We start from the raw sequence: 111,902 nt of genomic DNA, 5'->3' as shown, positions 1-111,902 counted from the left end.
TGCCGAAGAGCGGCGAGCGGCTGGTCGACCTCTGGCGTCCCTGGATCGAGGAGAAGGCGAGCGCCGACCTCGACGGCCTGTTGGCCAAGCTCGAGGACCAGCAGGCCTTTGCCCGCGTCGTGCGCGACATGCTGGTTTCCATGGAAATGGCCGAGGAGCTCGGCGACGACCAGGAAACCGACGATTCCGAGGAAAACGAAGAGAACGAGCAGCAGGGCGAGGAACAGAGCGAGGAAGGCGGCGAGGAGGATTCAGGCTCCGAGCAGTCGCAGTCGGAAGATGCCGAAGCCTCCGCCGACGAGGAAGAGTCGGCCGAGACGGAAGCAACGGACGCCACTTCGGACGACCTCTCCGACGAGGACGATTCCGACGCCGAGACGCCAGGCGAGGCCAAGCGCAACGACAATCCGTTCCTCAACCTGCCGAAAGAGATCGACTACAAGGTCTTCACCACAGCCTTCGACGAAACGGTCGGCGCCGAGGACCTGTGCGAGGAAGAGGAACTCGACCGGCTGCGCGCCTTCCTCGACAGGCAGTTGGCCAACCTGTCCGGCGTCGTCGGACGGCTCGCCAACCGGCTGCAGCGCCGGCTGATGGCGCAGCAGAACCGCTCCTGGGATTTCGACCTGGAGGAAGGCTATCTCGATCCGGCGCGCCTGGTGCGCGTGGTCATCGACCCGATGCAGCCGCTGTCCTTCAAGCAGGAGCGCGACACCAAGTTCCGCGACACGGTGGTATCGCTGGTGCTCGACAATTCGGGCTCGATGCGCGGGCGGCCGATCACGGTCGCCGCGACTTGCGCCGACATCCTGGCGCGCACGCTGGAGCGCTGCGGCGTCTCGGTGGAGATCCTCGGTTTCACCACCCGCGCCTGGAAAGGCGGGCAGGCGCGCGAGAAATGGCTGAAGGACGGCAAGCCGCCGAATCCCGGCCGGCTCAACGACCTGCGCCACATCATCTACAAGTCCGCCGACCATCCCTGGCGGCGCGCGCGGCGCAATCTCGGGCTGATGATGCGCGAGGGCCTGCTCAAGGAAAACATCGACGGCGAGGCGCTGCTTTGGGCGCATAACCGGCTGATCGGCCGGCCCGAGCAGCGCAAGATCCTGATGATGATCTCGGACGGTGCTCCGGTCGACGACTCCACGCTTTCGGTCAATCCGGGCAATTATCTGGAGCGGCATCTTAGGGCGGTCATCGATCTGATCGAAACGCGCTCGCCGGTCGAGCTTTTGGCCATCGGCATCGGCCACGACGTCACGCGCTATTATCGCCGCGCCGTCACCATCGTCGATGCCGAGGAACTGGCCGGCGCCATGACCGAGCAACTCGCCTCGCTGTTCGGCGAGGAAAGCGCGCGCGACACCCGGCGCGGCGGCTTGCGGCGCGCCGGATGACCTTTTCGGGGCGGCGTGCACGGCGGACGCTTTTCGCCTGCATGCTGGCCTGCGCTTCGCCGGCCATAGCCGCCACGGGAGCTCCCGTCGAGACGGTCGAGGTTTCGGCGCGGCCGATCAGCCAGTTCCGTGTCGGCCATGACGAGACGCGGTTCGGGCCGCTCGAATTCGTCGGCGGGCTGGAGATGACCTCGCCGGCGCGCGATTTCGGCGCACTGTCGGCGTTTCGCTTCCTGAAGCCGGGCAGCGACTTCATCGGTGTCGCCGACACCGGCTTCTGGTTCTTCGGCACGATCACTCACGACGCCGGCAAGCGGCCGTCGGGCGTCAAGAATTTCCGCATGCAGCAGATGGTCGATGCCTCGGGCCGGCCGATCGACCGGAAATGGAAGGTCGATGCGGAAGGGCTCGCGGTCAAGGACGGCATCGCCACCGTCGGCTTCGAGCGCGACCAGCGCGTCGCCCAATTCAGGATCGATCCCGATAATATGAAAGCGCCGCTGAGGCGGCTCGATTACCTGGTCCCGGCCCAGGAGTTGCGCCAGAATCGCGGCTTCGAGACCGTCACCCACGCCAACCCTTATGGACAGCACGAGGGCGGCTTGGTCGTGGTTTCGGAGAGGAGCCTCGATAAGGCCGGCAATGTCTACGCCGCCGTCATCGAGGGGCCGCATAAGGGCGTCTTCACCATCAGGCGCGGCGGCGATTTCGACATCACGGACGGCGCCTTCCTGCCGGACGGTGATCTGCTGCTCCTGGAACGCAGCTTCTCGATCGCCCGCGGGGTGAAGATGCGGCTCAGACGTATCCATGGCGAAAGCGTCGAGAAGGGAGCGGTCGCCGACGGACCGGTGCTGATGGAAGCCGACATGGGCTACCAGATCGACAATATGGAAGGGCTGGACGTCTGGACCCGCGACGACGGCGCGCTGATGGTGTCGCTGATATCCGACGACAACCATTCGATCCTGCAGCGCAACCTCTACCTCGAATTCATCCTGCACCAGGACTGAGCAAGACCGGCCGGCGAGCGCCGAGACTACCGGCCGATGTGGCGGACTTCGTTCATCACGAAATTGGCCGCGCGCTTGCTGCGGTTGCGGATCTTGAGCGTCGCGGTGTTGTCGACGAAATAGGTGTGAAGGATGCTGTCGCGGGTGCGGACCTCCGGTCCGACGGTGTCGACCGCATGCCAGGTGTCGGTGCCGACCGCGAAAGCGTAGCCTGTATTCGGCGAAAACGACATCCGGTGCGAATTCTCGAAACGTCCGTCCGGCATGCGCTCGGCGAAGCGGGTGCCGATATGGTTGATCGAGTCGTCCTCGGGCAAATAGAACTGGACCGTGATGCCCTTCCATTTCGTGTCGGTGTGGAAGCCGATCTTGTAGCCCGCCACGTCGCGGGTCAGCATCGGCACGGGATACATGCCGACCTTCATGAAATCCGAGCCGAATCGGCGCTCCAAGCCGGGGGCAAGGCGGCGCATGAAGGCATCCTTCAGTTCCGGCGCATGCAATGCCTTGCCGACCAGGGCCCAGACGGCCCGCTTCTCGTTGGGCAGATGGCGGATATATTCGGGGTAGAGGTCGATCTTGATCCGCGTCGCGGTTCCGTCAGCCTTGATATTCACATTGTTGCGCCCCTTGAGCGCACGATACTCACGCGCCTCGGGCATGGCGGCGCGCATGCGCTGATAGAGGTCCGCCGGAAAGACATCCGTCATCTCAAGATGCCAGAACGGCTTTTCCACAAAGGCGGCGCGGTTCACGGCATCCACCATGTGGGAGACAACGTGCTGCAGCGTTTGTGTGGTCGATGCTGGCGCCGCCGCGCCGTCTATGGCCGACATGGATGTCTTCTCCCCAAGCTGAAAACCCCGAATCCAAATTTCTTGCTTACATATATCGCCGCCAGGGCGAAATGCTAACCAAAGCACAGGCTGGATTGCAATGATCCAGGCGACCGACTTCAATCGCGGTTTTCCAAATCACGCGATGATGTTGCATCGGTGCGAACCGTGCGCGTTGCAGAGGGCGCGGTTGACGATGCTGATATCGCCGCGGGCCGATATTCAGCGGACCTTGTAGATCTCGATCGGCTTTCCCGCGGTAGACTGGTCCAATTCGAGCCATGTCGGCGGATCGCCCCGCAGCAATGCCGCGGCAAGGCCATTCGGCGCGTCCAGGCCCAGCGATATCTCTTCCGTGTTGCCGCGGCAGATCGCGACCAGTCCTACATGCTCGCGCTCGATGACGGCGCGGGCGGCGTCCGGCGTGCCCATGAACGCGTCGAGCATGGCGAGATTGCCGCCGATATTGCGATGGTAAGGGCCGGCCAGCGCCCGGTGGCCGGTGAACATCAGTATCCCCGAGCCGAGATTGGACGAGGCAAGCACCGTCGTCGCCGGCTTGGCCGCCAGCTCGCGGAAGTCGCCCGGCTTGCCGCAGGTCACGGCGTGGTCGGGATCGGAATTGATCCGCTGCGGCGCCTTCTGGACCATCGATTGCGCCGCCACCGCGACGCCGGCCCAGGTCACGTTGAGAGAGACCAGCCACGCCATCACGATGCCGGTGGAGAGGCGCCATGAGGGCGCGGTGTTAGCCCGCAGGCGGATTTTCGCTATCCAGGCCGAGAGCGGCAATACGGCGAAGGCGACGGAGAAGGTCGAGCCGCGCACCTGCCAGAGGCTGACGCCGAAGGCGACGAGGAGCAGGATGGCGGCTAAAATTTCCTCGCGGCGCAGGCGCCGGATCCTGAGTTGAAGGCCGATCAGCAGGATCGCGATGCAGGGCGTCACATAACGTGCCGCCATCAGCTTCGGCTGGTGGATGGCGACGCTCCAGAAGGGCTGCGCTTCGACCACGTCGTCCAGCCAATAGGTGCGGATGCGCTCGTCCATGCCCGCATAGGGCGAGGCCAGGCACTGCGGGAAGAACACAATCACGGCGGCCGCGATCACCGCCGCAAGCGCCAGCATGGAAACCAGCCGCGCCCGGGCTGTCGACGCGGCCGATGCAGCCGCGATCGCGAGACCGAAGCCGGACAGCGCCGCCACGGCAAACTGGAAGGACGAGAAGGCGTCGCATTGGGCGACGCCCCAGTCGGCCGGCCGGATGGTCGCGACGAAGACCAGCGAGGCGATGCCGGCAAATCCGAGGCCGAAGCCCCGCGCCGTGAAGCGTTCTCTGTCGTCGAGGATGAATAGGGCAGCGGCGCAGATGCCGAGCACCGCCACATAGGGAGCGGTCTCCATGCCGACAGCCAGCGTCAGGCCGGCGCAAATGCCTGAGAGCAGGGCGGCTGGCCGCCATGCCGGCGCTTCCATCAAGAGCCAGAGGCTGGCCGCCGTCAGCAGCAACTGGACATTGTGATGATCGATCACGCCGGGGCTGTAGACCACCAGGAAGAACAGCGCTGCCGTCGACAGGATGACCGCCGGCATCGCGACATTCGTACCGGCGAAGCGCTGCGAGGCGCGCATGAGCACGAATATGGTCAGCCCGTAGAGCAGGGTCGGCCAGATGATTTGCGCGGCGCGTTCGGCGGCGGCGGTGCCGGCACCCAGCGCATCGAAGGCCATGATAAGAAATGCGAGCGGCGCATCCACCAGCCGGGACCAGTGCATGACGAAGCCGCCCGCCGTGCCCATCCTGTATTGATGGAGATCGAACCAGCCCTGGCCGGCGAGCAGGTCGCGGACCTCGACCAGCCGCAGCATGCTGTCATTGTCCGCTCCATAGTTGGCAAGAGTGGGGAAGCCGGACACCGCGTTGATCGCCAGCACCACCAGGGTGGCGCACAACGCAAGCGGGAGATCGTTTTTCCAACCGGTGCCTTGCACGGTCATGCTGGCCGCAATGCCTTAGAGCAATTCCAGGAAAAGTGGTTGGCCGTTTCCGTGAAACGACGAACCGCTCTGGAGATTTTCGCGATCCTGCATCATCGGGCGTAACAAAGCGTAAAGCCGCCGCGACCGTGGCCGAATGCGTCAGGGGCGGTTGGTCGCAATCCAGATGACGTGGCGGGCGCCGCGCTTGCCGTTGGCCCGCGTATTGATCTCCTCGACCGCGAAACCGGCCTGCTTCAGCCGACGGGTGAAGCCGCTGTCCGGCCCTTGCGACCAGACCGCCAGAACGCCGCCGGGCGTCAAGGCGGCGCGCGCCGCCGCCAGGCCGGGCGCGCCATAGAGCGCGTCATTGCCCTTGTAGACGATGCCTTCGGGGCCATTGTCGACGTCGAGCAGGATGGCGTCCCAGGCGGCCTTCTGCGCCCTAATCAGCTGGCCGACATCTGCCTCGCGAATGGTGACGCGGGGGTCGTCGAGGCAGCCGTCGAAGATTTTCGCCATCGGGCCGTGCGCCCAGACGATGACCGCGGGGATGAGTTCGGCGACGGTGACGGCGGCGTCGGGATCGAGCGCTGCGAGAGCGGCGCGCAAGGTGAAGCCCATACCGAGCCCGCCGATGAGGAGCCTCGGCCCCTTGCGCCCGGCGATCCGCTCGCAGGAAAGCTTGGCGAGAGCCTCCTCGGAGCCGCTGAGGCGGCTGTTCATCAATTCGTTGGCGCCGAGCATGATCGAGAATTCGGTGCCGCGTTGCTTCAGGCGCAACTCCTGGCCGCCATCGGGCGTGCGGGCAGAATCAAGCTGGACCCAGGGAATCATGAGCTGATTACACTTGGAATCATGCTCTCTCGTTTTGCCTGGAGCATGATCTTTTCCGAAAACCGGTTCCCGCTTCCTGGAATCATGCTCCGGCCGCGACCGCCGGCTGGCTCCAGCGCGCTGCGAGCAGCCGATAGGGGATCAGCGCCACCACGGCGATGATGAGCTTCACCGAAAGGTCGCCAAGCGCCCAGGACACCCAGCGCATCGTCTCGACCGGCAGCACTCCCATCAGCGGCGCCGTCTGCAGCGCGAAGCTGTCATTGGGGCCGGCAAAGGCGAAGGCGGCGGAGAAGGCAACGCCGAAGAAGACGACGGTGTCGAACACCGAGCCGACCAGCGTGCCGACGATCGGCGCGCGCCACCAGCTCTGCCGGCGCAGACGGTTGAACACGGTGACGTCGAGCAGCTGCGCGGTCAGGAAGGCAGCACCCGAAGCGGCAGCAATGCGCACCAGCCTGTCGGCGGCGGTCTCGAACTCGATCAGGCCATGACGGAACAGGAAGGGCGGGATCAGGATCGAGCAGGTCACCGCGGTCATGAAGCCGACGAACACCACCTTGCGCGCCACGGCCGGGCCGTAGCGGCGGTTGGCGAGGTCGGTGACCAGGAAGGAGAAGGGATAGGTGAAGGCGCCCCAGGTGAGCAGGTCGGCGAGCGACAGGCCGCCGATCTCGCCCTGCATCGGGAACTGCACGAGGATGTTGGAGGCCACGACGACGAGCGCCATGGCGGCCACGAAGGGCAGATATCGCGTCAGGAAGCTCATTTTTTTATCCTGGGTAATGGAACCAGCGGAGCGTCATGCCGACGCTCGCTCATAAGCCGAGCACCGGCTTGGCCGGTGCTCGAGGCGGTCGTCCCCCGCCTGATAGCTGCTTTAAGCGGCCGACTGCTCGGCAAGCTTCTTGGCGATCTGCTTCTTCAGCAGGCGAGCACGCTGCGACAGTTCCTTGACGTCGGCCTTGACCAGGAAGGCGTCGAGGCCGCCGCGGTGCTCGACCGAACGCAGCGCGTTGGCCGAGATGCGCAGGCGAACGTTCTGGTTCAGCGCTTCGGAAATCAGCGTCACATTGACCAGGTTCGGCAGGAAGCGACGCTTGGTCTTGTTGTTGGCGTGGCTCACATTGTTGCCGGTCTGGACTGCCTTGGCAGTGAGTTCGCAGGTGCGGGACATTTGTCTAACCTTCAGTTTCTAAACCTGCCAAACCATTCTGCCCGCGCCAGGCGGCGCGCGGTCTCGGTCAGGCGGCCTTTGGAAAAGTTGGCGTTCCATAGTGGCATTTCGCCATTGCGTCAAGCTCCGGCACGTCGCCGGCCGCCAGTCGCGCTCCATATAAAGGTCGGATTTTAAACTATAAGCCCTTCGCGAAGGGAAATGCCAGGCTGGAGCCGCTGTGTTCCGGCCGAACCGCCAGGGATTTGCCAGCTGCCATGTTCCGTCCGTCTCACGCATTCGCCGCCCTGCTTGCCCTTGCCGCGCCGGCAGCAAGCTTCGCCGCCACCGCCCCGCAATCCTTCAAGGGCGAATACACGGTGTCCTATCTCGGCCTTTCGATCGCCAGGGCGACCTTTTCCAGCCGCTACGAGGGCGATACCTATGCCATCAACGGCACGGTCTCCGCCGCCGGGCTCGGCAGGCTGTTCGACGACACGAAAGGCACGATTTCATCGAAAGGCACCATTTCCGACAAGCGGATGATCCCGCAGGTGTTCAGGGCCGACTATACGTCCGGCAAGAAGGCCTCGATGGTCGACATACGCTTCAGCAACGGGGCGGTCACCTCCACGCAAGTCGTTCCCGCTCCGGGCAAGCGCGATCCGAAGAGCTGGGTGCCGATCGGCAGCGGAGACCTGAAATCGGTGCTCGATCCGATGGCCGCTACCGTCATCCATGCCGACAGCCTGGACAAGGTCTGCGGACGCACGGTCAAGTTCTATGACGGCGAAATGCGCGCCGATCTGACCTTGACCTATGCCTCCAAGGGGTCGATTTCGGTACCCGGCTACAAGGGTGACACGGTGACCTGCAAGATGGGCTTCGAGCCGGTGGCGGGCTACCGCAAGGGCCGCAAGGCGCTGAACTTCCTCAAGAACAAGAGCCGCATGCTGGTGACGTTTGCGCCGGTCGGCCAATCCGGCGTATATGCGCCGATCCGCGCCACGGTCGGGACCCAGATCGGTCCGCTGACCATCAGCGCCGGAAGATTCGAAGCGGTAAATTAGATCAGGCGCCGCCGCGCGCCGGCGGGGGGAGCTATGGGGCGCGCAACACTGATCGGGTTTTCGGCGGTCGCCATGTGGGCGTTGCTGGCGCTGCTCACCGACGCCTCGGGGCAGGTGCCGCCGTTCCTGCTGTCGGCCATTACCTTCGCCATCGGCACCTGCGTCGGGCTGGCGGCGCGTCTGGTGATGCCGGCCGCCGACAAAAGCCAGAAGATCCCTGGCCAGGTCTGGGTGATCGGCATAGCCGGCCTGTTCGGCTACCACTTCTTCTACTTCACGGCGCTGCGCAATGCGCCGGCGGTCGAGGCGAGCCTGATCGCCTATCTGTGGCCGCTGCTGATCGTGCTCGGCTCGGCTCTGATGCCGGGAGAGCGGCTCGCCTGGAACCATGTCGTCGGCGTGCTGCTCGGCCTCGCCGGCACCGTCATGATCGTCACCAAGGGCGGTGGTCTGGCTTTCGATGCGCGCTATGCCTTCGGCTATGCGATGGCCGCCGTGTGCGCGCTGCTGTGGTCTTCCTATTCGCTTCTGTCACGGCGTTTCCCGTCGGTGCCGACCTCGATCGTCACCTGGTTCTGCGCGGCGACGTCAGTGTTGTCGCTGATCTGCCATCTTCTGCTTGAGAAGACGGTGCTGCCGGACGGCCCTGGACAGTGGCTTGCCGTCATCGGACTTGGCCTGATGCCGGTCGGCGCGGCCTTCTACGCCTGGGACATCGGCGTCAAGCGCGGCAACATCCAGGTGCTGGGCGCCGCGAGCTATGCGGCGCCGCTGTTGTCGACGCTGGTGCTGATCGCCGCCGGCGTCGCCGAGCCGTCGCTGCGCATTTTGGCGGCCTGCGTGCTTATCACCGGCGGCGCCGCGCTCGCGGCGAAGTCGCTGCTGATGCGCAAGCCGGCCGCAAAAGAGGTCAACGCATGATGCCGTTCCCTGGCGGCATCGAGGCCAACGCCAACGCGACGCTTTTGTTCTCGTTCGTCGCGACCGTGATCTACCTCTTTGCGCTCGACATGCCGCCGAAATGGACGCGCACGGCGGCAAAGACGCTTGCCGTGGCTTTGCTGGCCGTGCTTGCCGCCATGCAGGGCGGTCCGCTGCTGCTCGTCGCAGCGCTGGGATTGAGCGCCGCCGGCGACGCCTTCCTGTCGCGCGACGGCGAAAAGGCTTTTCTTGGCGGGCTGACGAGCTTTCTCGCCGGCCACATCGCCTATGTCGCGCTGTTCGCGCAGGCGGGCGGCGGGCTCCAACTGTTGAGCGCCCAATCCTGGCGGGGCGCGACCGCCCTGGCCATGGCCGCATTCAGCATTGCCATGCTTGCCGCGCTGTGGCGCCGCGTCGGTCCGCAGCTGCGCATCCCGGTCGCCGTCTATGTCGCGGCGATCCTCGCCATGGGTATTTCGGCGCTCACCACGGACAAGGCTTGGGTCATTGCCGGCGCGGTGCTGTTCATCGCCTCGGACGGGCTGCTGGCGGCCGAGCGCTTCCTGCTCGCGGCGATTTCACCGCGCCGCGTGTGGATGCGTTACGCGGTCTGGGTCCTTTATTACGCGGCCCAGTTGGCCATCACGCTGGGATTTCTACTCGCCTAGACCGGCTGCCAGCCCGGCTCGGCCAGTTCGAAGGCGGCAAAATCGAAGCCCGGCGCCACGGTGCAGCCGACCAGGGTCCATTCGCCTAAGCTGCGCGCCGATTGCCACCAGCCGGCCGGCACCACGATCTGCGGCCGCTCGCCCGCGGCAAGAGCCGTGCCAAGCACCTGCTCGATGACGGCGCCCGCGCCTTCCCCGTGCATCGACAGCGCCAGCGGCGCGCCCGCGTAGAAATGCCAGACCTCGGTGGCGTCCTTGACCCGGTGCCAGGCCGAAAGCTGGCCCTGCTCGAGCAGGAAATAGATCGCCGTCGAATGGCCGCGCGGGCCGCCCGCGGCGTCCCGAAACGTCTCGGCATACCAGCCGCCCTCGGGATGCGGCTTCAAGCCCAGCATTGCGATGATCTCGGCGGCGCTGGCGGTCATTCGCATTCTTTGTCTTGATCGATGTCGTTATCCCAAAAATCGCTGCGCGGTTTTGGGGGCAGGCATCAGAAATTATCCTTGCGCTTGCGGATTTCGGCGAAAACTTCGGCATCCGAGGCTTTCTCCATGCCGAGATGCTTGCGGATCGCCGGGTCGTGCCAGCGCAGGAACGGGTTGGTCGACAATTCCTCGCCGATGGTGGTCGGCAGCGTCGGCTTGTTGTCCGCGCGCAGCGCCTCGATCCTTGCCGCGCGCTGCTTCAGCGCCGGATTGCTCGGATCGACCGTCACGGCGAAACGGGCATTGGCCAAGGTGTATTCGTGGCCGCAATAGATGGTGGTTTGCGCCGGCAGCGCCGCCAGCTTCTTCAGCGACTCATACATGACCGGCGGTTTGCATTCGAACAGCCGGCCGCAACCCAGCGCAAACAGCGTGTCGGCGGTGAAGGCCACCTTGGAGGCCGGCAAATAATAGGAGACATGGCCGGCGGTATGGCCGGGCGTCTCGATGACCTCGATCCTTTCCTCGCCAAGGCGCACGACCGAGCCCTGTTTCACCGTATCGTCGATGCCGGGAATCTTCGCCTTCTCGGCCTCCGGGCCGACGATGCGCAGTTTGAAGCGCTCCTTCAGCGCCAGATTGGCTTCGACATGGTCGGCATGATGATGCGTGGTGAGGATCAATGTCGGCGTCCAGCCTGTGCGCTTGATCGCCGCCAGGATCGGCGCCTCTTCCGGCGCGTCGACGATCGCCGTCTCACCGCTCTTCGGATCGTGGACCAGCACGCCGAAATTGTCGGTGCGGCACATGAACTGCTCGATTTCGACCGGCATCGCATGTCTCCCTTTGTCGTCGCAGACATAGGGCGGACGCGTGCCGATGTCATCCAGGTTTGTCGAGACTGGCGCGTTCGTTGAGCCGGCCGCCTTTGTTGAACTTGGCTGGCTTCACGGCTACCGTCCCGCGCATGCATTCGGATATCGTCGATCTGCGCTCCTTCTACTCGTCCACGCTCGGCCAACTGGCCGAGCATTCGATCACCATGGCGCTGTCGTCCATATGGGCAACGGTGCCCAACGAGCGGTTGGTCGGCCTCGGCTACACGCTGCCATGGCTGGAGCGCTTCGGCACCGATGCCGAGCGTGTCTTCGCCTTTATGCCGGCGACGCAGGGCGCGGTGGTGTGGCCGGCGACCGGGCCGGCGGCGACGGCACTGGTGTTTGACGAGGAACTGCCGCTGGTCGATTCCTGCATCGACCGCGTGCTCCTGGTGCATTCGCTCGAACATGCCGAAAATCCGCGCGAGACGCTGAACGAGATCTGGCGCGTGCTGTCGCCGGCGGGCAGGGTGGTCATCGTCGTGCCCAACCGGCGCGGCGTGTGGGCGCGCTTCGAGCACACGCCCTTCGGCAACGGCCGGCCGTTCTCGCGCGGCCAACTGACCGAATTGCTGCGCGAGGCGAACTTCACGCCGGCGACGTGGAGCGATGCGCTGTTCTTCCCGCCGTCGCCGCGGCGTTTCATGATGCGGTTCCACAATGTGCTGGAGAAGGCTGGCCGGCGGTTCTGGCCGATCTTTTCCGGCGTGATCGTCGTCGAAGCACAGAAACGGCTCTATCAGGGCGTGCCAGTCGCGCAGCGCGCCTCTCGCCGTGTCTTCGTTCCGGTCTTCTCGCCACAGGGGGCAACGCGGCTTGGCCGGCACGCGAGCGACGGCGCGCCTGGCCAAGTGACGCGTTCGTGATCGCCGCCGCGCCTTGCATCGCGCAGCGATCATCACCCTATCTGAGACGTGCCCGATCCAACCATGCTTCGCTCGGCGCGGTAATGATGACCGCGGCGGAAACCAGGAATATCCTTCATGGACGACCAGACCGATAAAAAGCCGGGCCCGCAAAAACCCGCCGTCTCGGTCGAGGCAAGCAGCCTCGCCGACCAGATGGCGACGATCAAGCTGGGGCTGAAAACCTCGCCAGTGCGCAGGCAACTTGCGTGGGTCTCCATCGGCATCGTCGCGGTCATCGTCGCCACCTCGATCGGACAGGTCCTGCTCAACCGCTGGAACCAGCCTTTCTACGATGCGCTGGCCCGGCGCGACATGGCGGATTTCCTACACCAGCTTCTGGTCTTTGCGATGATCGCCGGCGGACTTCTGGTGCTCAATATCGGCCAGACCTGGCTCAACCAGATGATCCGGTTGCGGTTGCGCGAGGCCCTGACGCTCGACCTGATCGATCAATGGATGCGTCCGGCGCGGGCCTTCCGGCTTGCCAATGCCGGCGCCATCGGCGTCAATCCCGACCAGCGCATGCAGCAGGATGCGGCCCATTTGTCGGATCTGTCGACGGATCTCGGCGTCGGACTGCTGCAGTCCTTCATCCTGCTCGTCTCCTTCATAGGCGTGCTGTGGGAGCTTTCTTCCGGCTTCGTCTTCCACATCGGCGACTATTCATTGGCGATACCGGGCTACATGGTCTGGGCGGCCTTCTTCTATGCCGGCATCGCCTCCTGGCTGAGCTGGCTGGTCGGACGTCCGCTGATCGGCCTCAACAGCGAGCGCTATACCCGCGAAGCGGAACTGCGCTCCTCCATGGTGCGGGTCAACGAGAATGTCGATGCGATCGCGCTTTACCATGGCGAGCCCGACGCCCGGCGCCGGCTGGAGCTCGACCTCGGCACGGTGCTGGGCGCCATGCGGCGCATCTTCACCGCGCAGATCAACCTGGCCTGGGTGACCGACACCTATGGCTGGATAACGGTCGTGGCGCCCATCCTGGTGGCTTCGCCGGTGTATTTCTCGGGCGACATCTCGTTCGGCGGATTGATGATGGCGGTAGGCGCGTTCAACCAGGTCCATTCGTCGCTGCGCTGGTTCATCAACAACATCGGCAGCATCGCCGACTGGCGCGCGACGCTGATGCGCGTGGCCGATTTCCGGATCGCGCTCACCGAGACCGATGCGCTGCACGACACGGAAAAGCGCATCCAGTTCGTCGAAAACGCCAATGGCAGCCTGACCTTCGAAAAGCTCGAAGTGGCTTCGCCGGAAGGCTGCACCAAGCTTGCCCAGACGGATGTCGAAATCCGCCCCGGAGAGCGCGTCATGATCACCGGCGAGCCGGGCGCCGGCAAGACATTGTTCTTCCGCGCCATTGCCGGCCTGTGGCCGTGGGGGAGCGGCCGGATCGGCCTGCCTGCAGGCGAGACTCCCATCTTCGTGCCCCGCGTGCCGTATTTCCCGGCCGGCACGTTGCGCGAGGTCCTCGACCATCCGAACGGCAAGGCCCCGGCCAGCGATGCCGAGATCGCGGCGGTGCTTGGCGAGGTCGGCCTCGATCGGCTGGCGACCATCATTGACCATCCCGGGCGGTGGGAACGCGAGCTCGGCGATGACGAGCAACGGGCGCTGGCTTTCGCCAGGCTCGCCTTGCGCAAGCCGAAATGGGTGATCATCGACGAAGCGCTCGACGCGTTCGACGGCCCGACGCTACGGCGGGTGCTGGCCATGCTGCAGAAGCGTCTGCCCGAAACCGCGATCGTCAATATCGGGCGCGGTCAGCACAACAACCAGTTTTTTCCGCGCTCGCTGAATATCGTCAAGGATTCCGGCTCGCCGGCGCTGAAACCCGCGCGCGTCAGGGCAGGGGCGATCGAGCCGCCGCCCGCGGCGCCGCGCCGCAAGAAGGAAACCACCGAAGTTTAGAAGCCGCTCAGACCGCCCGGGCGCCGTATTTGGCGCGGAACTCGTCATAACAATCGCGGCGCCAGCGGCGGCCGACGACATAGCCGCGCAGGAGCTGCGGCAGCGAATAGCCGAGCGCCTTGGACGAGCGATTGGCGAGGTAGCCGGAAAAGGCCTGCTGCAGCCGCCCCTGCAACGTGTCGGCGATGATCTGGCGGGCGATCATGTAGGGCGGGACGTCGGGGTAGCGGTCGGCGATATAGGGGTGCTTGTCGATCAGGTTGGCATAGGCCGCAACATAGCCGTCGCGCCGGCCGGAGATCGAGTTCTCCGAATTGTACTTCTTCCAGTCGATGTCCTCGGACAACTGGGCGCCGCCGCGGCGGGCAAAGCGCAGCAGAAGCTCGCGATCCTGCATGCGCGTGATGTCGCTGTCATAGCCGCCGATCGCGAGCAGCGATTCGTGCCTGGCGGTGATCGCCGAGCCGGCGATGAAGATGGTCTGCGAGACCAGGGCGCGCTGCAGCGTGCCCTTGTCGAGGAAGGCCTCGCGGTTAATGCATTTGGTGCTGCGGCTGCCCTTCAGCGACACGAAGGAGCTGATGAGGACCTCGAGCGAAGGGTTCGCGTCGAAGCGCGCCAGCGTCCGCTCCAGCCGGTCGGGCAGATAGACATCGTCCGAATCGAGGAACGTCACGACCGGTGCCCGCGCGCGCTCTATGCCCGCATTGCGCGCGGCGTTGGCGCCGCGCCATTTGGCGCCGACATAGATCAGCCTCGGGTCGCGGATTTCGGCGAGCGCGGCGGCCGTTCCGTCGGTCGAACCGTCGTCGACGACAATATGCTCGAAGCGGGTAAGTGTCTGCGCCAGAACGCTTTCCACCGCGCGCACGACCTGGCTGCGCCGATTGTGGGTCGGCGTGATCACCGTAATCAGCGGAATGTCTTCGCTCGACATCGGGCTGCCACTACCGGTCGTTTCTTCCGTGTGTCGGATGGGTTTGATGGCTATGTTCTTGTCCCACCTGTGATTTGCGGCCGACGCTACAAAAAAGCCACCTTTGTGTCACGCCAGGCCGGCCTGGAAATGCCCAAAAACTGGTGGCTTTTCCGCAACATTGCGGTTTGATGGCAACACAATCGGCCTCAGCCTTGATTGGATGGTCCGCCAGCAGGTCCCAGCGACGGCTTTGTCCCTATGACGCCCGAGGTAATCGACCGGACTAGCTGGTTCCCGCATGGTGATCCCGACGAGGCCGGGTGATCGGCTTCGACCCATCAAGGAGCAGCACCATGACCGCCTACGCCGTTGCCCATATGCGCCAAGTCACGCCGGGTCCCTGGATGATCGAATATCTTGAGAAGATAGACGCCACGCTGGCGCCGTTCGGCGGACGTTTCCTTGTCCATGGCGGCGATGTCGAGCTTGTCGAGAACAACTGGCCAGGGCACCTGATCGTCATCGAGTTCCCGGACAGGCAGCATGTACGGGACTGGTACAATTCGCCGGCCTATCAGGCGATCCTTTCGCTACGCACCGAGAATTCGCAGTCGGACGTGATCTTTGTCGACGGCGTCGAGCATCCGCACAAGGCTACGGATGTGCTTGGATGAGGGCGCATCGAGCGTCAGCGCTTCAGCAAGAACACCGCCTGCTGGCCGAAGAAGTTCCAGAACCACCATGGCATCGACAGGCCGATCTTCTGGCCGTTGGCGTCGAGCGCGGTCGCCTTTTCGACGGTCGCGCCAAGCTCCTCGCACAAATTGACGAAGTCGCGGATGGTGCAGAAGTGGATGTTGGGCGTGTCGTACCAGGAATAGGGCAGATCCTTGGTGACCGGCATCCTGCCTTTGATCAGCAGCGAAAAGCGCACGCGCCAGTGACCGAAATTGGGGAAGGAGACGATGGCGCGGTTGCCGATCCGAAGCAGCTCGTCGAGCACGATCTTCGGGTTACGCGTCGCCTGCAGCGTCTGCGAGAGCACGACGAAGTCGAAGCCCTTGTCGGCGTAGAATTTCAGATCCGTGTCGGCGTCGCCCTGGATGACCGATAGCCCGCGCGCCACGCATTCGTTGACGCCGCGCTGCGACAGTTCCAGCCCGCGGCCGTCGACCTGTTTGGTCTCCTGCAACAGTTCCAGGAGCACGCCGTCGCCGGAGCCGACATCGAGGACGCGCGAATTGGCCGGAATGAGGTCGGTGACGACTTCGAGGTCGACACGCTGGGCGCGATTGACGCTCATAGGCTGAGCCCCCTGGCGCGAGCCGCCGAGGCGATGAAGCCGTTGATGGCCGCGAACAGTTCCGGTTCGTCGAGCAGGAAGGCGTCATGGCCGCGATCGGTCTCGATCTCGACGAAGGAGACGGAAGCGCCCGCCGCGTTCAAGGCATGCACGATCGAGCGGCTCTCCTCGGTCGGGAACAGCCAGTCGCTGGTGAAGGAGACCAGGCAAAAGCGCGTCCTGGTGCCGGCGAAGGCGTCAGCGAGGCGCCCGCCGTGATCGGCGGCAAGATCGAAGTAATCCATCGCGCGGGTCAGATAGAGGTAGGAATTGGCGTCAAAGCGGTCGACGAAAGTCATGCCCTGGTGGCGCAGATAGCTCTCGATCTGGAAATCGGCGTCGAAGCCGAAGGTGAGCGCCTCGCGGTCCTGCAAATTACGGCCGAACTTGCGGTGAAGCGCGGCTTCCGAAAGATAGGTGATGTGGGCGGCCATGCGCGCGACGGCCAGCCCCTTTTCCGGCCGCTTGCCGAAATCGAGATATTTGCCGCCATGCCAGTCCGGATCGGCCATGACGGCCTGCCGGCCGACCTCATGGAAGGCGATGTTCTGCGAGGAATGGCGGGCGCCGGTGGCGATCGGTAGCGCCGAGAAGACCCGCTCCGGATAGCTTGCTGCCCATTCCAGCACCTGCATGCCGCCCATCGAGCCGCCAAGCACGCAAAACAGCTTTTCGATGCCGAAATGATCGATGAGCATCGCCTGCGCGCGCACCATGTCGCGGATGGTGATGATCGGCAGGTCGAGCCCATAGGGCTTGCCGGTCGCCGGGTTGGTCGAGGCCGGGCCGGTCGAGCCGAGGCAACCGCCCACGACATTGGAGCAGATCACGAAGAAGCGGTTGGTGTCGATGATCTTGCCGGGACCGATCAGCACCTCCCACCAGCCCGGCTTGCCGGTCACCGGATTGGTGTTGGCGACGTGCTGGTCGCCGGTCAGCGCGTGGCAGACGAGGATGGCGTTGGAGCGCGCGTCGTTCAAGCTGCCGTAGGTCTGGTAAGCGATCTGGAAAGGAGAAAGCAGCGTGCCCGCGTCGAGCTTCAGCGGCTTGTCGGGGCCAAACTGCAGCACCGGGCTCGACGGATGGTCGACCTCGTCCTTGGTTCTTGCAGCGCGCTGAGCGGCCATGTCCGTCCTCAATCCTGTGCCGCATCGGTCTTGTCCCGATGCGGTGTCCGGCCGGGAGCGGACAACAAAAAACCGGCTTGCCGTCGCAAAGCCGGTTACAGGTTGCAAACGGCCCTTTAGCAAGTTGTTTAACGTGGCTGCAAGCCGACCGGCCAAATCACCACGGAAGTCTGGCAGTCCTTCTAGGACCAGCGCCGCGCTTCGTCAACGGGTAGCCTGCTGGCGGGCGGCCCGCTTACGCCAAGCGGCGGCACTCGACATTCCAGCCCGTGGCCTGTATTTCCGCTGCGGCCTTGAAGGCCTTCTCGACGGATTTGTGACATGAAGCAGGATCAGCCCCGTCCGACGCCCCGCGCGGGCATCATGGACATCGAGGCCTATGTACCGGGAAAAAGCACTGCCCCGGCCGGCGTGACGAAGGTCTACAAGCTGTCGTCGAACGAAAATCCGCTGGGACCCTCGCCGAAGGCGATCGAGGCCGCGCGCGAGGTTGCGGCGAAGCTCGACGTCTATCCCGACGGCACGGCACGGCGGTTGCGCGAGGCGATCGCCGATGTGCATGGGCTCAATCCGGCGAACATCATTTGCTCCAACGGCTCCGACGAGATCCTGGGGCTCCTGGCGCAGACCTATCTCGCGCCGGGCGACGAGGCCGTGTTCACCGAACACGCCTTCATGGTCTACAAGATCTACATCCAGGCGGCCGGCGCCAAGCCGGTCGCGGTGAAGGAAACCGACGAGCGCGCCGATGTCGACGCGATCCTTGCCGCGGTGACGCCCAAGACGAGGATCGTGTTCCTCGCCAATCCCAACAATCCGACCGGCACCTATGTGCCGTTCCAGGAAGTGCGCCGGCTGCACGCGGCATTGCCGAAGAACGTGCTCCTGGTGCTCGACGCCGCCTATGCCGAATATGTACGGCGCAACGACTACGAAGCCGGCATCGAGCTCGCCGGCAGCTCCGAGAACGTGGTGATGACCCGCACCTTCTCCAAGCTCGGCCTCGGCGGCGCCCGCATCGGCTGGATGTACGGGCCGGCGCATATCGTCGATGCGATCAACCGCATCCGCGGCCCGTTCAACGTCAACGCCACCGCGATCGAGGCCGGCATCGCCGCGATCCGCGACCGCGCCCATATCGAGCGCAGCGTGGCGCATAACGAGAAATGGCTGGCCTGGCTCAGCGCCGAGCTGACCGGACTCGGCCTGCGCGTCACGCCCAGCGTCGGCAATTTCGTGCTGATCCATTTTCCCGACGACCAGAAGCATTCGGCGGCGGCCGCGGACGATTATCTGAGCGCCCGCGGTTACATCCTGCGCCGCGTCACCGGCTACGGCTTCCCCAACGCGCTGCGCATGAGCGTCGGCACCGAGGAAGCCAATCGCGGCGTCGTCGATGCGCTCAAGACCTTCCTGAAAAGCTAGAACACCCATGGCATCACCGATGTTCGAGAAAATAGCGCTGGTCGGCATCGGCCTGATCGGCTCGTCGCTCGCCCGCGTCATCTGCCGCGAAGGGCTTGCCAGGCACATCGCCATCGCGACGCGCAGCGCCTCGACGCTGAAGCGCGCCGAGGAGCTCGGTCTCGGCGATTCCTACTCGACGGATGCAAAAGAAGCGGTGCGCGACGCCGATCTCGTCATCGTCTCGGTGCCGGTCGGCTCGTCCGGCGAGGTCGCGGCCGAGATCGCGCCGGCGCTGAAGAAGGGCGCCATCCTCACCGATGTCGGCTCGACCAAGGCCTCGGTGATCGCGCAAATGCAGCCGCATGTGCCGGAGGGCGTGCATTTCATCCCCGGACATCCGCTGGCCGGCACGGAAAAGTCCGGACCCGATGCCGGCTTCGCCGATCTCTTCGAGAACCGCTGGTGCATCTTCACGCCGCTGCCGGGCACCGATCCCGCCGCGCTCGAAAAGCTTTCGGAATTCTGGCGGCGTTGCGGCTCCAACATCGACACGATGGACCCGCAGCATCACGACATGACGCTCGCGATCGTTTCGCATCTGCCGCATATCATCGCCTACAACATCGTCGGCACGGCGGACGACCTGGAAGCGGTGACCAAGAGCGAGGTCATCAAATACTCCGCCTCCGGTTTTCGCGACTTCACCCGCCTTGCCGCCTCCGATCCGACCATGTGGCGGGATGTGTGCCTGCACAACAAGGATGCGATCCTGGAGATGCTGGCGCGGTTCTCGGAGGATCTGGCCTCGCTGCAGCGGGCGATCCGCTGGGGCGACGGCGAGAAGCTCTTCGACCTCTTCACCCGCACCCGCGCCATCCGCCGCTCGATCATCGAGGCCGGCCAGGATATCGATGTGCCGGATTTCGGCCGGCAGGCCGTCGAGCATCCGGCCAAAGGCAACTGATATTCGACTCGGCCTGACCTGAATCTCAACTCCCCTTGCCTTCTCGGACTGGCGGCCAATGCGCCGCCATCATGGCCAGCGTCTCGGTCCTGTCCGGCGCGCCCAGACGGCCGCCGAAGCGCAGGCATTTGAGCGCGGCGGCGGCGCTGGCAAAGCGCAGGGCTTCCTCCATCGGCATGGCCTCGGCGAGGCCGACGGCAAAAGCGCCGTGGAAGACGTCGCCGGCGGCGAGCGTATCGACCGCCTTGACCTTCGGCGCCTCGATATGGCGCACGCGCCCAGTCGTTCGGTCATGCCACCAGGTGCCGGCCGCGCCGCCGGTCACCGCGACGAAGGCGTCGGTGCGCGATGCAAGGTCGGCGCAGGCGCTTTCGGGGTCCAGCGCGTGGCCGCAGACGATGCGCGCCGCGGGCTCCGAGGCAACGATATGCGAAGCCAACGGCAAGAGCCGTTCCAGGACTTCGACGGGTGCAGTGTCGGCGTCCAGGATCGCCGGGCGGCCGATCGATCTGGCTGCGCTCAAAGCAAGCGCCGCGGCGCCCGGCCAGCGGACATCCACCAGCACGGCGTCGAAGCCGGAGAGGTCGGCAAGCGGCAGCGCCTCGGGATCGGCTTGCGCCTTTTTGTCGTAGAAGGGGACGATGATGCGCTCGCCATGCGCATCCACAACGATGGCGGCCAGCGCCGATCGCGCGCCAGGGACGCGGCGGATAAGGCTGCAGTCGACGCCTTCGGCCTCGATGTCGGCGATCAGTTGGTCGCCGACCGGATCGTCACCCGCGCTTGCCCAAAGCGAGACCTCGGCGCCGAGGCGATGCGCGGCGCAGGCGGCGCTCGTCGCCATGCCGGAGGCGATCTGAACGCCGTCGCCGGCGATGAATTTGCCCTGATGCGCCGGCAGCGTCTCGACGCGAAGGATGGTGTCGAGGGTGAAGGCGCCGACGCTGAGCAGTCTGACCGGCTTCGCCATCGCCGCGTTACTCGAGAGGCTTGATCTTGCCGAGCGGAATGAAGCCGAGCGAGGCCTTGCCTTTGACGATCTTCAGCGGCATCGACGGTTCCTTTCCGAGCATCGCCAGGGCGGCAAATCCCTGCTCGATTTCGCTTTTATGCTCGGGGACGGCGCCGGCAAGGATAGAAGCCACCGCTTTCGGATCCTTGAGCTTGATCGTCAGGTCCCCATCGATTAGCCCTTCCGCATCGACCGAAACCGGACCGGACACGGTGACGCGCGCCGTGCCCGACGACAGGTCGAGCCTGGCAATCTCGATCGACTGGCCGCGTAGGCTTTTCGGGGGCGCGGCAATCAGCGCCACGCCGTTCTTCAGCGTTACGTCACCGCTGCCGTCCAGCGCAGGCAGCACGCGACCGTCGATAGCATCCGCGTTGATCTCCAGATCGCCGAAGCTGCCGACATAATTGATGTCCTGGCCGACCGGCTGCAACTGGCCGGCCGCCTTGCCGGCGCTGAACAATTGCATCGGATCCGTGTCGTCCTGCGGATCGGTCTGACCGTTAAGGCCGTCGGCCCGCAGCGAGACGCTCCGCGGCAGCGGCCACCATACCTTGATATTGGCCTGCAACTGGTCCCAGTCGATCCATAGCGGCGGCATGCCGGGCGCCATCGTCCTCAGCGGCCCGCGCAGATCGGCGACCGGGGACAAGGGGCCGGTGATCCCGGCGACGGCGTTGAAGCTTCCGGTGGAGGCCGCGACCTTCCGGGCGTCATCCTCATAGGCGATGTTGTCGCAGGAGACCGTGAAGCTCATCGGATAGCCGCTGACGGTGAGATTGGCGCATCCGGCGGCGATTCCCTTGCTGCCCAGCCGCGCCACCGCCTGGTCGGCTTCGGTCTTGAGCCTGCCGGCGAGATAGAACCAGCCGCCGCTGTAGATGGCGAATAGCACGACGATGAACGAGGCGAGCCAGAACAGCCAGCGGCGGGGTTTGGGCGATCGCTCTTCACTTGACGTCATGCTGCGGCTCTCGTTAACCCGGCGAGCGGGCGTTTACCAATACGCAAACAAGCGGGGGACAGAAGAGGCACCTTGGCGGTGCGGTATCGTTCACTCGAATGCGATCAGGCTTGGCGATATGGGCGATTTTTGGGTTTTTGGCTATGGGTCGCTGATCTGGCGGCCCGGATTTGCCCATGTCGAGACGCGCCGTGCCCGGCTCTACGGCTATCGCCGGTCGCTTTGCGTCTATTCCTTCGTGCATCGCGGCACCCGGGCGCGGCCGGGCCTCGTGCTCGGTCTCGACCGGGGCGGCTCGTGCATCGGCCTCGCTTATCGTGTCCCGGGCAATCTGCGCGACGAGGTGCTTTCGTACCTGCGCGAGCGTGAGCTGGTGACCAGCGTCTATCTCGAACGCATGCTGGACATCCGACTGAATGACGGCAGTTCGGTCGAGGCGGTCGCCTACATCGTCGACCGGCAGCATGAGCAATATGCCGGCGCGCTCGATGCCGATCACGCAGCGGAACTCGTTCGCGGCGCCGTCGGCCGGTCCGGCAACAACGAGGATTATGTGCTGAGCACGCTGGAGCACCTCAAGGCGCTCGGCATCCGCGATCATTGGCTGGAAGAGGTGGGCCGACAGATCGCGCCTTCGTGAGCGGCTTCAAGCAATTCCGGATACAACCCGCGACGCACCTGAATTGCCCTGGTCCGATCAAAAAGCAAAACCATGCCTTTGACCTCGGCAGGCCACGACCTAGCTTAGCGGCATCCCATCCCTGGGCATCAGGCCCGTTCCGGCACAACGGAGATCAATCTTGCAGAAACGTCGTCTCGGTCGCACCGACCTTTCCATCGCGCCGCTGGTCCTGGGCGGCAACGTCTTCGGCTGGACCGCCGACGAGAAAACCTCTTTCGACCTGCTCGACCGGTTCGTCGGCGCGGGCCTGAACGCCATCGATACGGCCGATTCCTATTCGCGCTGGGTCCCCGGCAACAAGGGCGGCGAATCGGAAACCATCATCGGCAACTGGATGAAGAGCCGCGGCAACCGCGATCAGGTGATCGTCATCACCAAGGTCGGCTCCGACATGGGGCAAGGCAAGAAGGACCTCTCCGCCGCCTACATCGAAAAGGCGGTGGACGCTTCGCTGAAGCGGCTGCAGGTCGATGTCATCGACCTCTATCTGTCGCATTGGCCTGATCCGACCACGCCTTACGAGGAAACGCTCGGCGCCTATCAGCGGCTGCTCGAAAAGGGCAAGATCCGCTACCCCGGCTGCTCCAATCTCGATGCCGGGCAGTTGCGCGCGGCGCTCGACGTCGCCAGCCTGCGCAGCCTGCCGCGTTACGAGGTGCTGCAGCCTGAGTACAATTTGTACGATCGCTCGTCGCTCGACGGACCGCTGCTCGACCTCTGCAAAGCCGAGGACATCGGCGTTATCACCTATTTCAGCCTGGCCAAGGGATTTCTGAGCGGCAAATACCGCAGCAAGGCCGATCTCGGCCAAAGCGCGCGCGGCGAGGGCGTCGCCGGCTACCTCAACGAGCGCGGCATGCGCATCCTTGCCGCGCTCGATGCCGTGGCCGAGCGCCATTCAGCCAAGCAGGCGGAAGTGGCGCTGGCCTGGATCATCGCGCGGCCGGGCATCACCGCCCCGATCGCCAGCGCCACCACGCCGGCCCAGATGGACAGCCTGATCCGCGCTGCTTCACTCAAGCTTTCGGCCGACGATATCGCGGCGCTGGACCGGGCCAGCGCCTGAGGCGGGCGCCCCGCACGATCGTTCAAGACGGTCATGTCGATCCTTCGTAAGTCCTGCCGTATCACGGCAGGTGGAGGGTTCGGCATGGCTGGTAGTGTTCTGACTGGAGCGCAGCCTTGGCAGCAAGTGCTGGCGCTCATCGTGGCTGCGACCGTCGTCATGGGCAGCCCAGGGCCATCGACTATCAGCGTGACCGCCGTCGGCGCGGCTTTCGGACTGCGTTCCTCGCTGAGTTACGCGTCAGGACTTGTGCTTGGAACGATCGCCGTGCTCGTGGTCGTGGCGGCCGGCATCGTCGGTATGCTTGCTTCGATGCCCGGGCTGGCCAAGGCGCTGACGATCCTATCGGTCTCCTATATCCTTTATCTCGCTTTCAAGATTGCGACGGCACCGCCGCTGGCCGAAGGCGGAAGGCAAGCGGCACGTCCGACATTCACCGGCGGCTTCATGCTCGCCGTCGCCAATCCGAAGGCCTATGTGGCGATCGCCGCCGTCTTTGCCGGCGCCGCGTCGCAGGCCGAGCCGCTCGGCGTCTCCACCAGGCTGCTGGTGCTTGCCGCGATGATCGTCGCCATCCATGTGGTCTGGCTGCTCGCGGGAACGGCCTTCGCGCGCTTCCTGCGCCATCCGCTGGCGTCGCGAATCATCAATCTGGCGTTTGCAGCGATGCTGGTGCTGACGACCCTGCTGGCAATGCCGCGATAATCGATCAGCTCTTGGCAGTTACGCCGAGCTCCGCCAGCCGCTTGACCGCGGTCGGCGGCATGGGCGGCGGGTTCGGCGCCCGCGCGGCCTCGACCAGCAACTCGTCGCAAGCAGCTTCGGTCTCGCCGATCAGCCGCCGCATGAATTCCTCCTTGCCGAGCCCTGGCGGGATTGGCGGCAGGAAGCGGGCCTTGATGGTGCCGGGATAGCGCAGGAACTTCCGGCGCGGCCAATAGAGGCCGGCGACATGGGCGACCGGGACCACCGGCACGCCCAGTTGCGAATAGATCTCGACGATGCCGTATTTGTAGGAGGGCTCGGCGCCCGGCGGGCGGCGCGTGCCTTCGGGATAGATGATGAGCTGGCGCGGATTACGGTTCATCTCCTGCCTGGTCGCGACAACGACCGCCTTCAGCGCTTTCGAGCGGCTGCCGCGGTCGACCGGTATCATGCGCATCTTCATGATGTACCAGCCGAAGAAGGGGATCCAGGTCAGCTCGCGCTTCAGGATGTAGAGCGCGTCGTCGAGATAGGGGAAGAAGGCGATCGCGTCCCAGAAGGACTGGTGCTTCGGCGCCAGGATGAAGGACCCTTGCGGCAGGTTCTCGACGCCGGTGATCTCGCTCTTGGTCGCGGCGATCTTGTCATAGAGCCACATTGAGGTGCGCGACCAGAATTTCGGCACGAACCAGGCGCGGTGGCGCGGCGACAGGAAATAGAAAGGCGTCCAGAAGATCATCTGGACGATCAGGCTGAGATAGAAAACGAAGTTGAACGCCAGCGAGCGGATAATGAGCATGCAAGGGGCCCGTGAGGAAGTGTGCGTTGGTTACACCAAGCGGCGGCAAAAAGGAAACGCCGCCGCATGGACGCAACGTTAAAGCGATCTGGCCAGCCGCTCCTTCAGGCGCGGCGCGGCGAAATCGAGGAAGGCCCGCAGCTTCACCGGCAGCCGGCCCTGACCGGCATGGACGAGGCTCACCGGCCAAGGCGGCGGCTCGAACGGCTCCAGCACCACCCGCAGCGCGCCAGCGCGCACGGCGTCGTCGGCCTGGTAAGACAGCACTTTCGTCAGGCCAAGGCCGGCGATCGCGGCATCGATCGCCGCCTCGGCTGTGTTGACCTGCAGGCGCGAGCGGACCGGGATTGTGGTCTCGGTCTTGCTGGCGCCGAAGTTCCACGTGGCAGGCGAGGCGAGGCCTTCGAAGGTGACGCAGTTGTGGCCCGCCAGTTCCGGCGGTTTCATCGGCGTGCCGTGCAAGGCGAGGTAGGCCGGGCTTGCGCAGACGATGCGGCGGATCGAGCCGACGCGAGTCGCGACCATGGTCGAATCCGGCAGCTCGCCGATGCGCACGGCAAGATCGATATGCTCCTCGACCAGCTGGGTGATCCGGTCGGACAAGGTCAGGCGGACGTCCACTTGCGGATAGACGGCGAGAAAGCCGGTGATCACCGGCAGCACATGCAGGCGGCCGAAGACGACCGGCGCGGTGATGACCAGCTCGCCGGTCGGGCTGGAGTATTCGCCGGCCGCCATGCGTTCGGCCTCGCTGACCTCGTCGAGGATGCGGCGGCAGGCGGCGAGATAAGACCGGCCGGCATCGCTCAGCGCCAGGCGGCGCGTCGAGCGGTTGAGCAGGCGCGTCCCCAAGTGCTTCTCCAGGTCGGAGAGCTTTCTGCTGACGGTGGCCAGCGGCACACCAGCGCGCCTGGCAGCGGCGGAAAGGCTGCCGGCCTCCACCGTGGCGACAAACAAGGACATGGCGTCGAGGCGATCCACTATTCTTCCGAAATTTGGAAAGATGGATTGCGAATATGCGCTCTACATCCGGTTTTCGGAAGGGGCTATTTGACGTGCGATCCTATCCGAGGAGCGCCCATATGAGTGAATCCACCAGCGACGTCGCCTTCACGCCAACCGTGAAGGCCATCCAGTCCCGCAAGGGGTCGCGAGACTCCTATGCGCGCGTCGAGCAGCGCGGCGGCTGGCGGGCAACGATCACGCCGGATCTCGCCGCCTTTATCGCGGCGCAGACCAGCGTGTTCCTGGCGACCGCAAATGCCGAGGGCCAGCCCTACATCCAGCATCGCGGCGGGCCGGCCGGCTTCCTCAAGGTGCTGGACGAGCACGTGATCGGCTTCGCGGATTTTTCCGGGAACCGGCAGTTCATCACCCAGGGCAATCTCGAAGACAACGACCAGGCCTTCCTGTTCCTGATCGACTACATGCTCAGGCAGCGCATCAAGATCTGGGGCAGGGCGCGGGTCGTCGAAAATGACACGGAGCTGACGGCGAGGCTGATGCCGGCGGACTACAAAGCCCGGCCGGAGCAGGCGATCCTGTTCACCGTCACGGCCTGGGATGCCAATTGCCCGCAACACATTCCGCAACGTTTCGAGGCGGCGGATGTCGCAGCGGCGCTTGCCGAGCGCGACCGGCGCATCGCCGGCCTGGAGCAGGAGAATGCCCGCCTGCGCGATGGTGCGGCCAGGCTTTAGTTCTTCACCACGGTCGATGCTTCCGCCAGCGTGACGCCCTCGGGCGTCGCGCGCAGCGGCAGGAAGCCGCGCGCCAGCGACAGCACATATTTGCTGTATTCGGTGAGCAGCACGCGCAGCGCCTCCGGCTTGGTCAGCCAGCCGCCATTGCCGAGATTGGTGTTGACCACCGGATAGGGTTCGAGGCGCGCGCCATGCAACAGCCGGCCCATCTCGAGCAGGCTGCGTGGCATGTGGTAGTTGTTGGTGACGATGATGATGCTGCCATAGGCGTGGTTCTCCACCCATTTGGCGCTTTCCTCGGCATTGCCGATGGTATCGAGTGCGGCGCGGTCGATATCGACGCAGCAGGAGAAGAGCTGCTTGTCGCCGCCCATCGCCGCCTGCAACTGGCGCCTAGTGGCCGAGGGATGGACGCCGCTGATCAGCAAGCGTTCGCCCTTGCCGGAGGCCAGCAGGTCCATCGCCGCGTCGAGCCGCGACTGTCCGCCGGTGAGCACGATGATGGCGTCGGCTCTGGCCGGGTTGAGCGGGGTCGTCATGTGGCTGACCTTGTCGGCGAACCAGCCGAAGCCGCCGGCAAAAAGCACCAGCGCGGCGAGAACCGCGAAACCGCAGACGCGCAAAGCGAGCCGCAGACGACCAAGCGAGGCGGGGGCAGCGCTGCGCACGCGCATCGCCGGCATCCGTCCAACCGTATCGATCGAATCCCGCGCTTCCATCATCCCCAGGTTAATCCTGAAAGCATCCCATGGTTAACTCCGAAATGCGGCGTTTGATGGGTAAGGCGCGCACATTGCGTTACGGCAGGTGTCTCGTGTGTGATCGTTGTCTTATATAGCGCTTGCGCCGGTTTCTGGATCGAGCTCATGGATCAGCCCGCATCCGGCTGGCGAACATCGATGTCGCTGAGATAGGCGACGACGGTGGCGTGTGAGGTCGCTGCGGTCAACGCGCCGATGACCAGCACCATCAGGCCGACGCCGAAATAGCCTGCCGAACCGATGGCGAAATTGCCGAACAAGGCGGTCGCCTGGTCGGCCTGGGGCGTGGCCATGTTTCGGGACGACCACCAGGAAAACACGATGAAGACCACGATCGCGAGCGCACCGCCGGCGGCCGCGCCCTTCATGCCGGTGACCAGGAAATGCCAGCGGAACTCGCGTGCGATGAAGCGCGCCTCGGCGCCGACGAAGTGCAGCACCTCGATGATATGGCCGTTGCCGGCCATGGCGCCGCGCGTGGCGAACACCACAGTCAGAACGGTCGCCGAGAGCATCAGCACCAAAACGGCGATGCCGATGGTCACCGTGGTGTGCGCCATGGCGACCAGGCGGTCGACCCAGGTGCGGTGGTCGTCGAGCGCGGCAGTCGGGATCTTGGGCGTGATGGCGGCGCGCATGGCGGCGAAGTCCGGGGGGCTGGCCTCGTCGATGGTGACGATGATGAGGCGCGGCACCGGCAATTCGTCGATGTTGAGACCGCTGCCAAGCCATGGCTCGAGAAGGCGCGCGGTGGCGTCGCGGTCGATGATCTTGGTGCCCTTCACGCCGGGGAATTCGCTGGCGATTTGCGAGGCCTGGGCAAGGGCCGCTTCCATGTCGAGACCGTCGGCCGGCTTGATCTGGATCGTGGCCTCGCGCGAAATCTGGTTCTCCCAGACCGATGCCGTATCGCGCACCAGCGTCACCGCGCCGAAGGTGAGGCAGGACAGGAAGGTCATGATGGCGATGACCAGCACCAGCGCCCGGCCGGCGATGTTCTGCGCCGGCACGATCGGCGCCATCTTGCGCTGGACGCGCCGGACTGTCACCGGCGCCTCGGCGGTTTCGTCCTGGAGATGATCGGCCGGAAAGTCAGTCATAGACGTCCAGCCTTCCGCCAGCCAGGATCATGCGGCGCGCATCGACCTGTTCCATCAAGCCGAGGTCGTGGGTGGCGATGACCACGGCGGTGCCCAGTCGGTTGAGTTCGATGAACAGCCTGAGCAGCCGGCGCGCCAGCGGCGGATCGACATTGCCGGTCGGCTCGTCGGCCAGAAGGATCTCCGGCTGCTCGATGAGGGCGCGCGCGATCGCGGCGCGCTGCTTCTCGCCGCCGGACAGCACCGGAGGCAGCACATGCATGCGGTCACCGAGGCCGACCCATTTCAGAAGCTCGGTGACGTCGGTGCGGTAGCTCGCCTCCTCGCGCCCGCGCACCCTCAAGGGCAGCGCGACATTCTCGTAGGTGGTCATATGGTCGAGCAGGCGGAAATCCTGGAACACCACGCCGATGCGGCGGCGCAGCAGCGGCAATTCGCTGCGCGAGATGCGCGATCGGTCCTTGCCGAAGATGGTGATCAGCCCGCGCGTCGGCTTCAGCGACATGAACAAAAGACGCAGCAAGGTGGTCTTGCCGGCGCCCGAAGGGCCGCTCAGGAACTGGAAGGAGCGCTCCGGAATGTGCAGGGAAATATCGCGGAGGATCTCCGGACCCATGCCATAGCGGAGGCCGACATTTTCGAAGCGGATCACGTTCGGCGACCTGAAACTTTCGGCGGCGACGCGCCACAATCTACGTTAACAGACCATCGGCCGGCATGGTTAACCGGCGGTTAATTTTTCGACGTTCAGCGTGCATCAAAGCCATTCCGGTGGGGAAGCGTTAACCAATTCCGTTTACGCAAAAGAAACGAAGACTGCACTGGTGCCGCAATGGCTGACGACAGAACCGCGCGCCCTGTTTCCGGCGAAATCATGACCGGCCCGGCAACAAATGCCGCGCCGGAGCGCGTCATGCTCGATGCCGCCGATATCCTCGACGCCGACTACGTTGTGCTGCCGCGTTTTGCCGCGGCGCCGGCGGCACCCCCGCCGCAGATCCCGCCGAGGCCGGCCATCGAAGGCATGGGCATGCTGCGCAAACCGGAACCCGCGCCGTCGCGGCCCTCGCGGGGCGGTCCGATGTTCTGGATCGCCGGCGTCGGCATAGCGCTCGCCTCCTTCTGGGTTTCGGGAGGTCATGCGCTGGTCCGGCAGAGCCCCTTCTGGACCACCGCCGCGCCGACGAGCGCGCTCACCATTTCCGGCGTGACGTCGCGCATCGATGCGTCGGGATTGAAGCCGGTCCTATTCGTCGACGGCGAGGCCGCCAATGACGGGATGAGGTCGGAAACGCTGCCGCCGCTCGAAATCCGCGTCACCGACAACAACGCCAACATCACCCGCTACAGGCTGGGGACATCCAACCGCTCGCTGGCGCCCGGCGAAAGATTCGGCTTTTCCAGCCGCCTCGATGTGCCTAAAGACGGCATCAGGACCGTCTCCGTAGTCTTCGCCGGCTAGGTGTGCGGATATTCAGGTGAGGCCGACCTGCGAACCACGGCTTCCTGCGCTTCCGGTGCTCAGGTACTTCAAGTACGCTCCGCTCCGGTTCTCGGAAGCCATCGTTTTCGACTCGGCCTGACCTGAATCTCCGCACACCTTACCTTCCGGCGTTGCAGCTGATTTTTGAAGGACAAAATATGCCAGTTGTGCGTGGCAAGGACATCGAGGTCCTGTTTTCGGCGTCGGCGATCGCGCGCCGCAATCTCGAGCTCGCCAAGGAAATCGCCGGGCGCGACTACCACGACCTCCTGGTGATCTCGATCCTCAAGGGCTCGTTCGTCTTCGCCGCCGATCTCATCCGCGCCATGCATGATGTCGGCCTGTCGCCGGAAGTCGAGTTCATCTTCATCTCCAGCTACGGCGCGGGCACCACGAGCGGCAAAGTGAGGGTGCTACGCGACATCGACAATGAGGTCGCCGGCCGCGACGTGCTGTTGATCGACGACATACTGGAATCCGGCAAGACGCTTTCCTACACCCGCGACCTGATGCTGTCGCGCGGCGCCAAGAGCTGCGCCATCGCGGTGCTGCTCGACAAGCGGATGCGCCGCCAGACCGCGCTCAACGCCGACTATGTCGGCTTCGACTGCCCGGACTATTTCGTCGTCGGCTACGGCATGGACGTCGCGCATGCGTTCCGCGAGCTGCCGTTCGTCGGAGTGGTGAAGGGCGACGCCTGAGAGGACGCCGGAGTTCCTTCCGAAAAGCTGCCGATCGTTAGAATTTTCAGAAAACGTCAACGTTTCGGCGGCATCTATCTCGGTATGGCAAAGCTTCTGATCGTCGAGGACGATGAGTCCGTCCGTACCCTCGCTGCCCGCGCGCTGGAGCGCGACGGCCATAATGTCACCGTCGCCACCGACGGCGGGCAGGGGCTGGATGCGATCCGGCAGGCCCGCGGCGGCTACGATCTGGTGGTGTCCGACATCCGCATGCCGGAGATGGACGGCATCGAGATGGCGACGGCGGCCGCGCGAGAATTCCCGGCGATGCGGATCATGCTGATGACCGGCTATGCCGACCAGCGCGAGCGGGCCGAGGAACTCAACGGCATCATCCTCGACGTCGTGCAGAAGCCCTTCACGCTGGCTGAGATCCGTGCCCGCGTCGGCAAGGCATTAAGCTGCTTCGCTTGAGACCGCATCAGCCGTGACAGGGGCCGCCGGCGCGGCACTTCGCCGGGGCCCGCCGCCGAGCGCAAGCAGGCCGGCGCCGATGATCAGCGCCGCGCCCAGCACGGTGGTTTCCCGCGGCACCTCGGCGAAGAACAGGAAACCCCAAAGTGGCGACCACAGGATGCCGGTGTATTCGAACGTCGCGACGCGGTTGGCCGGCGCCATGCGATAGGCCTGCGACAGCAGGATCATGCCGGCGGACGCGACGAGGCCGCAGGCAGCCATCTTCAGGAAATCCGGCATTGTCGGCCACACCCATGGCCGCACCAGGAATTCGACGCTCGGATGCGCCGCATGGGTGATGCCGGCAAGGTGGAAGACGGCCGCGACGGCGACGGCGCCGCTGAGATAGGCGCCGTTCTGGTAGAAGGCCATCACGGTCGACGATTCGGTGTCGCCGATGCGGCGCGCCATCAGTTGCGAAAAACCGTAGAGAAAGGCCGAGCCCAGCGACAAAATCGCTGCCCAGTCGAACACGCCGGCGCCGGGCCGCACCATCACGAGCACGCCGACAAGGCCGATCAGCACCGTCGCCAGCGTCTTCCACGAGACCCGCTCGCCGAGATAGGGTCCGGCCACCGCCATGATGAACAGCGGCGCCATGAAATAAAGCGCCACCGCGTCGGCCAGCGGCAGCGCGGCGATCGCCAGATAATAGACCGTGTAGGACGAGAACTGGATGAAGGCGCGCAGCGTCAGCATGCCGAAGCGTTTCGACAGCACCGCTCTCAGGCCGACATCGGCCTGGACGATGACGATCAGGATCGGCAAGGCGACGATGGCGCGAATCGCCATCACCTCGGTCACCGGATAGCCGCCCGACACCGCCTTCACCAGCGGATCCTGCAGCGAAAAGACCAGCACGCCGAGGCAAAGGCTCAGAATGCCAAGCACCATCCGGTTTTGCATGATCGATCCAGCGAAAAAGAACCCGCCACCTTTTTCAGGCAGCGGGCACGAGTGAGGACTCTTCGATTGGTCCGCGGCCGATTTCGCGGTCGCATATCCAATGGGTGTCGCGACTATCCTGCGGTGTTTGACATCTTGCAAACGAATTGGAATGATGCCAGCAATCAGATTTTCTTATGGCGACTTTGATGAGACCAGTCCTCGACAGCGACCTCCTGCGCACCTTCGTGGCGGTGGCCGAGACCGGCAATTTCACGCGCGCGGCGGAGAAGGCCGGGCGCACGCAATCGGCTGTGTCCATGCAGATGAAGAAGCTGGAAGAGATGGTCGGCGACGATCTTTTCGAACGCGGCTCGCGCGGCGTGGCGCTGACGCGCCGTGGCGGCGAGCTCATCGTCAACGCGCGCCGGATCGTCTCGCTGCTCGACGAGACGGCGGCCTCGCTGGTGGCGCCGCCGCTCGGCGGCCTGGTGCGCATCGGCATCCCGGCCGAATATGGCCGCTCGATCCTGTCGCGGGCGCTGGGCGAGTTCGCCAAGCGGCATCCGCGCGTCGAGGTCACGGTGCGCTACGCGCATTCGGATTCGCAGGTGCGGGCGCTTGCGGCCGGCGAGCTCGACCTCGCGGTGGTGTTTGAATGGGAGGGCTCTTCCGGCGGCGAGGTGCTGATGCACGATCCGACGGTCTGGGTGACCTCGACGCTGCACCACATGCATGAGGAACGGCCGGTGCCGATCGCGCTCTACAGCCGCAACGGCTGGTGCCGCGACTTCGCCATCAAGTCGCTGCAGCAGCGCGGCCTCGACTATCGCGTCGCCTACACCAGCGACACCAATGGCGGCCTGACGCTCGCGGTCACGTCCGGCCTGGCGATCGCGCCGATCTCGCGCAGCAACATCCCGGCCGATTGCCGCGAGCTGACGGCGGCCGACGGCTTCGGCGACATCGATTCCTCCAATGTCGTCCTGCACCGCAATCCGCTGGCGACCGGCGAGGCAATCGACGGCATGGAGAACGCGATCCGCGAGGCGTTCATGCTGACCCGGCAGGCAGGCGCGACGATTGGGCTGTAGCAAAGCCAGAGTATTTTCGCCGTTTCACGAACGCAGAACGGTTCCACATCGGTGCGGTTGCCCGTCCTATCGGTCCGGCATGTCTTCGTAGAAAGTCAGCTGGTTGCCGAACGGGTCGCCGACTGTGACCTCCCGTGTCCGCCAAGGCGTCTCTTCCAATCCCGGTCGGGCGTAGCGATATTTCTTCGCCGTCAGTTCACGATGCAGCGCCGCGATGTCGGCCACCTCGACGCGAATGTTGGCGCCTGGCGAGCCGTCGCCGTGATGCTCGCTTAGATGCAATTCGCAGCTGTCGCGAGTGATACCCATGTAGAGCGGCGCATTGTCGTCGAAGCGATGTTCGAAGCGGATCTCGAAGCCGAGGAAATCGAGATAGAATTCGCGCGCCTTGGCGATGTCGAACATGCGCAGGATCGGGGTGACGCTTCCAAGCTTCGGCACGGTGTGATGCGATCCGAGATTGATGCGGGCGGTCTATTTCAGCTCCAGCAGCCGTTCGAGGTAGCTGCGCTCGATATCGGGGCTCAGCGCGTTGCCTAGCCGCTTGCGGATCGCATCGAGGATCTGGCGGGCGCGCTGCACGTCGATCTCGTCGGGAACCTTGACCGATGTGCCGTCATCCGGTCCGTTGGTGGCGCGCGGCCGTCCGAGTGGATCGCGGTCGGCATTCTGCTCGCGGCCGCCCTGTTCGCTGCCGCCCTGGTCGCCCTGCATGGCCTGCATCTGCTTCATCATGTCCTTGGCGCCGCGGCGAAGCGCTTCCAGCGCACGGCCCTGGTGGCCGACGGCCTGGTCGCCATCGCCCTGGCCGAGCGACCGCTCGGCGTCGCCCATCGACTTGCCGGCCTCGCCGAAGCCTTCATTGGGCTCCATGCCCATGCCCTCCAGCCCCTTCTTCAGCTGGTTGAGTTCGCTCTGCAGCTGGCCCTGGCCTTCCTGCAGCTGTTTCAGCGCATCGGCCAAATCCTTCGGCGACATTTTCGGCCGTCCCAGCGGATCGCGATCCTGGCCGGGACCCGGCCGTTGCTCGTCCTGGCCTTGCTGCTGCTCGCCGTCCTCGCCGAATTGTTGTTCGCCATTGTCGCGCGAGCCACGCTGCATCTGATCGAGGCGGAAGGTGTCGTTCATCATCTCCTGCTGGCGGCGCATGATGTCGCCAAGCTTGTCCATCTGCTGGCGCAGCTCGCTGTCCTGCTCGCCGCCCGGCTGCTGGCGGCCGGCCTGCAGGTTGTTCATCATGTCCTGTAGCTCGGAGAGAAGCTGCTGCGCCTTGTCGCGGTCGCCCGATTTGGCCAGATTCTCGATCTGATCCATCATGCGGTCGATATCGCTCTGGCGCAACTCGCGTCCGTTCTGCTGCATCTGCGGCGCGTTCGGGTTCTGCTGCGCGCGCTGGGCGAATTCCTGCAGGAACTGATTCATCGCCTCGCGCAGTTCCTTCATCGCCTTCTCGATCTCCTGATCGCTGGCGCCGTTCTTGATGGCGTCCTGCAACGCCTGCTGCGCCTGGCGCAGCCGCCGCTCGGCGGCCGACAGATTGCCTTCCTCAATGCCGAGCGCGATTTCCCACAGATAGGAGACGACGTTGCGCAACTGGTCGTCGCTCTCGGAGAGCTTCAGCCGGCTCCGCGCGCTCATGATGGCGAGATAGTTCGACATGTTGTCGAACGTGTCCTCGGGCCGCAGAGTGATCGCGTCCATCAGGTCGAGGACGCGCGGCTTGGCATTGGTGTCGAGCGCCAGCAACCGGCGCTGTTCGATCACCGCGCGGGCCAGCGGATTGGCGAATGGCCGCTCGGGCATGACAAGCGTCTTGGTTTCGCTGGTCGCTGTGTGGCCGGCATCGTCGGTGACGCTCAGCGTCAGCTTGATGTTGCCGCCGGCCCAGACATGCTCGGTCAGGTCCTTGGTCGTCTTCGCCGCGCTCGCCTTGCCGCCGCGCCGCGGCAGGGTCAGCGGCATCTCGGGTGCGCCGTAAAGCGGATGCGCATTGGCGGCCGGCGGGTCCGACAGTTCGAAAACGGCCTTGGCGGAGGCCGCGCCGTAATCGTCGTCGACCTGATAGTTGAGCTCCATGGCGCCGTTGACGGCGCGCTTCGGCTCGCCGACGAAGCGGATCGTTGGCGGCTTGTCTGGGATGACCGCGAAAGCCCAGTGGCCGAGATCGCTATCGCCGGATTTCAGCGTCAGCGTGCCGTTGGTGTTCAGCTTGCCGGAGAACTGGCGGACATTTGGCGCCGTCTGGCTGGCGGCAGCTGGCGCTTTGGGTGCGGCGGGCTCGATGGCGCGGTCATTGCCGCCTTGATCGGAGTAGCTCAGCGTTTCCTCGCCCGAGCCGCCGGTGACGCGGAGCGAAACGTCGCTGCCCTGCGGAACGGAAAAGGTCTGGACGGCCTGGTTGGCATCGGCGGTCAGGAACAGCGGCGCCTTGCCGGTATAGGCGGGCGGCGTCACCCAGGCGTCGATGCGCGGCGGCACGGCATCGTGCGCGGCGCGGGCGACAAAAGCGTCGCCGACCCTACCGCCGAATGGGCCGAAGGAAAAGGCCAAAGCGGTGACGAACAGCAGCCCCGCCACGGCGCGCAGGCCCCAGCGATCATAGTCCGGCACGCCGGTGCGCGGCCGGTCGGCACCTAAGCTCGAGAGCCGCTCGGCCATGCGCTTCTGATGCTCGCGCCACAACGCCTGCGAGAAGATGCTCTCGGCGCCGCTCGGCCGGTCGGTCTGCACCTGGACCGGGCTGTGCAGCAATTCGTTCGCCGCCTCGATGCGGCGGTCGATCTCGGCGGCCGAGGGCATGCGGAAGAAGCGAAGCGGATAGAGCGCCGCGATACCCGCCAGCGCGAACAGGATCAGCAGACCGATGCGCGCCGCGTCCGGCAGGCGTGGGAACAGGCCGAACCATGAAAAGCTGAGGAACAGGCTGATGACGATCAACAGCGGCAGCACGAGCGGCCAGGCGCGCTCGAAGACTATCGAGGCCCGCGTCGCCGACCGGCTGAGCGCCAGGCGCCCGGCCAGGCCGCGTTCGCCGCTGGAAATGGGTCGTTCGGTCATCGGCCCTTCCTGTCCAGGCGGGATAGCCCGGACGTCATCAACAGAAGGATACCAACAAACACGGCAAAGGCGAGGCGGGTTCCAAAAACGTGAAGCGGTTTGGCCGGGTTATGATCAGAAATTGGCCGGATTGGTGTTCGAACCGCAGACCAGGACCGCCACGCGCTCGCCCTCCGAGGGCACGTAACGCCCGGAAAGCATGGCGGCGAAGGCCGCGGCGCCACCCGGCTCGGCGATGATTCGCACGCGGTCCCACAGCGCCTTCTGCGCCGCCACGATGTCGTCGTCGCTGACCAGTATCGAGCGCTCGACGAAGGCCTCGGCGATCGGAAACATCATCTCGCCGACGCGCTTCGGCGCCAGCGAATCGGCGGCGATGCCTTCGGCAGGCGCGTCGACCGGCTCTCCGGCCTCCAAGGCGCGGTAAAGCGTCGGAGCGCCCTCGGGCTCGATGGCGACGATGCGGATGCGGCCAGCGAACCAGGCGGCGATGCCGCCGATCAGCCCGCCGCCGCCGACGGCGACCAGCAGCGTGTCGATCTCGGGCAAATCGGCTTCGATCTCCAAGCCGAGCGTGCCCTGGCCGAGCAGTGTTTCCTCCTGGTTGAAGGCGTGCACCTGCAAGGCGCCGGTCCTGGCCGCGAAATCCTCGCTCGCGGCGAGCGCCTCGGCATAGCGCGCGCCGCCGACCACCAGCTCGGCGCCATAGCCGCGAATGCGCTCGAGCTTCGCCGGCGGGCTGACCTCGGGCACGAAGATGGTCGCCCTGTGCCCGAGCTTCATGGCGGCGTAAGCGACAGCCGCACCATGATTGCCGCCCGACGCGGCGACCACGCCGGCTTCGGGGACCTGGCGCTCGAGCAGGTTGGTGAAGGCGCCGCGCGCCTTGAACGAGCCGGAATGCTGCAGGCATTCGAGCTTCAGGTCGACCGCAAAAGCAGGCCGGCCGAAATCTGCCATGTCGACGCGCATGACCGGCGTATGGCGCACATAGGGACGGATGCGCGGCTCGACAGCAGCGATGCGCTCGCGCGTGATCGTGTTTTTTTCCAGCATGGCTAGCTCCTTAAGGCGCGCCGCCTGGGTTACTTCAGCCAGTCGGGGACCGAATCCAGGCCGATCAGGTCCTCATAGGTCTGGCGCGGCCGTACGACATGGAAGCGGTCGCCGTCGACCAGCACCTCCGGCACCAGAAGCCTGGTGTTGTAGGTACCGGCCTGCACCGCGCCATAGGCGCCGGCTGTCGAAACGGCGATCAGGTCGCCTGCCTTCAGCTTCGGCAGGTCGCGGTCCAGGCCGATGAAGTCGCCGGTCTCGCAGACCGGGCCGACGACGTCGACCTTCATGCGCGGCGTGGAGGCGGGTGGCTGCACCACCGGCCTGATGTCGTGGAAGGCGTCATAGAGCGTCGGCCGGATCAGGTCATTCATGGCGGCGTCGACGACAAGGAAGTTCCTGGCGTCGCCTTCCTTCACATAGATCACCTCGGACACCAGGATGCCGGCATTGCCGACGATCAGCCGTCCAGGCTCGAACATCACCTTGAGGCCAAGCCTGGTGACGTGCTTCCTGACGATCTCGGCATAGGCGTCAGGCAAAGGCGGCGGGCTGTTGTCGACACGGTAGGGAATGCCGAGGCCGCCGCCGAGATCGACATGTTCGATCGCATGTCCGTCGGCGCGCAGCGCCCCGACCAGTTCGACGAGCAATGCGAAGGCGTCGTCGAAGGGCTGCAATTCGGTGATCTGGCTGCCGATATGGGTGTCGATGCCGGTCACCTTGATGCCCGGCAGTTGCGCGGCGCGGGCATAGACCTGCCGCGCGCGCTGCCAGGGGATGCCGAACTTGTTCTCGGCCTTGCCGGTCGAGATCTTCTTGTGGGTTCTCGCATCGACATCCGGATTGATGCGCAGCGAGACCGGCGCCACCTTGCCGAGCGCCGTCGCTCGCGCCGACAAAAGCTCCAACTCAGGCTCGGATTCGACGTTGAAGCAGAGAATGCCGGCGCTAAGGGCAAAGTCCATTTCGCGCGCGGTCTTGCCGACGCCGGAAAACAGGATCTTGCCGGCCGGGATGCCGGCAGCCAAGGCGCGGCGCAACTCGCCTTCCGACACCACGTCGGCGCCGGCGCCCTGGCGGGCCAGCGTCCTCAGCACGGCCTGGTTGGAATTCGCCTTCATGGCGTAGCAGACGAGCGCGTCGAGGCCGGCAAAGGCCTCCCTGAAGACGCGGAAATGCCGGGTCAGCGTCGCCGTCGAATAGCAATAGAAGGGCGTGCCGACCGCGGCCGCGATGTCGGGGATCGCGACGTCCTCGGCATGAAGCACGCCGTCGCGGTAATCGAAATGGTTCACGGGTACTGTTTCCGGAAAAGATCAGAGCAATGGATCGAGGATGAACTTCCTGTCCTTGACCGGTTTTTCCGGCTCGGGCGGCACCGGCTGCTTGGCTTTTTCCGCATCCTTGCGCGCCTGCACCGCTGCCTCGTAGGGCGTGTCGAGGCCGGTCTTCCTGCCGCAGGCCGTGACGGTGACAACCGCCGCCAGCAGCGCCAGCGTCACCAAAATCCTGCTACGGGTCATCGATCCATCCGTTCGAAACTGATTGTTGTGCTGCGCTTTTAGCCGAGTTCTCAGCGCTTTGCATCCCGACATTTGCTTTCATGCATGCCGTTGCCCCAGAACCGCTGCACACTTCTGGGCGACATGCATTTGTTTTGATGCCTGTCGTTGTCCCAGAACCGCTGCACACTTCTGGGCGACATGCATTAAGCCTTGGCGAGCCGCTTCTTCCAGTAGCGGATCTGCTTTCGCACTTCCGACGGCGCGGTGCCGCCGAAGCTGGTGCGGCTCTTCACGGAGTTCTGCACGGCGAGCACCGAGAAGACGCCGTCGGAGATGCCGGGATGGATCGAGCGCAGATCGTCCAGCGAGAGCTTTTCAAGGGAGACCTTCTTCTCCTCCGCAAGCGCCACGGCGCGGCCGGTGACGTGGTGCGCCTCGCGGAAGGGCAGGCCCAGATTGCGCACCAGCCAGTCGGCAAGGTCGGTCGCCGTGGCGTGACCGGCGCCGGCGGCCTTCTTCATGGCGGCGGCGTTGACGGTCATGTCGCGCACCATGCCAGCGGTCGCCGCCAGCATCAGGTCGAGCGTCTCGGCGGCGTCGAAGACCGCTTCCTTGTCTTCCTGCATGTCCTTGCCATAGGTGAGCGGCATGCCCTTCATCACGGTCAGCAGGCCGACAAGATGGCCGTTGATGCGGCCGGTCTTGCCGCGCACCAGCTCGGCGGCGTCCGGGTTCTTCTTCTGCGGCATGATCGAGGAGCCGGTGGAGAAGGAATCCGAGAGCCGGATGAAGCCGAATTGCGGCGTCGACCAGATGATGATCTCCTCGGCCAGCCTGGACAAATGCGTCGCGCAGATCGCGGCGAGGCTGAGGAATTCGAGCGCGAAATCGCGGTCCGAGACGCTGTCCAGCGAATTGCGCGTCGGTTCGCGAAAACCGAGAGCCCTCGCGGTCATGTGGCGGTCGATGGAAAAGCTGGTGCCGGCAAGGGCCGCCGCGCCCAGCGGGCTTTCATCCATGCGCTCGATGGCGTCGCGGACGCGCGACAGGTCGCGGCCGAACATCTCGACATAGGCCATGCAATGGTGGCCGAAGGTCACCGGCTGCGCGGCCTGCATATGGGTGAAGCCGGGCATGACGGTCGCCGCGTGCTCCTCGGCGCGTTCGAGGAAGGCGCCGATCAGGTCCTTCAGCGCTTCGGCGACGCGCTGGCACTCCTGCTTGACCCAGAGCCTGAGGTCGACCGCCACCTGGTCGTTGCGCGAGCGCGCGGTGTGCAGGCGGCCGGCCGCCGGGCCGATCAAGTCGGCTAGGCGGGCTTCCACATTCATGTGGATGTCTTCCAGCCTGGTCGAGAATTCGAACGTGCCGGCCTCGATCTCTTTCAGGATCGTGTTCAGCCCGTGAGCGATTTTTTCTTGATCGGCGGCCGAAATAATGCCCGTTTCAGCCAACATCTCGCTATGGGCGATCGATCCGCTTATGTCCTGCGCATAGAGCTTGCGGTCGAAGCCGATCGACGCGTTGATCGCTTCCATGATCGCGGCCGGACCCGAGGCAAAACGTCCGCCCCACATCTGGTTGCTGGCCTTCTTGTCGCTCATCGCTATAACCCGTGCTCCGGAGCAGTTTTGAAATGGCAGACGGCAATAGGTTCTTTTTTCCGGCTACGCGCCTCATCCTTGCCGCATTGGTGGCGGGCGTGCTGGCCGGCGCGGTCGCGGTATATGTCAGCGAGAGCGGTTCTGGCAACAACGCTCCCGAGAAGGTCGCAGCGGCCTCCGACAAGGACGCCGGGGGGGGCGATGCGGCCTGCGGGGTCAAGGCCGCGCGCGCCAAGACCATCGCTGCGAAAGCTGTCGGCCAGGTCGCGGCCCTGCAGCCCGCCGATCCGCCGCAGTCGCTGAAGAGCCTTGCCTTCAACGGCCCCGACGGCAAGCCGATGACGATTGCCGACCATGCCGGCAAGACGGTGCTGCTCAATCTCTGGGCGACATGGTGCGCTCCATGCCGCGCCGAGATGCCGGCGCTCGACGCCCTGCAGAAGGAGAAGGGCGGCAAGGACTTCGAGGTGATCGCGGTCAATGTCGACACCGGCGACGATACCAAGCCGAAGAAGTTCCTCAAGGAGATCGGCGTCGAAACGCTCGGCTTCTACCGGGACCCGACGATCGCCCTGTTCAACGAGGCGAAGACGCGCGGCCTGGCGCTCGGGCTCCCGGTGACCATGTTGATCGATGGCGAAGGCTGCCTGATCGCACATATGAACGGCCCAGCCGAATGGTCGAGCCCCGACGCCAAGCGGCTGGTGGAAGCAGCGCTAACGCCGTGATCGTGTAGTCTTTTGCATTGACGCAATTCCGGACGAAAAACCGCTACGCACTTTTCCTGGAATTGCTTCAGACTGAACGCGCGGCCGCGGCCGGCTGCAGCATCAGGATGCTGCCGCTCCGCATATTCTCGATCTTAGTGCCGGCGGCGCCGTCTTCGTCACGCCGTCATCGGCCGCCGAAACGCCTGTCAGCTCGCCGAACGCCTCGATCGGGCCGGGCCTGCCCAGAAAATATCCCTGGCCGATGTCGCAATCCTCGGCGTTGAGGAAGCGCAGCTCGTCCAGCGTCTCGACGCCTTCGGCCAGGACCGGCAGGCCGAGGCCGCGCCCCAGGCCGAGCACGGCGCGCACGATGGTCGCGACCTGACTGTTGCGGTCGACCGATTTGATGAAGGAGCCGTCGATCTTGATCTTGTCGAACGGGAAGGCGCGCAGGTTGGACAGCGAGGAATAGCCGGTGCCGAAATCGTCCATCGCCACGCGCACGCCGAGCGCCTTGATCTGGCGCAAGGTGGCCAGCGCGCGCGGCATGTCCTTCACCAGCGCCGTCTCGGTGATCTCGAGTTCGAGCCTGCCCGCCGCCAGGCCGGTGCGCAGCAGCACCTCATGCACCTTGCGGCTGAAATCGGGATTGTGGAGCTGCACCGCCGAGACATTGACGGCGACCGTCAGCGGGTTCTTCCAGGTCGCGGCTTCCTTGCAGGCCGCCGCCAGCACCCACTCGCCGATCTGAGCGATCGAACCGCTGTCCTCGGCCACCGGGATGAACACCGAAGGCGGAACCTCTCCGCGTTCGGGATGCCGCCAACGCAGCAGGGCTTCGAAGCCGATCATCCTGCCGCTGCTGATTTCCTTCTGCGGCTGATAGACGAGCCGGAACTCGCCGCGCGCCACGGCCTGGCGCAGGTCCTGCTCCAGGCTGCGCCGGTCGCGCGCCTCAGCGCCCATCGAGGCCTCGAAATAGCGGAAGGTGTCCTTGCCTTCGGCCTTGGCGCGATAGAGCGCGGTGTCGGCATGGCTGACCAGCGCCGCCTGCTCGTCGGCGTCGAGCGGGTAAAGCGCGATGCCGATGCTGGCCGACACCATGCCGCCCGGCGACAGCCGGTTTTCCTGGCGCAGCGCCGATAGCACCGCTTCGGCAATGCGGCCGGCCGCTTGCGGATCGGGAAGGTTGGGGGCGATGATGGCGAATTCGTCGCCGCCGAGCCGGGCCAACATCTGGCCATGGCGCAGCGCGCTGGAGGCGCAGTGGGCCACCTTCTGCAGCACGGCGTCGCCGGCGGCGTGGCCGAAGAGGTCGTTCACTTCCTTGAACCTGTCTAGGTCGAGCAGCATGAGCGCCAGCTGGCCCCGCTTGCCGTTGCCGCCTTCCGCCGACGCGGCGATCTCGGCTTCCAGCCGGGCGGTGAAGCTGCGGCGGTTGGCCAGCCCTGTGAGCGGGTCGTAATGCGCGAGCCGCATGATCTCCTGCTCGGCCTTCCGGCGCTCGCGAATGTCCCGGACGGCCACGACCAGATGCGGCCTGCCGCAATAATCGATGCTCCTGGCGATCAACTCCACCGGTATCCGGCTGTCGTCTCGGCTGCGAAGGTCGGCTTCCTGCGCCTGTCCGCTGCCGGCGGTGACGGCCGACGCGATCCGTTCGCCGAACAGGTCGCTGAGCGTCATCGTGTTCAGCGTGCCGGCGGCGATGCCGCTCAGCGCCGCGATGCTGTCATTGGCGCTGACGATGCGGTTGCCGTCGCAGACGATAAGGCCTTCGACGGCGGCATTGGCGAGGCCATGCATGCGTTCCGCCTCGACCCTGTGACGGCGAAACCGCAGATCGATCCACAGCGCCGTGGCCGACAGCACCAGGATGACCAGGCTTGCCGCCGCGGCGGCAAAGGCCTGCGACATCGGCGCGATCGTGAATTTCGAGATCCCGATCGAGGAATCCGGGTAGATCGAGACGGCGGCCATGGCGATGAAATGCAGCGTGCAGATCGCCAGCGTCAGCAGGACGGTGCCAAGGATCGTTCCCAGGGTCGACGGGCGGCGAAGCACCACAAGCAGCGAGAGCGCGGCGAGCATTATGCCCGAGACCAGCGAGGCGGCGACCAGCAGCTGGTTCCAGACGATCCGGCCTTCGACCTCGAAAGCCGCCATGCCGGTATAGTGCATCGCCGCGATGCCGATGCCGAGCACGGCGCCGCCCACGAGGTAGTGGTCGATGCCGCCGCGCACGGTCGCGATCCACATGCCGGCGGCCGTCAGCAGAACGGAAACCGCCAGCGAAGCGACCGAAAGTTCGGCGTTGTAGGCGTTGGGTATTCCCGGCGTGAAAGCGATCATGGCGATGAAATGCGTCGCCCAGATGCCGAATCCGGTCGAGGCGGCGGCAATCAGCAGCCAGGCATGACGGTTTCGACTGGTCGACTGCTCGACATGACGAAGCAGGTTCACCGCGGAGAAACAGGATATTCCGCAAATGAGCGCGGCCAGTGCGACCAGTCTCAGATCGTGCTCGTTCACGATACAATTATAGACGGTCAGCATCTTGCTTCACCTGATCTACCCGCATCAATCAAGGCAATGGGATTGATTAGGACCGGACGGCTGAAGAATCGATTATGCCGCCCGCAACCTCTGCGTGCTTTCCAGGTTGTGTCGCCTGCGGAAGATTATGCGCCGGATCGATTGGCCGATCCGACCGATCGTGTCGGTCCAAAGGCAGTCACTTCAACCGCACCGTGACCACCAGCGCCTCGTGGTCGGCGCTCGGGCTGCCGTCCGGCAGCACCGCCGGCAGCGTCGCCGGCGCGCTTGCCACGAGACCCCGGGTGAAGAACCAGTCGATGTGGCCGGCAGGTGTGGCGTCGCCTGCCGCGCGCCGCTGGGTGGGTCTGTCGAACGCATTGGCGTCGCGCCAATCGTAGCCGCGCTCGGCCATGATGCCGAAGAGGGGCTCGTGGCGGTCGGGGCACATCAGCCGGTCCGGTTCGGCGGCAATGCGGGCCTGCCATGCGGCCGGATCGGCGTGACGCTCTTCATAGGTCGCGGTCAGCGTGTTGAAATCGCCGCCGATCAGCACCGGCGCTTCCGCGTCATATCTGTCGATGGCGTCGAGCAGGTGGCGCGTCTGGTCGGCGCGGCCGGCGGGATTGGTGCGGTTCTCGAGGTGCACCGAAACGACGGTGACCCGGCGGTCGCCGACCATCACCTGGCCGCCGAGCGCCATGCGGCCGCCAATCCGGGGCTGGCCGTGCTCCGGCAGGAACCAGGCGCCGGCGGCGTCCAGGCGAACGAGGAAGGGTCGCAGCAGCGGGACGGCGCTGGTTATGGCGTTGCCGTGGAAGCCCTCGATGTTCTCGGCGCCGCCATTTGCCGCCTGCTCGGCCTCGTTGCCGGTACCGAGTTCGAGGAACTCGACGCCATAGGCGTAGGAATGGCCGAGACGATCGGCAAGCCGGCTCAAAAGATGGCCGTTGCCGGAGCGCGCCATGCCCTTGTCGACCTCGGACAGCAGCACGACATGCGGCGCCTGGCCGGCGATCGTTGCGGCGATGGCATCGAGGTGACGCAGCCGCTCGACGTTCCAGGCCATGACGGTCAGGCTCTCGCCGGCGCTTGCTTGCGAAGCCTTGCCGCCGATCTCGATCTCGCCGAGGGCTGGAACGGCGGCCGCGTGGCGCAAATGAGTGGCGCTGTCGCGCTGTCCGTCCCGCATGGCGTTGCGGACGTCGACAGGCACGTGCGTGAGCTGCGGAACCAGCATGTCTCTTCTCATTCAGTTAGTCGGTTAATCAAAGAGTCTTTTCGCCGCGTGGGCGTGCTCTAGCTCTCTAGAGCGCCGATGTGACGTTTTCATGCCGGCGCGACCGCTGCCAGGAGGAGGAGAGACCGGCTGTCCACAGGGGCCGCTTGCCGGTCAAGGGGCCACAACAGAACTGTCACATACCTTCTCTATGAGAGCGGGCAAGGACTTGCGCAAAACCCTTGTCACACTGCCACTCAAGAGGGAAAAACCATGACGATCATCAAGCGGGGCTTCGCTGCCCTTGCCGCCGGCGCGCTCAGCACCGCGCTTGCGGTTCCTGCTTTCGCCGAGCCGGTCAAATTCGATTTCTGGTTCGGACTTTCGGGCGATCTTGCCCGCGTCGTCGACACGCTGTGCAAGAACTTCAACGATTCCCAGAAGGACTACGAGGTCGTCTGCACCAGCCAGGGCAATTACGACGCCACGCTGCAGAACACGATCGCCGCCTTCCGCGCCGGCAAGCAGCCCACCGTCGTCCAGGTCTATGACGTCGGCACCGCCACCATGATGCTGTCGGGCGCCTACAAGCCCGCCGACAAGCTGATGGAGGAGAACGGCTACAAGATCGACTACAGCGACTATTTCCCCGGCATCGCCCGCTATTACGCGACCTCGAAGGGCGAGATGCTGTCTTTCCCGTTCAACTCCTCGACGGCGCTGATGTACTGGAACAAGGACGCCTTCGCCAAGATCGGCAAGAGCGAGGCGCCGAAGACCTGGGAAGATGTCGGCGCCGACCTCAAGGCGCTGAAGGACGCCGGCTATGATTGCCCGATGGCGATCAACATCTCGGCCAATGAGAGCTGGCAACTGATGGAGCAGTTCTCGGCGCTGCACAATCAGCCGATCGCCACCAAGAACAACGGCTATGACGGTCTCGACGCCCGTCTGGAAGTCAACAAGACCAAGTTCGTCCAGTACGTCACCGACTTGAAAAAGTGGTATGACGCCGGCCTGATCAAGATCAAGTCGAAGGACCTCGGCCAGGACATGGTGCAGGCTTTCGCCACCGGCACCTGCCAGGTCATCCTGACCTCGGTCGGCGACCACGGCACGGTCGGCCGCACCCAGAAGGAAGGCATGAACTGGGACGTCGCCGAGCTGCCGGTCTATGCCGGCACCGAGCGCAAGAACTCGCTGGTCGGCGGCGCCTCGCTGTGGGTTCTGTCCGGCAAGTCGGACGCCGAATACAAGGGCGCGGCCGCCTTCCTCAATTTCATCCACGATCCCAAGACCGCTTTGTTCTGGTCGACCAACACCGGCTACATCCCCGTGACGAAGTCGGGCTTCGATTTCATGAAGTCCAACGGCTTCTACGACAAGGCGCCCTACAAGGGCCGTGAAGTGGCGATCGAGAGCCTGACCGCCTCGGAGCCGACCGAGATCACCCGCGGGGTTCGGCTCGGCAACTTCACCCAGATCCGCGCCGAATTCGGCACGCAGATGCAGGCGATCTTCGCCAACAAGGTCAGCGTCCAGGAAGGCCTCGACACGCTGGTCAAGAATGGCGACGCCATACTCGAGCGCTTCCAGCAGACCTATCCGGGTAAGACCCTGCCCTGATCCCGGATGTTGGAGCGGCCGCCCGTCGGGAATCGACGGGCGGCCATTTCACATCTAGGTTTACCCGTGAAGGTGGGCTGACGGTTCAACGGCACCGGCGGATCGATGGAAAAACGCGTCACTTTCGGCAGATGGACGATCGGCATCCTGTTCGCGGTGCCGCAGCTCATCCTGATCTTCACCTTCTTCTACTGGCCGGCGGGCCAGGCGGTTTACTGGTCGCTGACGCTGCAGCAGCCCTGGGGCGGCGGCAATATCTGGGTCGGGCTCGACAATTTCCGCTCGATCCTCGCCAATGCCGACTACTGGAATTCCATCACCGCCAGCATGATCTTCGCCGGAATCAGCACCGGCCTTGCCATGGTCATCGCGCTCGTGCTCGCCGCCTTGACCGACCGGCAACTTGCCGGCTCATGGCTCTATCGAGTGGTGCTGATCTGGCCTTACGGCATCGCCGCGCCGGCTCTGGCGCTGGCGTTTCGTTTCATCCTGGCGCCGGAGGCCGGCTTCATGGCCGTCGTCAACAAGGTCTGGCCGGGCTTCTGGGACCCAGGCCTCGACGGCGCCGACGCGATGGCCTCGATCATCATCGCCTTTTCCTGGAAATATGTCGGCTATAACTTCATCTTCTTTCTCGCCGCCTTCCAGGCGATCCCGCGCTCGCTGATCGAGGCTGCGGCGATGGACGGCTCCGGTGTCATCCGGCGCTTCTGGGACATCCAGTTCCCGCTGATCACGCCGACGATCTTCTTCCTGCTGGTCATCAACATCACCGAAAGTTTCCAGGACTCCTTCGGCATCGTCGACATCATGACGGCGGGCGGGCCTGCCAATGCCACCAACCTGATGGTCTACAAGATCTATTCCGACGGCTTCAAAGGCCTGGATTACTCTGGCGCCGCCGCGCAGAGCATCATCCTGATGCTCTTGATCATCGCGCTCACCATCGTCCAGTTCCGCTTCATCGAGCGGCGCGTGCATTATCGCTGAGGCGGTCATGGTCGAACGCACCCCGATCCTCAATTTCTTCACGCATCTCATCCTGTTCGCCGGCTTCGTATTCTGCGTGGCGCCGTTCGTCATCGTGGCGATCGCCGCCTCGCACAATCTGAAGGACGTCAACGACGTGCCGATGTCGCTGCTGCCGGGCAGCGATTTCTGGGTCAACATCAAGACGGCGTGGACGACCGCCGATCTCGGCCCGAAGCTCTTCAACTCCTTCGTCATGGCGTTCGGGGTCGCCGCCGGCAAAGTCATCGTGTCGGCGCTGACGGCCTTCTCGATCGTCTATTTCCGCTATCCCGGCCGCATGCTGATCTTCTGGCTGATCTTCGTCACGCTGATGCTGCCGCTCGAAGTGCGCATCGTGCCGACCTACGCGGTGGTCGCCAACGTTCTCGATCCCTATCAGACGATCATGGACCTGACGGGGCTTTCCTGGCTGATTGAGAAGATATCGGGGGTTCAGGTCCAGCTCAGCCTGGGGCTGCTCAATTCCTATAGCGGCCTGATCCTGCCGCTGGTCGCCACCGCCACCGGCACCTTCCTTTACCGGCAGTTCTTCCTGACCGTGCCCGACGAATTGACCGAGGCGGCGCGGATGGACGGCGCCGGCGCGCTGCGCTTCTTCGTCGATATCCTTCTGCCGTTGTCGCGCAACAACATGGCGGCGCTCGGCACCATCATGTTCCTGTGGGCCTGGAACCAGTATCTGTGGCCGTTGCTTATCACCACCGACCAGTCGCACGCGATGGCGGTGACCGAGCTGAAGCAGCTCATCCCCAATGTCGGCGGCGCGCCGGAATGGCATATCGCCATGGCTGGCACGCTGATCGTCATGCTGCCGCCGCTGATCGTGGTGGTGCTGATGCAGCGCTGGTTCGTGCGCGGTCTGATCGCCACCGAAAAATAGGGAGACGATAAAATGGCCTCCATCACCATCCGCGGCGTCAAGAAGAACTATGCCAGGACACAGGTCGTGCACGGCGTCGACCTCGATTTCGCCTCGGGCGAATTCGTCGTCATCCTGGGGCCGTCCGGCTGCGGCAAGTCAACGCTGCTCAGGATGATCGCGGGACTGGAAGAGATTTCCGACGGCACGATCGCGATCGACGGCAAGGTGGTCAACAAGCTCGAGCCGCGCGAGCGCGGCTGCGCCATGGTGTTCCAGAACTACGCGCTCTACCCGCATATGAGCGTGGCGCAGAACATCGGCTATTCGCTGAAAGTGGCCGGCGTTCCCGCGGCCGAACGCGCTGAGCGCATCCAGGCGGTGGCCCGCGTCCTTGAACTGGAGCATCTGCTCGATCGCAAGCCGATGGCGCTCTCCGGCGGCCAGCGCCAGCGTGTCGCGATGGGCCGCGCCATGATCCGCGAACCCAAGGTGTTCCTCTTCGACGAGCCGCTCTCCAATCTCGACGCCAAGCTGCGCGTGCAGATGCGCTCGGAGATCCGCAAGCTGCACCGGCGCCTCAGCGCCACCTCGGTCTTCGTCACGCATGACCAGGTCGAGGCGATGACGCTGGCCGACCGGCTGGTGGTGATGAATGGCGGCCGCGTCGAGCAGGTCGGCACGCCGGCCGAAGTCTACAGCCGGCCGGCAAGCCGCTTCGTGGCGACCTTCGTCGGCGCGCCGGCGATGAACATGCTCGAAGGCACCGTCACGCTCGACGGGCTGTCGCTGCTCGGCGACAGCCGCAAGCTCAACGTGTCGCGCACGGGTCTTGCCGTGGGCTCGAAGGTCGCGGTCGGCATCCGGCCGGAGGCGGTGCGCATGGTGGCGCCGGGCACGCCCGGAGCGCTCGCGGCAACAGTCGACCTGATCGAGGAATTGGGCGCGGGCCGCGTCATCTATGTCGATCTCGACGGCGCGCCGTTCTCCGTCGTGACGTCCGAGATTGTCCATCCCGAACCGGGCAGCACGGTCGGGCTGCAGTTCGCCGAAGCGGACCTGCACTTCTTCTCCTCGGAGACAGGCGGCAGGCTTGACGTGTTCAAGGCTTCGGTGCCGGAACCGGCGCTGTAGGCGAAACTCCCCGCGATTTCGAAAGAGCTGATTGAGGGTTCACGCATGAAGATAATCCAGGTCTCCGACGTCCATCTCGGTCGTCGGCGCGAGATGCGCTATGGCGCAAACTTGAACGAGCGCCTCGATCGATGCATCGATCATATCAATCAACGTCACAGCGATGCGACGCTCTGCATCTTCACGGGCGACCTGACCGATGACGGCGAGGCCGAGAGCTACGCCGACCTGAAGGCCGCGCTGAGCCGGCTCACCGTGCCCTACCGGCTGCTGCCCGGAAACCACGACCGGCGCGCCAATCTCATCGCCGCCTTCCCGGAAAATGGAACCGACGACAACGGCTTCGCGCAGTCGGTTTTCGACACGCCGGAAGGGCGGCTCATTTTCCTCGACAGCCTGGCGGAAGGCCGCGTCACCGGCGAGTTGTGCGACAGCCGGCTCGGCTGGCTCGATGCCAGGCTCGCCGAGGCGGCGGGCAAGGCGGCCTATATCTTCCTGCACCATCCGCCGGTCGAGCTCGGACTCACGCTGCTCGACCCGCTCGGCCTCGAAGAGCCGCAGCGGCTCATCGATGTTCTGACCCGCCACGGCAATGTCCGCTACATCTTCTTCGGCCATGTCCACCGTGACATCGCCGGAACCGTCGCCGGCATTCCGTTCTCGGTTCAGCGCGGCCTTCATGCCCGCTTCATGCTCGACCTTGTCGGCGACGAGATGGTCGAGCAAGCGCCGCCGGCCTATTCGATCATCCTGATCGACGGCGCGCGCGTCGTCATCCACAGCCACGATTTCCTGGAGCAATGGCCGCTATGGTCGCCGGCGACGGGCGAACGAGTTCGCTGATGGCACGCTAGCATTCAGGCAAAGACATGCGCCTTGCCGGTGACGGTCAAGCGCACGATCTCGCCGATCGCCGGCGCGTCCATGCCCGTCCTGCGCAGGATGAGCGGCGTGTTGCCGATCGCGGCCGCGTCGGGCGGATCCGGGCTGTTGAGCAGACGCACCGCGACGGTGCAGACCGAGCCCGCGAATTCGCAGTCCGTCACTTCGCCGAACAGCATGTCGGGCGTGCCCGACATGCCTTCGCGCGAGGTGAGCTTGAGCAGGATTTGCTCGGGCCGCAGCATGATGCGCGCGACATCGCGCCGTTCCTTCGTGTCGACGGCGATGCGTCCGAGCCGCGACTCGGCAAAGCCGTCGGCGATCCTGGCGGGCACGATGATGGCGTCGCCCAGGAACTCCGCGACCATCCTGTCCCGGGGCTTAAAATAGAGCTCGCGCGGCGTGCCGACCTGCGAAAACAGGCCGTCGCGCATCACCGCCACCTGGCTGGCGAAGGACAGCGCCTCGGCCTGGTCGTGGGTGACCAGGATGGTGGTGATGCCCGCCTCTTCCAGAAGCTCGGCAACTGCCTTGCGCATCGAAGCGCGCAAGCCGGTATCGAGGGCCGAGAACGGCTCGTCGAGCAGCATCAGCCTCGGCTTCATCGCCATGGCGCGGGCAAGCGCGACGCGCTGCTGCTGGCCGCCGGACAATTCGTGTGGCCGGCGCTTCAGGACCGCCTTGTCCAATCCGACGATGTAGGCGAGCTCGACGATATGCTCCGCTCGTCTGTCGGCATTCCGCGCGATGCCGAAACCGATATTGTCGGCGATGCTGAGATGCGGGAAGAGGGCGCCATCCTGGGCGACCACGCCGATGCCGCGGCGATGCGCCGGCACGGCGTCGCCGCCATTGGCCAGCACCTTGCCGTCGAGCGCGATACGGCCGCGGTCCGGCGCCTCGAAACCGGCGATCAGCCTGAGCAAGGTGGTCTTGCCGCAGCCGGACGGCCCGACGATCGCGGTGCGGCTGCCGCTTTCGACAGTCAGGTCGACACCTGCAAGCGCCGTCACCGGGCCGTAGCTCTTCGCGACGCCGCTGAGTTCGAGAAAGCTCATCGTCCGGCCATCCGCTTCGACTGGATGTAGAGCCACCAGGTCATTGGCAGCGACATCGCCACCATGATCAGCGCGTAAGGGGCGGCGGAGGCGTAGTCAATCTCGCCGCTATAGGACCAGAAGGCCATCGCCAGCGTGCGGGTGCCGTTGGGCGCCAGCATCTGGGTAGCGGTGAGCTCGTTGGTGATGCCGAGGGCCACCATGGCCATGCCGGCGGCCGCGCCCGGCGCCGACAGGCGAACCGTGGTCGACCACAGCGCCTTGACCGGCGACCGGCCGAGGCTGGAAGCGGCGCGCTCCAGCTCCACCGGCGCCTGCGCGATCGAGGCGCGCAGGCTGACCAGCGCGCGCGGCAGGAACATCAGCGCGTAGCCGAACAGGATGGTGAAGAGCGTCTGGTAGAGCGGCAGCGCGACGCGCACGGTGATCGTGACCAGCGCCAGCGCGGTGACGACGCCCGGAAGGGCGCCGACGATGTAATTGCAGCTCTCGAGCAAGCGCTGCAGCGGCCCCGGGGCGCGGATCGAGATCCAGGCCATCGGCATGGCGGCAATTGTCGCGAGCACCGCGCCGGCAATGGCGAGGAACAGCGTCTGGCCGAGGGCCAGGCCGATCTCGTCCCATCGCCAGACTTCGGTGCCCCCGGCAATCAGCCAGCGGCCCACCGTGACGAAGGGCACGCCGAGCGACAGCAGCGCGACGCCGGCCGGCAAAAGCAGGCAGGGCAAGGTGGCGCGACCGAGGCGGGCACGCTGTTGCTTGCGCGCGGCGCCGGAACCGACGCGGGCATAGCGTTCCTCGCCGCGGATCATCACCTCGAGGGCGAGCAGGAAAAGACAGCAGACCACCAGCACGGCGGCCAGCATGTTGGCGGCCGGACCGTTGAAGGTCGACTGGAACTGGTCGACGATCGCGGTGGTGAAGGTGTCGAAACGGATGAAGACATAGAGGCCGTATTCGGCCAAGAGATGCAGGCCGACCAGCAGCGAGCCGCCGCAGATGGCGAGCCTCAGCTGCGGCAGCACGACGCGCGCGAAAACCCGCCACGGGCCAAGGCCAAGCGCCGCGGCGGCATCTTCCAGCGCCGGATCGAGCCGGCGCAGCGCGGCCGCGATCGGCAGATAGAGGAACGGGAAATAGGCGATGACGGAGACCAGCACGCCGGCCCACAGCCCGTGCAGGCCCGGAACGAAGCTGATCCATGCGTAGGAGTGCACGAAAGCGGGGATGGCCAGCGGCGCGACCGACAGCCAGGACCACCAGCGGTTGCCCGGCAGGTCGCTGCGCTCCGTCAGCCAGGCCAGCGCCACCGACAGCACGATGGCGATCGGCACGGCGGCGGCGACGAGGAGCGTGGTGTTGACCAGCAATTCGCCGACGCGTGGGCGGAAGATCAGCGCCACCACCGTGTCCCGGCCGGTTTGGATCGCGACCCAGACGATGAAGCCGAGCGGCAGCAGTGCGATGAGTGAGACGAAGGCCGCGGCGAGCGTGATCCACGACGCGGACCGGCGCTTCTTCATCCCGCCCACCGGCAGTCTTGCCGGGGTCATGTCGATCACCGACTGCATCAGGCGCGCCGCCGGCTCGCTTCTGCCGGCCGGCGGAAGCGGTCCGATGTGCCACTCAGGCGGGACGAAGCGCAGTCGACTGTCATCGACGAGGCGATCTCCAAACAAAAACGCTCCCGCGGAAGGCGAATTGCCGCGGGAGCACGGTCGTTCGCCCTTTTAGGACGAACGCGAACTAAAGCAAGCCGGCTTGCGTCATCAGGTCGATGACCTTCTTGGAATTCAGCGTCGCCGGATCGACTTTCGGCGCCTGCAGATCGGCCAGCGGCACCAGCTTCGGGTTGGACTGGGCATCCTTGCCGACCGCATATTCATAAGAGGTCCCGGTCTTCAGCACGTCCTGACCGCCCTTGCCGGTCACCCACTTCAGGAAGGCCTGGGCCTCCTTGGGATGCTTGCTCGAGGCCAGCACGCCGCCGCCGGAGACTGAAACGAAGGCGCCCGGGTCCTGGTTCTTGAAATAATGCAGGGCGACATTCTTGCTGTTCTCGCCGGTCTTGGCCTGATCACCGAAATAATAATAGTGGTAGATCACGCCGCCATCGATCTCGCCCGCATTGACCGCCTTCATCACCGTCGAGTTGCCCTTGTAGGCTGTGAAGTTATCCTTCATCGCCTTCAGCCAGTCGGCGGTGGCGGCCTCGCCCTTGATCTGCAGCAGTGCGCTGACGATAGCCTGGAAGTCGGCGCCCGACGGCGAGGCGGCCCAGCGGCCCTTCCAGTTCGGATCGGCGAGATCGAGCAGCGACTTCGGCAACTGGTCTTCCTTGAGCTTGTCCTTGTTATAGGCGAAGACGGTGCTGCGGGCGGCGACGCCGACCCACTTTCCGCTCGAAGGCTGGTATTCCTGCGGAACCTGGGCGAGGGTCTCGGGGTCGACCGGCGCAAACAGGCCCGCCGCCTCGACCAGCGCCATGGCCGGCGAGTTCTCGGTCAGGAAGACGTCGGCCGGCGAGGCCGCGCCTTCGGCGACGATCTGGTTGGAGAAGTCGCTGTCGCCGCCATTGCGCAACGTTACCTTGATGCCGGTTTCCTTGGTGAAACCTTTCGCCCATTCCTTGGCGAGGCTCTCATGCTGGGCATTGTAGACGATGATGCCTTGATCCTCGGCCATGGCCGGGCCGGCGATCAGGCCGAGCGCCAATGCGGCGCCGGCAAGCGTGGAAAGGGCAATTTTCATGGGCATCGTCCTCAAAACTGGAGACAAGGGTTCAGGCACGGCTGCACCTATCAATACCTGATTATCATAGTCAACATTGTGGTCCTGCTTCAATCGGTCGCCCTGCCGCAAACTTTCGTGATTTTACCGGCAGTTTGGCTTGGACATTATTTCGCCGGCCACGTAACAAACCAGGGCCGAGACGCGAACTTACGGGGGTAAACTCTTGTGACCGGCAAGGACGAGGCCGAGCTTTCCCGGCTGCTCAGGGCCGCGATCGCGGGCGACGAAAGGGCTTATGCCGACTTTCTGCACCGGATTGCCGTCCTCGTTCGCGGCTTTGTCCGGCGCAAGATCGTTCAGGGCGGGGTCGATCCCGAGGATGTCGTGCAGGAAACCTTGCTGGCCATTCATGTCAAACGCCACACATGGCGGCCTGACGCGCCGGTGCTGCCCTGGGTCTATGCGATCGCCCGCTTCAAGCTGATCGACGCGTTCCGCCGGCGCGGACGGCGCATCGAGGTCGAGATCGACGAGATCGCCGAAACCTTCGCCGAGCCGGAAGCGGAAACGGTGAGCGAGCGCGACATCAACCGGGCGCTCGACGGGCTGCCGCCGGCGCAGCGCTCGGTGGTGTCGTCGATCTCGGTCGACGGCCATTCGATCGGCGAGACGGCGGTAAAGCTCGGCATCAGCGAGACGGCGGTGCGCGTGTCGCTGCATCGCGGCCTCGCCGCGATCGCCAAAAGGTTTGGACGATAGTGACATGAGGACAGAGGATCTCATCAAAGCGCTCGACGCCGATGCCCGCGACAGGGCGATGCCGATGGGCAAGGCCTGGTGGCTGGCGGTCGGCGTGGCGGTGGCGATCGCGGCCGCGGTCTTCTTTGCGACCATCGGGCCACGCCCCGACATCATGCCCGCCATGCACACGATGCGCTTCATGTCGAAATTCGTGTTCACGCTGGTGCTCGCGGCCAGCGCCTTCGCGCTGGTCCGCGCGCTGTCGGTGCCGGGCGCTTCGACCAGTCGGAGGATGGCGTGGATGCTCGCCGCGCCGCTTCTGGTCGTGCTGGCGGTGGTTCTGGAACTCTTCGTCGTGCCTCAGGCCGATTGGGGCAAGCGGCTTGTCGGCTCGAACATGATGATCTGCATGAGCTTCATCCCGCTTATCGGCATCGGTCCGCTGGCGGTCTTCCTCGGCATGCTGCGCTACGGCGCGCCGACGCGGCCGGTGCTTGCGGGCGCGGTGGCCGGGCTGCTCGCGGGCGGGCTCGCGGCAACCTTCTATGCCGCGCATTGCTTCGACGATTCGCCGCTTTTCGTCGCCACCTGGTATACGATCGCCATCGCCTTCCTTACGCTGCTCGGCGCCATTGGCGGGCGACTGTTCGTGCGCTGGTAGGCACCCCACCGATCCTTCGGTACAGTTTTGGCAACAGTACCTTAATCATGCCGGCAATTGTTTGCCGGTTAGCGGAGCGATCGCCGCCGCCCACGCAACCATTCCTTAAAATCGATCCGCCAGGGTTTTGGCGACGTGCAGTTGCGTGTTGGGTGGGATCGCATCGTGGCGTGGTTGAATTGGAAAGGTCCGCGGGCCGGCAAGCGTGCCGTCCTCGCCTTCATGGCCGGGGGACTGGCTGCCCTGGCCGCATCGGTCCTGCTGCCGGCGCTGGAACTCGGTGAAGAGGCGCTGAAGGTCTGCCTTCAGATATCCGTGGCCATCACGGCCGTGACGCTGTTTTTCTCGGGATTGTTCATTCGCAGGATCGTCGATGACGGTCGGCAGATTGCCGAAAGCGAGCAGCGCTTTCGGCGCGCCATGGAAGATTCGGCGATCGGCGTCGCCATTGTCAGCCTCGACGGGCGCATCGTTCAGGCCAATCCCGCCTTCGCCGATATGCTCGGCTACACACGCTCGGAGATCGAGGCGCTGACTTTCTTCCAGATCACCCATCCCGACGATCTGCAGATCGGCCGCGAGACGATGATGAGCCTGAAGGAAGGCAAGATCCACTCCTTCCATTTCGAGAAGCGGTATCTGCGCAAGGACGGTACTCCGGTGTGGGCGCAGCTTGCCGGCTCGGTCATCCGCGAAGAGGAGACAGGCCGCCCACTTTATCTGGTGTCGCAGATCGAGGACATCGATGCGCGCAAGCAGGCCGAGGCGCGCATTGCCGAGGCGGAGACGCGCTGGAACTTCGCGCTGACCAGCGCCGGGCAAGGCATGTGGAGCCTCGACATGCGCAAGGGCGGCACGACCTACTCCGAAACCTGGGTGAAGATGCTCGGTTACGACGACGGGGAGCTGGACGGCGACCCCGGCCGCTGGCTGACGATGATCCACCCGGACGATCGCGAAGTTGTCGCCGAGGCCGATCGCGCGCATCTTGCCGGCGAGACGCCGTTCTTCGAGGCCGAGTTCCGCATGCGACACAGGGACGGCCACTGGGTTTGGATCCTCGATCGCGGCAAGGCGATCGAACGCGACGGCGAAGGGCGGCTGATCCGGGCCATCGGCAGCCTGACCGATATCACGGAGCGTAAGCAGGCCGAAGAACGGCTCAAGGTTTCCGCGGCGATGCTGGCCGACGAGAAGGAGAGGCTCCGGGTGACGCTGCAGTCGATCGGCGACGCGGTGATCTGCACCGATGCCGCCAACCGCATCACCTTCATGAATCCGACCGCGGAGAAGCTCACCGGCGTCGATGTCGCCGACGGGCTGGGAAAGTTGCTCAGCCATGTCTATTGGGCGGTCGATGAGGAGAGCGGGCGCAGAATCGAGCTTTCGCGTCCTTCGGCGAACGAGCGGCCGCATTGCGACCAGAACACGCGCGCGGTCCTGGTGCGGCGCGACGACACGCGCTGCAGCATCCGCCAGGTGGTGTCGCCGATCATGAACGACCGCGAGGAGTTCTGCGGCCTGGTCATCGTCTTCCAGGATTTCACCGACGCGCGCGCTCTGCAGCGCCAGCTGGCCCATGCCGCCGCCCATGACACGTTGACCGGGCTCGCCAACCGTTCGAGCTTCATCCGCACCATGGAGGAGCTCGTCGACCAGTGCCGCCTCAATGGCGGCGAGCATCAGTTCATGTTCGTCGACCTCGACCACTTCAAGGCGGTCAACGACACCGGCGGCCATGCCGCGGGTGATGCGCTGCTCAAGCGCGTGGCCGCCGCCCTTCTCGATGTGCTTGGCCCGGAAGACATCGTCGCGCGGCTCGGCGGCGACGAGTTCGCCGTCCTTCTCAAATCGGGCGCCGGGGAGCGCGGAGCGATCGCGGCTCGCTCGATCATCGATGCCATCCGCAATCTCAACTTCAGCTGGGACGGGCGCCCGCATCCGATCGGCGCCAGCATCGGGCTCGCGCCGATCCGCGCCGGCTGCGGCGAGGTCGACGAGATCATCGCCCGGGCCGACGCCGCCTGCTATGCCGCCAAGGCGGCCGGCCGCGGCTGCGTTTCCGCCGCGCCCGACGACGACGTTTCGAAAGACGGCATGACGCCTTTGCCGCTCGCAGCGGCGAGCTAAAGCGCGTCGCGATCTTTCAGATTCGCTCCATGCGCTTTAGGTTTTTGACTTTGCGCATGTCTTTATCCCGAAACCGTTCCCACTTCGGCAGACATGCTCTAAAGCGCGTCGCGCCGAACCGGATTCAGGCGACGCGCTTTAAATCGGAACGATCAGCGCGTCGGCACCGGATGGTCGCCGCGATAGTCGTAGAAGCCGCGGCTGGTCTTGCGGCCGAGCCAGCCGGCCTCGACATATTTCACCAACAGCGGGCAGGGGCGATATTTCGAATCCGACAGGCCCTCATGCAGAACCTGCATGATCGACAGGCAGGTGTCGAGGCCGATGAAATCGGCGAGCTGCAACGGTCCCATCGGATGGTTGGCCCCGAGCCGCATGGCGGTATCGATGGCATCGACCGTGCCAACGCCCTCATAGAGCGTGTAGATCGCCTCGTTGATCATCGGCAAGAGGATGCGGTTGACGATGAAGGCCGGGAAATCCTCCGAGACGGTGATCGTCTTGTCGAGGTGGTTCACATAGGTCTTGGCCGTCTCGAAGGTCTGATCCTCCGTGGCGATGCCGCGCACCAGCTCGACCAGCTTCATCACCGGCACCGGGTTCATGAAGTGGATGCCGATGAAGCGCTCGGGGCGGTCGGTCTGGGCGGCGAGCCGGGTGATCGAGATCGACGAGGTGTTGGTGGCGAGAATCGCTTCCGGATTGAGCTGCGGGCAGAGCTGCGCGTAGATCTTGCGCTTGACCGTCTCGTCCTCGGTCGCCGCTTCGATCACGAGGTCGGCAGCGGCAAGGTCGGCCATGGCCGGGGCGGCGGAGATGCGCGCCATCGCTTCGTTGCGCGCCTTTTCCTCGAGCTTGCCGGAGCCTACCTGCCGGGCCATGTTGCCGCTGATGGTGGCGATGCCCTTCTCGATGCGGTCGGCCGATATGTCGTGGATCAGGACCTTGTAGCCAGCCAGCGCTGAGACGTGGGCGATACCGCCACCCATCTGACCCGCGCCGACAATGCCGATCGTCTCGATCTTGCTCATGACCCCGATCCCGTCCGGAGCAATTCCGCTTCGTTGAAGCATGAACGCTCCTGCTTGTTTGTTCCTAGCAACTCCGGCGCAAACCGCCGGAATGGCTCAGACCTTGGCGGCCTGCTTTTTGTGCAGCGCAAACTAAAAGGGCGGGGCGACTTCGTCTACCCCACCCTTCGGATTTTAATATGCCAGAACTGGCGGCGTCAAAGCGCCTTTTGCAGCTCCGGCAGGATGACGAAGAGATCGCCGACCAGGCCGTAGTCGGCAACCTGGAAAATGGGCGCTTCCTCGTCCTTGTTGATGGCGACGATGACCTTCGAGTCCTTCATGCCGGCCAGATGCTGGATAGCGCCGGAGATGCCGACGGCGATGTAAAGGTCGGGCGCGACCACCTTGCCGGTCTGGCCGACCTGCCAGTCGTTCGGCGCATAGCCGGCGTCGACTGCGGCTCGGCTTGCGCCGACCGCGGCGCCGAGCTTGTCGGCGACCGGCAGGATGACTTCCTGGAACTTCTCCGAGGAGCCGAGCGCGCGGCCGCCCGAGATGATGATCTTGGCCGAGGTCAGCTCCGGACGGTCGTTCTCGGAAAGCTTGTTCTCGACGAAAGACGACAGGGCGGGATTGGCGGCTGCGCCGACCGTCTCGACCGAAGCGGAACCGCCCTCGGGCGCGGCCGAGAAAGAAGCGGTGCGCACGGTGATGACCTTCTTGGCGTCGGTCGACTGCACGGTCTGGATGGCGTTGCCGGCATAGATCGGCCGCTTGAACGTATCCGGCGAGACCACTTCTATGATCTCGGACACCTGCGCGACGTCGAGCAGGGCGGCGACGCGCGGGGCGATGTTCTTGCCGGCGGAGGTCGCGGGCGCGATGATCGTGTCGTAGCCGCCTGCAAGCGAGACCACGAGAGCCGCCGTCGGCTCGGCGAGGCGCTCGGCGAGCTCGTCGGCTTCGGCGAGCAGCACCTTACGGACGCCTTTCAGCTTGGCGGCGGCGTCGGCCGCGCCCTTGGCGCCCTTGCCGGCCACCAGCACGTCGACATCCGAGCCGATCTGGAGAGCCGCCGACAGCGCCTTCGCGGTCTGGTCGGAAAGGCTTGCGTTGTCGTGTTCGGCGATGAGGAGAATTGCCATTTTCTTTGTCCTTTCCTGACCGCTTAGAGCACGCCGGCTTCGTTCTTCAGCTTCTCGACCAGCTCGGCCACGCTCTTGACCTTGACGCCCGCCTTGCGGCCACCCGGCTCCTCGGTCTTGATCACTTTGAGGCGCGGCTTCACGTCGGCGCCGTAGTCGGCCGGGCTTTTCTCGTCGAGCGGCTTCTTCTTCGCCTTCATGATGTTGGGCAGCGAGGCATAACGCGGCTGGTTGAGGCGAAGGTCGGCGGTGACGATCGCCGGCATCTTCAGTTCCACGGTCTGCAGGCCGCCGTCGACTTCGCGCGTCACCTTGGCCTTGTCGCCGGCCAGCTCCACCTTGGAGGCGAAGGTGCCTTGGGCCCAGCCCAGAAGCGCCGCCAGCATCTGGCCGGTCTGGTTCGAATCGTCGTCGATCGCCTGCTTGCCGAGGATGACGAGGCCCGGCTTCTCGGCCTCGACCACGCCCTTCAGGACCTTGGCGACGCCGAGCGGTTCGGTCTGCTCGTCGGTCTTGACCAGGATGGCGCGGTCGGCGCCCATGGCGAGCGCGGTGCGCAGTGTCTCCTGCGCCTGCTGCGGGCCGATCGACACCACGATGATCTCTTCCGCTTTGCCGGCTTCCTTGATGCGGATCGCTTCCTCGACCGCGATCTCGTCGAACGGGTTCATCGCCATCTTGACGTTGGCAAGCTCGACGCCCAGTCCGTCGGCTTTCACCCGGACCTTGACGTTGGCGTCCACAACCCGCTTCACGGGCACAAGGATCTTCATTTTCCTGTCACCTCTCCTGAGATAGTCGGGGCGCTATAGCAGCGTGCGCCCTGTCAGAGTTGTCGAAAGCCGACATTACGGGCGGAATATCCGCCCAGCGGTGCCGTTTCCGTAGTGGCGGCAAACCGGCGCGTCAATATCCCACGACGCACCCAAATCGGTTCAGTCCCGGGGCATCGCTGCTCCACGGCCCCATTGCGAGGCCGGCTGCGCCGGATCGCTACCCGCCGGCTCGACAGGGACAGGCGGCTGCTGGATGTTGGGCGTCGGGTCAGGCTCGCCGTCGGCGCCGGCCAGCAGCGGCACGCCGCGGCTGCGCAGCACCAGCACCAGGATCGATCCGGCGATGATGCCGCCGATATGGCAGGCCCAGGAGATCTGGTCCTCGCCGCCCGCGGCGAACATCACGATCTGGAACAGGATCCACAGGATCAGTGGGATGAAGGCCGGGATGCGCAGCGGAATGCGGGCAAAGGCCAGCACCCACACTTTCACCCGGGGATAGAGGATCAGATAGGCGGCGACGACGCCGGCGATGGCGCCTGAGGCGCCGATCAGCGGCACCTGCGAATCCCAGCCCACCAAGCCTTGGACGAACGCGCCCGCCGCCGCGCAAGCCAGATAGAAGATCAGGTAGCGGATATGGCCGAGCGCATCCTCGACATTGTCGCCGAACACCCAGAGGAACAGCATGTTGCCGCCGAGATGGAAGATGTCGGCGTGCAGGAACGAATAGGTGAGGTAGCTCAGGCTCTCGGGAATGACGACGAATTCGGGCGACAGCTCGACCTTGTCGTGAACGACCGACGGGATGAAACCCAGGCCGAGAACCGCGGCATTGGTGAAGTTTTCACCGCCAAGCGTGGTCACCAGATAGACAAGCGCATTCGCCACGATCAGGCCGATGGTGACATATTGCAGCCGGATATGGCGCAGCCTGTTGGTGTCGTAGAGCGGGATGAACATCGGACCCTCCCGCCTTCGGATTCAGCGGTTCTTGCCGGGAACCCATAGCACGTCGGCCTTTCCATTGTCATTGACCGCACGGGCGGCGACGAACAGGAAATCCGAGACGCGGTTGATGTATTTGAGCGCCTCGCGGTTGACATGCTCGGCCGGATCCTGCGCCAGCGCCACCATCAGGCGTTCGGCGCGGCGCGCCACCGTGCGGGCAAGATGCAGCGCTGCGGCGGCCGGCGCGCCGCCGTTCAGCACGAAGGATTTCAGCGGCTGCAGGCTTTTGTTGAGCGCGTCGATGTCCTGCTCGACGCGGTCGGTCTGGGCGGCGACGATGCGCAGCGGCTCGTAGTCCAGGGGCTTGCCGTCGTCGGGCACGGCGAGGTCGGCTCCCAGATCGAACAGATCGTTCTGGATGCGCGACAGCATGGCGTCAATTGCGGGATGCTCGGCGGCGGTGTGTATGCGGGCCATGCCGATGCAGGCATTGGCCTCGTCGACGGTGCCATAGGCATCGACGCGCAGGTCGGATTTCAGCCGCCGCTCGCCGGTGCCGAGCCCCGTCGTGCCGTCGTCGCCGGTGCGGGTGTAGATCTTGTTGAGCTTGACCACGCGATCCCCCTTTAAGCGGTTTGGCGCAATTCCGGACGGAAAACCGTGTCCTGGAATTGCTGAGCCCGCGCTATTTGCGTGTGAAATAGACCACCAGCAACAGCAACGCCAAGGCCACGGCCTGCAGCATGATGCGCGCCTGCATCAGCTTGTTCGAGGTGATGCCCGAGCCGCCGCGCATCATGTTGATCAGGCCACGGACCAGCACGATCACCACGGCGGCCATCGCGACGATGGCGAGAATCTTGAAGACGATGAGCATCTGGCTGGCTCCGGTTCAGATCGGTCAGGCGCGCCTGGCGAGCACGCGGTAGAGCAGGGACGCCGGCAGGACGCGTTTCAGCATCGCGCCGATCCTGGCCGGCACCGTTACCACATAGTGCGGGCGCGGGCGCTGTGACAGAAGCGCGTGGCGAAGCGCCCTGTGCACGATCTCCGGCCCTGGCTTCAGCTTCGACACGCTGCCGCCGGCCTGAAGCCGGGCGAGCTGCGCCTGATAATCGGCGCGGTGGACGGAATTCTCGACGTCGATGTTTTTCAGGAACCAGGCGAGGCCATTGCTGGCGATCTTCGACGTCACCGGTCCCGGCTCGATCAGCGAGAGGTGGACGCCGCTGCCTTCGAGCTCCTGGCGCATGCACAGCATCAGGCCTTCGATGGCGTGCTTGGAGGCCGAGTAGGCGCCCCTGAAGCGGACCGGCGCCAGCCCGAGGATCGAGGAGCAATGGACGAGACGGCCGTGCCCCTGGCGGCGCATGACCGGCACGATGCGCCGGGTCAGATCGTGCCAGCCGAAGAAATTGGCCTCGAACTGCTCGCGAAGCGCCGCGACCGGCAGGTCTTCGACGGCGCCGGGCTGGGCATAGGCGCCGTTGTTGAAGAGCGCGTCGAGCGTGCCGCCGGTGCGCTCCAGCACCGCATCGACGAGCGCCGCGATCGATTGGGGCTCCCGATAGTCGAGATAGAAGGCCTCCAGTCCGTCGGCCTCGAGCGCGGCGATATCGTCCGGCTTGCGTGCCGTGGCGAACACCCGCCAGCCCTCCGCCTTCAACGCCCGCGCGCAATAGGCGCCGATGCCGGAGGAAGCTCCGGTGACGATGACGGTGCGCAACTCTTCGGCGGCTGGGCGCGTTGTGGGACCTGGGGTTGCCATTTGCCGCAATCACTTCCCATATTCGCGGCGTTGACACAATCGAGCGGAGCGCGGGCCCTTGCTGCGGAATATCGTCGCCCTCAAGCGCGTGCTCTACGATGCGGTCGGCCATTTCAACACCGATGACGGCTGGGCGATGGCGAGCCATCTGGCGATCACCTCGCTGATGGCGCTGTTTCCGTTCCTGATCTTCGCCACCACACTTGCGAGCTTTCTCGGCGCGCGCGCCTTCGCCGACACGGCCGTGCACCTGGTCTTCGACACATGGCCGGAGCAGATCGCCAAGCCGATCGCGCATGAGGTGCAGAACGTGCTCACCGTAAGGCGCACCGACCTTCTGACCTATGGCGTGCTGCTTGCGGCCTATTTCGCTTCCAACGGCATCGAGGCGTTGCGCACCTCGCTCAACCGCGCCTACCGGGTCACCGAGACGCGCGGCATCATCCACCGCAGGGTGCAGAGCATCATCTTCGTCCTGATCGCCACCGCCTGCTTTCTCGCCATCAGCGTCCTTCTGGTGTTCGCGCCCCTGCTCGCGCGGCTGGCGGAAGCGCATCTGGAGTGGATCAAGCCCTATATGGGCACGATCACCATCTGGCGTTACGTGATCGCCTCGACGGTCATCGTCATCGGGCTGTTCTCGGTGCATATCTGGTTGCCGGCCGGCAAGCGCCGCTTCGTCTCGATCATACCCGGCATCGTCTTCACGCTGATTGCCTGGCTGGTGGGGTCGACGATCTTCGCCACCTATCTCGACCATTTCTCGTCGTATGTGACGACCTATGCCGGGCTCGCCTCGATCATGATCGCGGTCGTCTTCCTCTACATTATCTCGGCGATCTTCATCCTGGGCGGCGAGCTCAACGCCGCGATCAGCCGGTATCTCGAAGCGCGCGCCAGGGTCGGGTGAGTTGGTGCCCGGAAGGAGGAACTGAGGAACTGAAGAATTGAAGAAAGGCGCGATATCTGCCTGCGGTGCTTTTTCCTCAGTTCCTCAATTCCTCAATTCTTCAGTTCCTCTTTCCCTGCCCCGCCGTCGCCAGGGCGACGCCAAGCGTGGCGATCGCCATGCCGGCGATCTGCAGCAGGTTGAGCTGCTCGTCGAAAAGCACCCAGGCGATGACGGCGGTCACGGCGGGCACGAGGTAGAACAGCGAGGCGACCTTCGACATCTCGCCGTCCCTGATCATCACCATCAACAGGAATATGGCACCGACCGACAGCACCAGGACGAGCCAGGCCATGGCGAAGATCAGCTCGCCGTTGACCGTGACGGCGCGCGTCTCGAAGAAGAGCGAGCCCAGGATCATCACGGCGGAGCCGCCGACATATTGCCACATCGTCGCCGAGACCAGATCGCCGCCGGAGGCGTAGCGCTTCTGCCAGATGGTACCGGCGCTCATGCCGAGCACCGAGACGAGCGAGGCGATCAATGTAGCCGCGGTCACCCCGCCGCCGACCGCTCCGAGCTTCGGCCACAGCACAATGACGACGCCGAGCAGGCCGACGGCAAGGCCTGCCCAATGACGCGGCAGGATCGCCTCGCCCAGGAATTTTCCGGCGAGCACGGCGGTGATCAGCGGCTGCAGGCCGACGATCAGCGCCGAAAACCCGGCCGGCATGCCCCGGTGGATCGCCCAGAAGACGGCGCCGAGATAGATGCCGTGCATGAGGACGCCGGCCGCCGTCGCGTGCAGCGCCTCCTCGCGCGTCGCCTTGCGTGAGCCGATGAGAACGGTCAGCCCGGCAAACAGGATCGCCGCGATCACGAAGCGGATGGCAAGGAAGGTGAAGGGTTCAGCCCAAGGCATGGCGTAGCGCGCGCCGATGAAGCCCGTCGCCCACAGAACGACGAAGGATGCGGGAATGAACCGCTTGATGCTCTGCATGGGTGGAAAGCTACCGGGGTGAACGGTTGATGACGGCATTTGCTCTAATGCCGATCAATCCCGCAAGCAAAACGAAACGGTTGATCCATAAGCTAAGTCGAATTCAACAAACCGTGCCAACAGGGGCATGGCGCGTCGCCGCGCCATGGTGAGGCATGTTTTTGCATCTGGACACGACCTGGCTGTTGTTCGGCTTCGCGATCATCGCCGGCTTCGGCTTCTTCTTCGGCACCGCGCTGGACGCCATCATGAAGGAGAGCGGCTTCGGCCCGACCGGCAATACGCTGCTGTTCATCTTCGGCTTTTTCGTCGCGGTGGTGATAGCCCACAAGCATGGCATCAGCCTGAGCGATCTCAAGCTGGCGGTAGCCTGGGGGCTGGGCGGCGCCTTTTCCTTCATCAGCGTGCTGGCGCTGATCAAGGCCGGGATGGCGCGTTTGTAATCACAGCCCAAGCAACCGCGTGACGTCCTGCGGCGACATGCCTGCCTCGCGAAGCGCAGCAAGACCCGTGTCCTTGAAGCTCTTGGACAGCTTCCTGCCGTCCGGGCCGAGGATCAGGCGGTGGTGGAAATAGCGCGGCGGCGAGAGGCCGAGCAGTTGCTGCAGCAGACGCTGCACCCCGGTCGCCGCGTAGAGGTCCTGGCCGCGCACGACATGGCTGACGCGCTGCAGCGCGTCGTCGAGGACGACGGCGAGATGGTAGCTGGTCGGGATGTCGCGGCGGGCGACGATGACGTCGCCCCAGGCCTGCGGCTGCGCTTCGACCGCGCGCGTCGCGGACATCGTCTCGTCGGTGAACTCCACCCATGACAGGCCGGCCGCGAGGCGCGCCGTCGCCGCCTCGACATCGAGCCGCCAGGCGAAGGGCATGTCCTCGGCCAGCCGGCGCTTGCGCTCCCTGGCCGACAGAGCCTTGTCGAGCGGCGGGTAGAGCGGCACGCCGTCCGGGTCGCGCGGCCAGTCGCGGCCGCCTCTCTCGGCGATGAAGGCGCGGATCTCGCCCCGGCTCATGAAGGCCGGATAGACCAATTCCTCGGCTATCAGCCGGTCGAGCGCAGCCTGGTACTCGGCAAAGTGCTCCGACTGACGACGCACCGGTTCTTCCCAGCGCAACCCCAGCCATTCGAGATCACGGAAAATGCCGGCCTCGAATTCGGGTGTGCAGCGGGTGACGTCGATATCCTCGATGCGCAGCAGCAGGCGTCCGCCCGCTTGCGCCGCCATCTGCTGGTTGAGCAGGGCCGAATAGGCGTGGCCGAGATGCAGTTCGCCATTGGGGCTCGGCGCGAAGCGGAATGTCAGGAGCGTCATCTTTCAGGCGGCATTCAGGTTGTCAGGTGCTTCCGCCGGTTGATAGTTAGCCATCATTTGTCGCCCTGGGAACAAGCAACGTGCAACGCATCGCCTCGCTCGACGACATTGCGGCAGGGCTCGACGCCCTCTGCCGGATCGATCCGCGGCTGGAGACGGTGCGCGGCAAGGCGGGCGAGGTGCCGCTCCGGCTGTCGGAGCCGGGGTTTCAAAGCCTTGCCTCGATCATCGTTTCGCAGCAGGTTTCGCGCGCGAGCGCCGATGCCATTTTCGGCCGGCTGGTCAGGCTGGTCGATCCGCTGACGCCGCAGGCAATCCTCGCCGCGGGCGAGGACGTGTTTCGCGAGGCCGGGCTGTCGCGGCCGAAGCAGCGCGGGCTGCTCGCCGTGGCCGAAGCGGTGGCCGGCGGGCTCGATCTCGATCACCTGTGCACCCTGGATGCCGGCGAGGCGATCGCCGCAATGACGGCCGTGCCCGGCATCGGTCCATGGACGGCCGAATGCTATCTGCTGTTTGCCGCCGGCCACCCGGATGTGTTTCCCGCCCGCGACGTCGCGCTGCAGACGGCGGTCGGCCATGCACTCGGCATCGACCCGCGTCCGCCGGAAAAAATGCTTATCCGGCTGGCCGAATCATGGAGCCCCTGGCGGGGGGTCGCGTCGCGGCTTTTTTGGGCCTATTACCGCGAACTGAAGGGCAGGGATGCGGCGCCTCCCGTCGAAATGGCCAAAAAAGCATGAAAATCATGCGTTTTTGAGAGTTTCTGCGAGAGACAATCCGCTTCACATCCCTGTCATGTCGGGCTTACAGTATCCCCGCCGTTCGGTTTAGAACGAAGGAGGCGAAGGACGTGACGGTTGCCGTATCTCCGGATGGGCTTCCCGCGCTGGTGCTGAATGCGGACTACCGCCCGCTCAGCTATTACCCCTTGTCGCTCTGGTCGTGGCAGGATGCCATCAAGGCTGTGTTCCTCGACCGGGTCAATATCGTCGCCGAATACGAGCACGCCGTCTCCTCGCCGACCTTCTCGATGAAGCTGCCGAGCGTGGTCAGCCTGAAAGCCTATGTGAAGCCGTCGCGGCATCCCGCCTTCACCCGCTTCAACGTGTTCCTGCGCGACCGCTTCCAGTGCCAGTATTGCGGGACGCCCGAGGATCTGACATTCGACCATGTCATCCCGCGCCATCGCGGCGGCGCGACGACTTGGGAGAATGTGGTCGCCGCCTGCTCACCTTGCAATTTGAGGAAAGGCGGCATGATGCCGGCCCAAGCCAAGATGTGGCCGCTGCAGAAACCCTATCAGCCGACGGTGCACGACCTGCACAACAACGGCCGCCTGTTCCCGCCCAACCATCTGCATGAAAGCTGGATGGATTATCTGTACTGGGATGTCGAACTCGAACCATAGAGTTCGGCAGAAATCCGCGAGCCCGGCCGTCTGCCGCAGCTTTCTGCGCTTCCGGTGCTCACGTACTCAAGTACGCTCCGCTCCGGTTCTCGAAAGCCGCGCCAGCCAATCCGGGCTGGCGAATTTCTGGACGAACTCTGCGTCGTGCCGTTCGGCGGAAACTGACTCAATCCCGCGCGAGCGCGCTGCGGAAGGCGACGGCGGCCAGCACGAGGCTGGCGATGGCGTTCCAGCCGGCGAGCGAAAGGCCGAGGATGCGCAGTGCGGCCTTGTCGCAGGAGGGCGGCACGAATTTGTCGAGCGCGTCGAGCACGCCCTTGCCGCCGGTGTCGACCGGGCCGGCGCCGGCTGTGCAGTCGGCCGGGCCCGGCCACCAGGCCCATTCGACGCCGGAATGGTAGACGCCGAGATAGAGGCCGTAGAGCATCAGCAAGCCGCCGGCGGCAAGCAGGCCGCGCGTCATCCAGGCCGGCGCGCGCAGCATCGAGGCGATCGCCGCCAGCACCATCAGCGGCGCGCCGACATAGTAGGGGGTGCGCTGCTCGAGGCAGAGATGGCAGGGGATGTAGCCGCCGATATATTGGAAGGCCAGCGCCGAGCCCACGGTCGCGCCCATGGCGACGGCGAGAAACAGCGCCGCGCGCGTGCGCTGGTGTCCGGTGTCGGCATTCATGGTCGCGGTCATCGATCGGGTCCGTTGTTGCGTCGCTATGCGTGGGCGTATCTGACGAGGATATAGAGCAAAATCAGGGCAGCGGCGCCGGCGCCGACAATCAGTCCCAAGCGCTTTTCGATGAACTCCTTGATCTCCTCGCCATAGCGGCGCAGCAGCCAGGCAAGCAGCAGGAAACGCGCGCCGCGCGCCACGATAGCCGAAACGATGAAGACCAAAAGATTGACGTGAAGCGCCCCGGCCAGAATGGTGACCACCTTGATCGGCGGCAAGTGCGCGGCGCCGGACGTGACGAGCAGCACCAGCATCAGCCCGGCGCCTGACGACTGCCACCTCTCGAACGTCTCAAGGCCGCCGAAATGCTCAAGGATCGGCCGTGCTATCGTGTCGTAGGCATAGTAGCCGATCAGCCAGCCGGCTATGCCGCCCAGCACGGACGCAACAGTGGCGGTCAGCGCGTAGCGATAGGCGCGTTTGGGCGCCGCCAACGCCATGGGCAGGAACAGCACGTCGGCCGGTATGAAGAACACGGAGCTTTCGACGAAGGCGATGAAGGCCAGCCACCATTCGGCGGATTTGCGCGCCGCCAGCGACAGGGTCCAGTCGTAAAGTCCGCGAAGCATCGGCTCTCCTAATGCAGTCGACACAATTCCGGGCGGAAAACCGCGGCGCGCTTCTCCAGGAATTGCTCTGATCAATGTCACCCGAGACGCTTGGCGGTTTTGGGCAACGGCAGGCAGGAAGACAAGGACCCAAAGCGCCGCATCCGGCTTCGCATACGAGGCGCTCAACGCTTCGCCTGTCTAGAAAGATTTTCCGCGCCGCACAATGTCCCGCGTCGCCACAATGGCCGTAGGGCGGGCAATGCAGCCGTTTGCGCGGGCAAATCCGCAACAGGCCAGTTGACGAACACCCATCCGCCCGTATAGTCCGCGCCCATCCAGGCCGCCCGGCCTGAGCCCCTATGGCGGAATTGGTAGACGCGCTCGACTCAAAATCGAGTTCCGCAAGGAGTGCTGGTTCGATCCCGGCTAGGGGCACCACCCTTCGCTCTGCGAGCTTCGGATGGCGGGCCATCCCAAAAGTGCCCTACCGCATATTCCCCGTATGCCCCTGCGAGTAGCGCCCCGGCTGCGGCCACACCGTCAGCCCATGCGGCTCGGCGCCGACGCGGATCTTCGTCACCGCGCCGCTCGTCGTGTCGATCATGTAGACCTCGCTGTCGAAGCGGCCGGAGAGCCATAGCTGCCTGCCGTCGGCGCTGACATTGCCCATGTCGGGGCTGCCGCCGCCGGGGATCGGCCATTGCGCGACCACGGCGCGGGTGGCGAAGTCGATCACCGTCACGCTGCCTGGACCCTTGGCCTTGCCCTGCTCCATCTTGTGCGAGCCGCGGTTCGAAACATAGAGCCGCTTGCCATCGCGGCTGACGACGAAGCCGTGCGTGCCGATGCCGGTCGGGATGAAGCCGATTTCGCGAAAACTGTCGCCGTCGACCAGGAACACGCCGTCATTCATCATGTCGGCCACGTAGAAGACCTTGCCGTCCGGCGAGAGGCGGATGTCCTGCGGCATGCCCATCTTGGAGAGGTCGAGGTGGCCGAGCACCTTCTGGTTCTTCAGGTCGATCTTGGCCAGGCCGCCGTCGCCATATTCGCAGGTGAAGATCGCGTAAGAGCCGTCGACAGAGAAATCGGCATGGTTGATGCCGGGGCAAGTCGGCGTCGGCAGGCTCGATTTCAACGCCATTGTGTGGGGGTCGCGGAAATCGAGTTGCTTCATTGCCTCGTCGACGACGATTGCCGCGCTGCCATCCGGCATGAAATAGAGATTATAGGGGTCGTCGACCGCAATCTGCTTGCCGGGCTTGGCCGTCATCGGGTCGATCGGCGTCAGGCTGCCGTTTTTGCCGGTGCCGTTGTTGGCGACCCAGAGCGTCTTCAAATCCCAGGACGGCACGACATGCTGCGGCTTGCTGCCGACGTTGAAACGGTCGACTTCCTTGAGCGTCACGCTGTCGATCACCGAGACGCTGTTCGAGGAGCGGTTCGGCACATAGACGCGCGGCAGCGCGCCTGTCGTTACCGGGCTGAGATGACCGGCGGCGGTGTGTTTGTAGATGTTGACGGGCGGCGGCGGTTCGCTGCAGTCCTCGGGGCACGTATCGGCCAAGGCGCGGGCTGGCCAGACTTGGACAGACGAGAGCGCAATCAGCAGCAGGGCCGCATGGAAACGGGTGTGACGCAAAAGACTTCTGATCATGTGGATGTTTCGTGAAGGCCGGCCCTGAATTCGCCGCCCGGACCCATAGCTTGTGCCCCGCCGTTGATCTAGCGCCTTTTCAAGAGGCTCCGCATGCGGTTGCGCAGGATGCGCGCCATGTTGCGGGTCTCGCGGTAGAGGTGCAGTTGCGAGGCAGCCTGACGGGCCAGCCTGTCGGCATCCGGCGTCAGCCCGACCACCAGCGTGCCCATCGGCTTGCGCTCGGCCCACAGCCGGCTCATCACCGGATGGTCCGGAACCGCGCAGGAATCGGTCATGACGATGTTGGGATCGTCGAGATGCTGCTTGGTCACCTCGATCATCAAAAGCGTGCCCGGCGAATAGGCGGAAAGCGTCTCGTCATAGGCCGTCTTCCAGGTGTAGGCGACGCCGGCCTCGACGAAGACGACCAGGCAGGCGATGGCGCGGCCGTCGAGCGTCAAAAGGTGGATGCGGCACATGTCCTGCTCGGCCAGCCGGTGCACGGCCTCGCGGGCGAAGGCGGCGCGGTAGCGGTCGATCGCCATCGCCGTGCGCTCGCGGCCCTTCCAGCCGGCCGCTTCCAACGTCAGGAAGCTTTCGATGGCGTGGCGGATCTCGTCCGGTCCGCGGGCGACGACGTGCTCGAGCCTGCCCCGGTCGGCGAGGCGCCGCTTCAGCCGGCGGAATTCGCGATAGTGATGCGCGCGCAGCGAGCCTTTCAAATAGTCCTCGCCATCGGCGTCGCTTTCCAGCACCGGGCGCTCGACCTTGCCGGTGGTCACCATGGTCAGGCCGCGGCTGTCGGCAAAGGAGGTGAGCAGGCTCGCCACAGGACCGTCGAGGCGCATGTCGGGCAGCACGAAGACTTTTGGCAGCTTGAGATGCGGCCGCGACAGCATCGAGAAGAAATCCTCGATGACGCCGACCGGATCGTCGCGGTCGACTAGCGGCGTGCCGAGCGGGCCGAACGGGCTCGACCATGTGCGCATCACCGGGACGCCGAGCGGGATCGCCGGCCGCTCGACCGAGAACGGCACCAGGAGACGCAGCCGGTTGCGGTATTCGTCGCCGTCGCGGATGACGGCCAGCCGCACCTCGCGGTCTTCCAGCCGCGGCATCGCCGGGGCCAGGAAGCGCGGGTTGAAGAAGACATTGGGCTCGATCGTGCGGGCGCTGAGATAGTCGAGCTCCTCGACAAGGTCGAAGCCGGCCGAGGCCGGGTAGATGGCAAGCTTGCGTTCCGGCCTGTTGCTGGCGAAGAGCTCGATATGGGCGGGATCCGCCTCGCGCGCCAGGCCGGCGAGGTTGGAGACCATGGCGCCGGCGGGGCCGCCGCTGGTCTCTTCGAGCAACGGGACGGCGGCCATCAGGCTATTTCCTTCTTTGCAGGCACGAAGATCGCCATCACGATGCCCAGCTTGCGCCAGACGGTGAAGGAGAGCGCGCTGGCCTCGAAGACCATGGCGAGGCTGGTGGCGATCGCCGCGCCCCAGAGGCCGAAGAGCGGGATCAGGATCACGTTCAGGCCGATGTTGAGCGCAAGCGTCATGGCGTAGACGGCGGCGCAGATGTTCTGGTTGCCGCTCATGGTCAGCAGGCTTTCGCAGGGGCCGACGGCGGCGCGCGCGACGACGCCCAGCACCAGCAGGAAGAGCAGCGGATAGCCGGCGGTGAATTCGGGACCGAACAGCACCAGCATCGGCTCGCCCAGCGCCAGCACCAGCAGCGCCATCAAAAGCGAGGGCCAGAAGGTCCAGGAGACGGTCTCGCGGGCGAAGGCTGCAAGCCGGTGCGGTTCGCCATGGGTGAACTGGGCGTAGCGCTGGGCGACACCCGCCTTGACCGCGAAATAGACGAAATGCACCAGCGCCAGCGTCTTGACCGTGGCGAAGTAGACGGCGACGTCATTGGGATCGAGATAGGCGCCCACCATCAGCACGTCGGCGTTGGTGAGCAGGAAGAAGAAGCCCTCGACCAGGAAGATCGGCAGCGAGACGAGGATCCACTGGCCGAAATGCACCGTCATCGGTCCGGGCGGGACCTTCTTGTCCATGCGCGAGGTGACGGCCATCAATTGGCCGAGCGTGGTGACATAGGTGGCGGCGATCGAGGCGAAGATCGCGGTCTTGGCGTCGGGCACGTAGTGCAGGCCGAGCATCAGCGCCATGAACACCAGGATCAGCACCGGCCGCACCAGATAGGTCGGCGACAGCGCCAGCAGCGCCCAGGAATTGGCGCGCGCCAGCCCTTGCAGGAGATCGCCAAGCGCAATCATCGGCAGGCAGATGACGCCGAGGATGAAGGGGATGACGTAGTAGTTCTCGATCCAGTTCGAGGCGAGCCAGACGCCAAGCGCGCCGAGGCCCGCAACCAGCGTCGAGGCGACGAGCACGAAGAGGCGGCTCGCCTGCACGATGCCGCGCAGCTCGGCCAGCATGCCGCGCTCGCGATATTCGGGAATGAAGCGGATGACCGAGGTGTGGAAGCCGAGGCAGGCGAGGTTGCCGACGATCACCATCGTGACCCAGACCAGCACCGAGATGCCGTATTCGAACGACCCCATCCAGCGCGCCATCAGCACCTGGCTGACAAAGGCGATCAAGGCGCTGATGATGCGGATGGAAAAGGCGATCAGCGACATGCGCCCGGCTTCGCCGCGCTCGTCGGCGGTGAACAGCGCGGCATCGATGCGGCCAAGCAGCGGCCGCATGCGCAGCGCCCAGCGCTGCGGCAGGAACCGCCCGGCAGTCGTTGCCGCGGAAAAGCGCACCCCGAATACTCTCCGTTTTCCGCCTCTTTCCAAGGTTCCGGTCTATCCGAAACACCTTAAGAAAGCGTGGGTGGGGCGCTTCCTTCTGCCCGTCACTATACGAGGACAACGTGCCGGCAGGCGGATGAGAGGCAGCGCCGGCTTTGGAATTCGGGACGAACCGCATGTCGAAGAGGTTCTTTGCGGGAGGGTTCCTGAACAGAGCAATCAGATACGAAGAGCGGCCAATCGCAAGCGCGAGCGCCGCCCCTCATCCGGCCCTTCGGGCCACCTTCTCCCCGTGAAACGGGGAGAAGGAAGAGGCGCTTACATCCCCTTCATCGCGTCGCAGGAGACGTTCGGGTTCATGTCGGCGAAGGCGCCCGTCGGGTTCTGCTTCCAGGCCCAGACATGCAACTCGTAGAACGGGCCGAGGCCATAGCGGTTGGGCGCCGTGTTGAAGTTGAAAAGATGACCTTCGAGCGAGGCGGGACCTTTCGAAGTGATGTATTCGACCGCGATCAGCTTCAGCGTGCCGTCGGCCATCGGCTCGTACATCACCGCTTCCGGCTTGGCGACGTCGACGGCGTCGTCCTTCAGATAGGCGGCGTTGACGTAATGGATGCCCATGGCGCCGCCGGTAAGGCCGCTGGCGCAGGGGATCGGCGCGTAGCCCTCGGCTTTCGCCACCGCGACGTCCTCGAAGCGGCTGTCGAGCGCCCGCACTTTTTCGGCAAGCGGATTGGCGGTTTCCGCCGTGGCGGCGCCTGCCACCATCATGATGATCGAGGCAGAAGCGCCCAAGATGCATCTGGTCACGACATGAATACTCATTTGTCTCTCCAATTCAGTTGCGGCGCGCAAGCGGCGGGAGTTGGCCAGTCAAAGCCAACTCCGCACGCCAGCGGCGCCTGTCGTAAAAGGGATGGTCGCGGATCCCGATCGGGGCAGGATCAGCGGTGATGCCACCAATAGTCCCAGTATTCGCGCGGGTTTTCCCGCTCGCTGAGGCCGATGTCGCGTCTCAGGTAATCGTCCTGAGGCGGCAGAAGGCGGCGCCGGTTTCGCAACGGCGAAAGCAGCGCCGACAGGGCCCGTCGCATGTAACCGCGCCGGGGCGAGGCCTTGTCCGCCGCGGCGGATACACTCTCGCTATCCGGCACGGCATCAGGTCCGCCAGCGACGGGACTGATCTGCCCGACACTGCCCGCCCAGTCAGCGATAAAAGTAGGGGTCGAGGACCCGCACCTCCGTGATCTTGTCGACGGGAAGCGAATTCTTCTGCGCCGTGCTGCGGATCGCCTCCGGCGAAGGCGCGTCGTAGATGCAGAAGCTCTTGCCCTTGTCGGGCGAGACGAAGGACTGCACCCAGGTGACGCCCTTCTCGGCATTGCGGGCGATGACGCCGCCCATCGCCGTGGCGCCGGCATCGTTCATCGGCACGTGCAGGCCTTCCGGGAAGGTGCGTTCAACGAGATAACGTGGCACGATCATCTTTCCTTTCGTGATTGGATTGCAAGTCTCCACGCAATTCCGGACGAAAGGCCACGGCGAAGTCTCGCCGAGCCCACCCGCTACGCGGTTTTCCGTGGAATTGTCCTGCGCTCGTTTCGAGCGAGGCGGATACCACCATGTCCGCAAATCCCACGCATCGGAGCCATTCCCCATACTGGCCGGGACGATTCCCTATCTTTGGAACGTTTTATGTGGAAGATGGCACCTTAGTGTGTGGAAAGTCACATTTCAGGGCTGTCTCCCAGGCTATCGCGGTGGCGACCCGCCACGATGGAATTCCGATTTCGCGAGAGAGCGATGATGCTTCTGGAACGGCAGCAGCAGCTGCAGCAGATGGACGCCTTGTTGGCGGAGGCAACAGTGGGCCGCGGCCGCGTCGTGGTCGTGTCGGGCGAGGCCGGCGCCGGCAAGACTGCGCTGGTCGAGGCGTTCGCGAGCCGGCTGGATGATGGCCTGAGCGTGCTTCGCAGCGCCTGTGAGGACCTGTCCATTCCGGATCCGCTAGGACCGCTCTACGATCTGGCGCGCAACGGGCAGTGGGAACTGCCGCGAGCGATCGACGGCCACCAACTGCAACGGCTGCCGTTGTTTTCCGAGGCGCTCGACGTCTTCGAGGCCAAGGGCCCATGCCTGCTCGTCATCGAGGATCTGCACTGGGCCGATGACGCCACGCTCGATTTCGTGCGGTTCCTCGGCCGGCGCATCGCGAACACCCGCATCCTGCTTCTGATCACGGCCCGCACCGACCGCAGCGAAGGACAGATGCGGGTGCGCCGGGCGCTCGGCGAGATACCGGCAGGCAATGTCGTGCGCATCGACGTGCCGCTGCTCAGCGAAAGCGCGGTGCTGTCGCTGGCCGCGGCCGCCGAACGCGATGGCGGCGCGATCTACCGGGCGAGCGCCGGCAACGCCTTCTTCGTCACCGAGCTGCTCGCCGCCGAAGGAAGCGGCGCCTTGCCGGCAAGCGTGCGGGACGCCGTGCTGGCGCGCGCCGAAAAATTGTCGCCGGGCGCCCGCTCGATGCTCGACGCGGTCTCGGTGTTCCCTCGCCGCGCCGATGCGTGGGCGCTCAGCGGCCTTTGCGGGATCGCCGCCGCCGGCCAGCTTGCTGAATGCGTCGCCCACGGCCTGCTCGAGGATTTCGGCGACGGCTATGCCTTCCGGCACGAAATTGCCCGCACGGCCATCGAGATGGCGCTGACGCCCAGCAAACGGCGCGAGTACAATGAGCGCGCCCTGGCAGCCTTGCGGGAAAACCCGCAGGTCGCCACCGCAAGGCTGGTGCATCATGCCGTGGAAGCGCAAAACCTGGATGTGGTGCGCGAGCTCGCGCCGGTGGCCGCGCGCGAGGCTTCCCGTGTCGGCGCGCATCGCGATGCGGCGGGCTATTACGAGGTCGCCCTGCGCTACGCGGATATCCTGCCGATGGAGAAGCGGGCGGAGCTTTACGAAGGCCATGCCTTCGAGTGCCACCTGATCGGCCGCGTCGACGCGGCGATGGAGGCGCAGGGCCGGGCGCGTCTGCTGCGCCAGGCGCTGGGCGACCGGCTCAAGGAAGGCGACAGCCTCAGGTGCCTGTCGCGCTTCGCCTATCTGCTCGGCGATCGCGAGTCGGCGGACCGTTTCGGCGAGCAGGCCGTGGAGCTTCTGGAGACCGCGCCGGACAGCGCCGAGCTGGCGATGGCCTATTCGAACCTCTCGCAACTGGCGATGCTCGCCGAGCGGCTCGAAGACACGCTTTCGCTCGGCGGCAGGGCGGTCGAGCTGGCGGAGCGGCTCAACCGCCCGGATATCCTCTGTCATGCGCTGAACAATGTCGGCGCTGCCGGACAATGGCTGGATTTCGCCAAAGGGCGGCGCGATCTCGCCCGCAGCCTCGGGATCGCGCTGTCGGGCAACTTCCAGGAACATGCCGCGCGCGCCTTCACGAACTGCGCCTGCGTCGAGATGAACAGGCTCAACTTCAAGGAGGCGGCGTCGTTCCTGGATCGCGGCATCGGCTATTGCGTCGAGAACGATCTCGCGACGTGGCGCGATTACATGCGCGGCGTGCAGGCGCAGCTTCTGCTTCGCCGCGGGTTTTGGAACGATGCCGCGACACTGGCGCATGAGGTGGTCGACGACGACGCAACGACGCCGCTCGTGCGCTATCCGTCGCTGGTGGCGCTGGCAAGGTTGCGCATCCGCCGCGGCGACCCGTCGGCCGAGCCGATCGTCGAAGAGATGCGGCGGTTCCTGGACAAGGGCATGGAGCTGCAACGCATGGTGGCCTTCGCCGGGGTGCTGGCCGAACTGGCATGGCTCGGCCAGGCCGACAGGCAGGAAGCCCTGCGCCTGATCGCGATCGCGGAAAGCCTCGCGCCGACGCCGGCCGTGTTCGGCGAGCTTGCGATCTGGCGGGAGCTGTTGTCGCCTGGCTCCGATCCCGGCGACACAGGCGGCATGGCGGAGCCGCACCGCCTGCAGCTGACCGGCGACTGGCGCGCCGCCGCCGCGCTATGGGCACAGATGGGCGCGCCTTTCGAACAGGCCATGGCCCTGCTGCTCGGCGACGAAGCGGCGCAGCGCGAGGCGCTGGCCATTTTCGAGGACCTCGGCGCGAGGGCTGTCGCGCAGCACGCACGCGGCCTCATGCGCGAAAGCGGCGTCAATCACATCGCGAGAGGACCGCGACCGGCGACGCGCGCCAACCAGGCGGGTCTCACGCAGCGCCAGATGGAAGTGCTGGAACTTCTCGGGCGGGGTTTTTCCAACAAGAAGATCGCCGCGCATCTGACGATTTCGCCCAAGACGGTCGATCACCATGTCTCGGCGGTGCTGGAGAAGCTGGAAGTCGTCTCGCGCGGCGAGGCGGCGGCCGCCGCCCGCGCATCGGGGCTGGTGTGAGGGCCGGTTGGCCTTCTGCTGGAATTGCCGCCGTCAGCGCTGCCCCTCATCCGGCCCTGCGGGCCACCTTCTCCCCGCAACGAGGAGAAGGAAGAGGGCGTCAGGCGAAGGCGCCGTGGCAGTGCTTGTACTTCTTGCCGGAGCCGCAGGGGCAGAGCTCGTTGCGGCCGACCTTGCCCCAGGTCGAGGGATTCTTCGGGTCGCGGTTTTCCGGCGCGACCACGGCGTTGGTGTCCTGGCGCATCAGAAGCGCGGTCTCGCCGCCTTGGAAATCGTCCTCGCCGGTGGAGCCGTCGATATGGCTGCCGAACATCTCGGGCGTTTCGGGCGGCGGCGCATCGGCCGCCTGGCGCACCAGCTCGACGCGCATCAGCTGCGCGGTGACCGCCTGGCGCAGGTTGCCGAGCATGCCCTGGAACAGCTCGAAGGCTTCGCTCTTGTACTCCTGCAGCGGATCGCGCTGGGCGTAGCCGCGGAAGCCGACGACCGAGCGCAGATGATCGAGATTGACGATGTGCTCGCGCCACAGATGGTCGAGCGTCTGCAGCACCACCGAACGTTCGACATAGTTCATCACGTCGGGACCGAAGCGGTCGGCGCGCTCCTTGGCGGCCGCATCGGCCGCGGCCGTGATGCGCTCGCGGATGTCGTCCTCGGCGATGCCCTCTTCCTTGACCCATTCCTCGATCGGCAGGTCGAGATTGAGGTATTGACCCACCTCTTCCTTGAGGCCGGCGACGTTCCACTGCTCGGCATAGGCGTTTTCGGGGATGTTCTTGGCGACGATCTCCTCGATCACGCCTTCGCGCATCTCGGCGATCGTCTCGGACAGGCCTTCGCCGTCCATCAGCTCGAGGCGCTGCTCGAACACCACCTTGCGCTGGTCGTTCGCAACGTCGTCATATTTCAGGAGGTTCTTGCGGATGTCGAAGTTGCGCGCCTCGACTTTCTTCTGCGCTTTTTCCAGCGCCTTGTTGATCCAGGGGTGGATGATCGCTTCGTCTTCCTTGAGGCCGAGCTTCTGCAGCATGCCGTCCATGCGCTCGGAGCCGAAGATGCGCATCAGATCGTCCTGCAGCGACAGGAAGAATTTCGAGCGGCCGGGATCGCCCTGGCGGCCGGAACGGCCACGCAGCTGGTTGTCGATGCGGCGCGATTCGTGGCGTTCGGTGGCCAGGACGTAGAGGCCGCCGGCGGCCAGCGCCTTTTCCTTCAGGCGCTCGACGTCGTCGATGATGGCCTTTTCGCGAGCCTCGCGCTCGGGTCCGGGCGGCATGTCGCCAAGCTCCTCGGCGATGCGCATCTCGGCGTTGCCGCCGAGCTTGATGTCGGTGCCGCGGCCGGCCATGTTGGTGGCGATGGTGATGGCGCCCGGCTTGCCGGCCTGGGCGACGATGGACGCTTCCCGTTCATGGTGACGGGCGTTCAGCACCTCGAAGTCCTTGATGCCCTCCTTGCGCAGGCGCTCGGCCAGCAGCTCGGATTTCTCGATCGAGGTGGTGCCGACCAGGATCGGCTGGCCGCGGTCGCGGGCGTCCTTGATCTCCTTGACGATCGCCTTGTATTTCTCGTCGACCGTCCGGTAGACCTCGTCGTCCTCGTCCTTGCGGGCGACCGGAAGGTTGGTCGGGATCTCGGTGACTTCGAGATTGTAGATGTTGGCGAATTCCTCGGCCTCGGTCAGTGCCGTGCCGGTCATGCCGGCGAGCTTCTTGTAGAGGCGGAAATAGTTCTGGAAGGTGACGGAGGCCAGCGTCTGGTTCTCCGGCTGGATCTGCACATGCTCCTTGGCCTCGAGCGCCTGGTGAAGGCCTTCCGAATAGCGGCGGCCCGGCATCATGCGGCCGGTGAACTCGTCGATGATGACGATCTCGCCGTTCCGCACGATGTAGTCCCTGTCCTTCTGGAACAGAAGATGCGCCTTTAGCGCGTTGTTGACGTGGTGGACGATGGCGACGTTCTCGACGTCATAGAGCGACTCGCCCTTCAGCAGGCCGGCGTCGCGCAGCATGTTTTCCAGCTTCTCGGTGCCGTCCTCGGTGAAGATCGTCGTCTTCTGCTTCTCGTCGACCTCATAGTCGGCCGGGCCGAGCTTCAGCATGAAGGTGTCGATGGTGTTGTACATTTCCGAACGGTCCTCGAGGGGACCGGAAATGATCAGCGGCGTGCGCGCCTCGTCGACCAGGATGGAATCGACCTCGTCGACGATGGCGTAGGAGTGTCCGCGCTGCACCATCTGCGAGCGCTCATACTTCATGTTGTCGCGCAGATAGTCGAAGCCGAGCTCGTTGTTGGTGGCGTAGGTGACGTCGCAGGCATAGGCTTCGCGGCGCTCGTCGTCGGAAAGGCCGTGGACGATGATGCCGACGGTCAGGCCGAGGAATTTATAGACGCGGCCCATCCACTCGGCGTCGCGCTTGGCGAGGTAGTCGTTGACGGTGACGACATGCACGCCCTTGCCGGCGAGCGCGTTGAGGTAGACCGGCAAGGTGGCGACCAGGGTCTTACCCTCGCCGGTGCGCATCTCGGCGATGCCGCCATTGTGCAGCACCATACCGCCGATCAGCTGGACGTCGAAAGGCCGCATGCCGAGCACGCGGCGTGCCGCCTCGCGCACCGTGGCGAAGGCCGGGACCAAGAGATCGTCAAGCGAAGCGCCGTTGGCGAGATCCTGGCGGAACTTTTGCGTGCGCCCCGCGAGCTCGGCGTCGGAAAGCGCCCGCATCTCGTTTTCCATGGCGTTGATGGCTTCGACCCTGGGCCGGGTCGACTTGACGCGGCGGTCGTTGGAAGAACCGAAAACCTTACGGGCGAGACCGCCGAGACTGACCATCCAATGGTCCTTTCGATAGCAATTTTAGCCGTTTGCGACAGGCGCCTGGCGGGCCCATCAAATCCGCGTGAATGCGGACAAACGCAAAAAGCGCCCGGAAAACGGTTCTGGACGCCAAGTCGATGGACAGATAAGAGGGGGCTCAATCGATGTCAACGCCGCGTTAGCCCTATGGGCAGCGCCAAATTCCGCCACAATCCGACTGATCTGGAACCCTTTCGCTCACGCGATCCTTACTGGCAATCCCCATTGGAGTTTATCTCGATGTCCCTCTCGTTCCGCCGCGCCTCGCTCGCCAGCTTCGGTCTGGCCTTCGGGCTCTCGGCTCTTTGCCTGTCGCCGCTGATGGCGCAGGAGACCAAGCCCGCGGATGCCACCGCGCCTGCCGCCGCTCCCGCGAAGCCGGTCGACCCCAATGCCGTTGTCGCCACAATCAATGGCGAGAAGCTGACCGAGGCCGATCTGCAGCTCGCCGAAGGCGAACTGTCGCAGCAGTTCGCACAACTGCCGTCCGATCAGCGCCGCGCGGCAGCCCTTTCGGCAGCGATCGAGATTCGCGTCATGGCCAAGAAGGCAGTCGATGCGGGTCTCGACAAGGACGCCGACTTCCAGCGCCGCATGGCTTTCCTGCAGGCGCGCGCCCTGCATGGCGAGGTCGTCGAGAAGGAAGTGGTCGACAAGGTGACGGACGCCGAAGTGCGCGCCCGCTACGACCAGGAGATCGCCAACACGCCGCCGGTCAACGAAGTGCATGCGCGTCACATCCTCGTGAAGACGAAGGAAGAGGCCGAGGCGATCATCAAGCAGCTCGACGGCGGCGCCGATTTCCAGAAGCTCGCCAACGAACACACCAACGACCCCTCGGGCAAAACCAATGGCGGCGACCTCGGCTGGTTCGGACCGGGCCAGATGGTGCCGGAATTCGACAAGGCGGCCTTCGCGCTCGACGTCGGCAAATATACCAAGGAGCCGGTGCAGACGCAGTTCGGCTGGCATGTCATCAAGCTCGAGGACAAGCGCGCCAAGCAGCCCCCGGCCTTCGACGACGTCAAGGATCAGGCCAAGCAGGCGGTGATCCGCGACAAGTATTTCGCCATGGTCAAGGACCTGCGTGCGGCCGCCAAGGTCGAGATCCCGGACGAGAAGCTCAAGAAGGACGTCGACACGCTGGAAGGCGGCAAGTAATCCGCTACCGACGGGACAATCCTGCAAAGGGCGCCTCCGAGGCGCCCTTTGCTTTTCGGGGCTCAAGGCCTTTCGGGCTCAGGCGGTCGCAATCCCGCGCGTGATGCAGCGGACGGCGGCGCGGATCGCCGCCTCGTCCTCGTGGAGCCGCCCGGTCAGCAGATGCCGCCAGGCGAAGGAAGCGATCAGGTCAGCGACGATCCCGGCGTCGATATCGGCCGCCACCTCGCCCCGCGCCTTGGCGCGCTCGATCATCTGGCCGGTATGGCTGCGGCGCCCTTTCGAATATTCGGCAAGCGCGGCCGCGGCTGTCTCGTCCGACTGCGCCTCCGCGATCAACGAGCGGAAGATGTTGCCCGACGGGGTGTTGCGCCAATGCGCGAACAGGTTCTGGAGGAAACCGGCCAGGTCGTCCTCGATTTTTCCGGTGTCGGGCGTCTCGACGCGCTTCTGCCGCTGGTAGACCTCAATCAGCAGAGCCGCCTTGCTCGGCCACCAGCGGTAGATGGTCGGCTTGCCCGCCCGCGCCCGCCGCGCGACGGCCTCGATCGAGAAGCCGGCATAGCCCGCCTCGCGCAACACCGCTTCGGCGGCTTTGACAATGGCATCGGCGCTCTCGGGGTTGCGTTTCGCGCCGATCGATTTGCGTCCGCGAGCGGCGGCTTCGCCCATCGAGGTCTTCCTTAGCCGGTGAATCTGCCGCCGATCATATTGGCTTCGGCGATGAAACGAAACGACGCGTTTCCAATTGCGAAGCCGTCGGCCAGGCCGGGAGGAGCGCGGCCAGAACGCCCCTTGCGCCGGCGCGCGCTATCGGGCAAACCGGCCTTCCTTTTGTGTTCTTGCCGCTCCGGGGTTCCGATGTCCGCTACGATTTCGCCGCTCGCACCGAAGAAATATCCGAAGATGCCGGTCATCGAGGGTGTGCGCATCGCGACCGCCGAAGCCGGCATCAAATACAAGAACCGAACCGACCTGCTCGCCATGGTCTTCGATCCGGGCACGGCGGTCGCCGGCGTGTTCACAAGATCGAAATGCCCGTCGGCGCCGGTCGACTTCTGCCGCCAGAACCTGCCTGCCGGCAAGGCGCGCGTGCTGGTGGTCAATTCCGGTAACGCCAACGCCTTCACCGGCAAGAAGGGCAAGGCTTCGACCGCGCTCACCGGTGAGGCGGCGGCGAAGGCCGCCGGCTGCTCCGAAAGCGAGGTGTTCCTGGCCTCGACCGGCGTCATCGGCGAGCCGCTCGACACAACCAAGTTCAGCCATCTGCTCGCCGGCCTGGTCAAGGACGGCAAGCCGGATCTGTGGACCGAGGCGGCCAAGGCGATCATGACCACGGACACCTATCCGAAGGTGGCAACCCAGACGGTGAAGCTCGGCAACGTGGATGTGACCATCAACGGTATCGCCAAGGGCGCCGGCATGATCGCTCCCGACATGGCGACGATGCTTTCCTTCATCGCCACCGACGCGCCGATCGCCGCCCCCGTGCTTCAGGACCTGCTGTCGCGCGGCACTGCCAAGACCTTCAATGCCGTGACCGTCGACAGCGATACCTCGACCAGCGACACGCTGCTCATCTTCGCGACCGGCAAAGCGGCCGCGCGCGGTGCGCCGGCGATCGCCGATCCCAAGGATGCGCGGCTCGGCGCGTTCCGCCGGGCGCTCGGCAAGGTGCTGAAGTCGCTGGCGCTGCAGGTGGTGCGCGATGGCGAGGGCGCGCGCAAACAGGTCGAAGTCACCGTCACCGGCGCCAAATCGGCGCGTTCGGCCAAGCGGATCGCGCTTTCGATCGCCAACTCGCCGCTGGTCAAGACAGCGGTCGCGGGCGAGGACGCCAATTGGGGCCGCGTCGTCATGGCCGTCGGCAAGGCCGGCGAGCCGGCCGACCGCGACCGGCTGTCGATCTGGTTCGGCGACAACCGCCTGGCGCATGAGGGCGAGCGCGATCCGGCCTATTCGGAGGAAGCGACCTCGGCCTATATGAAGCGCGACGACATCCGCATCCGTGCCGATATCGGCATCGGTCGCGGCAAGGCGACGGTGTGGACCTGCGACCTCACCAAGGAATATGTCGCCATCAACGGCGATTACCGGAGCTGATGGCGCCGGTGTCCGGGCATCCGGCAAGCGTGCTGGCGGTCGTCCGCCGCTACGAGGCGGCGGGCTTTCGCGCCTGGCCGGCGGCCGCCGTCCATTATGACGGGACCTGGGTGGTGCGGCTCACCGCCGGGCACCCCGCCAAGCGCCTGAACTCGGTCAATCCGCTCGATCCGGGCGACACGCACGCCATCGAGGAGCGCATCGGCCGCGCCGCGCGGCGCTTCGACGCCTATGGCCGGCCGCTGACCTTCCGCATGTCGCCTCTTTCCGGGCAAGTGCTGTCCAAGCATCTCGACAAAGCAGGCTGGAACAGGTTCGACGAATCCCTGGTCATGCGGCTGCCGCTGAAGGACCTCGAACTTGGCGCGGCCATGGACCAGATACCGCTCAAGGATATCAGCCGCTTCATCGGCGCGTCGCTCAGGACGAGCGGCTCGGATGCGTCGCTGCGGCCAGGCCTGTCCGAGGTCATCGGCGCCATCCAGCCGGAGGCCGGGCTGTTCGCGCTGGAAGACGGCACCGAGGCGCTGGCGACGCTGATCTGTGTCCATGACGGCGATCTTGCCGGCCTGTTCGAGGTCGCCACCGAAAAATCGGCGCGCAAGCAGGGCCACGGCCGCAACCTCATCCTGTCGGCGCTGAAATGGGCGCGGCTGCGCGGCGCGCGCGAGGCCTGGCTGCAGGTCGAGGCCGGCAATCTACCGGCGCTTTCGCTCTACCGGTCGCTCGGTTTCGAGGAAGTCTATCGCTACCACTATCGACGGCCGCCTGGCGCATGAGCGAGACCAAACCAACAGGAAAGCGCCTGCTCCTGGTCGCTGCCTGCGCGCTGGTCGACGCCGACCGGCGCGTTCTCCTGGCGCAGCGCCCCGAGGGCAAGCAGCTTGCCGGGCTGTGGGAATTTCCAGGCGGCAAGGTCGAGCCCGGTGAGACGCCGGAGGAGTGCCTGGTCCGCGAACTGCACGAGGAACTCGGCATCGAAATGCAAATTCCGTGCCTAGCGCCGCTCACCTTCGCCAGCCACTCCTATGACGATTTCCATCTCTTGATGCCGCTCTATGTCTGCCGCCGTTTCAGCGGCATCCCGCAGCCCAGGGAAGGGCAGGGGCTCAAATGGGTCAGGCCGCGGCAGATGCGCGACTATCCGATGCCGCCGGCCGACGCACCGCTGATCCAGTTCCTCATCGATCTTTTGTGATTTCGCGGCCCGCCACAGCGGCTGGAAGACAGCGGCTGTTTCGCGCTTTCCCGGAACTGCTTTAGCTAGCGTTAATAGAAGATTTATCTCGACGTGAAAAATTGCACGAAGCCGTTTCGCGCGGCGAGATCGTCGATGATTGGGAAACAGGGCATGAGCCTTGAAAGAGACTGGGACTCGATCCGGCCCGACCGAGGCTTCCGTGCGGTGGACGCCGGCATGGGCATCCTGCGGATCACGCTTCTCTTCGGCTCGGCCGCGGTGGCGCTGGCGCTGATCGCGACGCCGTTCCTGGACAGCCAGACCCGGCCGCAAAGCGCCCGCGACGGCTTCCCCGGCGGACTCGACATGACGGCGACCGGATCGATCGGCCATCGCCTCAATACCTATACGGTGCGCCGCAGCGTGCTGCAGCCGCTGCCCAGTTCGATCTGCATCATCCGCAATGACGGCAGCCGCAGCGGCGAGTGCTGACTTGGTTAATGATTTTCCAGCACGACGGCGTTTCATACGCTGTTAAGCTTTTGCCGTTAACCTTTCTTAACGGGTCGGACATTAGAATTTCTGCATGAGGATCGATGACTATGAAAAACCTGCTGCAGAAATTCATTGAAGACGAAACGGGTGCCACGGCCATCGAATATGGCCTGATCGTCGTGGTGTTGTCGCTTGCCATCATCGCCGGGGTCAAACAGGCGGCCGACGGGCTCGTGTGGCTGTTCACCGACAACAACAGCAAGCTCGCCAACGCCTTCGCTCACTAGAGCAATTCCAGCAAAAGTGTGGGCGGTTTTCCGCCCGGAATTGCGTAAAAACAAGGAGATAGGGTGTTTCATCGTTTCCGTGAAACGGTGAAACACACCCGAGCAACTCCAGGAAAGTGTGAGCGTTTGGCTCGGAGCCTTCGCCGTAGCCTTCCTTCCGGAATTGCGTCAAAACAAAGAGACAAGATGAACGCCGGGCTCAGGTCTTCGGCGGGGTCTCCAGGATCGCCTTCAGCGAGACCTTGGCTGATCCGGGCTTAAGCGGCTTCTGCTGAGAGGCGTCCGGCGCCCAGCCGGACATCCAAACGATCGAGAAGCTTGCTCGGATACGGCCATCCGGATCCGAGAACCGCTCGGCATAGATTTCGGCGGCGCGGGCAAACAGGCGCCTGTCGGCAGGCCGGCGGCTGCGGTCGATGAGCGGGCTGGTCTCGCCCATGGCGCGCAGATCGGCGGCGAGATCGAACAGCGTGTCGTAGCGCACCGTCACCGTCTCGACATCGGCGACAGGCAAGGCCAGGCCGGCGCGCTGCAACAGCGCGCCTGCGTCGCGCACGTCGGTGAAGGGAAGGATGCGCGGGCTCGCGCCGCCGTAAAGCTCCGTCTCCGCCGCAAGCATGCTCTCGCGCAATTCCGCCAAGGTGCCGGCGCCGGCGAGGGCGCCGAGGAACAGCCCGTCCGGCCTCAGCGCCCGGCGGATTTGCGCGAGCACGCCGGGAATGTCGTTCATCGCGTGCAGCGACAGCAGCGAAACGACAAGATCGAGGCTGCCCTCCTCGAACGGCACGGTTTCCGGCGGCGCCACCAGGCCGGGATTGCCAGCCAGAAACGCTTCGTCCATCTCGACGCGCAGGATCTCACCGGCTTTGCCGCTATCGGCAAGCACCTGTGCCGCCGCCGAGGTCTGACAGAACAAGGCCGCCGCCTTGCCGAAGCGGCGTTCAACGGCGCCCAGCCGGTCGGCAAGATCCTCCGCCGCGCGCCGCACCAGGAAATCGGCGCCTCCGACGGGGCGGGCGAGAGCCCTGCGCTTGCGCGCGAGCCAGAGCTCGGTGTCGATCAAGGGCTGCAATGAAAAGCTTCCTGTTGTCCGCGCATGCCGCAGTGGTGTTAAGGTGGCGCGGGGTTTCTTTTCAGGTGGCCGATCCGGTGCACAAGATCAAGACCATAGCGGTCCAGGATATGACGCGGCAGGCACTTGCCTGGCCGGCGCGCCTGTTGTTCCCGCCGGTTTGCGCAGGCTGCCGTCGCCATGTGTCGCAGCCTGGCGTCTTGTGCGGCGCCTGCTGGCCGAAGCTGAGGCTGCTGGAAAAACCCTGGTGCCCGGTGATGGGCACGCCCTTCACCCACGATATGGGCGAGGGGTTTCTGTCGGCGGAAGCGATCGCCGATCCGCCGCCCTTCGAGCAGGCGCGGGCCGCCGTCATCTATTCGGGTGTCGCGCGGCAGATGGTGCAAGGGTTGAAATATCAGGATCGAACCGACCTCGCGCCCTGGATGGCGAAGTGGATGATGCGTGCCGGCGCGGAACTGATCGCGGAGGCCGACGTGGTCGTGCCGGTGCCGTTGCATTGGCGGCGCTTCTTCCGGCGCCAGTTCAACCAGTCGGCGGAGCTCGGACGGGCCGTTGCGAAGCTCGGCGGGCTGCCCTTTTCACCATCCGCGGTCAGGCGCGTGAAGCTGACGCGCCAGCAGGTCGGACTCGAAAGGCACGAGCGCAAGGAGAATGTGCGCGCTGCTTTCCGTGTGCCGCCGGAGGCCGAAATCGCGATAGCGGGGCGCCGGGTCCTGGTCGTCGACGATGTCTACACCACTGGCGCGACGGTGCGCGCGGTCGCCAAGGCGCTGAAAAGGGGCGGCGCCGGGGCGGTGGACGTGCTGACCTTCGCACGCGTTCTGCCGGGGGACTTTCGGGCCGACGAGTCTGCAACTATATAGTGCCTAAGTTGTTGTTTTGGTGCAGATCGTCTTCGCGCAGCAGCTAGGCGGTGTGCATAGGCAGGGTTGCTGAACGATGGTTGATGTGACGATCTATACGCGGATGATGTGCGGTTATTGCACAGCCGCCAAGCGGTTGCTCGAGCGCAAGGGCGTGGCCTATACCGAGCATGACGCTTCATTCTCGCCGGAATTGCGTCAGGAGATGATTTCACGGGCGCACGGGCGTACCACTTTTCCGCAGATTTTCATTGGCGATAAGCATGTCGGCGGCTGCGATGACCTCCATGAGCTGGAGTCCCAAGGACGGCTCGACGCGCTGCTTGCAGACGGAGGGAGGGCTTGATCATGGGCGTTTTCAAGGGGGCGGCGGTGCAGATGCGTTCAGGGACCAGTCCGGAGCGCAATGCGGCCGACATGGAAAGGCTGGTCCGCGATGCCGCGCGTCAGGGCGCCACCTATGTGCAGACGCCGGAAATGACCGGCGCGCTGATCCGCGACAAGCAGGCGGGGGCAGCCGCCTTCACCACCGAGGACAAGGACATTATCGTCGCAACCGCGCGCAGGCTGGCCAAGGAGCTCGGCATCTACCTGCATATCGGCTCGACCGCGATCCTGCGCGCCGACGGCAAGCTCGCCAACCGCGCGTTCCTGTTTTCGCCCGACGGCAGCCTGATCGCCGGCTACGACAAGATTCATATGTTCGATGTCGATCTCGACAATGGCGAGAGCTGGCGTGAATCCGCATCCTACGAGCCGGGAACGGAAGCGGTCGTGACCGACATCGACGGAACGAGGCTGGGCTTTGCCGTCTGCTACGACCTGCGCTTCCCGCAGCTGTTCCGCGCCGAGGCGATGGCCGGGGCCGAGGTGCTGACCGTGCCCGCCGCTTTCACACGCCAGACCGGCGAGGCGCATTGGCATGTGCTGCTGCGCGCCCGCGCCATCGAGAACGGCGCCTATGTCATCGCCGCCGCGCAAGGTGGCTTGCATGAGGATGGGCGCGAGACCTATGGCCATTCGGTGATCGTCGACCCGTGGGGGCGCATCGTCGCCGAGGCCGCCCATGACGAACCCGGCGTGATCGTCGCCGAGATCGATCCGGCCCAGTCGCCGGCCGCGCGCCGCAAGATCCCCAATCTCAGGAATGCGCGGGATTTCACCGTCAATGCCGGGACAAGCGAGGCGCCGCGTTTCAGGGGGGCTGCCTCTTGATCCGTTTTTCCCTGATCTGCGAGCACGAGCACGAATTCGAAGCCTGGTTTCGCAGCAATGACGATTTCGACACCCAGAAGAAGCGCGGCTTCGTCGATTGCCCCACCTGCGGCTCGCACAAGGTCGAGAAGGCGCTGATGGCGCCGGCCGTCTCGACCTCCCGCAAGCAGGAGAAGGTCGCACTCGCCATGGGCGAGGCGCAGAGGCAGGCGCTGGCGCAGCTCAAGGCGCTGGCCGAAAAGGTGCGCGAGAATGCCGACTATGTCGGCGACAAGTTCGCCGAGGAAGCGCGCAAGATCCATTTCGGCGAGACCGATCCGCGCGGCATCTATGGCGAAGCGACACCGGAAGAGGCGCGGAGCCTTGCCGAGGACGGCATCGAATTCATGCCGATTCCGAGCTTTCCGGATGATCGGAACTGAGTACCGGCTAGCTTAGGCTTTCGATCAGTTTTTCCAGCAGTTTTGCAAGCGTTTCCTGGTCCTCGCGCGACAGGCCGGCGAGGATTTCATGCTCGTTGGCGACGTGGGCGGCAAGGGCCTCGTCGGTGAGCTCGCGGCCTTTCGCGGTGAGTTGCACAATCACACCGCGCCGATCGGTGGGATGCGGCATGCGCTGGATCAGCCCGCCCTTTTCCAGCCGGTCAAGGCGGGCGGTCATGGCGCCGGACGTCACCATCGTTGTCTCGTAAAGCTCGGTCGGTGTCAGCGCGTAGGGCGAGCCCGACCGGCGCAACGTTGCCAAGACATCGAATTCACCGGACTGCAGCCCGAAGCGGGCGAAGACCGGCGCGAGCCGGTCGCGCGCGATCAGCGCCGACGCCTCGTTCAGGCGCCCGATGACGCCCATCGGCGACACATCGAGATCCGGCCGCTCCCGTCGCCATTGCTCCATGGCCCTGCTTGCTCGATCCATATCGCTCACTGCAAAGTATCTTGACATAAAGAATCTTTACGCTATCTTACCGTAAGATGAACCGGCCGCCAAGCGGTCACGCAGCGACAGGACAGTCCGATGAAATTTCTCTGGGATTCGGCGATTGGCCTTCTGGTCGTGACTGGGGGCCTGCTCGGCATGACGCTGCCGTTCGGCAAGCTCGCGACCGCGGCCGGAGTGCCGGCGATGGTCTGGGCCTTCGTCATTTCTTTGGGCGCCGGCGGCGTGCTGTTGCTTGCGCTCCTGCTGCGCGGCGAACGCATCCGGCTGACGCCGCACAAGCTGCGCTATTTCTTCGTCACCGCCGCGATTTCCTATGCGATCCCCAATCTTTTAATGTTCTCGGCCATCCCGCATCTTGGCGCCGGCTACACCGGCATCATGTTCACGCTGTCGCCGGTCATCACGCTGGTGTTCTCGATCCTGCTCGGCGTCAGGCGCCCCAATCTGCTTGGCGTCATCGGCATCGCAGTCGGCTTCGTCGGGGCGGTGATGGTCGCGCTCACCCGCGGCGAGGCCGGCCAGCCGGCGGATTATTTCTGGGTGGCGATCGGCCTGCTCATCCCGGTCAGCCTTGCTGCCGGCAACATCTACCGCACCGTCGAGTGGCCGGAAGGCACCGGGCCCATCGAACTGGCCGTCGGCAGCCATCTGGCCTCGGCCACGCTCCTGGTCATAGGCATTCTGGCGCTTCTGGGCGGGCACGCCTTCGTCCCGCTCGGCGACGTATCGCTGGTGGTGTTCGGCCAGGTGGCGTCGGCCTCGGCGATGTTCGCCTTCTTCTTCCGCCTGCAGGCGGTCGGCGGCCCGGTCTATCTCAGCCAGATCGGCTATGTCGCGGCGGCCGTCGGCCTGTTCGCCGGGACCATCTTCCTCGGCGAGCACTACCAGTTGCTGACTTGGGCCGGCGCCGCCATCATCACCTTGGGCGTCTTCATCACGACCAAGGCGCAAAACCAAGCCGGCGCGCCGGCGGCGGTTCGGATCGAGCCTGCTTCGTCGCGGAGCTAATCCTCCTTGCCGTCGGCGGGTTCCGGCTGCGGATGCCGGCGGCGATGGGTGGCCGCGGCGCGCGCCGCCTGCTCGTAGATGCCCGTCATCAGCTCCAGCGTGCGCGCCACGTCCTCAAGCTTGTCGGCCATTTCGGGAATGCGCTTCACCGCTTCGATGAGCAGGACGGAACGGATGTCGGCGTAACGTTCCGTCACCCGATAGCCGAGCGCCGTCACCTCATAGGTCACGCCGGCCCGGCCGCTGCCGGTGCGCGTGATCAACCCGCCCTTCAGCAGCTTGCGCAGGCTGTACTGGATGTTGGGAATGTCGTCGCGATTGGTCATCTGGGCAAGATCGCGGACGCTTTTCGGCCGGTCGTTCATCCTGATGATGTGGAGCAGCGCGTTTTCCGGCCCGCTGGCGGAAAATTCGATCACCGTGGCGAGGCACTCCGCCTGCCAGTGGCCGAACGCCTCATATGAGCGCATCAGCGCGTATTCGACCTCGGTGACGTCGATCTCCAGCGGCGTGCGCGCCAGATGCCAACCGCGGTCGAGCAGTTCTTCCTGTGTTTCCAAAGATTTGCGCCGATCGTTCATCGCCTGTCCCTCCGGTCAAGCATGCGCCGACCGGGGTGATTGCGTCCACATGAATTTATGATAGACTTTCTATTATAAATTATAATCAAAATATGAGGAGAACATTATCATGAGCATGCTCGACAAGTCCGCGCCCGGCACGCAGCCTTTCTTTCTTGGCACCTTCGCGTCCAACTGTTCCGGCGGCATGACCGTCACCAAGGTCGCCGAACGCTGGCACAATTCTTGGGACAACAATCTCAAGCTCGCCCGGCTGCTCGACGAAGCCGGCATCGATTTCATGCTGCCGATCGCCCGCTGGATCGGTTACGGCGGCGAAACCAACTTCCATGGCAATGTGCTTGAGACGATCACCTGGGCGGCGGGCCTGTTGGCGCTCACCCGCAACCTCACCGTCTTTGCCACGACCCACACGGCGGCCAACCATCCGGTGGTCGTGGCCAAGCAACTGGCGACCATCGACCAGATCAGCCGCGGTCGCATCGGCCTCAACATCGTCGCCGGCTGGAACAAGCCGGAGTACGAGGCGCTTGGGCTGACGCTGCCGGACGACCACACCACGCGCTACGGCTACGCGCAGGAATGGTTCGACATCGTGCGCGCCCTGTGGAGCCGCACGGAAGCCTTCGACTGGGACGGCGCCTGGTTCAAGTTGAAGAATGTGCATGGCGATCCGCGTCCATCATCGCCGCTGCCGATCCTCAACGCGGCCGGCTCGGAAGAGGGCCGCAAATTTGCCGTCCGCAACGCCGATTTCCTGTTCACGCCTGCGATCGATCTCTCGCGCTCGAAGGACGAGATCGCGGCGCTGAAGGAACAGGGCAAAGCGGCGGGCCGGGACGTCGATGTGCTGACCTTCGCCCATGTCGTGTGCCGCCCCACGGAAAAGGAGGCAAAAGACTATCTCGAGCATTTCGGACGCGCCAATGCCGATTGGGCAGCCGTCGACAATCTCGTGCGGCTGCAGTTCGCCCATGCGCAATCCTTCCCGCACGATCTTCTGGCGCCTATTCGCGACCGCATGGCGGCGGGCCATGGCGGTTTTCCGCTGACCGGCACGCCCGAGCAGGTGGCCGACGGCATTACCGCCCTGCACCAAGCCGGCTTCCGCGGCTCGACCTTGTCCTTCGTCGATTATGTCGAGGAATTCCCCTATTTCCGCGATACTGTCCTGCCTATTCTTGAACAGAGGGGCATCCGCGTCGCGCCGGCCGCGATGCAGTCGGCGGCTTAGAGCAATTCCAGGCAAAGTGTGAGCGGTTTTCCGTCCGGAATTGCGCCAAAAGAAAAGAGGAGGCGGCAATGCCCAATACAGAAGGTCCGGTCAACGTTGCAGATTTCCGCGCCGCGATGCGGCTCATCGTCGGCAATGTCAGCGTCATCACCGCCGGGGTCGGCGACGACCGTACCCGGCCTCGTCGTGATTTCCGTCGTGTCGTTGTCGGCGGAGCCGCCGAAGGTGATCGCCTGCGTCAACCGTTCCTCGTCGACCTGGCCGATCATCGAGCGCTACCGGCATTTCGGCGTCAATTCGCTCGGCCCCCAGCATCAGCGGGTGGCCGAGCGCTTCTCCGGTTTCGGCGGCGTCAAGGGCAAAGACCGCTACGAGGGTGTCGAGTGGATGTCGCTGAAAACCGGCGCATCGCTGCTTACCGATGCGGTTGCCGCCTTCGACTGCAGCCTTGACGAGATGATCGACCGCGGCACGCATTCGATCGTCATCGGCTCGGTCGAAGCGGTGCGGACGCAGGATTCCGGGCAGGCGCTGATCTACTGGCGGGGCAGCTATCGGCCGTTGGAAGCCTGAGGGTCCGACGAGATCAGACCGAGGCTTTCTCGGCCAGCACCATGTAGTTGACGTCCATGTCCCTCGACTTTTGCCAGCGGTCGGCCAGCGGATGATAGATGACGCCGGTGCGGTCGATCACCGTGAGGCCCGCGACGCCCAGCGCCTTTTCCAGTTCGTCCGGCCGCACCAGCTTGCCGAATTGATGCGTGCCGCGCGGCAGCCAGCGCAGAACATATTCGGCGCCGATAATGGCGAGGCCGAGCGCTTTCAGCGTGCGGTTGATGGTGGCGACGAACATGATGCCGCCGGGGCGCACCATCTGGCCGCATTTGGCGACGAACAGGTCGACATCGGCGACATGCTCGACCACTTCCATGTTGAGGATGACGTCGAAGGTCTCGCCGGCGTCGGCCAGTGCCTCGGCCGTTGTGGCGCGATAGTCGACGCTGACGCCGGCCTCCGCCGCGTGCAGCTTGGCCACCTCGATATTGGTTGCGGAAGCGTCGGCGCCGACGACATCGGCGCCAAGCCTGGCCATCGGTTCGCACAGCAAGCCGCCGCCGCAACCGATATCCAGGAAGCGCAGGCCCTCGAAAGGCCGGGCCGCGCGCGGATCGCGGCCGAAACGCGCTGCTACCTGGTCGCGAATATAGGCAAGCCGCACCGGGTTGAACTTGTGCAGCGGACGGAACTTGCCGTTCGGGTTCCACCACTCGGCGGCAAGGGCGGAGAAGCGCTCGACTTCTCCGGCATCGATGGTCGATCGGCGGGGTTCTGGCATAAGCGGGTCTCCTCGGACGTTAGGAAGTCGGGTCCTTGGCGCCAAAAGTCAAGGCAGGGTTTTTCGGCTGCTGCCACACGCGTTACCGGAAAACATCCCCCGCCGGCCGCCGCCTGATGTCAGCACATGGCAGCTTGATCCGGCTGCCCCGGAAACGCGATCGCCATGCCGGACGAATGGCAGGCATGATGACCAGGAAGGAGGCCCAATCATGCAATCCCATTCGTCGATCCTCTGGCGCCGTCTCGACCTTGAAGGCCACGATGCCTGCCTGCTTTGCGCGACCGAGAGCGGGTGGCGTCTCAAGGGTCATGCACTCTTTGCCCATGACGGCAAACCCTGCAGCCTTGCCTATGCGGTGGATTGCGATGCCGGGTGGAGCACGCGCTCGGCGCGAGTCGACGGCTTTGTCGGCGCGCAGGAGCTGCGTTACGAGATCGAGCGGCTCGCCGACGGCCGATGGGCGCTGAACGGCCTGGGCCAGGCCGAGGCTGCGGGTCTCGTCGATGTCGACCTCGGCTTCACGCCGGCGACGAACCTGCTGGCGATCCGCCGCTTCGCTCTCGCCGTCGGTGCCGCGACGCCTGCCCCGGCGGCTTATCTGGCTTTTCCGGAGTTGCGGCTTGAACGTCTGGACCAGACCTATAGTCGCCTCGACGATGGCCGCTACGCCTATGCCGCGCCGAAATTCGGATACGACCAGGTGCTGGACGTCTCGCCGTCAGGCTTCGTCGTCAACTATCCGGGTCTTTGGAAAGCCATTGTGCTGAATTGAGCCGCGCCGGGCGTCGAGCGTCGAGTTAAGGCATAGAGAGCGCAACCTCGGCATGGCTCATGGCGACGCTGGCCGGCTCGATTGCCTGCAGCGCGTCGCTGTCGCCGATCTCGGCCATGATGCGGCCGGCCGCCGCCTGGGCCTGCTCCAGGCTCTGCCAGCGCACCACGTCTACCCAGTTTCCATCCTCGCGCCGGCCGAGATGCCGGCTGAGGAAGCCCGGCTGCCGGGCGAGCCAGTCGGTCATGATCTTGTTGTTGGCGACAAAGCCGGCTTCGGTGCCGGCCTTGAGGCGGAAGGTGACGATTTCCAGGGTTTCGGTCATCAGAATCTCCAACGGGGCGTGTCGCCGGTCTTATGGCATGGACGGCGACAGGATTCCGTCAGGAGAGACGGTGCCGGGCCGCTTATGGCGGCGCTCGCTTGCGAAGCCTTGCTGTTTTGGCTAAGGAGGCCGCGCATTCCGGCGCCAGGCCTACCTTGGCGTTTCCTCTCGTTCCGGCCTTGAGCCGGCTTCAGTCAAAGGCATTTCGCTTCCATGGCGCGTATCGTGATGAAATTCGGCGGAACCTCGGTCGCCGACATCGCCCGCATCCGCAATGTGGCGCGCCATGTGAAACGCGAGGTCGATGCCGGTCACGATGTCGCCGTGGTGGTATCGGCCATGGCCGGCAAGACCAACGAGCTGGTCGCCTGGACGCGCGAAGCCTCGCCCATGCACGATGCGCGCGAATACGACGCCGTCGTCGCTTCAGGCGAGCAGGTCACGGCCGGTCTCCTGGCGATCACGCTGCAGAATATGGGCGTTCATGCACGATCCTGGCAGGGCTGGCAGATCCCCATCAAGACCGACAACGCGCATGGCGCGGCGCGCATCCTCGATATCGACGGCGCTTTCCTGATCAAGCGTTTCGGCGAGGGCCAGGTGGCGGTCATCGCCGGCTTCCAGGGCATCGGACCGGACAACCGCATCTCGACGCTCGGCCGCGGCGGCTCCGACACAAGCGCCGTGGCGATCGCCGCTGCGGTCAAGGCCGACCGCTGCGACATCTACACCGATGTCGACGGCGTCTACACGACCGATCCCCGCATCGAGCCGAAAGCCCGGCGTCTCGCCAAGATTTCCTTCGAGGAAATGCTCGAAATGGCCTCGCTCGGCGCCAAGGTGCTGCAGGTGCGCTCGGTCGAGCTTGCTATGGTACACAGGGTGCGTACCTTCGTGCGGTCGTCCTTCGACGATCCCGATGCGCCCGGAATGGGGGATTTGCTCAATCCGCCCGGAACGCTTATTTGCGACGAGGAAGAGATCGTGGAACAGCAGGTCGTCACCGGAATTGCCTACGCCAAGGACGAAGCGCAGATTTCGCTGCGCCGCGTCGGCGACCGCCCAGGCGTCGCCGCCGGCATCTTCGGTCCGTTGGCCGAGGCCAACATCAATGTCGACATGATCGTCCAGAACATCTCCGAGGACGGCAAGTTCACCGACATGACCTTCACCGTGCCGTCCGGCGACGTCGACAAGGCGCTTGCGGTGCTGGAGAAGCTGAAGCCGGAAGTCGGCTATGACGTCGTCCAGTCGGAAGCGGGCATGTCGAAGGTCTCGGTCATCGGCATCGGCATGAGGAGCCACGCCGGCGTCGCCGCCACCGCCTTCAAGGCGCTGGCCGACAAGGCGATCAACATCCGCGCCATCACCACGTCCGAGATCAAAATCTCGATACTGATCGACGGTCCCTATACGGAACTGGCGGTTCGCACTTTGCATTCCGTCTACGGTCTGGATAAGCAATAGCAAGAACTGAGTCAGTTGTTGCGTGAACGCCGGCCGCGGGAGAAACTGCGGCGGGCGGAATGCCCATTGGAGAACAAGCCGCGATGCGTGATACGGCCAGTGGCCCGCGCGTTCTGCTCAAACGGCTTCGCGAGCTCATGCAGGAGCCGCTGGAGCCGCAGGAGCGGCTCGACCGCATCGTGCGCGACATCGCCTCCAACATGGTCGCCGAAGTCTGCTCGCTTTACGTGCTGCGCGCGGACTCGGTGCTCGAGCTCTACGCCACCGAGGGTTTGAACCCGAACGCCGTCCACCTGGCGCAGCTCAGGCTCGGACAGGGCCTGGTCGGCACGATCGCCGCCAGCGCGCGGCCGCTGAACCTCTCCAACGCGCAGGAGCATCCGGCTTTCGCCTACCTGCCGGAGACGGGCGAAGAGATCTACAATTCCTTCCTCGGCGTGCCGGTGCTGAGGGCGGGGCGCACGCTGGGCGTGCTCGTGGTGCAGAACAAGACCATGCGCCACTACCGCGACGACGAGGTCGAGGCGCTGGAAACCACGGCGATGGTGATCGCGGAGATGATCGCCACCGGCGATCTCGCGCGCCTCACCCGGCCCGGACTGGAGCTCGACCTCAGCCGACCGGCAAGCTTCACCGGGCTTTCCTTCAACGAGGGTGTCGGGCTCGGCCATGTCGTGCTGCACGAGCCGCGCATCGTCGTCACCAACCTGTTCAACGAGGACAGCGAAGAGGAGGTGCGCCGACTGCAATCCTCGCTCGGCTCGCTCCGGCTCTCCATCGACGACATGCTGGAGCGGCGCGAGGTCGCCTTCGAGGGCGAGCACCGCGAGGTGTTGGAAGCCTATCGCATGTTCGCCAATGACAGCGGTTGGGTGCGGCGGCTGGAGGAGGCGATCCGTAACGGTCTGACGGCGGAAGCGGCGGTCGAGAAGGTGCAGAGCGACATGCGCGCGCGCATGCTGCACATGACCGACCCCTATCTGCGCGAGCGGATGAGCGATTTCGACGACCTCGCCAACCGGCTCCTGCGCCAGTTGATGGGGCGCGGCCCGGAGGATGTCGCGGCCTCGCTGCCCAAGGACGCCATCATCGTCGCCCGGTCGATGGGCGCGGCCGAGCTGCTCGACTATCCGCGCGACAAGCTGCGCGGCCTGGTGCTGGAGGACGGCGCCGCCACCAGCCATGTCGTCATCGTCGCAAGGGCCATGGGCATTCCCGTCGCCGGGCAGATGAAGGGCGCCGTTTCCATGGCGGAAAACGGCGACGCCATCATCGTCGACGGCGAGGAAGGCACCATCCATCTCAGGCCGCAATCCGACCTGGAAGCCGCCTACGCCGAAAAAGTCCGCTTCCGGGCGCGGCGGCAGGAAGTCTATCGCGAGCTGCGCAAGAAGCCGTCGCTGACCAAGGACGGCGTTCCGGTCGATCTCCTGATGAATGCGGGTCTCGCCGTCGACCTGCCGCAGCTGACCGAATCGGGCGCCGCCGGCATCGGGCTCTTCCGCACCGAATTGCAGTTCATGGTCGCCTCGACCTTCCCGCGCGCCGAGGCGCAGGAGCGGCTTTACCGCGACGTGCTCGACGCCGCGCGCGGCAAGCCCGTCACTTTCCGTACCATCGATATCGGTGGAGACAAGGTCCTGCCTTACTTCAAGGGCGCGGTCCAGGAAGAAAACCCGGCGCTCGGCTGGCGGGCGATCCGGCTGACGCTCGATCGTCCCGGCCTGCTCAGGACGCAGATTCGGGCGCTGTTGAAGGCCAGCGGCGGCCGCGAGCTGAAGCTGATGCTGCCGATGGTGACCGAGCTGTCGGAGATCGCTCAGGCGCGCGAGATCATCGACCGCGAGGTCCGTCATCTGTCGCGCTTTGCCCATCATCTGCCCACCAGCCTCAAGCTTGGCGCGATGCTGGAAGTGCCCTCGCTCCTGTTCCAGCTCGACGAATTGATGAAGGCGGTGGATTTCGTCTCGGTGGGCTCCAACGACCTCTTCCAGTTCGTCATGGCCGTCGATCGCGGCAACACCCAGCTCGCCGACCGCTTCGACACGCTTTCGGCGCCGTTCCTGCGGGTGCTGAAGACGATCACCGATGCCGGCGTGCGCAACAACACGCCGGTGACGCTCTGCGGCGAGCTTGCCGGCAAACCGATCTCGGCGATGGCGCTTATCGGCCTGGGCTTCCGCTCGATCTCGATGTCGCCCGCCTCGATCGGCCCGGTCAAGGCGATGCTGACCGAGCTGCCGCTGCAGGAGCTGAAAGACTTCTTCAAGGACAATCTGATGGCGCCGGCCCAAGGGACGCCGATGCGGGCGCTGCTGCAGGCCTTTGCCGACGACCGCTCTATACCGCTATAGCATCCATCATGATCAACCTGCCCCGCGACCGTATGGATCAAGTCGTCAAGCGTTTCGATATGCTCGAAGCGCAGATGGCGGCCGGGCCAGCCGCCGATCAATATGTCAAGATGGCGTCGGAATATGCCGACATCCAGGAGATGGTGGGCAAGATCCGGGCGTTGCGCTCCGCCGAGCAGGAACAGGCCGACCTCGAGGCGATGCTGGCCGACAAGGCGACGGATGCCGACATGCGGGCGCTGGCCGAGGCGGACCTGCCGGAAGTCGAGACCCGCATCGAGGCGCTGCAGAAGGACATCCAGATCCTGCTTCTGCCGAAGGACGCGGCCGACGAAAGGAACGCCATTCTCGAAATCCGCGCAGGCACCGGCGGCGACGAAGCGGCGCTGTTCGCCGGCGATCTGTTTCGCATGTATGAGCGCTATGCCGCCTCGCGCGGCTGGCGCTTCGAGGTGGTGTCGGCCAGCGATGGCGAGGTCGGCGGCTACAAGGAAATCATCGCCTCGGTATCGGGCAAGGGCGTGTTCGCGCATCTGAAGTTCGAATCCGGCGTGCACCGCGTCCAGCGCGTGCCGGAGACCGAAGCCGGTGGGCGCATCCACACCTCGGCGGCGACGGTGGCCGTGCTGCCCGAGGCAGAAGAGGTCGATATCGAAATCCGGGCGGAGGATATCCGCATCGATACGATGCGCGCCTCGGGCTCCGGCGGCCAGCACGTCAACACCACCGACTCGGCGGTGCGCATCACCCATTTGCCGACCGGCATCATGGTGGTGCAGGCGGAGAAGTCGCAGCACCAGAACCGGGCGCGCGCCATGCAGATCCTGCGCGCGCGGCTCTATGACCTGGAGCGCAGCCGGGCCGACGAAGAACGCTCGTCTTCGCGAAAATCGCAGGTCGGCTCGGGCGACCGGTCGGAACGCATCCGCACCTATAATTTCCCGCAAGGGCGCGTCACCGACCACCGCATCAACCTCACGCTCTATAAGCTCGACCGGGTGATGATGGGTGAACTCGACGAAGTGATCGACGCGCTGATTGCCGACCATCAGTCCAAGCTGCTAGCCGATATGAGCCTCGATGGCTGATCGACTGCCCGCCGCGCTCGGGCCTCTGCTCAGGGCGGCGCGCCAGCGTCTGGCCGCCGCCGGCATCGACGATCCGGCGCTCGATTCCCGGCTGATCGTGGAACATTTCTCCGGCACGACCCGCACCCAGGCGATCGCCGAGCCGGCGCACGAGGTGGCTCCGGCGGCGCTTTCAGCCGTTGAACTGGCCCTGAGGCGTCGGGTCGCAGGCGAGCCGGTGCACCGCATCCTCGGCTACCGCGAATTCTACGGTTTGCGCCTATCGCTCTCGCGGGAGACGCTGGAACCCCGGCCGGACACCGAGACGCTGGTCGACGCCGTCCTGCCCTTCGCCCGGGCAACGGCCGAAAGGCTTGGCGAATGCCGCATTCTCGATCTTGGCACGGGCACCGGCGCCATCGCGCTGGCCCTGCTTGGCGCCGTTCCGGCGGCGACCGCGACGGGCGTCGACATTTCGCCCGACGCATTGGCGACCGCAACCGCGAATGCCCGGAATCTGGGGCTCGGCAAGCGCTTCAAAGCCTTGAATTCCAATTGGTTCGAAAAAGTTTCGGGCCGATACCATGTAATTGCCTCGAACCCTCCCTATATACCGAGTCGAGAGATCGGAAATCTGCAGGACGAGGTCCGCGATTTCGACCCGCACCGGGCCCTGGACGGCGGCGCGGATGGTTTGGACCCCTATAGGGTCATCGCCGCCGAGGCGGCAGGATTTCTGGAAGCGCAAGGCAAGATAGCGGTCGAGATCGGCCACACGCAGAAAAACGAGGTCACCGAGATGTTTGCGGCAGCCGGCTATGGGCTGGCCGCAGCCTACCGGGACCTCGGCGGCAATGACAGAGTTCTGGTGTTCGAGCGGCGAAAGCCCTGATGCAGCGCGAAAAAACCGCTTGGCAATACAGGGGAATGCAGTTAGGGTCCGGCTCAACCGGATGAGACGAAGCAGGCAGTGCTCCCAGCGATTCGGTTTTCCTTGGAAATAGCTGCCTTCTTGCGCAAACGACGCCCAAGCTTCGTGCGGGAATCATCCGGCAAGTGATGTAACCGGAACAGGATGGCACGTGGCGCCAACGCAATTGATGCGGGCGAACGCCGGTGAAGAAACGAAACGGCTGGCTGCATGAGCGCCTCCGTTCGTGAAGAGTTTTTCGAAAATTCACTATGAAGAGAGTCTAATGAGGCCACAACAGCAGAACAGGCGCATGCGCGGTCGCAACAATAATGGCGGCGGTGGCAACAACAACAACCGCAAGGGGCCGAACCCCCTGACCCGCACTTATGAGAGCAACGGCCCGGACGTGAAGATCCGCGGATCGGCTCAACAGATCGCCGAAAAATACGCCGCACTCGCCCGTGACGCGCAAAGCTCCGGCGACAGGGTGATGGCGGAGAACTATCTCCAGCACGCCGAACACTACAATCGCATCATTGCCGCCGCACAGGCGCAGATGCCGATCCAGAACGTTCCGCAGAACCGCGAAGAGTTCGATGACGATCTCGATGAGGATCGCGACGAGTTCGACAATGCCGGCAACGGCGCCGGGGCGCCGGCGAATGGCTCCGGGCCGCAGCCGGTGATCGAAGGCACGCCAGCGGAACTCGCCTACAACCAGGAAAACGGACGCGACAACAACAATCGCCGCGACAGTGGTCAGCGTGATGGGGGGCAGCGCGACAACAACGGCCGCGACCGGCATCGCGACCGCCGCAATGGCGGCTACGGCCAGAACGGTCAACGTGGCGAAAACGGCCAGCGCGGCGAGCAGGGCAGCCAGCAGTTCGACCAGAACCGCCGCAGCGAGGCGCAGCCCGAGGCGGCCGACGAGGCCGGCTCCCAGGGCGAGCAGGCACCGCAGTTCGACAGTTTCTCGCCGGCCGCGCTCGCTGCCCAGGCGGAGCTCAACGAAGCCTCCACCGGCGGCAGTCGCCGGCCACGGCGCCCGCGGCGCCCGCGCGGCAATTATGCCGAGCAAGCCGGCAATGGCGAGCAGGGCGACCAGCCGGAGAGCTTGAGCCCGGAAGCTGCCGGCGCTGAAAATTCCGGCGAAGCGCGCGGCGCGGCGAGCAATGGCGACTACGCCAGCGCCAGGCCGGCCGAGCAAGCGGACCGGGCGATCGAGCCGGTAGCCGACGACCCGGCGCCCGTTGCCGGCGAAGCCCCTGGCGAGCCTGTCGCGGCCGACGCGAACAACTGATCCGGACGCCATCCAGGCATCCCAGACGGCGGAGAGCAATCTCCGCCGTTTTCGTTCGTGCGCAGCTGGAATATTCTGCTTTGATCGACATCAAGGCGTCTTGAGGGACCGTGCCCCATACACCATATCTCGGCTGAACAGGGCTCGGCTCTATGAGCGGGTCCGTCACCGCAATCTGATCCGGTGCCGCAAAGCGGGCCGGTGATGGAAGGAGACACATATGAATATCGAGAAATATTCCGAGCGCGTGCGCGGCTTCATCCAGTCCGCGCAGACCATGGCGCTCTCGCGCAATCACCAGCAATTCACCCCCGAACATATGCTGAAGGTCCTCGTCGACGATGATGAGGGCCTTGCCGCGTCCCTGATCGAGCGCGCCGGCGGCAGCGTCCGCGACGTCAAGCTCGGCGTCGAGGCCGCGCTCGAAGCCATGCCCAAGGTCGAAGGTGGCAATGGCCAACTCTATCTGGCCCAGCCTCTCGCCAAGGTGTTTTCCACCGCCGAGGACCTGGCCAAGAAGGCCGGCGACAGCTTCGTCACCGTCGAACGGCTGCTGCAGGCGCTTGTCATGGAGAAGTCGGCCAAGACCGCCGACATCCTGTCCAAGGCGGGCGTCACCGCGCAGGCGCTCAACCAGGCCATCAACGATATCCGCAAGGGCCGCACCGCCGACTCGGCCGGGGCCGAGCAAGGCTATGACGCGCTGAAGAAATACGCGCGCGACCTTACCGCCGACGCCCGGGCCGGCAAGCTCGATCCGGTCATCGGCCGTGACGACGAGATCCGCCGCACCATCCAGGTGCTGTCGCGGCGCACCAAGAACAATCCCGTGCTGATCGGCGAGCCCGGCGTCGGCAAAACGGCGATCGCCGAAGGCCTGGCGTTGCGCATCGTCAATGGCGACGTGCCGGAATCGCTGAAGGACAAGCAGTTGATGGCGCTCGACATGGGCGCGCTGATTGCCGGCGCCAAATATCGCGGCGAGTTCGAGGAGCGGCTGAAGGCGGTGCTCAACGAGGTCACCTCGGCCAACGGCAACATCATCCTGTTCATCGACGAGATGCACACGCTGGTCGGCGCCGGCAAGGCCGACGGCGCGATGGACGCGTCGAACCTGCTGAAGCCAGCGCTGGCGCGCGGCGAGTTGCACTGCGTCGGCGCGACCACGCTCGACGAATACCGCAAGCATGTCGAGAAAGACCCCGCGCTTGCCCGCCGTTTCCAGCCCGTCTTCGTCGACGAGCCGACGGTGGAGGACACGGTTTCGATCCTGCGCGGCCTGAAGGAGAAATACGAGCAGCACCACAAGGTGCGCATATCCGATTCCGCGCTGGTGTCGGCGGCGACGCTTTCCAATCGCTACATCGCCGACCGCTTCCTGCCGGACAAGGCGATCGACCTGGTCGATGAGGCGGCCTCCAGGCTGCGCATGCAGGTCGATTCCAAGCCCGAGGCGCTGGACGAGATCGACCGCCGCATCATGCAGCTCAAGATCGAGCGTGAGGCGCTGAAGGTCGAGAAGGACGAAGCCTCGAAGGACCGGCTTGCCCGGCTGGAGAAGGAGCTTGCCGATCTCGAGGAGGAATCGAGCGAGCTGACCACGAAATGGCAGGCCGAAAAGCAGAAGCTCGGCCTTGCCGCCGACCTGAAGAAGCAGCTCGACGAGTCGCGCAACGAGCTGGCGATCGCACAGCGCAAGGGCGAGTTCCAGCGCGCCGGCGAGCTCGCCTACGGCAAGATCCCGGAGCTGGAGAAAAAGCTCAAGGAAGCGGAAGCGCAGGACGGCAAGACCGGCATGGTGGAAGAAGTGGTCACGCCCGACCATGTCGCGCATGTCGTGTCGCGCTGGACCGGCATTCCGGTCGACAAGATGCTGGAAGGGCAGCGCGAGAAGCTCTTGCGCATGGAAGACGAGATCGGCAAGCGGGTCGTTGGCCAGGGCGAAGCCGTGCAGGCGGTGTCCAAGGCCGTGCGGCGCGCCCGCGCCGGACTGCAGGATCCGAACCGGCCGATCGGCTCGTTCATGTTCCTCGGTCCGACCGGCGTCGGCAAGACCGAGCTCACCAAGGCGCTGGCCAGCTTCCTGTTCGACGACGAGACCGCGCTGGTGCGCATCGACATGTCGGAGTTCATGGAGAAGCACTCCGTCGCCCGGCTGATCGGCGCGCCTCCCGGCTATGTCGGTTACGAGGAAGGCGGCGCGCTGACCGAAGCGGTGCGTCGTCGTCCCTATCAGGTCGTGCTGTTCGACGAGATCGAGAAGGCGCATCCGGATGTGTTCAACGTGCTCCTGCAGGTGCTCGACGACGGTCGGCTGACCGATGGCCAGGGCCGCACGGTCGACTTCCGCAACACGCTGATCATCATGACGTCGAATCTCGGCGCCGAATATCTGGTCAATCTCAGCGACGACCAGGATGTCGATGCCGTGCGCGACGAGGTGATGAGCGTGGTGAAGGCCTCGTTCCGGCCGGAGTTCCTCAACCGCGTCGACGAGGTGATCCTGTTCCACCGGCTGCGCCGTCAGGACATGGACCGCATCGTCGAGATCCAGCTCAAGCGGCTGGAGAACCTGCTTACCGATCGCAAGATCACGCTGTCGCTGGATCATGACGCGATCGAGTGGCTGGCCTCGAAGGGCTATGATCCGGCCTATGGCGCCAGGCCGCTGAAGCGGGTGATGCAGAAGGAGCTGCAGGACCCGCTGGCGGAAAAGATCCTGCTCGGCGAGATCCTGGACGGTTCGACGGTCAAGGTCACCGCGGGCTCCGACCGGTTGAACTTCCGCTCGAAGCCGACCGTGGTGGCGACGGAAGCCGCCGCCTGATCACCATCGAACGTTCAATGAACGCGAAGCGCGTCGCACCGGACTGGGGCGGCGCGCTTTGTTATTCCCGGTGATCGCGCATAATCGGCTGCCGATTCGAATGGCTGGAAGGACTCGATGACGCTCGACGACTACAACGGCTTCTGTGCGTCGCTGCCCGCCACGACGCATGTCGTTCAGTGGGGTGGCGCCCACGTCTGGAAGGTCGGCGGCAAGGTGTTCGCCATCGGCGGCCGAAACGAGGGCGGCGGGCTGTTCGTCACCTTCAAATGTTCCGAGATGGCTTATGACGTGCTGAAAGATCAGCCAGGCTGCCGGCCGGCGCCTTATCTCGCCTCGCGAGGCATGAAATGGATCCAACGTCAGACAAGCCAAAGCATGGATGATGCGGCACTCAGGGATTATCTGCGCGAGAGCCATCGCTTGGTGGTGCTGAAGCTGACGAAACTGGTGCGCGGGGAACTGGGGCTGCGCTGACATTCGTTCGGTATCATTGTGAAACGCCGGAAAACCGCCATCTTCATGCCCGGTTCATATTGGAACCTTAATTTGGGTGACTGGTTTGCTGGCGAAGATTCGCCCGCCAAGAGCCTCGTGACCGGAGAGTTGGACCCCCATGCTGCGCTTGATCTTCTCCCTTTCGGCACTCGCGGCCGGGCTGGTGTCTTCCAGTGCGTTCGCCACGCCGAGCGCGGATGGTGCGGTGCAGGCGACGAGGCCCGCCCAGCGTGGCGCGCTGGTGCTGGCGCAGGAAGGCAATATCGACATCTATTACGACGCCAGGGGCAACCGCGTGCTGGTCGATGCCGACACCGGCAAGGTGATCGCCATCCAGCCGCCTGGGAGCAGGCTCGACCGCCGCGCGCTGCGCCGGCAGATGCGCATGCAGGAACTCGGCCGCGCGCCGGCCGAGGACGACGACCGCTATTATCTCGACAATCCCGAGGACATGGCCCGCTTCCGCCGCCGGCAACTGGAGGAGAACGGCCGCGTCATCCCGCCGCCGGTCGATGAATACGATGCCAACGGCGACAATTCCGTCGATGCCTATCCGCCCGCGCCCAACAATGACGAAGGCTACGCCACCACCTATCCGGAGGCGCCGAAGTCCAACACCATCAAGCGCCAGCCGCTGAATGAGGCGTCGATCGATCCGGAGCAGCCGGGCCAGGGCGAGGTGCTGCAGACCAACCCTGACGCCCAGCCATCGCTGCCGCCCAATACAGGCGGCAAGGCGACGGTCGATCCGTCGCTGTCGCTCGGGGTGCGCCAGGACGTCGCCGCGCTGCAGGTGCTGCTCGATCGTGGCGGCGCTTCGCCGGGCGTGATCGACGGGCGCTTCGGCTCCAATGTCGACAAGGCGCTGGCCGCCTACAACGAAATAAACGGCACCAATCTGAAATCCACCGACGCTGTCGGCATCCAGGCGGCGCTTGCCCAGTCGGGCGGCGATCCCTTTGCCAACTATACGATCACGCCGGAAGACGTGGCCGGCCCGTACGTCGCCTCGATCCCCGAGGACTACAGCCAGAAGGCCAAGCTCAACTGCATGTGCTACACCTCGGTTACCGAGGCGCTGGCCGAGCGCTTCCACATGGACGAGACCTATCTTAAGTCGATCAACAAGGGCGTTGACTTCAATCGCCCCGGCACGACGATCAAGGTCGCCAATTTCGGCAAGCTGGTCTCGACGCCGGTAACGCGTATCGTCGCCGACAAGACCAAGAAGGAAGTCTATGCGTATGATGGCAGCGGCAAGCTGGTCGCGGCCTATCCGGCGACCATCGGTTCGGCCGACACGCCGTCGCCGACCGGCATCCATGCCGTTTCGCGCATCGCGCTCGACCCGAACTACACCTACAACCCGAACATCAATTTCAAGCAGGGCCAGAACGACAAGATCCTCACCGTCCCGCCGGGACCGAACGGTCCGGTCGGCTCGGTCTGGATCGCGCTCGACAAGCCGACCTACGGCATCCACGGCACGCCCGACCCCTCCAAGATCGGCAAGACCGAGAGCCATGGCTGCGTGCGCCTGACCAACTGGGATGCACGAGAGCTCGCCAAGCTTGTGTCGCCGGGCGTCACGGTGGAGTTCGTCGGCGGAGCAACAATCGCTGAGGTCGGCGGGACTTCAACCGATGAGTTTACGCAGCAGTAAGCTGCGCGGCGCGGCAGCGTAGATAAGCTGCACCAGAAGACGATGCTGAGCAGCGGCGTGATCAGGCAAAGCGCCGCGCCGACCGCCCACAGAATCTGCGCCTTGACGATGCGATTGTAGACGGTGCGCCGTGTACCGCCGTCGACATCCTCGGCCGACCATGCCGTTTCTGTCGGCATACCACCAGCTCGCAAACAGCGTGGCGCCAAGCATCAGCAGGTTCAGCCAGTAGACCAGCACCGCGATCCTGAATTCCAGGAAATCGGCCAGTAGGTCGGTCGAGAACGGCAGCAGCGCGATGAAGGCAAGAAAACACAGGTTGAGCGTCGCCAGCCTGCGGTCCGATCTTGCGATCAGGCCATGCTGCGCCTGCTGGCCAAACCAGAAGATGGTGAGCGTCAGGAAACTCAGCGCATAGGTCAGGAACCGTGGCGCCAGCGCGAGGATCGCGGCACCAGCTCGCCTTCCGAGTGCACCGCCTCATGCGACGGCACCCTGATCTCCAACACGATCAAGGTCAGCGCTATGGCGAAGACGCCGTCGGTTATGCCGACGATCCTTCCGCCGACGGTTCGAGCGGCCGCTTCATGGCTTCCCCCTCTCACGCATGATGGTGGAACCTAGCACGCCACCGGCGGTTTGCATCAGGATTGAGCCCGCCTCGCCATCCGGTGCTGAATCAAAGAGACTGGGCATGATGTCGTCCGAAAACCGCTTCACACTTTTCGGCAACGTGCTCTGTCGTCTGGTTTCAAGAACAGCGATGCCCTGGCTTGTTGTTGCGCCCACATGAGGGGTTTAAGCAGGTATCTCATGTCATCCGCGAACGAAACCATTGCCGATTCGCATTCGCCCGCGCGGGCGAACGGCACGTTCTGTCCTCAGACGCGGCGGAAATTCGTTCTGGTGGCGGCGATCCTCGCCTCGGCGCTCGGCTTCATCGACGGGTCGATCCTGGCAATCGCGATGCCCGCATTGCGTGTGGATCTCGGTGCCAGCCTGGCCGAAGCGCAGTGGATTTCCAACGCCTATGCGCTGACGCTGTCGGCGCTCATCCTGGCGGGCGGCGCCGCCGGCGACCGGTTTGGATTGCGGCGCGCCTTCGTGACCGGCATCGCGCTGTTCATCGCGGCTTCACTAGCCTGCGCGGTGGCACCCAACCCGGCCATATTGATTGCCTTCCGCGCCATCCAGGGCATCGGCGCGGCGATCATGGTGCCGGGCAGCCTCGCCATCATCGCCAAGGCCTATCCGAAGAAGGAGCGCGGCCGGGCGATCGGCATCTGGGCCGCCGCGTCGGCGCTGACCACCGCGCTCGGTCCCGTTCTGGGCGGCTTCGTCTTGACGACCTTCGGCAATGGTGTCTGGCGCGCGATCTTCGCCATCAACCTGCCGCTTGGACTGATCTCGATCTATCTGCTTCTGGCCAAGGTGCCGGCCGACCAGCCGACTGAAAAGCGCAGCCTCGATCTCGGGGGCGCGGCGCTGGCGACGCTGGCGTTCGGATCGTTGGCCTATGGATTGACGGCGATGAACGCCGAGGGCGGCGGGATGATGGCCGGGCCGGCGATCATCGCCGGCGTCGTCCTGCTTTTCGTCTTCATCCTCTACGAGCGCTGGCAGCGCGAGCCGATGATCGATCTCGGCCTGTTTCGCATCAGCGCCTTCGCCGGCGCCAATCTGGCGACCTTCTTCCTCTATTTCGCGCTGTCGGCGAACCTTTTCTACCTGCCGATGGTCCTGATCGCGGGCTGGGGGTTGAGCTCGGCCGAGGTCGGATTCATCTTCCTGCCGTTGTCGGCATCGATCGCGTTGCTGTCAGGGCCGGTCGGCCAGTGGTCCGACAAGATCGGCCCGCGTCTGCCGATCGCCGCCGGCAGCTTCATCGTCGCCATCGCCTTTGCCGGGCTCGCCTTGCTCTCTCATGCCGGCATCCATCGTTTCTGGACCGGGGCCTTTCCGCTGATGGCCTTGATGGGGCTTGGCATGGCGCTTGTGGTGTCGCCGCTGTCGACGGCGGTCATGACCTCGGTCGAAGACAAAGACACGGGGGCTGCGTCAGGCATCAACAATGCCGTCTCGCGCGTCGGCGGGTTGATCGCGGTGGCGGCGATGGGCTCGCTGGCGGCTTTCGTCTATGCACGACTGACCGGCAACCCTGTCGGTATTCCCGGTTTCGGCGAGCCGCCCGCAGCCGGCCTGGCGGCCAATCTCGATGCATTGCGGATTACGGCAAGCGATTCGGCTTTTGCCGCGGTCGCCGCTGTCACGACATTGCTTTGCGTGTTGTCGTCGATCGTCGCCTGGCTCACCGTGCCCGGGCAGGCGTCACCCTGGCCGCGGCAAGGCGACCATTCAGGCGAATAGTTCAACAATTTTCGCGGCTAATTTACGCGACTAATTGGGAAGCTGCGAATCCGTCTTGGCGCTGGCAACCTTCAGCGCGTTGCCGTCTTCCTGCTTCAGAAGATCGTCGATGCGCTCGCGCTCGCGCTTGAAAGCGACGAGATCGTCGCCCTTCAGCACCTTGCCCACCGGCAGACGCACGCGCATCGGGTCGACCTTGGTGCCGTTGACGATCAGCTCGTAGTGAAGATGCGGACCGGTGGCGAGACCGGTCTGGCCGAGATAGCCGATCACCTGGCCCTGGCGCACGCGCATCCCGGGTTCGATGCCCTTGGCGAAAGCGCTCTGGTGATTGTAGGAGGTCTCGTAGCCATTGGCGTGGCGGATGATGATCTGCTTGCCGTAGCCGCCGGCCCAGCCGACCTTCTCGACGACGCCGTTGCCCGCGGCGATGATCGGCGTGCCGATGGGCGCCGCCCAGTCGACACCGGTATGCATGCGCACATAGCCCAGAATCGGATGCCGCCGCGCGCCGAAGCCGGAGCGGAACTTGCCGGCGGGCAGCGGATTGCGCAGCAGGAACTGCTGGGCGCTCGAACCGTTTTCGTCGAAATAGTCGGTGCTTCCGTCCTGCATCTGGAAGCGGTAGAAATTCTTCGTCTGGCCGCCGAAGGTTGCCGATACATAGAGCAGGTCGGAATTGTCGGAGGTCTGGTCGTCGCCGTCGGGCTGCGAGAACAGGACCTCGAGGCGGTCGGCCGGCGAAATGCGCGACTGGAAATCGACGTCGGAGGCCAGAAGCTTGATCAGCTTCTGCGTCATCGCTTTCGACATGCCGTAGGAATAGGCGGCGCGATAGATGCCGTCATAGATATTGGGAAGATTGCCGCGCACCACGACGGGCTGCGAATCATCGAACGCCGTCAGGAGTTCGGGATTGGCCTCCGGCTCCTGCGCCGGCACATACTGGCCGCGGTCGTCAAGCGCGATGGTGACGATGTGGGTCGTCTTGTCATAGACGCTGGTGCGCACGACCTTGGCGATGTCGCCGCGCACTTCAAGACCGACGCGCAGCACCGTTCCGGCCTTCAGCGCCGGGGCGTTCAACAGCTTGCCGATCGCCTCCGCCATGCCGGTCGCGTCATCGCCGGTGTAGCCCGAATCGGCAAAGGCTTCGGCGATATCGGTATCCTTGGTGAAGGGAATGATTTCCTCGGCGAAGGCCGGCGCCTGATCGTCCGGCGTGGCCCGCGGCGCCACCGAAACATTCTCCTGCGTGATCTTCACGTCATAGGAGCCGGCCATCGATTCGGCGAAGGCGTCGCCGAATCGCTGCGGATCGACATAATGCAGCGCTGCCACCTGGACGGCGCCGTCGCTCAGGCCGTTGCTGGCGTCGCGCACCACCTTTTCCACCTCGTCGGCGGAAAGGTCGCTCTTTTCGTCGAAGGAAGCCGTCTCGATCGGAAAATCGACCGTCTTCAGGCTCATCTCGCTTTCGACCTTGGCACCGTAAATCTGCCCGGCGGCCGCGGCGGCCGTTGCCGGTTGCGCATTGTCGTCGCCGTCGTCGCCGAACACCTGCATCGGGTCGAATGGCGGGTAGGGGCGGTTGGTGGTGTGGCCGGCGGCCAAGGCCATCTTGATCTGCACGAAAGGCATGGTGTGGATAACGTCACGGTCGCCGACCTTGGTGACCATCGACACTTCCATGCGACGCCGGTCCTTTGCCCGGGCGATCTGGCGGGGCGCTACCAGTCTTGTGGTCTTTGCCTGCTCGCCCGAATCATCGCCGCCGCCGGCAAGGCTGATGAGCTCGGCGATTTCGGGCGGGGTCGCCAGTTGCTGGCGGCCATCAAGGGCGGCAAACAGGGCCACGCCCATCAAAACACTCGATGTAACGCCGGTAAGGAACGTGCCCGACAACCAGCGCGCCGAAA

General features: G+C 64.9%; 111 protein-coding genes, 1 tRNA gene, 2 pseudogenes and 1 riboswitch (2 of these 115 running past the window's edge). Of the genes and pseudogenes, 56 read left to right on the top strand and 58 right to left on the bottom strand.

The genetic code is table 11. The features are described 5' to 3' along the window. Positions 1-1,397 carry the 3' portion of a cobaltochelatase subunit CobT gene (gene cobT / locus MJ8_RS28945; protein WP_201411987.1) on the top strand. Its footprint begins 502 nt before the window's first position, so 1,397 of the gene's 1,899 nt are visible here — the last part of the coding sequence; the start codon falls outside the window, past its left edge; its stop codon occupies positions 1,395-1,397. Beyond that, positions 1,394-2,410, top strand: coding sequence for an esterase-like activity of phytase family protein (locus MJ8_RS28940; protein WP_201411986.1), 1,017 nt, complete (start codon positions 1,394-1,396; stop codon positions 2,408-2,410). Before cobT ends, MJ8_RS28940 begins: the two co-directional genes overlap by 4 nt. 26 nt (positions 2,411-2,436) lie before the next feature. On the opposite strand, the gene MJ8_RS28935 is transcribed toward MJ8_RS28940, so the two are convergent. From MJ8_RS28935 to rpmB, 5 genes are all read right to left on the bottom strand, one after another. Next, positions 2,437-3,369, bottom strand: coding sequence for a hypothetical protein (locus MJ8_RS28935; RefSeq protein WP_225248068.1), 933 nt, complete (start codon positions 3,367-3,369; stop codon positions 2,437-2,439). A gap of 99 nt (positions 3,370-3,468) precedes the next feature. Then, complete coding sequence (locus MJ8_RS28930) at positions 3,469-5,244, bottom strand: GtrA family protein (RefSeq protein WP_201411985.1); 1,776 nt, start codon at positions 5,242-5,244, stop codon at positions 3,469-3,471. A gap of 141 nt (positions 5,245-5,385) precedes the next feature. Next, a complete protein-coding gene (locus tag MJ8_RS28925; RefSeq protein ID WP_201411984.1) occupies positions 5,386-6,060 on the bottom strand; it encodes a hypothetical protein in 675 nt (224 codons plus the stop codon). 82 nt (positions 6,061-6,142) lie between these two features. Further along, complete coding sequence (locus MJ8_RS28920) at positions 6,143-6,829, bottom strand: queuosine precursor transporter (RefSeq protein ID WP_201411983.1); 687 nt, start codon at positions 6,827-6,829, stop codon at positions 6,143-6,145. Between the two features lie 111 nt (positions 6,830-6,940). Then, complete coding sequence (gene rpmB, locus MJ8_RS28915; RefSeq protein ID WP_040989302.1) at positions 6,941-7,237, bottom strand: 50S ribosomal protein L28; 297 nt, start codon at positions 7,235-7,237, stop codon at positions 6,941-6,943. A 257-nt stretch (positions 7,238-7,494) separates the two neighbouring features. On the opposite strand from rpmB, the gene MJ8_RS28910 reads away from it, so the two are divergent. From MJ8_RS28910 to MJ8_RS28900, 3 genes are read left to right on the top strand one after another with little or no spacing between them, the layout of a single operon-like run. Further along, positions 7,495-8,286, top strand: a complete 792-nt coding sequence (locus tag MJ8_RS28910) for a DUF3108 domain-containing protein (protein ID WP_201411982.1) — start codon at positions 7,495-7,497, stop codon at positions 8,284-8,286. A gap of 33 nt (positions 8,287-8,319) precedes the next feature. Next, positions 8,320-9,207 (top strand): DMT family transporter, encoded by an 888-nt coding sequence (locus tag MJ8_RS28905; RefSeq protein ID WP_201411981.1) that lies wholly within the window; start codon positions 8,320-8,322, stop codon positions 9,205-9,207. Then, positions 9,204-9,875, top strand: a complete 672-nt coding sequence (locus MJ8_RS28900; RefSeq protein ID WP_201411980.1) for a lysoplasmalogenase — start codon at positions 9,204-9,206, stop codon at positions 9,873-9,875. Before MJ8_RS28905 ends, MJ8_RS28900 begins: the two co-directional genes overlap by 4 nt. Here the strand turns inward: MJ8_RS28900 and MJ8_RS28895 are convergent. Continuing rightward, complete coding sequence (locus tag MJ8_RS28895) at positions 9,872-10,300, bottom strand: cupin domain-containing protein (RefSeq protein ID WP_201411979.1); 429 nt, start codon at positions 10,298-10,300, stop codon at positions 9,872-9,874. The genes MJ8_RS28900 and MJ8_RS28895 overlap by 4 nt on opposite strands. Positions 10,301-10,365: 65 nt before the next feature. Next, a complete protein-coding gene (gene gloB, locus MJ8_RS28890; RefSeq protein WP_201411978.1) occupies positions 10,366-11,133 on the bottom strand; it encodes a hydroxyacylglutathione hydrolase in 768 nt (255 codons plus the stop codon). A gap of 134 nt (positions 11,134-11,267) precedes the next feature. On the opposite strand from gloB, the gene MJ8_RS28885 reads away from it, so the two are divergent. Further along, a complete protein-coding gene (locus MJ8_RS28885) occupies positions 11,268-12,044 on the top strand; it encodes a class I SAM-dependent methyltransferase (protein ID WP_201411977.1) in 777 nt (258 codons plus the stop codon). Between the two features lie 117 nt (positions 12,045-12,161). After that, positions 12,162-14,003, top strand: a complete 1,842-nt coding sequence (locus MJ8_RS28880) for an ABC transporter ATP-binding protein/permease (protein ID WP_201411976.1) — start codon at positions 12,162-12,164, stop codon at positions 14,001-14,003. A 7-nt stretch (positions 14,004-14,010) separates the two neighbouring features. Here the strand turns inward: MJ8_RS28880 and MJ8_RS28875 are convergent, their stop codons facing one another. After that, positions 14,011-14,940: a glycosyltransferase family 2 protein gene (locus MJ8_RS28875; protein WP_201411975.1), complete on the bottom strand. Its 930-nt coding sequence runs from the start codon at positions 14,938-14,940 to the stop codon at positions 14,011-14,013. A gap of 335 nt (positions 14,941-15,275) precedes the next feature. Between MJ8_RS28875 and MJ8_RS28870 the strand changes: the two genes are divergently transcribed. Then, entirely contained in the window at positions 15,276-15,596 is a 321-nt protein-coding gene (locus MJ8_RS28870) for a DUF1330 domain-containing protein (protein WP_201411974.1), read from the top strand. Positions 15,597-15,610: 14 nt separating this feature from the next. Here the strand turns inward: MJ8_RS28870 and metW are convergent, their stop codons facing one another. Together metW and metX are read right to left on the bottom strand one after the other, a co-directional pair. After that, positions 15,611-16,225 carry a methionine biosynthesis protein MetW gene (gene metW / locus MJ8_RS28865; RefSeq protein WP_201411973.1) on the bottom strand — a complete coding sequence of 205 codons (615 nt, stop codon included), beginning with the start codon at positions 16,223-16,225 and terminating at the stop codon, positions 15,611-15,613. Further along, positions 16,222-17,391: a homoserine O-acetyltransferase MetX gene (metX, locus tag MJ8_RS28860; RefSeq protein WP_201411972.1), complete on the bottom strand. Its 1,170-nt coding sequence runs from the start codon at positions 17,389-17,391 to the stop codon at positions 16,222-16,224. The genes metW and metX overlap by 4 nt, the downstream gene beginning before the upstream one ends. 96 nt (positions 17,392-17,487) lie before the next feature. Then, positions 17,488-17,565: riboswitch (SAM riboswitch) on the bottom strand. Between the two features lie 147 nt (positions 17,566-17,712). On the opposite strand from metX, the gene hisC reads away from it, so the two are divergent. Both hisC and MJ8_RS28850 read left to right on the top strand, forming a co-directional pair. Continuing rightward, on the top strand, positions 17,713-18,816 hold the full coding sequence (hisC, locus tag MJ8_RS28855) for a histidinol-phosphate transaminase (RefSeq protein WP_201411971.1): 1,104 nt from the start codon (positions 17,713-17,715) through the stop codon (positions 18,814-18,816). Positions 18,817-18,823: 7 nt separating this feature from the next. Next, complete coding sequence (locus MJ8_RS28850; protein WP_201411970.1) at positions 18,824-19,762, top strand: prephenate/arogenate dehydrogenase family protein; 939 nt, start codon at positions 18,824-18,826, stop codon at positions 19,760-19,762. A gap of 25 nt (positions 19,763-19,787) precedes the next feature. Here MJ8_RS28850 and MJ8_RS28845 read toward each other — a convergent pair whose 3' ends face one another. Together MJ8_RS28845 and MJ8_RS28840 are read right to left on the bottom strand one after the other, a co-directional pair. Then, positions 19,788-20,732, bottom strand: coding sequence for a sugar kinase (locus tag MJ8_RS28845; RefSeq protein ID WP_201411969.1), 945 nt, complete (start codon positions 20,730-20,732; stop codon positions 19,788-19,790). Between the two features lie 7 nt (positions 20,733-20,739). Further along, positions 20,740-21,738: a DUF2125 domain-containing protein gene (locus MJ8_RS28840; RefSeq protein ID WP_201411968.1), complete on the bottom strand. Its 999-nt coding sequence runs from the start codon at positions 21,736-21,738 to the stop codon at positions 20,740-20,742. Positions 21,739-21,856: 118 nt separating this feature from the next. On the opposite strand from MJ8_RS28840, the gene MJ8_RS28835 reads away from it, so the two are divergent. From MJ8_RS28835 to MJ8_RS28825, 3 genes are all read left to right on the top strand, one after another. Next, positions 21,857-22,378, top strand: coding sequence for a gamma-glutamylcyclotransferase (locus tag MJ8_RS28835; protein WP_201411967.1), 522 nt, complete (start codon positions 21,857-21,859; stop codon positions 22,376-22,378). Between the two features lie 160 nt (positions 22,379-22,538). Next, a complete protein-coding gene (locus MJ8_RS28830) occupies positions 22,539-23,486 on the top strand; it encodes an aldo/keto reductase (protein ID WP_201411966.1) in 948 nt (315 codons plus the stop codon). 84 nt (positions 23,487-23,570) lie between these two features. Further along, complete coding sequence (locus tag MJ8_RS28825; RefSeq protein ID WP_201411965.1) at positions 23,571-24,191, top strand: LysE family translocator; 621 nt, start codon at positions 23,571-23,573, stop codon at positions 24,189-24,191. Positions 24,192-24,195: 4 nt separating this feature from the next. On the opposite strand, the gene MJ8_RS28820 is transcribed toward MJ8_RS28825, so the two are convergent. Together MJ8_RS28820 and MJ8_RS28815 are read right to left on the bottom strand one after the other, a co-directional pair. Then, entirely contained in the window at positions 24,196-24,990 is a 795-nt protein-coding gene (locus tag MJ8_RS28820) for a lysophospholipid acyltransferase family protein (RefSeq protein ID WP_201411964.1), read from the bottom strand. A 78-nt stretch (positions 24,991-25,068) separates the two neighbouring features. Then, positions 25,069-25,971: a LysR family transcriptional regulator gene (locus tag MJ8_RS28815; RefSeq protein ID WP_201411963.1), complete on the bottom strand. Its 903-nt coding sequence runs from the start codon at positions 25,969-25,971 to the stop codon at positions 25,069-25,071. Between the two features lie 101 nt (positions 25,972-26,072). Here MJ8_RS28815 and MJ8_RS28810 point away from each other — a divergent pair, with 101 nt between their 5' ends. After that, complete coding sequence (locus MJ8_RS28810; protein ID WP_201411962.1) at positions 26,073-26,690, top strand: pyridoxamine 5'-phosphate oxidase family protein; 618 nt, start codon at positions 26,073-26,075, stop codon at positions 26,688-26,690. On the opposite strand, the gene MJ8_RS28805 is transcribed toward MJ8_RS28810, so the two are convergent. The 3 genes from MJ8_RS28805 to ftsE form a co-directional block, all read right to left on the bottom strand. Further along, entirely contained in the window at positions 26,687-27,415 is a 729-nt protein-coding gene (locus MJ8_RS28805; protein WP_201411961.1) for a YdcF family protein, read from the bottom strand. The two genes, MJ8_RS28810 and MJ8_RS28805, sit on opposite strands and share 4 nt — an antisense overlap. 149 nt (positions 27,416-27,564) lie before the next feature. Further along, positions 27,565-28,554, bottom strand: a complete 990-nt coding sequence (locus MJ8_RS28800) for a cell division protein FtsX (protein WP_201411960.1) — start codon at positions 28,552-28,554, stop codon at positions 27,565-27,567. Then, positions 28,547-29,206, bottom strand: coding sequence for a cell division ATP-binding protein FtsE (gene ftsE / locus MJ8_RS28795; protein ID WP_040998894.1), 660 nt, complete (start codon positions 29,204-29,206; stop codon positions 28,547-28,549). The genes MJ8_RS28800 and ftsE overlap by 8 nt, the downstream gene beginning before the upstream one ends. Before the next feature lie 180 nt (positions 29,207-29,386). Between ftsE and MJ8_RS28790 the strand changes: the two genes are divergently transcribed. From MJ8_RS28790 to MJ8_RS28780, 3 genes are all read left to right on the top strand, one after another. Continuing rightward, positions 29,387-30,016 (top strand): hypothetical protein, encoded by a 630-nt coding sequence (locus MJ8_RS28790; RefSeq protein ID WP_201411959.1) that lies wholly within the window; start codon positions 29,387-29,389, stop codon positions 30,014-30,016. A 179-nt stretch (positions 30,017-30,195) separates the two neighbouring features. Continuing rightward, on the top strand, positions 30,196-30,738 hold the full coding sequence (gene hpt / locus MJ8_RS28785) for a hypoxanthine phosphoribosyltransferase (RefSeq protein ID WP_201411958.1): 543 nt from the start codon (positions 30,196-30,198) through the stop codon (positions 30,736-30,738). 84 nt (positions 30,739-30,822) lie between these two features. After that, on the top strand, positions 30,823-31,194 hold the full coding sequence (locus MJ8_RS28780; RefSeq protein ID WP_201411957.1) for a response regulator: 372 nt from the start codon (positions 30,823-30,825) through the stop codon (positions 31,192-31,194). Here MJ8_RS28780 and MJ8_RS28775 read toward each other — a convergent pair. After that, positions 31,177-32,142, bottom strand: a complete 966-nt coding sequence (locus MJ8_RS28775; protein WP_201411956.1) for a DMT family transporter — start codon at positions 32,140-32,142, stop codon at positions 31,177-31,179. The genes MJ8_RS28780 and MJ8_RS28775 overlap by 18 nt on opposite strands. 188 nt (positions 32,143-32,330) lie before the next feature. Here MJ8_RS28775 and MJ8_RS28770 point away from each other — a divergent pair, with 188 nt between their 5' ends. Beyond that, entirely contained in the window at positions 32,331-33,215 is an 885-nt protein-coding gene (locus MJ8_RS28770; protein WP_201411955.1) for a LysR family transcriptional regulator, read from the top strand. 66 nt (positions 33,216-33,281) lie between these two features. Here the strand turns inward: MJ8_RS28770 and MJ8_RS28765 are convergent, their stop codons facing one another. The 6 genes from MJ8_RS28765 to argH form a co-directional block, all read right to left on the bottom strand. After that, on the bottom strand, positions 33,282-33,656 hold the full coding sequence (locus tag MJ8_RS28765) for a glyoxalase superfamily protein (RefSeq protein WP_225248067.1): 375 nt from the start codon (positions 33,654-33,656) through the stop codon (positions 33,282-33,284). A 33-nt stretch (positions 33,657-33,689) separates the two neighbouring features. Beyond that, positions 33,690-36,272, bottom strand: a complete 2,583-nt coding sequence (locus MJ8_RS28760; protein WP_201411954.1) for a TIGR02302 family protein — start codon at positions 36,270-36,272, stop codon at positions 33,690-33,692. A gap of 114 nt (positions 36,273-36,386) precedes the next feature. Further along, entirely contained in the window at positions 36,387-37,328 is a 942-nt protein-coding gene (locus MJ8_RS28755; protein WP_201411953.1) for a threonine/serine dehydratase, read from the bottom strand. A gap of 29 nt (positions 37,329-37,357) precedes the next feature. Next, a complete protein-coding gene (gene lysA, locus MJ8_RS28750) occupies positions 37,358-38,626 on the bottom strand; it encodes a diaminopimelate decarboxylase (protein WP_201411952.1) in 1,269 nt (422 codons plus the stop codon). A gap of 21 nt (positions 38,627-38,647) precedes the next feature. Further along, positions 38,648-38,854 (bottom strand): lipoprotein, encoded by a 207-nt coding sequence (locus MJ8_RS28745; protein WP_040989264.1) that lies wholly within the window; start codon positions 38,852-38,854, stop codon positions 38,648-38,650. 185 nt (positions 38,855-39,039) lie between these two features. Next, positions 39,040-40,440 carry an argininosuccinate lyase gene (gene argH / locus MJ8_RS28740; RefSeq protein ID WP_201411951.1) on the bottom strand — a complete coding sequence of 467 codons (1,401 nt, stop codon included), beginning with the start codon at positions 40,438-40,440 and terminating at the stop codon, positions 39,040-39,042. 32 nt (positions 40,441-40,472) lie between these two features. Here argH and tlpA point away from each other — a divergent pair, with 32 nt between their 5' ends. Continuing rightward, entirely contained in the window at positions 40,473-41,168 is a 696-nt protein-coding gene (gene tlpA / locus MJ8_RS28735) for a thiol:disulfide interchange protein TlpA (RefSeq protein WP_201411950.1), read from the top strand. A 102-nt stretch (positions 41,169-41,270) separates the two neighbouring features. Here the strand turns inward: tlpA and MJ8_RS28730 are convergent, their stop codons facing one another. Beyond that, complete coding sequence (locus tag MJ8_RS28730; RefSeq protein ID WP_201411949.1) at positions 41,271-43,706, bottom strand: EAL domain-containing protein; 2,436 nt, start codon at positions 43,704-43,706, stop codon at positions 41,271-41,273. A gap of 178 nt (positions 43,707-43,884) precedes the next feature. Then, entirely contained in the window at positions 43,885-44,925 is a 1,041-nt protein-coding gene (locus MJ8_RS28725) for an endonuclease/exonuclease/phosphatase family protein (protein ID WP_201411948.1), read from the bottom strand. Between the two features lie 252 nt (positions 44,926-45,177). Between MJ8_RS28725 and MJ8_RS28720 the strand changes: the two genes are divergently transcribed. From MJ8_RS28720 to MJ8_RS28700, 5 genes are all read left to right on the top strand, one after another. After that, positions 45,178-46,530 carry an extracellular solute-binding protein gene (locus tag MJ8_RS28720; protein WP_201411947.1) on the top strand — a complete coding sequence of 451 codons (1,353 nt, stop codon included), beginning with the start codon at positions 45,178-45,180 and terminating at the stop codon, positions 46,528-46,530. Positions 46,531-46,635: 105 nt separating this feature from the next. After that, a complete protein-coding gene (locus tag MJ8_RS28715; protein ID WP_201411946.1) occupies positions 46,636-47,520 on the top strand; it encodes a carbohydrate ABC transporter permease in 885 nt (294 codons plus the stop codon). A 7-nt stretch (positions 47,521-47,527) separates the two neighbouring features. After that, the gene (locus MJ8_RS28710; protein ID WP_201411945.1) at positions 47,528-48,442 is read left to right on the top strand and encodes an ABC transporter permease subunit; all 915 of its coding nucleotides are present in this window, start codon (positions 47,528-47,530) and stop codon (positions 48,440-48,442) included. Positions 48,443-48,454: 12 nt separating this feature from the next. Then, a complete protein-coding gene (gene ugpC / locus MJ8_RS28705; RefSeq protein ID WP_201411944.1) occupies positions 48,455-49,555 on the top strand; it encodes a sn-glycerol-3-phosphate ABC transporter ATP-binding protein UgpC in 1,101 nt (366 codons plus the stop codon). Positions 49,556-49,600: 45 nt separating this feature from the next. Continuing rightward, positions 49,601-50,398, top strand: a complete 798-nt coding sequence (locus MJ8_RS28700; protein WP_201411943.1) for a phosphodiesterase — start codon at positions 49,601-49,603, stop codon at positions 50,396-50,398. A 14-nt stretch (positions 50,399-50,412) separates the two neighbouring features. Here MJ8_RS28700 and MJ8_RS28695 read toward each other — a convergent pair whose 3' ends face one another. The 3 genes from MJ8_RS28695 to MJ8_RS28685 all read right to left on the bottom strand — a co-directional run bounded on the left by MJ8_RS28695 (position 50,413) and on the right by MJ8_RS28685 (position 54,246). Then, positions 50,413-51,495: an ABC transporter ATP-binding protein gene (locus MJ8_RS28695; protein ID WP_201411942.1), complete on the bottom strand. Its 1,083-nt coding sequence runs from the start codon at positions 51,493-51,495 to the stop codon at positions 50,413-50,415. Beyond that, positions 51,492-53,066 (bottom strand): ABC transporter permease, encoded by a 1,575-nt coding sequence (locus MJ8_RS28690; protein ID WP_201411941.1) that lies wholly within the window; start codon positions 53,064-53,066, stop codon positions 51,492-51,494. The genes MJ8_RS28695 and MJ8_RS28690 overlap by 4 nt, the downstream gene beginning before the upstream one ends. Positions 53,067-53,241: 175 nt before the next feature. Next, positions 53,242-54,246: an iron ABC transporter substrate-binding protein gene (locus tag MJ8_RS28685; protein WP_201411940.1), complete on the bottom strand. Its 1,005-nt coding sequence runs from the start codon at positions 54,244-54,246 to the stop codon at positions 53,242-53,244. 207 nt (positions 54,247-54,453) lie between these two features. Here MJ8_RS28685 and MJ8_RS28680 point away from each other — a divergent pair, with 207 nt between their 5' ends. The 3 genes from MJ8_RS28680 to MJ8_RS28670 all read left to right on the top strand — a co-directional run bounded on the left by MJ8_RS28680 (position 54,454) and on the right by MJ8_RS28670 (position 57,760). Beyond that, positions 54,454-54,987 (top strand): sigma-70 family RNA polymerase sigma factor, encoded by a 534-nt coding sequence (locus MJ8_RS28680; protein WP_201411939.1) that lies wholly within the window; start codon positions 54,454-54,456, stop codon positions 54,985-54,987. Positions 54,988-54,991: 4 nt separating this feature from the next. Further along, entirely contained in the window at positions 54,992-55,630 is a 639-nt protein-coding gene (locus tag MJ8_RS28675) for an NrsF family protein (RefSeq protein ID WP_201411938.1), read from the top strand. A gap of 165 nt (positions 55,631-55,795) precedes the next feature. After that, entirely contained in the window at positions 55,796-57,760 is a 1,965-nt protein-coding gene (locus MJ8_RS28670; protein WP_225248066.1) for a PAS domain S-box protein, read from the top strand. 152 nt (positions 57,761-57,912) lie between these two features. On the opposite strand, the gene MJ8_RS28665 is transcribed toward MJ8_RS28670, so the two are convergent. The 7 genes from MJ8_RS28665 to MJ8_RS28635 form a co-directional block, all read right to left on the bottom strand. Beyond that, a complete protein-coding gene (locus MJ8_RS28665) occupies positions 57,913-58,791 on the bottom strand; it encodes a 3-hydroxybutyryl-CoA dehydrogenase (RefSeq protein WP_201411937.1) in 879 nt (292 codons plus the stop codon). Positions 58,792-58,988: 197 nt separating this feature from the next. Then, entirely contained in the window at positions 58,989-59,918 is a 930-nt protein-coding gene (locus tag MJ8_RS28660; protein WP_201411936.1) for an electron transfer flavoprotein subunit alpha/FixB family protein, read from the bottom strand. A 23-nt stretch (positions 59,919-59,941) separates the two neighbouring features. Beyond that, positions 59,942-60,691, bottom strand: a complete 750-nt coding sequence (locus MJ8_RS28655; RefSeq protein ID WP_041000394.1) for an electron transfer flavoprotein subunit beta/FixA family protein — start codon at positions 60,689-60,691, stop codon at positions 59,942-59,944. A 162-nt stretch (positions 60,692-60,853) separates the two neighbouring features. Further along, complete coding sequence (locus MJ8_RS28650; RefSeq protein ID WP_201411935.1) at positions 60,854-61,657, bottom strand: rhomboid family intramembrane serine protease; 804 nt, start codon at positions 61,655-61,657, stop codon at positions 60,854-60,856. A gap of 21 nt (positions 61,658-61,678) precedes the next feature. Beyond that, positions 61,679-62,260 (bottom strand): cob(I)yrinic acid a,c-diamide adenosyltransferase, encoded by a 582-nt coding sequence (locus MJ8_RS28645; RefSeq protein ID WP_201411934.1) that lies wholly within the window; start codon positions 62,258-62,260, stop codon positions 61,679-61,681. Positions 62,261-62,330: 70 nt separating this feature from the next. After that, the gene (locus MJ8_RS28640) at positions 62,331-62,522 is read right to left on the bottom strand and encodes a twin transmembrane helix small protein (protein WP_040998521.1); all 192 of its coding nucleotides are present in this window, start codon (positions 62,520-62,522) and stop codon (positions 62,331-62,333) included. Between the two features lie 24 nt (positions 62,523-62,546). Then, positions 62,547-63,413 carry an SDR family oxidoreductase gene (locus tag MJ8_RS28635; RefSeq protein ID WP_201411933.1) on the bottom strand — a complete coding sequence of 289 codons (867 nt, stop codon included), beginning with the start codon at positions 63,411-63,413 and terminating at the stop codon, positions 62,547-62,549. 58 nt (positions 63,414-63,471) lie between these two features. Here MJ8_RS28635 and MJ8_RS28630 point away from each other — a divergent pair, with 58 nt between their 5' ends. After that, positions 63,472-64,323: a YihY/virulence factor BrkB family protein gene (locus tag MJ8_RS28630; RefSeq protein WP_201411932.1), complete on the top strand. Its 852-nt coding sequence runs from the start codon at positions 63,472-63,474 to the stop codon at positions 64,321-64,323. 100 nt (positions 64,324-64,423) lie between these two features. Here MJ8_RS28630 and MJ8_RS28625 read toward each other — a convergent pair whose 3' ends face one another. Further along, a complete protein-coding gene (locus MJ8_RS28625; RefSeq protein WP_201411931.1) occupies positions 64,424-65,302 on the bottom strand; it encodes a DMT family transporter in 879 nt (292 codons plus the stop codon). 155 nt (positions 65,303-65,457) lie between these two features. On the opposite strand from MJ8_RS28625, the gene MJ8_RS28620 reads away from it, so the two are divergent. Further along, entirely contained in the window at positions 65,458-65,745 is a 288-nt protein-coding gene (locus tag MJ8_RS28620) for a hypothetical protein (protein WP_201411930.1), read from the top strand. Here the strand turns inward: MJ8_RS28620 and gluQRS are convergent, their stop codons facing one another. Next, positions 65,746-66,615 carry a tRNA glutamyl-Q(34) synthetase GluQRS gene (gluQRS, locus tag MJ8_RS28615; protein ID WP_201411929.1) on the bottom strand — a complete coding sequence of 290 codons (870 nt, stop codon included), beginning with the start codon at positions 66,613-66,615 and terminating at the stop codon, positions 65,746-65,748. It abuts the gene before it with no gap. A gap of 80 nt (positions 66,616-66,695) precedes the next feature. Here gluQRS and MJ8_RS28610 point away from each other — a divergent pair, with 80 nt between their 5' ends. After that, positions 66,696-67,355, top strand: coding sequence for a DNA-3-methyladenine glycosylase family protein (locus MJ8_RS28610; RefSeq protein WP_201411928.1), 660 nt, complete (start codon positions 66,696-66,698; stop codon positions 67,353-67,355). Between the two features lie 110 nt (positions 67,356-67,465). Then, positions 67,466-68,023 (top strand): HNH endonuclease, encoded by a 558-nt coding sequence (locus tag MJ8_RS28605; RefSeq protein ID WP_027167440.1) that lies wholly within the window; start codon positions 67,466-67,468, stop codon positions 68,021-68,023. 166 nt (positions 68,024-68,189) lie between these two features. Here MJ8_RS28605 and MJ8_RS28600 read toward each other — a convergent pair whose 3' ends face one another. Both MJ8_RS28600 and MJ8_RS28595 read right to left on the bottom strand, forming a co-directional pair. After that, a complete protein-coding gene (locus tag MJ8_RS28600) occupies positions 68,190-68,708 on the bottom strand; it encodes a disulfide bond formation protein B (protein ID WP_201411927.1) in 519 nt (172 codons plus the stop codon). Between the two features lie 23 nt (positions 68,709-68,731). Next, complete coding sequence (locus tag MJ8_RS28595) at positions 68,732-69,319, bottom strand: YqaA family protein (protein ID WP_201411926.1); 588 nt, start codon at positions 69,317-69,319, stop codon at positions 68,732-68,734. A gap of 335 nt (positions 69,320-69,654) precedes the next feature. On the opposite strand from MJ8_RS28595, the gene MJ8_RS28590 reads away from it, so the two are divergent. Beyond that, positions 69,655-69,739: transfer RNA gene (locus MJ8_RS28590), tRNA-Leu, on the top strand. 46 nt (positions 69,740-69,785) lie between these two features. On the opposite strand, the gene MJ8_RS28585 is transcribed toward MJ8_RS28590, so the two are convergent. The 6 genes from MJ8_RS28585 to MJ8_RS28560 all read right to left on the bottom strand — a co-directional run bounded on the left by MJ8_RS28585 (position 69,786) and on the right by MJ8_RS28560 (position 75,183). Then, a complete protein-coding gene (locus MJ8_RS28585; protein ID WP_201411925.1) occupies positions 69,786-70,958 on the bottom strand; it encodes a YncE family protein in 1,173 nt (390 codons plus the stop codon). Positions 70,959-71,026: 68 nt separating this feature from the next. Continuing rightward, a complete protein-coding gene (locus MJ8_RS28580; RefSeq protein ID WP_201411924.1) occupies positions 71,027-72,307 on the bottom strand; it encodes a GNAT family N-acetyltransferase in 1,281 nt (426 codons plus the stop codon). Then, positions 72,307-73,710: a lipopolysaccharide biosynthesis protein gene (locus MJ8_RS28575; protein ID WP_201411923.1), complete on the bottom strand. Its 1,404-nt coding sequence runs from the start codon at positions 73,708-73,710 to the stop codon at positions 72,307-72,309. The genes MJ8_RS28580 and MJ8_RS28575 overlap by 1 nt, the downstream gene beginning before the upstream one ends. A 306-nt stretch (positions 73,711-74,016) precedes the next feature. Beyond that, positions 74,017-74,469, bottom strand: a complete 453-nt coding sequence (locus MJ8_RS28570) for a hypothetical protein (protein ID WP_225248335.1) — start codon at positions 74,467-74,469, stop codon at positions 74,017-74,019. Positions 74,470-74,642: 173 nt separating this feature from the next. Further along, complete coding sequence (locus MJ8_RS28565) at positions 74,643-74,792, bottom strand: hypothetical protein (protein WP_201411921.1); 150 nt, start codon at positions 74,790-74,792, stop codon at positions 74,643-74,645. Between the two features lie 112 nt (positions 74,793-74,904). Beyond that, the gene (locus MJ8_RS28560) at positions 74,905-75,183 is read right to left on the bottom strand and encodes a DUF4242 domain-containing protein (RefSeq protein ID WP_225248065.1); all 279 of its coding nucleotides are present in this window, start codon (positions 75,181-75,183) and stop codon (positions 74,905-74,907) included. Between the two features lie 318 nt (positions 75,184-75,501). Here MJ8_RS28560 and MJ8_RS28555 point away from each other — a divergent pair, with 318 nt between their 5' ends. Continuing rightward, positions 75,502-78,090: a helix-turn-helix transcriptional regulator gene (locus MJ8_RS28555; RefSeq protein WP_412177079.1), complete on the top strand. Its 2,589-nt coding sequence runs from the start codon at positions 75,502-75,504 to the stop codon at positions 78,088-78,090. 100 nt (positions 78,091-78,190) lie between these two features. On the opposite strand, the gene secA is transcribed toward MJ8_RS28555, so the two are convergent. Then, a complete protein-coding gene (gene secA / locus MJ8_RS28550; RefSeq protein ID WP_201411920.1) occupies positions 78,191-80,923 on the bottom strand; it encodes a preprotein translocase subunit SecA in 2,733 nt (910 codons plus the stop codon). Between the two features lie 264 nt (positions 80,924-81,187). Between secA and MJ8_RS28545 the strand changes: the two genes are divergently transcribed. After that, complete coding sequence (locus tag MJ8_RS28545; RefSeq protein WP_201411919.1) at positions 81,188-82,108, top strand: peptidylprolyl isomerase; 921 nt, start codon at positions 81,188-81,190, stop codon at positions 82,106-82,108. Between the two features lie 78 nt (positions 82,109-82,186). Here the strand turns inward: MJ8_RS28545 and MJ8_RS28540 are convergent, their stop codons facing one another. Further along, positions 82,187-82,780 carry a TetR/AcrR family transcriptional regulator gene (locus MJ8_RS28540; protein ID WP_201411918.1) on the bottom strand — a complete coding sequence of 198 codons (594 nt, stop codon included), beginning with the start codon at positions 82,778-82,780 and terminating at the stop codon, positions 82,187-82,189. Positions 82,781-82,791: 11 nt separating this feature from the next. Next, on the bottom strand, positions 82,792-83,025 hold the full coding sequence (locus tag MJ8_RS28535) for a hypothetical protein (RefSeq protein WP_201415645.1): 234 nt from the start codon (positions 83,023-83,025) through the stop codon (positions 82,792-82,794). Here MJ8_RS28535 and argJ point away from each other — a divergent pair. From argJ to MJ8_RS28510, 5 genes are all read left to right on the top strand, one after another. Beyond that, positions 82,970-84,211, top strand: a complete 1,242-nt coding sequence (argJ, locus tag MJ8_RS28530; RefSeq protein ID WP_201411917.1) for a bifunctional glutamate N-acetyltransferase/amino-acid acetyltransferase ArgJ — start codon at positions 82,970-82,972, stop codon at positions 84,209-84,211. The two genes, MJ8_RS28535 and argJ, sit on opposite strands and share 56 nt — an antisense overlap. Continuing rightward, positions 84,211-84,990 (top strand): GNAT family N-acetyltransferase, encoded by a 780-nt coding sequence (locus MJ8_RS28525; protein ID WP_201411916.1) that lies wholly within the window; start codon positions 84,211-84,213, stop codon positions 84,988-84,990. The genes argJ and MJ8_RS28525 overlap by 1 nt, the downstream gene beginning before the upstream one ends. Then, positions 84,987-85,409, top strand: a complete 423-nt coding sequence (gene mutT, locus MJ8_RS28520; protein ID WP_201411915.1) for an 8-oxo-dGTP diphosphatase MutT — start codon at positions 84,987-84,989, stop codon at positions 85,407-85,409. The genes MJ8_RS28525 and mutT overlap by 4 nt, the downstream gene beginning before the upstream one ends. A 153-nt stretch (positions 85,410-85,562) precedes the next feature. Continuing rightward, positions 85,563-85,883, top strand: coding sequence for a hypothetical protein (locus MJ8_RS28515; RefSeq protein WP_201411914.1), 321 nt, complete (start codon positions 85,563-85,565; stop codon positions 85,881-85,883). 104 nt (positions 85,884-85,987) lie between these two features. Further along, complete coding sequence (locus MJ8_RS28510) at positions 85,988-86,173, top strand: Flp family type IVb pilin (RefSeq protein ID WP_225248064.1); 186 nt, start codon at positions 85,988-85,990, stop codon at positions 86,171-86,173. 199 nt (positions 86,174-86,372) lie between these two features. Here the strand turns inward: MJ8_RS28510 and MJ8_RS28505 are convergent, their stop codons facing one another. Next, positions 86,373-87,245: a methyltransferase domain-containing protein gene (locus MJ8_RS28505; RefSeq protein WP_201411912.1), complete on the bottom strand. Its 873-nt coding sequence runs from the start codon at positions 87,243-87,245 to the stop codon at positions 86,373-86,375. 65 nt (positions 87,246-87,310) lie between these two features. Here MJ8_RS28505 and MJ8_RS28500 point away from each other — a divergent pair, with 65 nt between their 5' ends. The 4 genes from MJ8_RS28500 (at position 87,311) to MJ8_RS28485 (ending at position 89,748) form a co-directional block, all read left to right on the top strand. Then, positions 87,311-88,111: a ComF family protein gene (locus tag MJ8_RS28500; protein WP_201411911.1), complete on the top strand. Its 801-nt coding sequence runs from the start codon at positions 87,311-87,313 to the stop codon at positions 88,109-88,111. Positions 88,112-88,187: 76 nt separating this feature from the next. Beyond that, the gene (grxC, locus tag MJ8_RS28495) at positions 88,188-88,457 is read left to right on the top strand and encodes a glutaredoxin 3 (RefSeq protein WP_201411910.1); all 270 of its coding nucleotides are present in this window, start codon (positions 88,188-88,190) and stop codon (positions 88,455-88,457) included. Positions 88,458-88,459: 2 nt separating this feature from the next. Next, positions 88,460-89,326 (top strand): carbon-nitrogen hydrolase family protein, encoded by an 867-nt coding sequence (locus tag MJ8_RS28490; protein WP_201411909.1) that lies wholly within the window; start codon positions 88,460-88,462, stop codon positions 89,324-89,326. Beyond that, positions 89,323-89,748, top strand: coding sequence for a DUF1178 family protein (locus tag MJ8_RS28485; RefSeq protein ID WP_201411908.1), 426 nt, complete (start codon positions 89,323-89,325; stop codon positions 89,746-89,748). Before MJ8_RS28490 ends, MJ8_RS28485 begins: the two co-directional genes overlap by 4 nt. 7 nt (positions 89,749-89,755) lie before the next feature. Here MJ8_RS28485 and MJ8_RS28480 read toward each other — a convergent pair whose 3' ends face one another. After that, positions 89,756-90,241, bottom strand: a complete 486-nt coding sequence (locus tag MJ8_RS28480; RefSeq protein ID WP_201411907.1) for a MarR family winged helix-turn-helix transcriptional regulator — start codon at positions 90,239-90,241, stop codon at positions 89,756-89,758. A 99-nt stretch (positions 90,242-90,340) separates the two neighbouring features. Here MJ8_RS28480 and MJ8_RS28475 point away from each other — a divergent pair, with 99 nt between their 5' ends. Then, positions 90,341-91,273: a DMT family transporter gene (locus MJ8_RS28475; RefSeq protein ID WP_201411906.1), complete on the top strand. Its 933-nt coding sequence runs from the start codon at positions 90,341-90,343 to the stop codon at positions 91,271-91,273. Here MJ8_RS28475 and MJ8_RS28470 read toward each other — a convergent pair. After that, complete coding sequence (locus tag MJ8_RS28470) at positions 91,270-91,854, bottom strand: winged helix DNA-binding protein (RefSeq protein ID WP_201411905.1); 585 nt, start codon at positions 91,852-91,854, stop codon at positions 91,270-91,272. The two genes, MJ8_RS28475 and MJ8_RS28470, sit on opposite strands and share 4 nt — an antisense overlap. 109 nt (positions 91,855-91,963) lie before the next feature. On the opposite strand from MJ8_RS28470, the gene MJ8_RS28465 reads away from it, so the two are divergent. Next, complete coding sequence (locus tag MJ8_RS28465) at positions 91,964-93,088, top strand: LLM class flavin-dependent oxidoreductase (RefSeq protein ID WP_201411904.1); 1,125 nt, start codon at positions 91,964-91,966, stop codon at positions 93,086-93,088. A 68-nt stretch (positions 93,089-93,156) separates the two neighbouring features. Next, positions 93,157-93,661 (top strand): annotated as a pseudogene (locus MJ8_RS28460) (flavin reductase family protein). Between the two features lie 13 nt (positions 93,662-93,674). Here the strand turns inward: MJ8_RS28460 and ubiG are convergent. Continuing rightward, complete coding sequence (gene ubiG / locus MJ8_RS28455) at positions 93,675-94,424, bottom strand: bifunctional 2-polyprenyl-6-hydroxyphenol methylase/3-demethylubiquinol 3-O-methyltransferase UbiG (protein WP_201411903.1); 750 nt, start codon at positions 94,422-94,424, stop codon at positions 93,675-93,677. A 211-nt stretch (positions 94,425-94,635) separates the two neighbouring features. Here ubiG and MJ8_RS28450 point away from each other — a divergent pair, with 211 nt between their 5' ends. Then, positions 94,636-95,199 (top strand): putative glycolipid-binding domain-containing protein, encoded by a 564-nt coding sequence (locus MJ8_RS28450; RefSeq protein ID WP_201411902.1) that lies wholly within the window; start codon positions 94,636-94,638, stop codon positions 95,197-95,199. A gap of 25 nt (positions 95,200-95,224) precedes the next feature. Here MJ8_RS28450 and MJ8_RS28445 read toward each other — a convergent pair whose 3' ends face one another. Continuing rightward, on the bottom strand, positions 95,225-95,524 hold the full coding sequence (locus tag MJ8_RS28445) for an antibiotic biosynthesis monooxygenase family protein (RefSeq protein WP_201411901.1): 300 nt from the start codon (positions 95,522-95,524) through the stop codon (positions 95,225-95,227). Positions 95,525-95,737: 213 nt separating this feature from the next. Between MJ8_RS28445 and MJ8_RS28440 the strand changes: the two genes are divergently transcribed. The 8 genes from MJ8_RS28440 to MJ8_RS28405 all read left to right on the top strand — a co-directional run bounded on the left by MJ8_RS28440 (position 95,738) and on the right by MJ8_RS28405 (position 107,616). Further along, the gene (locus tag MJ8_RS28440; RefSeq protein WP_040998461.1) at positions 95,738-96,991 is read left to right on the top strand and encodes an aspartate kinase; all 1,254 of its coding nucleotides are present in this window, start codon (positions 95,738-95,740) and stop codon (positions 96,989-96,991) included. 83 nt (positions 96,992-97,074) lie between these two features. After that, the gene (ptsP, locus tag MJ8_RS28435) at positions 97,075-99,345 is read left to right on the top strand and encodes a phosphoenolpyruvate--protein phosphotransferase (protein ID WP_201411900.1); all 2,271 of its coding nucleotides are present in this window, start codon (positions 97,075-97,077) and stop codon (positions 99,343-99,345) included. Positions 99,346-99,353: 8 nt separating this feature from the next. Continuing rightward, entirely contained in the window at positions 99,354-100,433 is a 1,080-nt protein-coding gene (gene prfA, locus MJ8_RS28430) for a peptide chain release factor 1 (protein ID WP_201411899.1), read from the top strand. Continuing rightward, on the top strand, positions 100,426-101,304 hold the full coding sequence (gene prmC, locus MJ8_RS28425; RefSeq protein ID WP_201411898.1) for a peptide chain release factor N(5)-glutamine methyltransferase: 879 nt from the start codon (positions 100,426-100,428) through the stop codon (positions 101,302-101,304). The genes prfA and prmC overlap by 8 nt, the downstream gene beginning before the upstream one ends. Positions 101,305-101,608: 304 nt before the next feature. Then, positions 101,609-102,628 (top strand): DUF4167 domain-containing protein, encoded by a 1,020-nt coding sequence (locus MJ8_RS28420; RefSeq protein ID WP_412177078.1) that lies wholly within the window; start codon positions 101,609-101,611, stop codon positions 102,626-102,628. 220 nt (positions 102,629-102,848) lie between these two features. Then, positions 102,849-105,455, top strand: coding sequence for an ATP-dependent chaperone ClpB (clpB, locus tag MJ8_RS28415; RefSeq protein WP_201411896.1), 2,607 nt, complete (start codon positions 102,849-102,851; stop codon positions 105,453-105,455). A 117-nt stretch (positions 105,456-105,572) separates the two neighbouring features. Beyond that, on the top strand, positions 105,573-105,932 hold the full coding sequence (locus MJ8_RS28410) for an MmcQ/YjbR family DNA-binding protein (RefSeq protein WP_201411895.1): 360 nt from the start codon (positions 105,573-105,575) through the stop codon (positions 105,930-105,932). A gap of 139 nt (positions 105,933-106,071) precedes the next feature. After that, positions 106,072-107,616: a L,D-transpeptidase family protein gene (locus MJ8_RS28405; RefSeq protein WP_201411894.1), complete on the top strand. Its 1,545-nt coding sequence runs from the start codon at positions 106,072-106,074 to the stop codon at positions 107,614-107,616. Here the strand turns inward: MJ8_RS28405 and MJ8_RS32490 are convergent. From MJ8_RS32490 to MJ8_RS32605, 3 genes and pseudogenes are all read right to left on the bottom strand, one after another. Continuing rightward, on the bottom strand, positions 107,590-107,856 hold the full coding sequence (locus MJ8_RS32490) for a hypothetical protein (RefSeq protein WP_225248349.1): 267 nt from the start codon (positions 107,854-107,856) through the stop codon (positions 107,590-107,592). The genes MJ8_RS28405 and MJ8_RS32490 overlap by 27 nt on opposite strands. A 105-nt stretch (positions 107,857-107,961) precedes the next feature. Further along, a pseudogene (locus MJ8_RS32610) lies at positions 107,962-108,018 on the bottom strand (hypothetical protein); the annotation flags it as partial. Positions 108,019-108,035: 17 nt separating this feature from the next. Further along, positions 108,036-108,221, bottom strand: coding sequence for a TMEM175 family protein (locus tag MJ8_RS32605; protein ID WP_263649381.1), 186 nt, complete (start codon positions 108,219-108,221; stop codon positions 108,036-108,038). Positions 108,222-108,429: 208 nt separating this feature from the next. Here MJ8_RS32605 and MJ8_RS28395 point away from each other — a divergent pair, with 208 nt between their 5' ends. Beyond that, a complete protein-coding gene (locus MJ8_RS28395) occupies positions 108,430-109,983 on the top strand; it encodes an MFS transporter (RefSeq protein WP_201411893.1) in 1,554 nt (517 codons plus the stop codon). Positions 109,984-110,013: 30 nt separating this feature from the next. On the opposite strand, the gene MJ8_RS28390 is transcribed toward MJ8_RS28395, so the two are convergent. After that, on the bottom strand, positions 110,014-111,902 hold the 3' portion of the coding sequence (locus MJ8_RS28390; RefSeq protein ID WP_201411892.1) for a M23 family metallopeptidase. It continues 91 nt past the right edge of the window; only the last 1,889 of its 1,980 coding nucleotides appear in the window; the start codon falls outside the window, past its right edge; its stop codon occupies positions 110,014-110,016.

Origin of the sequence: Mesorhizobium sp. J8 (assembly GCF_016591715.1) — a bacterium.
Classification (GTDB): Bacteria; Pseudomonadota; Alphaproteobacteria; order Rhizobiales; family Rhizobiaceae; genus Mesorhizobium.
This window is presented reverse-complemented; position numbering and strand designations above follow the sequence as displayed.

Coding starts and splice junctions, on each gene's coding strand:
- MJ8_RS28850 (WP_201411970.1), top strand. CDS start 18,824: ATGGCATCACCGATGTTCGAGAAAATAGCGCTGGTCGGCATCGGCCTG.
- MJ8_RS28920 (WP_201411983.1), bottom strand. CDS start 6,829: ATGAGCTTCCTGACGCGATATCTGCCCTTCGTGGCCGCCATGGCGCTC.
- MJ8_RS28885 (WP_201411977.1), top strand. CDS start 11,268: ATGCATTCGGATATCGTCGATCTGCGCTCCTTCTACTCGTCCACGCTC.
- MJ8_RS28720 (WP_201411947.1), top strand. CDS start 45,178: ATGACGATCATCAAGCGGGGCTTCGCTGCCCTTGCCGCCGGCGCGCTC.
- MJ8_RS28685 (WP_201411940.1), bottom strand. CDS start 54,246: ATGAAAATTGCCCTTTCCACGCTTGCCGGCGCCGCATTGGCGCTCGGC.
- MJ8_RS28470 (WP_201411905.1), bottom strand. CDS start 91,854: ATGAACGATCGGCGCAAATCTTTGGAAACACAGGAAGAACTGCTCGAC.
- metX (WP_201411972.1), bottom strand. CDS start 17,391: ATGGCCGCTCAGCGCGCTGCAAGAACCAAGGACGAGGTCGACCATCCG.
- MJ8_RS28880 (WP_201411976.1), top strand. CDS start 12,162: ATGGACGACCAGACCGATAAAAAGCCGGGCCCGCAAAAACCCGCCGTC.
- MJ8_RS28555 (WP_412177079.1), top strand. CDS start 75,502: ATGATGCTTCTGGAACGGCAGCAGCAGCTGCAGCAGATGGACGCCTTG.
- MJ8_RS28870 (WP_201411974.1), top strand. CDS start 15,276: ATGACCGCCTACGCCGTTGCCCATATGCGCCAAGTCACGCCGGGTCCC.
- MJ8_RS28675 (WP_201411938.1), top strand. CDS start 54,992: ATGAGGACAGAGGATCTCATCAAAGCGCTCGACGCCGATGCCCGCGAC.
- MJ8_RS28930 (WP_201411985.1), bottom strand. CDS start 5,244: ATGACCGTGCAAGGCACCGGTTGGAAAAACGATCTCCCGCTTGCGTTG.
- MJ8_RS28405 (WP_201411894.1), top strand. CDS start 106,072: ATGCTGCGCTTGATCTTCTCCCTTTCGGCACTCGCGGCCGGGCTGGTG.
- MJ8_RS28620 (WP_201411930.1), top strand. CDS start 65,458: ATGTTTTTGCATCTGGACACGACCTGGCTGTTGTTCGGCTTCGCGATC.
- MJ8_RS28810 (WP_201411962.1), top strand. CDS start 26,073: ATGAGTGAATCCACCAGCGACGTCGCCTTCACGCCAACCGTGAAGGCC.
- MJ8_RS28895 (WP_201411979.1), bottom strand. CDS start 10,300: ATGACCGCCAGCGCCGCCGAGATCATCGCAATGCTGGGCTTGAAGCCG.
- MJ8_RS28900 (WP_201411980.1), top strand. CDS start 9,204: ATGATGCCGTTCCCTGGCGGCATCGAGGCCAACGCCAACGCGACGCTT.
- MJ8_RS28580 (WP_201411924.1), bottom strand. CDS start 72,307: ATGGCCGCCGTCCCGTTGCTCGAAGAGACCAGCGGCGGCCCCGCCGGC.
- MJ8_RS28540 (WP_201411918.1), bottom strand. CDS start 82,780: ATGGGCGAAGCCGCCGCTCGCGGACGCAAATCGATCGGCGCGAAACGC.
- grxC (WP_201411910.1), top strand. CDS start 88,188: ATGGTTGATGTGACGATCTATACGCGGATGATGTGCGGTTATTGCACA.
- MJ8_RS28940 (WP_201411986.1), top strand. CDS start 1,394: ATGACCTTTTCGGGGCGGCGTGCACGGCGGACGCTTTTCGCCTGCATG.
- ubiG (WP_201411903.1), bottom strand. CDS start 94,424: ATGCCAGAACCCCGCCGATCGACCATCGATGCCGGAGAAGTCGAGCGC.
- secA (WP_201411920.1), bottom strand. CDS start 80,923: ATGGTCAGTCTCGGCGGTCTCGCCCGTAAGGTTTTCGGTTCTTCCAAC.
- MJ8_RS28480 (WP_201411907.1), bottom strand. CDS start 90,241: ATGGATCGAGCAAGCAGGGCCATGGAGCAATGGCGACGGGAGCGGCCG.
- MJ8_RS28585 (WP_201411925.1), bottom strand. CDS start 70,958: ATGATCAGAAGTCTTTTGCGTCACACCCGTTTCCATGCGGCCCTGCTG.
- MJ8_RS28760 (WP_201411954.1), bottom strand. CDS start 36,272: ATGACCGAACGACCCATTTCCAGCGGCGAACGCGGCCTGGCCGGGCGC.
- MJ8_RS28465 (WP_201411904.1), top strand. CDS start 91,964: ATGAGCATGCTCGACAAGTCCGCGCCCGGCACGCAGCCTTTCTTTCTT.
- MJ8_RS28820 (WP_201411964.1), bottom strand. CDS start 24,990: ATGCTCATTATCCGCTCGCTGGCGTTCAACTTCGTTTTCTATCTCAGC.
- MJ8_RS28420 (WP_412177078.1), top strand. CDS start 101,609: ATGAGGCCACAACAGCAGAACAGGCGCATGCGCGGTCGCAACAATAAT.
- MJ8_RS28450 (WP_201411902.1), top strand. CDS start 94,636: ATGCAATCCCATTCGTCGATCCTCTGGCGCCGTCTCGACCTTGAAGGC.
- MJ8_RS28725 (WP_201411948.1), bottom strand. CDS start 44,925: ATGCTGGTTCCGCAGCTCACGCACGTGCCTGTCGACGTCCGCAACGCC.
- MJ8_RS28445 (WP_201411901.1), bottom strand. CDS start 95,524: ATGACCGAAACCCTGGAAATCGTCACCTTCCGCCTCAAGGCCGGCACC.
- MJ8_RS28410 (WP_201411895.1), top strand. CDS start 105,573: ATGACGCTCGACGACTACAACGGCTTCTGTGCGTCGCTGCCCGCCACG.
- MJ8_RS28535 (WP_201415645.1), bottom strand. CDS start 83,025: ATGACCGGCATCTTCGGATATTTCTTCGGTGCGAGCGGCGAAATCGTA.
- MJ8_RS28595 (WP_201411926.1), bottom strand. CDS start 69,319: ATGCTTCGCGGACTTTACGACTGGACCCTGTCGCTGGCGGCGCGCAAA.
- MJ8_RS28625 (WP_201411931.1), bottom strand. CDS start 65,302: ATGCAGAGCATCAAGCGGTTCATTCCCGCATCCTTCGTCGTTCTGTGG.
- tlpA (WP_201411950.1), top strand. CDS start 40,473: ATGGCAGACGGCAATAGGTTCTTTTTTCCGGCTACGCGCCTCATCCTT.
- MJ8_RS28770 (WP_201411955.1), top strand. CDS start 32,331: ATGAGACCAGTCCTCGACAGCGACCTCCTGCGCACCTTCGTGGCGGTG.
- MJ8_RS28650 (WP_201411935.1), bottom strand. CDS start 61,657: ATGTTCATCCCGCTCTACGACACCAACAGGCTGCGCCATATCCGGCTG.
- rpmB (WP_040989302.1), bottom strand. CDS start 7,237: ATGTCCCGCACCTGCGAACTCACTGCCAAGGCAGTCCAGACCGGCAAC.
- MJ8_RS28925 (WP_201411984.1), bottom strand. CDS start 6,060: ATGATTCCCTGGGTCCAGCTTGATTCTGCCCGCACGCCCGATGGCGGC.
- clpB (WP_201411896.1), top strand. CDS start 102,849: ATGAATATCGAGAAATATTCCGAGCGCGTGCGCGGCTTCATCCAGTCC.
- MJ8_RS28560 (WP_225248065.1), bottom strand. CDS start 75,183: ATGATCGTGCCACGTTATCTCGTTGAACGCACCTTCCCGGAAGGCCTG.
- MJ8_RS28655 (WP_041000394.1), bottom strand. CDS start 60,691: ATGAAGATCCTTGTGCCCGTGAAGCGGGTTGTGGACGCCAACGTCAAG.
- MJ8_RS28775 (WP_201411956.1), bottom strand. CDS start 32,142: ATGCAAAACCGGATGGTGCTTGGCATTCTGAGCCTTTGCCTCGGCGTG.
- MJ8_RS28665 (WP_201411937.1), bottom strand. CDS start 58,791: ATGAGCAAGATCGAGACGATCGGCATTGTCGGCGCGGGTCAGATGGGT.
- gluQRS (WP_201411929.1), bottom strand. CDS start 66,615: ATGACGCTCCTGACATTCCGCTTCGCGCCGAGCCCCAATGGCGAACTG.
- argH (WP_201411951.1), bottom strand. CDS start 40,440: ATGAGCGACAAGAAGGCCAGCAACCAGATGTGGGGCGGACGTTTTGCC.
- MJ8_RS28745 (WP_040989264.1), bottom strand. CDS start 38,854: ATGACCCGTAGCAGGATTTTGGTGACGCTGGCGCTGCTGGCGGCGGTT.
- MJ8_RS28490 (WP_201411909.1), top strand. CDS start 88,460: ATGGGCGTTTTCAAGGGGGCGGCGGTGCAGATGCGTTCAGGGACCAGT.
- mutT (WP_201411915.1), top strand. CDS start 84,987: ATGAGCGAGACCAAACCAACAGGAAAGCGCCTGCTCCTGGTCGCTGCC.
- MJ8_RS28840 (WP_201411968.1), bottom strand. CDS start 21,738: ATGACGTCAAGTGAAGAGCGATCGCCCAAACCCCGCCGCTGGCTGTTC.
- MJ8_RS28905 (WP_201411981.1), top strand. CDS start 8,320: ATGGGGCGCGCAACACTGATCGGGTTTTCGGCGGTCGCCATGTGGGCG.
- MJ8_RS28790 (WP_201411959.1), top strand. CDS start 29,387: ATGGCTGACGACAGAACCGCGCGCCCTGTTTCCGGCGAAATCATGACC.
- MJ8_RS28910 (WP_201411982.1), top strand. CDS start 7,495: ATGTTCCGTCCGTCTCACGCATTCGCCGCCCTGCTTGCCCTTGCCGCG.
- metW (WP_201411973.1), bottom strand. CDS start 16,225: ATGAGCGTCAATCGCGCCCAGCGTGTCGACCTCGAAGTCGTCACCGAC.
- MJ8_RS28805 (WP_201411961.1), bottom strand. CDS start 27,415: ATGATGGAAGCGCGGGATTCGATCGATACGGTTGGACGGATGCCGGCG.
- MJ8_RS28845 (WP_201411969.1), bottom strand. CDS start 20,732: ATGGCGAAGCCGGTCAGACTGCTCAGCGTCGGCGCCTTCACCCTCGAC.
- MJ8_RS28545 (WP_201411919.1), top strand. CDS start 81,188: ATGTCCCTCTCGTTCCGCCGCGCCTCGCTCGCCAGCTTCGGTCTGGCC.
- MJ8_RS28565 (WP_201411921.1), bottom strand. CDS start 74,792: ATGCGACGGGCCCTGTCGGCGCTGCTTTCGCCGTTGCGAAACCGGCGC.
- MJ8_RS28690 (WP_201411941.1), bottom strand. CDS start 53,066: ATGCAGTCGGTGATCGACATGACCCCGGCAAGACTGCCGGTGGGCGGG.
- argJ (WP_201411917.1), top strand. CDS start 82,970: ATGTCCGCTACGATTTCGCCGCTCGCACCGAAGAAATATCCGAAGATG.
- MJ8_RS28730 (WP_201411949.1), bottom strand. CDS start 43,706: ATGCTGACCGTCTATAATTGTATCGTGAACGAGCACGATCTGAGACTG.
- MJ8_RS28755 (WP_201411953.1), bottom strand. CDS start 37,328: ATGCTGGAAAAAAACACGATCACGCGCGAGCGCATCGCTGCTGTCGAG.
- gloB (WP_201411978.1), bottom strand. CDS start 11,133: ATGCCGGTCGAAATCGAGCAGTTCATGTGCCGCACCGACAATTTCGGC.
- MJ8_RS28640 (WP_040998521.1), bottom strand. CDS start 62,522: ATGCTCATCGTCTTCAAGATTCTCGCCATCGTCGCGATGGCCGCCGTG.
- MJ8_RS28715 (WP_201411946.1), top strand. CDS start 46,636: ATGGAAAAACGCGTCACTTTCGGCAGATGGACGATCGGCATCCTGTTC.
- MJ8_RS28780 (WP_201411957.1), top strand. CDS start 30,823: ATGGCAAAGCTTCTGATCGTCGAGGACGATGAGTCCGTCCGTACCCTC.
- MJ8_RS28835 (WP_201411967.1), top strand. CDS start 21,857: ATGGGCGATTTTTGGGTTTTTGGCTATGGGTCGCTGATCTGGCGGCCC.
- ptsP (WP_201411900.1), top strand. CDS start 97,075: ATGCGTGATACGGCCAGTGGCCCGCGCGTTCTGCTCAAACGGCTTCGC.
- MJ8_RS28710 (WP_201411945.1), top strand. CDS start 47,528: ATGGTCGAACGCACCCCGATCCTCAATTTCTTCACGCATCTCATCCTG.
- MJ8_RS28635 (WP_201411933.1), bottom strand. CDS start 63,413: ATGGCAACCCCAGGTCCCACAACGCGCCCAGCCGCCGAAGAGTTGCGC.
- MJ8_RS28515 (WP_201411914.1), top strand. CDS start 85,563: ATGAGCCTTGAAAGAGACTGGGACTCGATCCGGCCCGACCGAGGCTTC.
- hisC (WP_201411971.1), top strand. CDS start 17,713: ATGAAGCAGGATCAGCCCCGTCCGACGCCCCGCGCGGGCATCATGGAC.
- prfA (WP_201411899.1), top strand. CDS start 99,354: ATGATCAACCTGCCCCGCGACCGTATGGATCAAGTCGTCAAGCGTTTC.
- MJ8_RS28570 (WP_225248335.1), bottom strand. CDS start 74,469: ATGATGGTGGCAGGCGCCGCCACGGCGGAAACCGCCAATCCGCTTGCC.
- MJ8_RS28800 (WP_201411960.1), bottom strand. CDS start 28,554: ATGACTGACTTTCCGGCCGATCATCTCCAGGACGAAACCGCCGAGGCG.
- MJ8_RS28875 (WP_201411975.1), bottom strand. CDS start 14,940: ATGTCGAGCGAAGACATTCCGCTGATTACGGTGATCACGCCGACCCAC.
- MJ8_RS28600 (WP_201411927.1), bottom strand. CDS start 68,708: ATGACCGCGACCATGAATGCCGACACCGGACACCAGCGCACGCGCGCG.
- prmC (WP_201411898.1), top strand. CDS start 100,426: ATGGCTGATCGACTGCCCGCCGCGCTCGGGCCTCTGCTCAGGGCGGCG.
- MJ8_RS28695 (WP_201411942.1), bottom strand. CDS start 51,495: ATGAGCTTTCTCGAACTCAGCGGCGTCGCGAAGAGCTACGGCCCGGTG.
- MJ8_RS28475 (WP_201411906.1), top strand. CDS start 90,341: ATGAAATTTCTCTGGGATTCGGCGATTGGCCTTCTGGTCGTGACTGGG.
- MJ8_RS28660 (WP_201411936.1), bottom strand. CDS start 59,918: ATGGCAATTCTCCTCATCGCCGAACACGACAACGCAAGCCTTTCCGAC.
- MJ8_RS28440 (WP_040998461.1), top strand. CDS start 95,738: ATGGCGCGTATCGTGATGAAATTCGGCGGAACCTCGGTCGCCGACATC.
- MJ8_RS28395 (WP_201411893.1), top strand. CDS start 108,430: ATGTCATCCGCGAACGAAACCATTGCCGATTCGCATTCGCCCGCGCGG.
- MJ8_RS28700 (WP_201411943.1), top strand. CDS start 49,601: ATGAAGATAATCCAGGTCTCCGACGTCCATCTCGGTCGTCGGCGCGAG.
- ugpC (WP_201411944.1), top strand. CDS start 48,455: ATGGCCTCCATCACCATCCGCGGCGTCAAGAAGAACTATGCCAGGACA.
- hpt (WP_201411958.1), top strand. CDS start 30,196: ATGCCAGTTGTGCGTGGCAAGGACATCGAGGTCCTGTTTTCGGCGTCG.
- MJ8_RS28825 (WP_201411965.1), top strand. CDS start 23,571: ATGGCTGGTAGTGTTCTGACTGGAGCGCAGCCTTGGCAGCAAGTGCTG.
- MJ8_RS28510 (WP_225248064.1), top strand. CDS start 85,988: ATGACTATGAAAAACCTGCTGCAGAAATTCATTGAAGACGAAACGGGT.
- MJ8_RS28525 (WP_201411916.1), top strand. CDS start 84,211: ATGGCGCCGGTGTCCGGGCATCCGGCAAGCGTGCTGGCGGTCGTCCGC.